101 protein-coding genes (1 of these 101 running past the window's edge) are annotated in these 113,933 nt (G+C 73.0%); 50 read left to right on the top strand and 51 right to left on the bottom strand.

All coding sequences use genetic code 11. The features are described from left to right. From ACFYOS_RS03340 to mfd, 4 genes are all read right to left on the bottom strand, one after another. Positions 1-1,376: the 5' portion of a DUF885 domain-containing protein gene (locus tag ACFYOS_RS03340; protein ID WP_387135619.1), read on the bottom strand. It extends 244 nt beyond the left edge of the window; the window shows 1,376 of its 1,620 coding nt (coding positions 1-1,376); its start codon is at positions 1,374-1,376; its stop codon lies beyond the left edge, outside the window. Between the two features lie 97 nt (positions 1,377-1,473). Next, complete coding sequence (locus ACFYOS_RS03345; RefSeq protein ID WP_387135621.1) at positions 1,474-2,475, bottom strand: nucleoside triphosphate pyrophosphohydrolase; 1,002 nt, start codon at positions 2,473-2,475, stop codon at positions 1,474-1,476. Positions 2,476-2,477: 2 nt separating this feature from the next. Further along, positions 2,478-3,275: a hypothetical protein gene (locus ACFYOS_RS03350; protein WP_387135623.1), complete on the bottom strand. Its 798-nt coding sequence runs from the start codon at positions 3,273-3,275 to the stop codon at positions 2,478-2,480. A 95-nt stretch (positions 3,276-3,370) separates the two neighbouring features. Beyond that, positions 3,371-7,027, bottom strand: a complete 3,657-nt coding sequence (gene mfd, locus ACFYOS_RS03355; protein ID WP_387135625.1) for a transcription-repair coupling factor — start codon at positions 7,025-7,027, stop codon at positions 3,371-3,373. 135 nt (positions 7,028-7,162) lie between these two features. Here mfd and ACFYOS_RS03360 point away from each other — a divergent pair, with 135 nt between their 5' ends. Further along, positions 7,163-8,083, top strand: a complete 921-nt coding sequence (locus ACFYOS_RS03360; protein ID WP_387135627.1) for a helix-turn-helix domain-containing protein — start codon at positions 7,163-7,165, stop codon at positions 8,081-8,083. Between the two features lie 256 nt (positions 8,084-8,339). Here the strand turns inward: ACFYOS_RS03360 and ACFYOS_RS03365 are convergent, their stop codons facing one another. Beyond that, positions 8,340-9,380 carry a S66 peptidase family protein gene (locus ACFYOS_RS03365; RefSeq protein WP_387135629.1) on the bottom strand — a complete coding sequence of 347 codons (1,041 nt, stop codon included), beginning with the start codon at positions 9,378-9,380 and terminating at the stop codon, positions 8,340-8,342. Between the two features lie 86 nt (positions 9,381-9,466). Between ACFYOS_RS03365 and ACFYOS_RS03370 the strand changes: the two genes are divergently transcribed. Then, the gene (locus ACFYOS_RS03370; RefSeq protein WP_387135631.1) at positions 9,467-10,522 is read left to right on the top strand and encodes a hypothetical protein; all 1,056 of its coding nucleotides are present in this window, start codon (positions 9,467-9,469) and stop codon (positions 10,520-10,522) included. 124 nt (positions 10,523-10,646) lie between these two features. Then, positions 10,647-13,433, top strand: a complete 2,787-nt coding sequence (ppc, locus tag ACFYOS_RS03375; protein ID WP_387135633.1) for a phosphoenolpyruvate carboxylase — start codon at positions 10,647-10,649, stop codon at positions 13,431-13,433. 80 nt (positions 13,434-13,513) lie between these two features. Here ppc and ACFYOS_RS03380 read toward each other — a convergent pair whose 3' ends face one another. Then, positions 13,514-14,332: a hypothetical protein gene (locus ACFYOS_RS03380; protein WP_387135635.1), complete on the bottom strand. Its 819-nt coding sequence runs from the start codon at positions 14,330-14,332 to the stop codon at positions 13,514-13,516. A gap of 54 nt (positions 14,333-14,386) precedes the next feature. Between ACFYOS_RS03380 and ACFYOS_RS03385 the strand changes: the two genes are divergently transcribed. Together ACFYOS_RS03385 and ACFYOS_RS03390 are read left to right on the top strand one after the other, a co-directional pair. Continuing rightward, a complete protein-coding gene (locus tag ACFYOS_RS03385; protein WP_387135637.1) occupies positions 14,387-15,574 on the top strand; it encodes a DNA recombination protein RmuC in 1,188 nt (395 codons plus the stop codon). A gap of 241 nt (positions 15,575-15,815) precedes the next feature. Beyond that, the gene (locus ACFYOS_RS03390) at positions 15,816-19,076 is read left to right on the top strand and encodes a S8 family serine peptidase (RefSeq protein ID WP_387135639.1); all 3,261 of its coding nucleotides are present in this window, start codon (positions 15,816-15,818) and stop codon (positions 19,074-19,076) included. Positions 19,077-19,141: 65 nt separating this feature from the next. Here ACFYOS_RS03390 and ACFYOS_RS03395 read toward each other — a convergent pair whose 3' ends face one another. Both ACFYOS_RS03395 and ACFYOS_RS03400 read right to left on the bottom strand, forming a co-directional pair. Beyond that, positions 19,142-19,585 carry a hypothetical protein gene (locus tag ACFYOS_RS03395; protein WP_387135641.1) on the bottom strand — a complete coding sequence of 148 codons (444 nt, stop codon included), beginning with the start codon at positions 19,583-19,585 and terminating at the stop codon, positions 19,142-19,144. Positions 19,586-19,626: 41 nt separating this feature from the next. Beyond that, on the bottom strand, positions 19,627-20,613 hold the full coding sequence (locus tag ACFYOS_RS03400; protein ID WP_387135643.1) for a 4-hydroxy-3-methylbut-2-enyl diphosphate reductase: 987 nt from the start codon (positions 20,611-20,613) through the stop codon (positions 19,627-19,629). A 278-nt stretch (positions 20,614-20,891) separates the two neighbouring features. On the opposite strand from ACFYOS_RS03400, the gene xseA reads away from it, so the two are divergent. Both xseA and ACFYOS_RS03410 read left to right on the top strand, forming a co-directional pair. Beyond that, entirely contained in the window at positions 20,892-22,127 is a 1,236-nt protein-coding gene (gene xseA / locus ACFYOS_RS03405; RefSeq protein ID WP_387135645.1) for an exodeoxyribonuclease VII large subunit, read from the top strand. A 10-nt stretch (positions 22,128-22,137) separates the two neighbouring features. Then, entirely contained in the window at positions 22,138-22,350 is a 213-nt protein-coding gene (locus tag ACFYOS_RS03410; protein WP_387135647.1) for an exodeoxyribonuclease VII small subunit, read from the top strand. A gap of 50 nt (positions 22,351-22,400) precedes the next feature. On the opposite strand, the gene ACFYOS_RS03415 is transcribed toward ACFYOS_RS03410, so the two are convergent. The 3 genes from ACFYOS_RS03415 to ACFYOS_RS03425 form a co-directional block, all read right to left on the bottom strand. Next, positions 22,401-23,243, bottom strand: a complete 843-nt coding sequence (locus ACFYOS_RS03415) for a hypothetical protein (protein WP_387135649.1) — start codon at positions 23,241-23,243, stop codon at positions 22,401-22,403. A gap of 210 nt (positions 23,244-23,453) precedes the next feature. After that, on the bottom strand, positions 23,454-24,263 hold the full coding sequence (locus tag ACFYOS_RS03420; RefSeq protein WP_387135651.1) for a hypothetical protein: 810 nt from the start codon (positions 24,261-24,263) through the stop codon (positions 23,454-23,456). Between the two features lie 111 nt (positions 24,264-24,374). Beyond that, positions 24,375-25,142, bottom strand: coding sequence for a DUF4245 domain-containing protein (locus ACFYOS_RS03425; protein WP_387135653.1), 768 nt, complete (start codon positions 25,140-25,142; stop codon positions 24,375-24,377). A 158-nt stretch (positions 25,143-25,300) separates the two neighbouring features. Between ACFYOS_RS03425 and glpX the strand changes: the two genes are divergently transcribed. Continuing rightward, positions 25,301-26,332 (top strand): class II fructose-bisphosphatase, encoded by a 1,032-nt coding sequence (glpX, locus tag ACFYOS_RS03430; protein ID WP_387135655.1) that lies wholly within the window; start codon positions 25,301-25,303, stop codon positions 26,330-26,332. Beyond that, positions 26,329-27,300, top strand: a complete 972-nt coding sequence (locus ACFYOS_RS03435) for a DMT family transporter (RefSeq protein ID WP_387135657.1) — start codon at positions 26,329-26,331, stop codon at positions 27,298-27,300. The genes glpX and ACFYOS_RS03435 overlap by 4 nt, the downstream gene beginning before the upstream one ends. Before the next feature lie 3 nt (positions 27,301-27,303). On the opposite strand, the gene ACFYOS_RS03440 is transcribed toward ACFYOS_RS03435, so the two are convergent. After that, positions 27,304-28,221, bottom strand: coding sequence for an NAD-dependent epimerase/dehydratase family protein (locus ACFYOS_RS03440; protein WP_387135659.1), 918 nt, complete (start codon positions 28,219-28,221; stop codon positions 27,304-27,306). A gap of 143 nt (positions 28,222-28,364) precedes the next feature. Between ACFYOS_RS03440 and ACFYOS_RS03445 the strand changes: the two genes are divergently transcribed. Further along, positions 28,365-29,051 carry a TetR/AcrR family transcriptional regulator gene (locus tag ACFYOS_RS03445; RefSeq protein WP_387135661.1) on the top strand — a complete coding sequence of 229 codons (687 nt, stop codon included), beginning with the start codon at positions 28,365-28,367 and terminating at the stop codon, positions 29,049-29,051. Positions 29,052-29,059: 8 nt separating this feature from the next. On the opposite strand, the gene ACFYOS_RS03450 is transcribed toward ACFYOS_RS03445, so the two are convergent. The 7 genes from ACFYOS_RS03450 to ACFYOS_RS03480 all read right to left on the bottom strand — a co-directional run bounded on the left by ACFYOS_RS03450 (position 29,060) and on the right by ACFYOS_RS03480 (position 36,152). Beyond that, complete coding sequence (locus tag ACFYOS_RS03450; RefSeq protein WP_387135663.1) at positions 29,060-30,745, bottom strand: hypothetical protein; 1,686 nt, start codon at positions 30,743-30,745, stop codon at positions 29,060-29,062. A 58-nt stretch (positions 30,746-30,803) separates the two neighbouring features. Further along, complete coding sequence (locus tag ACFYOS_RS03455; RefSeq protein WP_387135665.1) at positions 30,804-31,772, bottom strand: NAD(P)/FAD-dependent oxidoreductase; 969 nt, start codon at positions 31,770-31,772, stop codon at positions 30,804-30,806. 103 nt (positions 31,773-31,875) lie between these two features. Beyond that, positions 31,876-32,535, bottom strand: coding sequence for a rhomboid family intramembrane serine protease (locus tag ACFYOS_RS03460; protein ID WP_387135667.1), 660 nt, complete (start codon positions 32,533-32,535; stop codon positions 31,876-31,878). 114 nt (positions 32,536-32,649) lie between these two features. Continuing rightward, positions 32,650-33,324, bottom strand: coding sequence for a lytic transglycosylase domain-containing protein (locus ACFYOS_RS03465; protein ID WP_387135669.1), 675 nt, complete (start codon positions 33,322-33,324; stop codon positions 32,650-32,652). A gap of 285 nt (positions 33,325-33,609) precedes the next feature. Next, entirely contained in the window at positions 33,610-35,025 is a 1,416-nt protein-coding gene (locus ACFYOS_RS03470) for a PhoH family protein (RefSeq protein ID WP_387135671.1), read from the bottom strand. Between the two features lie 342 nt (positions 35,026-35,367). Continuing rightward, complete coding sequence (locus tag ACFYOS_RS03475; protein ID WP_387135673.1) at positions 35,368-35,814, bottom strand: hypothetical protein; 447 nt, start codon at positions 35,812-35,814, stop codon at positions 35,368-35,370. After that, positions 35,811-36,152, bottom strand: a complete 342-nt coding sequence (locus ACFYOS_RS03480; protein ID WP_387135675.1) for a hypothetical protein — start codon at positions 36,150-36,152, stop codon at positions 35,811-35,813. Before ACFYOS_RS03480 ends, ACFYOS_RS03475 begins: the two co-directional genes overlap by 4 nt. A gap of 264 nt (positions 36,153-36,416) precedes the next feature. Between ACFYOS_RS03480 and ACFYOS_RS03485 the strand changes: the two genes are divergently transcribed. The 3 genes from ACFYOS_RS03485 (at position 36,417) to otsB (ending at position 38,277) form a co-directional block, all read left to right on the top strand. Further along, positions 36,417-36,851: a helix-turn-helix domain-containing protein gene (locus ACFYOS_RS03485; protein WP_387135677.1), complete on the top strand. Its 435-nt coding sequence runs from the start codon at positions 36,417-36,419 to the stop codon at positions 36,849-36,851. A gap of 178 nt (positions 36,852-37,029) precedes the next feature. Beyond that, positions 37,030-37,383: a hypothetical protein gene (locus ACFYOS_RS03490; RefSeq protein ID WP_387135679.1), complete on the top strand. Its 354-nt coding sequence runs from the start codon at positions 37,030-37,032 to the stop codon at positions 37,381-37,383. Between the two features lie 69 nt (positions 37,384-37,452). Next, positions 37,453-38,277, top strand: a complete 825-nt coding sequence (gene otsB / locus ACFYOS_RS03495) for a trehalose-phosphatase (RefSeq protein ID WP_387135681.1) — start codon at positions 37,453-37,455, stop codon at positions 38,275-38,277. Positions 38,278-38,296: 19 nt separating this feature from the next. Here the strand turns inward: otsB and ACFYOS_RS03500 are convergent, their stop codons facing one another. From ACFYOS_RS03500 to ACFYOS_RS03515, 4 genes are read right to left on the bottom strand one after another with little or no spacing between them, the layout of a single operon-like run. Next, positions 38,297-39,067 carry an isoprenyl transferase gene (locus tag ACFYOS_RS03500; RefSeq protein WP_387135683.1) on the bottom strand — a complete coding sequence of 257 codons (771 nt, stop codon included), beginning with the start codon at positions 39,065-39,067 and terminating at the stop codon, positions 38,297-38,299. A gap of 31 nt (positions 39,068-39,098) precedes the next feature. Beyond that, the gene (locus ACFYOS_RS03505) at positions 39,099-40,241 is read right to left on the bottom strand and encodes a geranylgeranyl reductase family protein (protein WP_387135685.1); all 1,143 of its coding nucleotides are present in this window, start codon (positions 40,239-40,241) and stop codon (positions 39,099-39,101) included. Positions 40,242-40,299: 58 nt separating this feature from the next. Next, positions 40,300-41,163: a hypothetical protein gene (locus ACFYOS_RS03510; protein WP_387135687.1), complete on the bottom strand. Its 864-nt coding sequence runs from the start codon at positions 41,161-41,163 to the stop codon at positions 40,300-40,302. A gap of 39 nt (positions 41,164-41,202) precedes the next feature. After that, positions 41,203-43,044 carry a phosphoenolpyruvate carboxykinase (GTP) gene (locus ACFYOS_RS03515; RefSeq protein WP_387135689.1) on the bottom strand — a complete coding sequence of 614 codons (1,842 nt, stop codon included), beginning with the start codon at positions 43,042-43,044 and terminating at the stop codon, positions 41,203-41,205. A gap of 491 nt (positions 43,045-43,535) precedes the next feature. Here ACFYOS_RS03515 and ACFYOS_RS03520 point away from each other — a divergent pair, with 491 nt between their 5' ends. Together ACFYOS_RS03520 and ACFYOS_RS03525 are read left to right on the top strand one after the other, a co-directional pair. Further along, on the top strand, positions 43,536-44,072 hold the full coding sequence (locus tag ACFYOS_RS03520) for a GtrA family protein (RefSeq protein ID WP_387136045.1): 537 nt from the start codon (positions 43,536-43,538) through the stop codon (positions 44,070-44,072). A gap of 63 nt (positions 44,073-44,135) precedes the next feature. After that, complete coding sequence (locus ACFYOS_RS03525) at positions 44,136-44,834, top strand: GtrA family protein (protein WP_387135691.1); 699 nt, start codon at positions 44,136-44,138, stop codon at positions 44,832-44,834. A gap of 117 nt (positions 44,835-44,951) precedes the next feature. On the opposite strand, the gene ACFYOS_RS03530 is transcribed toward ACFYOS_RS03525, so the two are convergent. Further along, positions 44,952-45,524, bottom strand: coding sequence for a PH domain-containing protein (locus ACFYOS_RS03530; protein ID WP_387135693.1), 573 nt, complete (start codon positions 45,522-45,524; stop codon positions 44,952-44,954). A 79-nt stretch (positions 45,525-45,603) separates the two neighbouring features. After that, positions 45,604-46,479, bottom strand: coding sequence for a biotin--[acetyl-CoA-carboxylase] ligase (locus ACFYOS_RS03535; protein WP_387135695.1), 876 nt, complete (start codon positions 46,477-46,479; stop codon positions 45,604-45,606). Between the two features lie 97 nt (positions 46,480-46,576). Between ACFYOS_RS03535 and ACFYOS_RS03540 the strand changes: the two genes are divergently transcribed. Continuing rightward, positions 46,577-48,160, top strand: a complete 1,584-nt coding sequence (locus tag ACFYOS_RS03540) for an acyl-CoA carboxylase subunit beta (protein ID WP_387135697.1) — start codon at positions 46,577-46,579, stop codon at positions 48,158-48,160. A 68-nt stretch (positions 48,161-48,228) separates the two neighbouring features. On the opposite strand, the gene ACFYOS_RS03545 is transcribed toward ACFYOS_RS03540, so the two are convergent. The 4 genes from ACFYOS_RS03545 to ACFYOS_RS03560 form a co-directional block, all read right to left on the bottom strand. Continuing rightward, positions 48,229-49,110 (bottom strand): hypothetical protein, encoded by an 882-nt coding sequence (locus ACFYOS_RS03545; RefSeq protein ID WP_387135699.1) that lies wholly within the window; start codon positions 49,108-49,110, stop codon positions 48,229-48,231. Next, on the bottom strand, positions 49,103-49,603 hold the full coding sequence (locus ACFYOS_RS03550; RefSeq protein ID WP_387135701.1) for a SigE family RNA polymerase sigma factor: 501 nt from the start codon (positions 49,601-49,603) through the stop codon (positions 49,103-49,105). The genes ACFYOS_RS03545 and ACFYOS_RS03550 overlap by 8 nt, the downstream gene beginning before the upstream one ends. Before the next feature lie 63 nt (positions 49,604-49,666). Further along, a complete protein-coding gene (locus ACFYOS_RS03555; protein WP_387135703.1) occupies positions 49,667-50,650 on the bottom strand; it encodes a ketopantoate reductase family protein in 984 nt (327 codons plus the stop codon). 96 nt (positions 50,651-50,746) lie between these two features. Continuing rightward, a complete protein-coding gene (locus ACFYOS_RS03560) occupies positions 50,747-51,490 on the bottom strand; it encodes a M50 family metallopeptidase (RefSeq protein WP_387135705.1) in 744 nt (247 codons plus the stop codon). A 100-nt stretch (positions 51,491-51,590) separates the two neighbouring features. Between ACFYOS_RS03560 and ACFYOS_RS03565 the strand changes: the two genes are divergently transcribed. Both ACFYOS_RS03565 and ACFYOS_RS03570 read left to right on the top strand, forming a co-directional pair. Next, positions 51,591-52,142 (top strand): Uma2 family endonuclease, encoded by a 552-nt coding sequence (locus tag ACFYOS_RS03565; RefSeq protein WP_387135707.1) that lies wholly within the window; start codon positions 51,591-51,593, stop codon positions 52,140-52,142. A 124-nt stretch (positions 52,143-52,266) separates the two neighbouring features. After that, positions 52,267-53,019 carry a GH25 family lysozyme gene (locus ACFYOS_RS03570; RefSeq protein WP_387135708.1) on the top strand — a complete coding sequence of 251 codons (753 nt, stop codon included), beginning with the start codon at positions 52,267-52,269 and terminating at the stop codon, positions 53,017-53,019. 95 nt (positions 53,020-53,114) lie between these two features. On the opposite strand, the gene ACFYOS_RS03575 is transcribed toward ACFYOS_RS03570, so the two are convergent. Together ACFYOS_RS03575 and ACFYOS_RS03580 are read right to left on the bottom strand one after the other, a co-directional pair. Beyond that, complete coding sequence (locus ACFYOS_RS03575; protein WP_387135710.1) at positions 53,115-53,345, bottom strand: hypothetical protein; 231 nt, start codon at positions 53,343-53,345, stop codon at positions 53,115-53,117. Positions 53,346-53,430: 85 nt separating this feature from the next. Beyond that, positions 53,431-55,416, bottom strand: coding sequence for a protein kinase (locus tag ACFYOS_RS03580; protein ID WP_387135712.1), 1,986 nt, complete (start codon positions 55,414-55,416; stop codon positions 53,431-53,433). Positions 55,417-55,507: 91 nt separating this feature from the next. Here ACFYOS_RS03580 and ACFYOS_RS03585 point away from each other — a divergent pair, with 91 nt between their 5' ends. The 6 genes from ACFYOS_RS03585 (at position 55,508) to ACFYOS_RS03610 (ending at position 60,123) form a co-directional block, all read left to right on the top strand. Continuing rightward, positions 55,508-55,720 carry an acyl-CoA carboxylase subunit epsilon gene (locus ACFYOS_RS03585; RefSeq protein ID WP_387135714.1) on the top strand — a complete coding sequence of 71 codons (213 nt, stop codon included), beginning with the start codon at positions 55,508-55,510 and terminating at the stop codon, positions 55,718-55,720. A 93-nt stretch (positions 55,721-55,813) separates the two neighbouring features. After that, complete coding sequence (locus tag ACFYOS_RS03590) at positions 55,814-56,266, top strand: hypothetical protein (protein WP_387135715.1); 453 nt, start codon at positions 55,814-55,816, stop codon at positions 56,264-56,266. Beyond that, positions 56,263-57,648, top strand: a complete 1,386-nt coding sequence (locus ACFYOS_RS03595) for a hypothetical protein (RefSeq protein ID WP_387135717.1) — start codon at positions 56,263-56,265, stop codon at positions 57,646-57,648. The genes ACFYOS_RS03590 and ACFYOS_RS03595 overlap by 4 nt, the downstream gene beginning before the upstream one ends. Continuing rightward, complete coding sequence (locus tag ACFYOS_RS03600) at positions 57,645-58,793, top strand: S8 family serine peptidase (RefSeq protein WP_387135719.1); 1,149 nt, start codon at positions 57,645-57,647, stop codon at positions 58,791-58,793. The genes ACFYOS_RS03595 and ACFYOS_RS03600 overlap by 4 nt, the downstream gene beginning before the upstream one ends. A 10-nt stretch (positions 58,794-58,803) precedes the next feature. Next, positions 58,804-59,460 carry a Maf family protein gene (locus ACFYOS_RS03605; protein WP_387135721.1) on the top strand — a complete coding sequence of 219 codons (657 nt, stop codon included), beginning with the start codon at positions 58,804-58,806 and terminating at the stop codon, positions 59,458-59,460. Between the two features lie 9 nt (positions 59,461-59,469). Then, positions 59,470-60,123: an O-methyltransferase gene (locus tag ACFYOS_RS03610; protein WP_387135723.1), complete on the top strand. Its 654-nt coding sequence runs from the start codon at positions 59,470-59,472 to the stop codon at positions 60,121-60,123. Between the two features lie 22 nt (positions 60,124-60,145). On the opposite strand, the gene ACFYOS_RS03615 is transcribed toward ACFYOS_RS03610, so the two are convergent. The 4 genes from ACFYOS_RS03615 to ACFYOS_RS03630 form a co-directional block, all read right to left on the bottom strand. Then, positions 60,146-61,399, bottom strand: coding sequence for an MFS transporter (locus ACFYOS_RS03615; RefSeq protein ID WP_387135724.1), 1,254 nt, complete (start codon positions 61,397-61,399; stop codon positions 60,146-60,148). 63 nt (positions 61,400-61,462) lie between these two features. Further along, a complete protein-coding gene (locus tag ACFYOS_RS03620) occupies positions 61,463-62,218 on the bottom strand; it encodes an ABC transporter permease (protein WP_387135726.1) in 756 nt (251 codons plus the stop codon). Between the two features lie 17 nt (positions 62,219-62,235). After that, on the bottom strand, positions 62,236-63,195 hold the full coding sequence (locus tag ACFYOS_RS03625; RefSeq protein ID WP_387135728.1) for an ATP-binding cassette domain-containing protein: 960 nt from the start codon (positions 63,193-63,195) through the stop codon (positions 62,236-62,238). A 121-nt stretch (positions 63,196-63,316) separates the two neighbouring features. Beyond that, the gene (locus ACFYOS_RS03630) at positions 63,317-63,928 is read right to left on the bottom strand and encodes a PadR family transcriptional regulator (RefSeq protein WP_387136046.1); all 612 of its coding nucleotides are present in this window, start codon (positions 63,926-63,928) and stop codon (positions 63,317-63,319) included. A 146-nt stretch (positions 63,929-64,074) separates the two neighbouring features. Here ACFYOS_RS03630 and ACFYOS_RS03635 point away from each other — a divergent pair, with 146 nt between their 5' ends. Continuing rightward, the gene (locus ACFYOS_RS03635; RefSeq protein ID WP_387135730.1) at positions 64,075-65,826 is read left to right on the top strand and encodes an acetyl/propionyl/methylcrotonyl-CoA carboxylase subunit alpha; all 1,752 of its coding nucleotides are present in this window, start codon (positions 64,075-64,077) and stop codon (positions 65,824-65,826) included. A 146-nt stretch (positions 65,827-65,972) separates the two neighbouring features. Beyond that, positions 65,973-67,412 carry a GuaB1 family IMP dehydrogenase-related protein gene (locus ACFYOS_RS03640; RefSeq protein WP_387135732.1) on the top strand — a complete coding sequence of 480 codons (1,440 nt, stop codon included), beginning with the start codon at positions 65,973-65,975 and terminating at the stop codon, positions 67,410-67,412. Positions 67,413-67,476: 64 nt separating this feature from the next. On the opposite strand, the gene ACFYOS_RS03645 is transcribed toward ACFYOS_RS03640, so the two are convergent. Continuing rightward, positions 67,477-68,031 (bottom strand): TetR/AcrR family transcriptional regulator, encoded by a 555-nt coding sequence (locus tag ACFYOS_RS03645; RefSeq protein WP_387135734.1) that lies wholly within the window; start codon positions 68,029-68,031, stop codon positions 67,477-67,479. Between the two features lie 92 nt (positions 68,032-68,123). Here ACFYOS_RS03645 and ACFYOS_RS03650 point away from each other — a divergent pair, with 92 nt between their 5' ends. From ACFYOS_RS03650 to ACFYOS_RS03660, 3 genes are all read left to right on the top strand, one after another. Next, complete coding sequence (locus tag ACFYOS_RS03650; RefSeq protein ID WP_387136047.1) at positions 68,124-68,645, top strand: MarR family winged helix-turn-helix transcriptional regulator; 522 nt, start codon at positions 68,124-68,126, stop codon at positions 68,643-68,645. Further along, on the top strand, positions 68,639-70,372 hold the full coding sequence (locus tag ACFYOS_RS03655; protein ID WP_387135736.1) for an ABC transporter ATP-binding protein: 1,734 nt from the start codon (positions 68,639-68,641) through the stop codon (positions 70,370-70,372). Before ACFYOS_RS03650 ends, ACFYOS_RS03655 begins: the two co-directional genes overlap by 7 nt. A 248-nt stretch (positions 70,373-70,620) precedes the next feature. Next, the gene (locus ACFYOS_RS03660; RefSeq protein WP_387135738.1) at positions 70,621-72,552 is read left to right on the top strand and encodes an ABC transporter ATP-binding protein; all 1,932 of its coding nucleotides are present in this window, start codon (positions 70,621-70,623) and stop codon (positions 72,550-72,552) included. A gap of 94 nt (positions 72,553-72,646) precedes the next feature. Here ACFYOS_RS03660 and thrS read toward each other — a convergent pair whose 3' ends face one another. Next, positions 72,647-73,879 (bottom strand): threonine--tRNA ligase, encoded by a 1,233-nt coding sequence (thrS, locus tag ACFYOS_RS03665; protein ID WP_387136048.1) that lies wholly within the window; start codon positions 73,877-73,879, stop codon positions 72,647-72,649. A gap of 490 nt (positions 73,880-74,369) precedes the next feature. Here thrS and ACFYOS_RS03670 point away from each other — a divergent pair, with 490 nt between their 5' ends. The 4 genes from ACFYOS_RS03670 (at position 74,370) to ACFYOS_RS03685 (ending at position 76,527) form a co-directional block, all read left to right on the top strand. Continuing rightward, positions 74,370-74,993, top strand: a complete 624-nt coding sequence (locus tag ACFYOS_RS03670) for a DedA family protein (protein WP_387135740.1) — start codon at positions 74,370-74,372, stop codon at positions 74,991-74,993. Positions 74,994-75,062: 69 nt separating this feature from the next. Beyond that, a complete protein-coding gene (locus ACFYOS_RS03675) occupies positions 75,063-75,431 on the top strand; it encodes a type II toxin-antitoxin system RelE/ParE family toxin (protein ID WP_387135742.1) in 369 nt (122 codons plus the stop codon). Then, positions 75,428-75,760 (top strand): helix-turn-helix domain-containing protein, encoded by a 333-nt coding sequence (locus ACFYOS_RS03680; RefSeq protein ID WP_387135744.1) that lies wholly within the window; start codon positions 75,428-75,430, stop codon positions 75,758-75,760. The genes ACFYOS_RS03675 and ACFYOS_RS03680 overlap by 4 nt, the downstream gene beginning before the upstream one ends. Positions 75,761-75,870: 110 nt before the next feature. Continuing rightward, entirely contained in the window at positions 75,871-76,527 is a 657-nt protein-coding gene (locus ACFYOS_RS03685; protein WP_387135746.1) for a DUF998 domain-containing protein, read from the top strand. Between the two features lie 10 nt (positions 76,528-76,537). On the opposite strand, the gene ACFYOS_RS03690 is transcribed toward ACFYOS_RS03685, so the two are convergent. Then, positions 76,538-77,941, bottom strand: coding sequence for an NAD(P)H-quinone dehydrogenase (locus tag ACFYOS_RS03690; protein ID WP_387135748.1), 1,404 nt, complete (start codon positions 77,939-77,941; stop codon positions 76,538-76,540). A gap of 106 nt (positions 77,942-78,047) precedes the next feature. Here ACFYOS_RS03690 and ACFYOS_RS03695 point away from each other — a divergent pair, with 106 nt between their 5' ends. Beyond that, a complete protein-coding gene (locus tag ACFYOS_RS03695) occupies positions 78,048-78,503 on the top strand; it encodes a gamma-glutamylcyclotransferase (protein ID WP_387135750.1) in 456 nt (151 codons plus the stop codon). A gap of 74 nt (positions 78,504-78,577) precedes the next feature. Here ACFYOS_RS03695 and ACFYOS_RS03700 read toward each other — a convergent pair whose 3' ends face one another. From ACFYOS_RS03700 to ACFYOS_RS03715, 4 genes are read right to left on the bottom strand one after another with little or no spacing between them, the layout of a single operon-like run. Continuing rightward, a complete protein-coding gene (locus ACFYOS_RS03700) occupies positions 78,578-79,540 on the bottom strand; it encodes a GNAT family N-acetyltransferase (protein ID WP_387135752.1) in 963 nt (320 codons plus the stop codon). A gap of 38 nt (positions 79,541-79,578) precedes the next feature. After that, positions 79,579-80,322 (bottom strand): hypothetical protein, encoded by a 744-nt coding sequence (locus ACFYOS_RS03705; RefSeq protein ID WP_387135754.1) that lies wholly within the window; start codon positions 80,320-80,322, stop codon positions 79,579-79,581. Positions 80,323-80,365: 43 nt separating this feature from the next. Next, entirely contained in the window at positions 80,366-81,304 is a 939-nt protein-coding gene (locus ACFYOS_RS03710) for a hypothetical protein (protein WP_387135756.1), read from the bottom strand. Positions 81,305-81,307: 3 nt separating this feature from the next. Then, a complete protein-coding gene (locus ACFYOS_RS03715) occupies positions 81,308-81,937 on the bottom strand; it encodes an MBL fold metallo-hydrolase (RefSeq protein ID WP_387135758.1) in 630 nt (209 codons plus the stop codon). A 121-nt stretch (positions 81,938-82,058) separates the two neighbouring features. Between ACFYOS_RS03715 and ACFYOS_RS03720 the strand changes: the two genes are divergently transcribed. Further along, complete coding sequence (locus tag ACFYOS_RS03720; protein ID WP_387135760.1) at positions 82,059-83,048, top strand: DUF4349 domain-containing protein; 990 nt, start codon at positions 82,059-82,061, stop codon at positions 83,046-83,048. Here ACFYOS_RS03720 and ACFYOS_RS03725 read toward each other — a convergent pair. Beyond that, positions 83,005-84,264, bottom strand: a complete 1,260-nt coding sequence (locus ACFYOS_RS03725) for an amidohydrolase (protein ID WP_387135762.1) — start codon at positions 84,262-84,264, stop codon at positions 83,005-83,007. The genes ACFYOS_RS03720 and ACFYOS_RS03725 overlap by 44 nt on opposite strands. A gap of 647 nt (positions 84,265-84,911) precedes the next feature. Continuing rightward, complete coding sequence (locus ACFYOS_RS03730; protein WP_387135764.1) at positions 84,912-86,495, bottom strand: methylmalonyl-CoA mutase; 1,584 nt, start codon at positions 86,493-86,495, stop codon at positions 84,912-84,914. A 207-nt stretch (positions 86,496-86,702) separates the two neighbouring features. Here ACFYOS_RS03730 and ACFYOS_RS03735 point away from each other — a divergent pair, with 207 nt between their 5' ends. Together ACFYOS_RS03735 and ACFYOS_RS03740 are read left to right on the top strand one after the other, a co-directional pair. Beyond that, positions 86,703-88,769, top strand: a complete 2,067-nt coding sequence (locus ACFYOS_RS03735; RefSeq protein WP_387135766.1) for a serine/threonine-protein kinase — start codon at positions 86,703-86,705, stop codon at positions 88,767-88,769. Between the two features lie 49 nt (positions 88,770-88,818). Next, on the top strand, positions 88,819-90,489 hold the full coding sequence (locus ACFYOS_RS03740) for a phospho-sugar mutase (protein WP_387135768.1): 1,671 nt from the start codon (positions 88,819-88,821) through the stop codon (positions 90,487-90,489). Between the two features lie 3 nt (positions 90,490-90,492). Here ACFYOS_RS03740 and ACFYOS_RS03745 read toward each other — a convergent pair whose 3' ends face one another. Both ACFYOS_RS03745 and upp read right to left on the bottom strand, forming a co-directional pair. After that, the gene (locus ACFYOS_RS03745) at positions 90,493-91,173 is read right to left on the bottom strand and encodes a GPP34 family phosphoprotein (RefSeq protein WP_387135770.1); all 681 of its coding nucleotides are present in this window, start codon (positions 91,171-91,173) and stop codon (positions 90,493-90,495) included. A 156-nt stretch (positions 91,174-91,329) separates the two neighbouring features. Beyond that, the gene (upp, locus tag ACFYOS_RS03750; protein WP_387135772.1) at positions 91,330-91,962 is read right to left on the bottom strand and encodes a uracil phosphoribosyltransferase; all 633 of its coding nucleotides are present in this window, start codon (positions 91,960-91,962) and stop codon (positions 91,330-91,332) included. A 123-nt stretch (positions 91,963-92,085) separates the two neighbouring features. Between upp and deoC the strand changes: the two genes are divergently transcribed. The 10 genes from deoC to ACFYOS_RS03800 all read left to right on the top strand — a co-directional run bounded on the left by deoC (position 92,086) and on the right by ACFYOS_RS03800 (position 103,541). After that, entirely contained in the window at positions 92,086-93,045 is a 960-nt protein-coding gene (gene deoC, locus ACFYOS_RS03755) for a deoxyribose-phosphate aldolase (protein ID WP_387135774.1), read from the top strand. 5 nt (positions 93,046-93,050) lie between these two features. Beyond that, positions 93,051-94,481: an aldehyde dehydrogenase family protein gene (locus ACFYOS_RS03760; protein WP_387135776.1), complete on the top strand. Its 1,431-nt coding sequence runs from the start codon at positions 93,051-93,053 to the stop codon at positions 94,479-94,481. Then, on the top strand, positions 94,474-95,298 hold the full coding sequence (locus tag ACFYOS_RS03765) for an aldehyde dehydrogenase family protein (RefSeq protein ID WP_387135778.1): 825 nt from the start codon (positions 94,474-94,476) through the stop codon (positions 95,296-95,298). Before ACFYOS_RS03760 ends, ACFYOS_RS03765 begins: the two co-directional genes overlap by 8 nt. Before the next feature lie 154 nt (positions 95,299-95,452). Beyond that, complete coding sequence (locus tag ACFYOS_RS03770; protein ID WP_387135780.1) at positions 95,453-95,884, top strand: BlaI/MecI/CopY family transcriptional regulator; 432 nt, start codon at positions 95,453-95,455, stop codon at positions 95,882-95,884. 10 nt (positions 95,885-95,894) lie between these two features. Continuing rightward, entirely contained in the window at positions 95,895-96,800 is a 906-nt protein-coding gene (locus ACFYOS_RS03775; protein ID WP_387135782.1) for a M48 family metalloprotease, read from the top strand. 99 nt (positions 96,801-96,899) lie between these two features. Further along, a complete protein-coding gene (locus ACFYOS_RS03780) occupies positions 96,900-98,147 on the top strand; it encodes a cytochrome ubiquinol oxidase subunit I (RefSeq protein ID WP_387135784.1) in 1,248 nt (415 codons plus the stop codon). Positions 98,148-98,158: 11 nt separating this feature from the next. Continuing rightward, entirely contained in the window at positions 98,159-99,166 is a 1,008-nt protein-coding gene (gene cydB / locus ACFYOS_RS03785; protein ID WP_387135786.1) for a cytochrome d ubiquinol oxidase subunit II, read from the top strand. Beyond that, a complete protein-coding gene (gene cydD / locus ACFYOS_RS03790; RefSeq protein ID WP_387135788.1) occupies positions 99,163-100,842 on the top strand; it encodes a thiol reductant ABC exporter subunit CydD in 1,680 nt (559 codons plus the stop codon). The genes cydB and cydD overlap by 4 nt, the downstream gene beginning before the upstream one ends. Then, entirely contained in the window at positions 100,839-102,812 is a 1,974-nt protein-coding gene (gene cydC / locus ACFYOS_RS03795) for a thiol reductant ABC exporter subunit CydC (RefSeq protein ID WP_387135790.1), read from the top strand. Before cydD ends, cydC begins: the two co-directional genes overlap by 4 nt. A gap of 57 nt (positions 102,813-102,869) precedes the next feature. Continuing rightward, complete coding sequence (locus tag ACFYOS_RS03800) at positions 102,870-103,541, top strand: permease prefix domain 1-containing protein (protein WP_387135792.1); 672 nt, start codon at positions 102,870-102,872, stop codon at positions 103,539-103,541. 6 nt (positions 103,542-103,547) lie between these two features. Here the strand turns inward: ACFYOS_RS03800 and ACFYOS_RS03805 are convergent, their stop codons facing one another. Beyond that, positions 103,548-103,889, bottom strand: coding sequence for a PadR family transcriptional regulator (locus ACFYOS_RS03805; RefSeq protein WP_387135794.1), 342 nt, complete (start codon positions 103,887-103,889; stop codon positions 103,548-103,550). A gap of 79 nt (positions 103,890-103,968) precedes the next feature. Between ACFYOS_RS03805 and ACFYOS_RS03810 the strand changes: the two genes are divergently transcribed. From ACFYOS_RS03810 to ACFYOS_RS03820, 3 genes are all read left to right on the top strand, one after another. Then, a complete protein-coding gene (locus ACFYOS_RS03810; protein ID WP_387135796.1) occupies positions 103,969-104,976 on the top strand; it encodes a DNA primase in 1,008 nt (335 codons plus the stop codon). Positions 104,977-105,016: 40 nt separating this feature from the next. Further along, a complete protein-coding gene (locus ACFYOS_RS03815) occupies positions 105,017-107,320 on the top strand; it encodes a transposase (protein WP_387135798.1) in 2,304 nt (767 codons plus the stop codon). 133 nt (positions 107,321-107,453) lie between these two features. After that, complete coding sequence (locus tag ACFYOS_RS03820; RefSeq protein ID WP_387135800.1) at positions 107,454-108,680, top strand: ABC transporter substrate-binding protein; 1,227 nt, start codon at positions 107,454-107,456, stop codon at positions 108,678-108,680. A 127-nt stretch (positions 108,681-108,807) separates the two neighbouring features. Here ACFYOS_RS03820 and ACFYOS_RS03825 read toward each other — a convergent pair whose 3' ends face one another. The 4 genes from ACFYOS_RS03825 to ACFYOS_RS03840 form a co-directional block, all read right to left on the bottom strand. Beyond that, positions 108,808-109,401: an ATP/GTP-binding protein gene (locus ACFYOS_RS03825; protein WP_091260490.1), complete on the bottom strand. Its 594-nt coding sequence runs from the start codon at positions 109,399-109,401 to the stop codon at positions 108,808-108,810. 1 nt (position 109,402) lies between these two features. Further along, positions 109,403-109,780: a DUF742 domain-containing protein gene (locus ACFYOS_RS03830; RefSeq protein ID WP_387136049.1), complete on the bottom strand. Its 378-nt coding sequence runs from the start codon at positions 109,778-109,780 to the stop codon at positions 109,403-109,405. Positions 109,781-109,880: 100 nt separating this feature from the next. Next, entirely contained in the window at positions 109,881-110,285 is a 405-nt protein-coding gene (locus ACFYOS_RS03835; RefSeq protein ID WP_387135802.1) for a roadblock/LC7 domain-containing protein, read from the bottom strand. Continuing rightward, complete coding sequence (locus tag ACFYOS_RS03840) at positions 110,282-113,803, bottom strand: nitrate- and nitrite sensing domain-containing protein (RefSeq protein WP_387135803.1); 3,522 nt, start codon at positions 113,801-113,803, stop codon at positions 110,282-110,284. Before ACFYOS_RS03840 ends, ACFYOS_RS03835 begins: the two co-directional genes overlap by 4 nt. Between the last annotated feature and the right edge of the window lie 130 nt (positions 113,804-113,933).

Below are 113,933 nucleotides of genomic sequence, written 5' to 3' on the forward strand. Positions count from 1 at the left end.
GGCAGCTCCTCGCAGTGCACCAGCTGGTCGAGCAGCGCGTTGATGGTCATCCGGAGCTGCATCTTCAGCTGCTGGAGCCGGACCGGCAGGCCGCCGAAGCCCAGGCCGGCCATCAGCTCCTCGGTGTAGACCGCCCAGCCCTCGACGAACACCCCCGACTCGGTGAGCGGCCGGACCCGGGTGGGGCCGGCGTACCGCCGGGCGTGGGCGAGCTGGAGGAAGTGGCCGGGCATCGCCTCGTGCACGGTCAGGTTCCGGATCATGTGGTCGTTGTACTCGCGGTAGAACGACTCGACCCGCTGCGCCGGCCAGTCCGCCGGGGTGGGCGCGATGCAGTAGAAGGTCGGCACGTTCGCCGTCTCCAGCGGACCCGGCGAATCGCAGTAGGCCACCGCCACGCCCCGGGCGAACTCCGGCATCTCCTGGATCACGCACGGGTCGTCGACCAGGCTGACCAGGTCGTGCGTGCGGACGAAGTCGGTCGTCTCGTCGAGGGTGACCGAGGCGAGGTCCACGATGGTCGCGTCGTCGGGGTGCTCGGCGGCGAGCAGGTCGAGCGCCCGGCGTACCGTCTCGTCGTCGGCCGGGCCGCCGACCAGCCCGACGGCTGCCTCGCGGATCTCGGCGGTGACCCGCTCCAGGTTGTCCCAGGCCCGGCGCTGGACCTCGGCGGCGCTCAGCTCGGTGTCGAGGGTGTGCCAGAGCCGCGCCTCCCAGCGCCGCCGGCCCAGCCGGGGGTCGCGCCCCGGGCCGGCGTCGGCGGCCAGGCCCATCCGCAGCCAGGCCACGAACTCCTCCAGCGCGGCGATCGCCGCCGTGGCCGTCGGCTCGACCCGGTCGAACAGCGCCGGCGCCTCGGCCAGCAGCCCCGGCAGCTCGTCGCGGATCAGCGCCGCCGTGCCGGTGAACTGCCCGACCGCCGTCTCGGCGTGGATCCGCGGCATGTCGCGCAGCGTCGCGCGCGCGGTGGCCAGGGCGTCCGGTACGGCGGAGAGCCGCCCGGCCAGGCTCTCGAGCCGCACCTCGGCGGGCGCGAACGGGCGGGCCAGCAGGGCGTGCAGCAACGGGCCCGGGTTGTGCCGCAGCGGATCCCACTCGTGGGCGCGGATCTCGGTCGCCTCGAACAGCCCCCGGTCGACCATGCTGCTCAGCAGCGCGTGGTCGACCCGCTCCTCGACGTCGAGCGAATCCGGGTCGATCTCGGAGAGCGCGTCGGCCGCGTCCCGGAGCATCGCCTGGTCGGCGGCGAGGCCGTCGGCGGAGAGGTCGGGCAAGCGGTCGTCGTAGCGGTGGTCCCCGGCCGACGTGGCCAGCCCCGGCCGGCTCTCCAGCAACGCCTCCACGATCCGCTCGGCAAGCGGCACGAACTCTTCCATGCCGAAGACCCTACCGATCGCCCGGCGCCCCGGCCGACTGCTTTTGATCAAGAAGGTCGCGTCGGCGGACGTCCGGCTCCCGACGCAGACCTCCTGGTCAGCTCGGCCGGTCGGGGTGGGCGGCGCGGGCGGCGGCCTCGGCGGCGCGGACGGCCTCGGCATACGCCAGGGTGGCGCGGCGGAGAGCGGCCTCCGGGTCGATGCCGGCCTGCCGCGCGGCGGCGACCGTGGCCAGCAGGCCGGCGCCGAGGCGGGCCTCCGGGTCCACCTGGGACTCGGCGAGCGGCGGGGGCACGGCCAGGCCGATCCGGGCGGCCCGGTCGAGGATCTTCGCGGCCAGGGCGAGGGCCGGCTGGCTCATCGCGATGCCGTCCAGCACCGACTCGCGGGTCTTCTCGGCCCGCTTGATCCGCTCCCAGTTCGCCTCGATCTCCTCGATCGACGCGGCCTCGGCCCCGGAGAAGACGTGCGGGTTGCGGCGGACCATCTTGTCGACCAGGCCGCCGGCCACGTCGTCGACGGTCCAGCGCTTCCCCTCGGGCAGCTCCTCGGCGAGCCGCGCGTGCAGCAGCACCTGGAGCAGCACGTCACCCAGCTCCTCGCGGAGCGCGTCGGTGTCGTCGGCGCTGATCGCGTCGTACGCCTCGTAGCACTCCTCCAGCAGGAAGCCGGCGAGGCTGCGGTGCGTCTGCGCGCGCTTCCATGGGTCGCCCCCGGGAGAGGCGAGCCGGTCCATCACCTCGACCGCGTCGAGCAGCCGGGCGCCCGGCGGGTCCCAGGATCCGTACATCAGCTCCAGCTCAGCCAGGCCCGGCTCGCGGGCCAACCGCAGCCCCAGCTCCCGGGCGAGGGCCTCGTCGCCGGTCGGCCCGGCCAGCCAGACCGCCGCGCCGCGCGCCGCGACCGCGTCGAGCAGCGCCTGCGTCGCGCCCTCGGTCAGCACGGTCACCTCGGCGCCCGCCGTGCGGACCACTGCGGTCAGCTCGCTCTCCGCGCCGGCCAGCACCGGCGCGGAGCGTACGACGTCCCAGGCGGCCGCGGTCAGCAGGCCGGCCGGCAGCCGGGGCGAGGTGACCAGCAGGACGATCCGTGCGGTCATGCTCAGGTGGTGGCCGGGCCGGTCGACGGGTTGGCCTCGGTCGAGTCGGTGACCTCCGGCTCCGGGGTGGAGACGTCGGTCACCTGGTCCGCCCCGTCCACGTACGGCAGGTCGTACAGGCGGATGTTCTGCAGCTGGAACAGGGCGGGCACGGCCAGGGACGGGTAGCGCGGGTTGATCCGGACGTCTTGCCGGTCGACCTCGGCCTTCAGCGCCTCGCTGAGGCCGACCACGGCCGAGACCTGAGAGGCGATGGACGGGTCGGCGAAGGCCTGCCGCTGCTCGTCGGCGGACCAGCCGGGCGGGGCCACGTTCGCCTTGACCAGCGCGCCGTACACCGCAGTGCGGTCCGCGTCCGTCAGCTCCGCCTTCGGCAGCCCTTGGCCTAGCGCGCCGAACATGTTGTACCACTCGGCGGCGAGGCTCGCGTACTCGGTGTTCGGCACGTTCAGCGCCTGGCCGATCTGCGCAGCGCTGATCTGGTCGGGCACCTCGAGCTTCTTCTCGGCGACGATGCGCTTGCCCAGGTCCAGACCGACCAGCACGTTCACCACGTCCTGCCCGTCCAGGTCCAGCTGGCGCCGCTCGGCGGGCACGGTCTGGCCCTGCTGCTCGGCGGCCTTGACCACCCCTGCGTAGGCCTGCGCGGCCTCGGCGCGGATGGCGTTGACCCGGTCGATCGAGTAGGAGGTGTCCCCCACGTACGCGGCGACACCTGGGGCGGACCGGGCGCAGGCGGCGAGAGAGAGCACAGCGAGGGCCGCGACGCTGGCGGCGGCGGTGAGACGGCGAGCACGCATGACGGCCACTCTCTCACGCCCGGTACGGGGTTGTGACGCCGCCCACCTCACCGCGCACCCGCCCCGGCCGGCTGGGCCGTCGCCGGCTCGCTGCGTCATCGTCCGCTCGCCACTGCGGGGCTGGCAGAACCGGCCAGCTCCTGGGGCTCGCCGAGGACGTCGGAGAGCAACTGGGCGCACCACTCCAGCAGCGCCTGGTCGCGCAGCGGCTCGCCGCCCACCCGGCGGGTGTTCGGCCGGGGCACGCTGACCTGGTCGAGCGCCTGCTTGTAGACCGAGTCCGGGTGGTAGCGCTTGAGCCGCAGCTGCTTCGAGTCGGGCAGCGGCAGCGGGCCGAACCGGATGTGCTTGCCCTGCAGCGAGACGTCGGAGAGGCCGTACCGGCGGGCCAGCAGCCGGAACCGGGCCACCGCGACCAGGTTCTGCACCGGGGCGGGCGGCTCGCCGTACCGGTCGGTCATCTCGGCGACCACCTCGCGCAGCCGCTCCTCGTCGCGGGCCTCGGCGAGCTTGCGGTACATCTCCAGGCGCAGCCGCTCCACGCCGATGTAGTCGTGGGGCAGGTGCGCGTCGACCGGCAGGTCGACCTTGACCTCGATCTCCTCCTCCGGGTGCTCGCCCTTGAACGCGGAGACCGCCTCGCCGACCATCCGGACGTAGAGGTCGAAGCCGACGCCCTCGATGTGGCCGGACTGCTCACCGCCGAGCAGGTTGCCGGCGCCCCGGATCTCCAGGTCCTTCATCGCCACGTACATGCCGGCCCCCAGCTCGGTGTGCTGGGCGATGGTGGCCAACCGCTCGTGCGCGTTCTCGGTGAGCGGCCGGTCCGACGGGTAGAGGAAGTACGCGTACGCCCGCTCCCGACCCCGGCCGACCCGGCCGCGGATCTGGTGCAGCTGGGCCAGGCCGAGCAGGTCGGCCCGCTCCACGATCAGGGTGTTGGCGTTCGGGATGTCGATGCCGGACTCCACGATGGTGGTGCAGACCAGGACGTCGAACTCCTTCTCCCAGAAGCCGACCATGACCTTCTCGAGCGCTTCCTCGCTCATCTGTCCGTGCGCCACCGCGACCCGGGCCTCCGGCACCAGCTCGCGGATCCGCCGGGCCGCCTTCTCGATCGACTCGACCCGGTTGTGCAGGTAGAAGACCTGGCCGTCGCGGAGCAGCTCGCGGTGGATGGAGGCGGCCACCTGCTTGTCGTCGTACGCCCCGACGAAGGTGAGCACCGGGTGCCGCTCCTCCGGCGGGGTGGCGATCGTGGACATCTCCCGGATGCCGGTGATCGCCATCTCCAGCGTGCGCGGGATCGGGGTGGCCGACATGGCCAGCACGTCGACCGACGCGCGCAGCGTCTTCAGGTGCTCCTTGTGCTCGACGCCGAAGCGCTGCTCCTCGTCGATGATGACCAGCCCCAGCTGCTTGAACCGGGTGGCCGACTGGAGCAGCCGGTGGGTGCCGATGACGATGTCGGCGGTGCCGTCGGCGACCATCCCCAGGGTCTGCTCGGTCTCCTTCGGCGTCTGGAACCGGGAGAGCTGCCGGATGGTCACCGGGAACTGGCCCATCCGCTCGGCGAAGGTGTTGTAGTGCTGCTGCACCAGCAGGGTGGTGGGCACCAGCACGCCCACCTGCTTGCCGTCCTGCACCGCCTTGAACGCCGCGCGGACCGCGATCTCGGTCTTGCCGTACCCGACATCGCCGCAGATCAGGCGGTCCATCGGGACGGTCTGCTCCATGTCCCGCTTGACCTCCTCGATGGCGGCGAGCTGGTCGGGCGTCTCCTGCCAGGGGAAGGCGTCCTCCAGTTCCCGCTGCCACGGGGTGTCCGGGCCGAAGTTGTGCCCCTTGGACGCCTTCCGGGCCGCGTAGAGCTGGATGAGCTGGGCGGCGATCTCGCGGACCGCCTTGCGGGCCCGGGCCTTCGACTTCTGCCAGTCCGAGCCGCCCATCTTGTGCAGGGTGGGCTGCTCGCCGCCGACGTAGCGGGAGAGCTGGTCGAGCTGGTCGGTGGGGACGAACAGGCGGTCGCCGGGCTGGCCGCGCTTGCTCGGGGCGTACTCGATGACCAGGTACTCCCGGGAGGCGCCGTTGACCGTGCGCTGCACGAGCTCGACGTACCGCCCGATGCCGTGCTGCTCGTGCACCACGTGGTCGCCGGCCTTGAGCTCCAGCGGGTCGATGGTGTTGCGCCGCCGGCTCGGCAGCTTGCGCATGTCCCGGGTCGAGGTGCCCCGGCCGCCGGTCACGTCGTTGCCGGTGAGCAGCACGAACCGGGACGCCTCGTCGACGAACCCGGCGGTCAGGCAACCGCAGGAGACCAGCAGCTCGCCGGGGGCGGGCGCGGCCGGCACCTCCTCGGTGAGCCGGGCGCCGAGCCCGGCGTCGCGGAGCACCTCGACGGCCCGTTGGGCGGGACCGTGCCCCTCGAAGACCAGCGCGATCGACCAGCCCTCGCCGGCCCAGCGCTTCAGGTCGTCGACCACCCGGGCGGTCTCGCCGTGGTAGAGCGGAGCGGGCTGGGCGGCCAGGGTCACCGCGATCGCATCGTCGGGGGTGACGTCCACCTCGCTCGGCTCGTCCTCCCAGGGTTGCCGGGCGGGCACGGCCTCCGCCTCGACCAGGCCGAACGGCGCGAGGGTCCACCAGGGCTGGCGCCGACCCCGGGCCGCCGTGCGTACGTCCGCCAGGGTCCGGAAGGCGGCGGCGCCGAGGTCGACCGGGGCCTGGCCCCCGACGGCGGCCGCGGCCCAGCTGGCCTGGAGGAACTCGTCGGAGGTACGGACCAGGTCGTGTGCCCGGGTGCGGATCCGCTCCGGGTCGCAGAGCAGCACGTGCGTGCCGGCCGGCATGCAGTCCAGCAGCAGCTCCATCGAGTCGGCGCCGATCAGCGCCGGCGCGAGGGACTCCATGCCCTCGACCGGGATGCCCTCGGCGAGCTTGTCGAGGATCTCGGCCAGCTCGGGATGCTCCTGGGCCAGCGCGGCGGCCCGCTTCCGGACGGACGGGGTGAGCAGCAGCTCCCGGCAGGGCGGCGCCCAGAGCAGCGGGACGCCCTCGATGGTGCGCTGGTCGGCGACGGCGAAGGTGCGGATCTCCTCCACCTCGTCGCCCCAGAACTCGACCCGGGACGGGTGCTCGTCGGTGGGCGGGAAGACGTCCAGGATGCCGCCGCGCACGGCGAACTCGCCCCGCTTGGTGACCAGGTCGACCCGGGCGTACGCCATGTCGATGAGCCGGCGCGCGACGTCCTCCAGGTCCGCCTCGTCGCCGGCCGCGAGCTGCACCGGCTCCAGGTCGCCGAGCCCCTTGAGCTGCGGCTGGAGCAGGGACCGGACGGGCGCCACGACCACCCGCAGCGGTCCGGTGCGCCCGTGCGCGTCGGCCGACTCGGGGTGGGCCAGCCGGCGCAGCACGGCCAGCCGCCGCCCGACCGTGTCGGAGCGGGGCGAGAGCCGCTCGTGCGGCAGCGTCTCCCAGGACGGGAAGACCGCGACCTGCTCCGACGGCAGCAGGCTGCCGAGCGCCGAGGCGAGGTCGTCTGCCTCGCGGGTGGTGGCGGTGACGGCGAGCACGGGCCGCCCGGCGCCGCCGGCCGGCTCGTCCGCCGCGACCGCGGCAACGGCGAACGGGCGCAGCGCGGCCGGCGCGGTGAGGTCGAGGCCGTCGACCTGGGCGGCACCGGAGCGCGCCAGGTCACGCGCCCGGGCGAGCGCCGGGTCGGCCAGGGCGGCGGCGAACAGTCCGGTGAGCATCAGTGATCACTTCCCCGCGAATTGCACACGACGATCACCCCTCGTCCGGCCTGGACGGGGGGTGCCCGGATCGACACTATCTCTTCGGGGGAGCGTTCGGCCGCCGCGCCGACGACGAGTGCCGGAGGAGACGTCATGCCCGTCGAGGGAGTCGGCAGTGATCCGCGCCGCAAGACCACGCCCGCCCGGTGGCGGGTGCTCGGCCACCCCGACGGGATGCTGATCTACCAGGTCCGTTGCATCGTCGAGAACCACGGCTGGACGGACACCGTGACCGACGACCGGTACCAGGTCTTCCTCGGGCGGTCGGGGGCGTACCAGCGCCGGGTCAACGGGCGCGGCGGTGTCTCGGACGCCACCTCGATCCTGCTGACCCGGCCCGGGGACGAGATGGCGGTCGCCCACCCGTACGGCTGCGGCGACTCGTACACCTGCCTCGAGGTCGCTCCCGAGGTGCTGGAGCGGCGGCCGGACGCGGCCCGCTGGTTCAGCGGGAACGGCTGGGACGGCAGCACCGACCCCTCGCTCGACCTGGCGCACCGCCTGCTGGTGGCGGAGTTCCGGCGCGGGCTGGACGGCTTCGAGATGGCCGAGCGGCTGCACCGGTTCCTCGGTCGCCTGCTGGAGCACAGCGCCCTGGCCGGCGAGGGCGGCGCCGAGGCGGAGCTGAGCCGGTCCGTGCGCCGGCGGCCGGCCACGCTCGCCGCCCACCGCCGGCTCGCCGACCGCGCCCGCGAGGTGCTGGCGACCTCGGATTTCACCCTCGGACTGGAGGAGGTCGCCCGGGCGGTGGGCGCCTCACCGCACCACCTGAGCCGGGTGTTCCAGCGGGTCACCGGCAGCAGCCTGACCGCGTACCGGAACCGGCTGCGCGTCCGGGCGGTGCTGGACACGCTCGCGGAGCCCGACGGGCGACCGCTCGGCGCCCTGGCCTCCGCGTACGGCTTCGCCGACCAGGCACACCTGAGCCGGGTGGTCCGGGAGCAGGTCGGGCACCCGCCGGCCCGGCTGCGCCGGCTGCTGACCCCCCGGGAGCCGGGCGCCGACGTGGCGTAGGCCACACCGGTCGCCGCATCCGCGCACATATCTTCAAGAAACCGGGTCGGGCCGGCCCGGAGGATGGAGCGCGTCAGCCCCGGCGGCAATGGGGGACGACAGGGGTACGCGGACCTGTTCGGGGAGGTCCGACGCCCCTCGCCGGGCCTTCGGGCGGCCCCACCCTGGGACGCCCCCACGGAGGTGCCGTACTCCCCCCAGGTACGGCACCTCCACCGTTCGTCCGGCCCGTCGGCCTGCCGGGCGTCCGCCGGATTCAGTACCGCACGGAGATCCGGCGCTCGACCGCGTCGACCCGGATCTCCCCGCCGTACGGGATGATCAGCTGCGGGTCGGTGTGACCCAGGTCGACGTCGAAGACCACCACCGGGTCGTCGGTGTACGGCGCGAGTGCCTTCGTGACCGCCTCCCGCTGCGCCTCGCCCCAGGCGAGCCGCTCCGCGAGCGGGTGCGGCTTGTCGAAGTCCCACGCCTTGGGGCGCCCGACCACGATCGCCGGGAAGGCCGACAGGAGCCCGCGCTCCCCCATGTTGCGGACGATCCGGAAGACCTCCTGCGCCGTGGGCAGCTCGTTGGAGGTCTCGACCACCAGCACCGACCCGGCCAGTGCCTCGGCCGACGGCACCCGGTCGGTCGCCATCAGCCAGTGGATGATCTCCAGGCAGCCGCCCCAGGTCCGCCCCCGCACCACCCGGGCGGGGCCCTGCCAGCGCCAGCCGTCGCCGGAGAACATCACCGGCTCGTCGGCCAGGGTCGCCGGGTCTCGCCAGTCGCGCGGCTCGTCCCCCCACTCGGGGGCCGGGGTCAGCTCGTACCAGCCGGAGGTGAACAGGGCGGCGCGCAGCGAGTCGAAGGTGAGCGGGTGGGGCTTGCCGGACCGCCCGAGGTGCACCAGCACCGATCCGCCGTGGTAGGCCACCATCCCCAGCCGGTACAGGTGGTTGAGGATGTTGGTGTTGTCCGAGTAGCCGTAGTAGGGCTTCGGGTTGGCCCGCAGCACCGCGTCGTCCAGGTAGGGCGTGACCGTGATCAGGTCGTCCCCGCCGACGGTGGCGAGCACGGCGGTGATGCTCGGGTCGGCGAAGGCGGCGGTCAGGTCCCGCGCCCGGTCCCGCGGGTCGGCCCCCATCACCCGGGTGGTCGGATACTCCACCGGCTCCAGGCCGAACTCCTCGCGGAGCCGGCGCAGGCCCAGCTCGTGCACGTGCGGGAAGAGACCCGGCAGGCCGGCGGAGGGCGAGACGACCGCGACGCGGTCGCCCGGCTTCGGCTTGGCGGGGTAGTTCGGCAACGTCATGAGCCGAAGCTAGCTGGCCGGGCCAGCGATTTCCGGCCCGGAGAAACCCCTCGGGTCGGGCATATCAGACCAATAGGCTGAGCCCCGTGGACGAGGAGGAGCGGGACCTTCCGGTACGCGACTGGCTGCCGCGCGCGGCAGCGCTGCTGGTCGGCACGCTCGCCCTGGCCACCGCATTCATCGCCGCCTACGTCGGGGCCCTGCACCAGCCCACCCCGCGCGACCTACCGGTCGGGGTCGTCCTCGGCGACCAGCGGGCCCAGGCGGTCATGGCCGCCGTCCGCGCCCGGACCGACAAGATCAAACCCATCGAGTACGACGACGCGGAGGCCGCCGACGACGGCCTCACCGCCCGCGAGGTGTACGCCGTGCTCTCCTCCGGCCCGGACAACGGGTTGCGCCTCACCACCGCCAGCGCCGCCTCGCCGGCCGCCGCGGAGGTGGTCACCCAGGTGTTCGGCCAGGCCGCCCGGCAGGCCAACCTGCCGTTCCAGGTCGGTGACGAGGTGCCGGTGGAGCGCACCGACCCGCGCGGCCTGGTGCCGTTCTACCTGGCGGTCGGCTACGTGCTGGGCGGCTACCTGGCCTCCACCGCGTTGGGCCTGAGCACCGGCACCGCCCCGGTGCGCCTGCCCCGCGCCGGGCTGCGGGTCGCCGCCCTCGCCGTGTACGCGGTCGTGCTGGGCGTCGTCGGCGCCACCATCGTCGGCCCGGTGCTCGACGTCTGGCACCACGATGTGCCGGCGGTCGCCGCGGTCGGCGCGCTGGCGGTCCTCGCCGCCGCGATGGTGGCTGCCGCGATCCAGGCCTGGCTCGGCCTGCTCGGCACCGGCATCGTGATCCTGCTGCTGGTGGTGCTCGGCAACCCCGGCTCCGGCGGCATCTACGCCCCTGAGTTCCTGCCCGGCTGGCTGCGCGGCATGCACCGGTGGAACGTGACCGGGCTGACCACCGACCTGATCAAGTCGGCGGTCTACTTCGACCGGCGGTCGACCGGCTGGGCGCTGACCGGACTGGCCGTCTGGGCCCTGGCCGGAATCCTCGGGCTGGTCACCGCGACGATCTTCCGCGCGCACCGGCGGGCGGTCCGCGCCGCCCGGGTCCGCCCCACCCTCTCCGGCGGGCCGCATGCCGATGGCTGAGCCGGTCCGCCCGCTCCAGGGTGCAGATCATCACGCGGTCCCCCTGCTGCCGTCGGGCCCGACGCGGATACGATCCAGGGAGTCGGACAGCGCTGTCCTTCGTACTCGCGTAAGGAGCGCACCCGTGACCGACCAGCACGACCACGACGGCCCGGACGCCGCGCTGCGGGCCGACATCCGCCGCCTCGGCACGCTGCTCGGGCAGACCCTCGCCCGGCAGGAGGGCCGCCCCCTGCTCGACCTGGTCGAGGAGATCCGCGCCCAGGTCCGCGCCGATGCCCCGGCCGCGGCCCAGCGCCTCGCCGGCCTCGACGTCACCACCGGCACCAAGCTGGCCCGGGCCTTCTCCACCTACTTCCACCTGGCCAACATCACCGAGCAGGTGCACCGGGCCCGGGACCTGCGCCGCCGCCGGGCGGTGCACGGCGGCTGGCTGGACCAGGCGGCCAAGATGATCGCCGAGCGTGGCGTGCCGGCCGAGGAGATCGCCGCCGCGGCCCGCCGGCTCGCGGTGCGCCCGGTCTTCACCGCCCACCCCACCGAGGCGGCCCGCCGCTCGATCCTGTCCAAGCTGCGCGCGGTCGCCGACGAGCTGGACACCGAGACCGCCAACGCCATCCTCTACGGGGCCAGCGACGAGGGGCCGGCCAACCGGCGCCTGGCCGAGCTGCTGGACCTGATGTGGCAGACCGACGAGCTGCGGCTGGACCGGCCGGACCCGACGGACGAGGCCCGCAACGCGATCTACTACCTGCGCGACCTGCACGCCGAGGCCGCCCCGCAGGTCCTCGACGACCTCGCCGACACGCTGCGCACCCTCGGCGTGGAGACCTCGCCGACGGCCCGCCCGCTGACCTTCGGCACCTGGATCGGCGGCGACCGGGACGGCAACCCGTTCGTCACCCCGGCGGTCACCCGTGAGGTGCTGCGGATCCAGCACGAGCACGGCATCGAGGCCACCGAGAAGGCGATGGACGAGCTCATCAGCGAGGTCTCCGTCTCCCGCCGGCTGCGCGCCGTCTCGCTGGATCTCTCCGCCAGTCTCGCCGCCGACCTGGACGCGCTGCCCGAGGTGGCGCCCCGGTTCCGCCGGGTCAACGCCGAGGAGCCCTACCGGCTCAAGGCGCGCTGCGTGAAGGCGAAGCTGGCCAACACCCGGGAGCGGCTGCGCAACGGCACCGTGCACGTGCCGGGGCGGGACTACCGGGGCTCGGCCGAGCTGATCGCCGACCTGGAGCTGCTGCGCGCCTCGCTGGCCCGCAACTCCGGGCAGCTCACCGCCGTGGGCCGGCTCGCCTCGACCATCCGTACGGTGTCCGCGTTCGGGCTGCACCTGGCAACCATGGACGTCCGGGAGCACGCCGAGGCGCACCACGCGGTCCTCGCCCAGCTCTACGGGGCCGTCGGCGAGATTTCCGACTACCCGTCGCTGAGCCGGCTCGAGCGCACCAAGCTGCTCGCCGACGAGCTGGCCGGCCGGCGCCCGCTCTCCACCCTGGACAGTCCGCTCACCGAGCCGGCGAAGAAGACGTTCGACGTGTTCGCGGCGATCCGGGAAGCGCAGGACCGGTTCGGCACCGAGGTGATCGAGTCGTACATCATCTCGATGACCCTCGGCGTGGACGACGTGCTCGCCGCCGTGGTGCTCGCCCGCGAGGCCGGCCTGGTCGACGCGCACAGCGGCCGGGCCCGGATCGGCTTCGTGCCGCTGCTGGAGACCCCGGGCGAGCTGAACGCCGGCGGCGAACTGCTGGACGAACTGCTGTCGCTGCCCGCGTACCGGGCGCTGGTGGCGGCTCGGGGCGACGTGCAGGAGGTGATGCTGGGCTACTCCGACTCCAACAAGGAGGCCGGCATCACCACCAGCCAGTGGTCGATCCACCGGGCCCAGCGTGCGCTGCGCGACGTGGCCGCCCGGCACGGCGTGCACCTGCGGCTGTTCCACGGTCGGGGTGGCACCGTCGGCCGGGGCGGCGGCCCCACCCACGACGCGATCCTGGCCCAGCCGTACGGCACGTTGGACGGCGCGATCAAGGTGACCGAGCAGGGCGAGGTCATCTCCGACAAGTACACGCTGCCCGCGCTGGCCCGGGAGAACCTGGAGCTGACCGTGGCCGCGGTGCTCCAGGCCACGCTGCTGCACACCGCACCCCGGCAGCCGGCCGAGATGCTGGAACGCTGGGACGCCACCATGGACGTGGTGTCCGAGTCGGCCTTCCGGTCGTACCGGTCGCTGGCCGAGGACCCGGACCTGCCGGCGTACTTCTGGGCCTCCACCCCGACCGAGCTGCTGGGGCAGTTGAACATCGGCTCCCGGCCGGCCAAGCGGCCGAACACCGGCGCCGGCCTGTCCGGCCTGCGGGCCATCCCGTGGGTGTTCGGCTGGACGCAGACCCGGCAGATCGTGCCCGGCTGGTTCGGCGTCGGGTCCGGCCTGGCCGCCGCCCGGGCGGCCGGGCTGGAGGACGTGCTCGCCGAGATGCACCGGAACTGGCACTTCTTCCGGACGTTCCTGTCGAACGTCGAGATGATGCTGGCCAAGACCGACCTGACCATCGCCCGCCGGTACGTGGAGACGCTGGTCCCGAGGAAGCTGCACCCGATCTTCGACAAGATCCAGCAGGAGTACGAGCTGACCAAGCAGGAGGTGCTGGCGGTCACCGCCTCGCCGGCCCTGCTGGACAACTCCCCGGTCCTCCAGCGCACCCTCGCGGTACGCGACACCTACCTGGAGCCGCTGCACCACCTCCAGGTGGCGCTGCTGCGCCAGTACCGGGACTCCGGCGCCGCCGGCCGCGCGGTGGCGACCGCGCCGGGCGGTCGCCGCGCCCCCAACGACAGCACGGCGCTGGAGCGGGCGCTGCTGACCACGGTCAACGGCATCGCCGCCGGCATGCGCAACACCGGCTGAGGCGCAAGGAAGGGCCCCCTGTTATCGCAGTTCGCATAGCAGGGGGCCCGGTCGACACCTGCCGCCAGGCGTGGCGGGTGTTACCAGTCGCCGCCGCCGCCGAAGTCCCCGCCGCCGAAGTCGCCCCCGCCGAAGTCACCGCCGCCGCCGAAGTCACCGCCGCCGCCGTAGTCCCCGCCGCCGGCGCCGGACCAGTCGCCCTGGTCGCCGGCGAACTGGTCGCCGTAGTCCTGGCCGTCGCCGAAGCCGTCCTGGAAGCCCTCCTGGTAGCCGGCGTCGTAGCCGTAGCCCGGGTCGGCGAAGGCCGGCGAGAAGAGCGCGTCGGCGATCAGCAGGCCGCCGAGCACCCCGGCGCCGGTGCCGAGCGCGGTCTTCCACCAGGGCGTCGAGTACCAACCGGCCGGCACCGGCCGGCCCTGCCAGTTGCCGCCCGGGTAGTAGTAGGGCGTCTGGTTGCCCGGCTGGGGGCCGGCCCGGTAGGTCTGGCCCTGCACGTTGACCTCGCGCTCCCTGGTCAGCATCCCGGCGCCCCGGGCCGCGGCCAGCGGCGGTAGCTCCGGGCCGGGGTCGATGCCCATCGCGGTACGCGCCGCCCGGATGTACGCCAGCCCTTCCAGCGCGGTCTCCCGGGCCAGCGCGAACTGGTGCGGGCTACGCGCCTGCTCCAGCTGGGAGCCGGCCGCGTTGTACCGCTCCCCCGCGTCGGCCAGCGCCTGGCGGACCGCCGGGACGTCACCGTGCAGATTCATCAACTGGCCGCCCAGCCGCTCGTACCAGCGCTGCGCCTCGGCGCGCGCGTCGGCCAGCTCGGTGGCCCGCCGGGACCTGCTTCCCCACCGCCAGAACATCAAGGCACCTCCGAGCATCAGCACCAGGACGAACCACAGCGCAAGTTTCATGACTCGACGGTACCCACGGGGGTCACGTCGCACCCGTTTGGCAAGCTTCGTGGGGTGACGAGCTTCTCGACGCTGGCCGTGGTGGTGCTCTGCCTCGCCGCGGGCGGCTCGGTCGGCTGGCTGGCCGCCCGGTCCCGGTCGGCGGCGGAGGTCGCCCGGCTGGAGGCCACGCTCGCCGCGACCCGGGAGGGCGAGGGGCGGCTGGAGCAGTCCATGCGGGCGCTCAGCTACGAGGCGACGGCCCAGTCCCAGGAGGCCGTGGCGCGGGCCGTGGCCCCGCTGCACGACACCCTCCGACGATACGAGCAACGCGTCGCCGAGCTGGAGCGGGACCGGGTCGACGCGTACGCCGAGCTGCGCGAGCAGGTCCGCGCGATGAGCACCGTCTCCGGGGAGCTGCGCACCGAGACCAAGCAGCTCGTCGCCGCGCTGCGTGCCCCACAGGTGCGCGGCCGTTGGGGCGAGCACCAGCTCCGCCGGATCGTCGAGGCGGCCGGCATGCTGGAGCACTGCGACTTCAACGAGCAGGTCACCGCCGCCACCGACCACCAGGGGGTCCGCCCCGACCTGGTGGTCCGGCTGCACGGCGGCCGGACCGTGGTGGTCGACGCCAAGGCGCCCTTCGAGGCGTACCTGACCGCGATGGAGGCGCGCGACGAGCGGGGGCGGGACTCCCAGCTCGACGCGCACGCGCGGCACCTGCGGGCGCACGTGGACTCGCTCGCCGCCAAGTCCTACTGGGCGGCGTTCGACCAGACCCCCGAGTTCGTGGTGCTCTTCGTGCCGGCCGACCCGTTCCTGGACGTGGCGTTGCAGCGTGACCCGACGCTGCTGGAGCACGCCTTCGCCCGCAACGTGGTGCTGGCGACGCCGGCCACCCTGGTGGCGCTGCTGCGCACGGTGGCCTACTCGTGGCGGCAGGAGGCGTTGGCCCGCAACGCCCTCACCGTGCACTCGCTGGCCCGCGAACTGTACGGGCGACTGTCCACCCTCGGCGACCACGTCGGCAAGCTCGGCGCGTCGCTGGGCGGGGCGGTGACCGCGTACAACCGAGCGGTCGGCTCGCTGGAGGCGAGGGTGCTGGTGAGCGCGCGCAAGCTGGCCGAGCTGGGCGTCTCCGACCAGGACCTGCTCGCCCCGGCGCAGGTCGAGGTCACCCCGCGCCAGCCGCAGGCGCCCGAACTCGCCGACGATGCCCCGATGACGCGCTATCCGCTCGCTGCCGGGGACATGTCCGACTGACTCGACCATCGATCGGTATCACCCGAACGGCCGTCCGGGCTGGACGATCGACGTGCCGCAATGCCGGAGTTAGTGGTTGTCATCCTGCAACCATTCGGTGCATTGTGACAGCGTTGCTCGGCCACGACACAACGAGGTCACAACTCGCAGCGTGCGGGTGACAGTCGGCCGTCGATCATCGAAGATCCATCTCATCCGCCCTGCATCCCCCAGGGCTCCTTTCTCGTCGGAGGAAGAGAACGTGGACAGACCCCCTCGCTGGACGCGTCGCGTCTCGGCCGGCTTCGCCGCGACGGTCGTCGCCGCCGGCGCGATCACGCTGACGGCCAGCGCCACCACCGCCAGCGCCGCCCCCGCCCCAAAGGCCCAGAAGGGCCACGGGGCCGACAAGCTCGGATCGCACGACCACGAGTTGCTCGCCCAGGCCCGCGCCAAGGGCGACAAGCGCGTGGTCCTGATCATCGCCACCGACAAGGGCCAGGCCGGCGCCGTCGCCGACCAGCTCCGCAAGCTGGGCGCCACGGTGGCCAAGGAGGTGGACGGCGTCGGATACGTCCGCGCCTCCGTGCCCACCGACGCCGTGCTCCAGGCCGCGAAGCTGCCGGGCGTTGCGGCCATCGACCTGAACGAGTCGATCCCGCTGCCGAAGCCCGAGCCGGTCTCCGGAGCGGCGGAGGGAGCGGCGCAGGCCGCCGCTGCGGCGGCACCCGGCCCGGACACCCCGGCCGTCAACCCGTACATGCCGACCAACGAGACCGGTGCCGTCGCGTTCAAGCAGGCCCACCCGGAGTGGGACGGCCGCGGCGTGACGATCGGCATCATGGACTCCGGTGTGGACCTGGACAATCCGGCGCTCCAGACCACCTCCACGGGCGAGCGCAAGATCGTCGACTGGTTCACCGCGACCGACCCGTTGCTGGACGGTGACGGCACCTGGCGCGCCATGCTGACCCAGGTGACCGGGCCGACCTTCAGCTACGCGGGCGCCACCTGGACGGCGCCGGCGGGGACCTGGCGGATCAACCGGTTCTCGGAGAGCATCACCGCCAACGACGAGCCCGGCGGTGACATCAACAAGGACGGCGACAGGACCGACACGTTCGGCATCCTGTACGACCCGGAGAGCCACGACATCCGGGTCGACACGAACCAGAACCGCGACTTCACCGACGACCCGGTGATGCGCCCCTACCAGGAGCGCTTCGACGTCGGCCACTTCGGAACCGACAACCCCGCCACCCCGGTCGCCGAGCGGACCCCGTTCGTCGTCGAGTATCGCGAGGACGTCGACACCACGCCCGCCGGACTGCCCGGCAAGGCCGACTTCGTCAACATCGGCATCGTCGAGGCCCAGCACGGATCGCACGTCGCCGGCATCACCGCCGCCAACGACATGTTCGGCGACGCCGCGTTCGACGGCGCCGCGCCCGGCGCCAAGCTGGTCTCGGCCCGCGCCTGCAACTGGGGCGGCGGCTGCACCTACGCGGCGCTCACCGACGGCATGGTGGAGCTCGTGGTCAACCGGCACGTCGACGTGATCAACATGTCGATCGGCGGCCTGCCCGCGCTCAACGACGCCAACAACGCCCGTGCCCAGCTCTACGACCGGCTGATCAACGACTACGGCGTGCAGCTGTTCATCTCGGCGGGCAACTCGGGCCCGGGCATCAACACCGTCGGCGACCCGTCGGTGGCGAGCAGCGTGGTGAGCGTGGCCGCCGGGGTCAGCAAGGAGACCTGGCAGGCCAACTACGGTTCCGAGACCCGGACGCCGTACCAGCTGTTCAACTTCTCGTCGCGCGGGCCGCGGGAGGACGGCGGATTCAAGCCGAACATCACCGCCCCCGGCTCGGCCATCTCCACGACGCCGCTGTGGCAGCCGGGCGGACCGGTGCCGGAGGCCGGCTACCAACTGCCGCCGGGCTACTCGATGCTCAACGGCACCTCGATGGCCTCGCCGCAGGCCACCGGCGCGGCGGCGCTGCTGCTCTCGGCCGCCAAGGCCAACGGGTTCGGGGTCGCCCCCGCCGAGCTGCGTCGGGCGATCTACTCCTCCGCCAAGTGGATCGAGGGGGTGCCGGCACACGGCCAGGGCAACGGCACGTTCAACACCGTCGGCGCCTGGGACCTGCTCGCCGGCCGCAACCTCCAGCTGCGGAACTACTCGGTCACCGCGCCGGTCTGCTCCGCGCTGTCCGGCTACCTGCCGACTCCGGGCGCGGGTACCGGTGTGTACAACGCGTGCGCCGCGAGCCAGGGCGGTCAGGCGCCCAACGTGGACAAGACCTACACCCTGACCTTCACCCGGACCACCGGTCCGGACCGGCCCATCCGGCACGACGTGACCCTGCTCGGCAACGACGGCACGTTCCGCGACTACCGGCAGAGCCTGGTGCTGCCGCTGAACAAGCCGGTCAAGCTCCAGCTCGAGACCAAGGGCGGGTACGGCGTGCACAGCGCCGTCATGCGGGTCGACGACCCGACCACCCCCGGCGTCGACTTCGAGGTGCTCAACACGATCGTCATCGGCCAGGACGTGACCGCCCCGGCCTATCGCTTCACCACCTCCGGCTCGGTGGACCGCAACGGGTTCACCTCGTACTTCATCAACGTGCCGGCGGGCGCGTCGGCGCTGCAGGTCAACATGTCGGGCCTGGCCAACGGCTCGCAGACCCGGTTCATCGCGTTCAACCCGTACGGGGTGCCGGTGGAGAGCACGTCCAGCCTCGGCTGCTACAGCAACTTCTCGAACCCGGCCACCTGCAAGCCGGACGAGCGGGACTACGCCAACCCGCTGCCGGGCCTGTGGGAGATCGAGGTCGAGTCGCGGCGCACCTCGCCGCTGCTGGAGAACCCCTTCACGCTCAGCGCCGCAGTGCAGGGCGTGAAGGTCGACCCGGCGACGGTGGAACTGCCGGCCGTCACCGCCGGCCAGGCCACCCCGGTGACCTGGAACCTGACCAACGCCTTCGGTCCGGTCACGGTCAGCGGCAAGGGCGGCCCGCTGGGCAGCGCGGCGGTCAGCCGGCCGACCATCGCCAACGGTGAGCGGCAGACGTACCACGTGACCGTTCCGGCCGGCGCGACCCGGCTCGACGTCGCGATCAACAACCCGAGCGACCAGAAGGCCGACCTGGACCTGGTCGTCCAGCTCAACGGGGTGCGGGTGGCCCAGTCGGCCGACGGTGACTCGGACGAGTCGGTGTCGATCGCGAACCCGGCCGCCGGTACCTACGACGTGATCATCGACGGGTACTCCGTGCCCGCCGGCACCACGACGTACGACTACCGGGACGTGTTCTACGCCGCCGCGCTCGGCAGCCTGGACGCGACCGCGACCACCGTGGCGCTGGACAACGGCGCGACGGCCGGACTGAGCGGGTCGGTGACGGCGCAGTCGGCGCCCGCAGCGGGTCGCCGCCTCTTCGGTGAGCTGCTCGTGGTCACCGACCAGGGCGCGGTCGTCGGGCGCGGGAACGTCTCGATCGGCGCCGTGAACTGATCATCTGGTAGGACCACGGAGCCCGTCCCCGGACCGGGGGCGGGCTCCGTGCCGTTCGGGCCGGATCAGGCGCGGCGGGCGGACTCCACGACGAACGGGGTGCCCTGCTGGCAGGTGGTCATCATGCCCGGCTCCGGGTGACCGGTGACGGTCACCCGGGCACCGGGCGTCAGCACGTCACGCGGGCCACCGACCAGCAGGTTGCCGTCGAGCAGCAGGCAGTTCGGTTCCACTCCGGCCTGGACGGTGCCGGTGAGCGTGAAGGCGTCGGCGCCGGGCGGCTTCGACGGCCCGCCCGGCTTCGAGGGCGTCGGGTCGACCGGGTTCTGCGGGTCACTCGGGGTGACGCTCGGGTCCGGGCTGGGTTGGCTGGTCACCGATGCGGCTCCCGTCTGTCCGGGGCTGGTGGGCGTCGTTCCGGGGCTGGCGGGCTCGGCGCCCGGGCCGGCGCAGGCGCTCAGCGCCAAACCGGCGACCAGGGCGACGAGCGCCGTCCGAGGACTCTTCATGCCTGGTTGGACGGATCCGGCGGGAATTCCGTTCCGGCCCGTCAGCCGCGGCTGGCGGCGGCCTTCATGTCCCGCTTCAGCTCCTGCGGCAGCGAGAAGGTCAGCCGCTCGTTGGCGGTGGTGATCTCCTCGACGTCGGTGAAGCCCCGCTCGGCCAGGTGCGCGAGCACCTGCTGGACCAGCTCGTCCGGCACGCTGGCGCCCGAGGTGACGCCGACCGTCCGCGCGTCGGCCAGCCAGGCGTCGTCGATCTCGTCGGCGAAGTCGACCAGGTGCCCGGCCCGGGCACCGGCGTCCACGGCCACCTCGACCAGGCGTACCGAGTTGGAGGAGTTGCGCGAGCCGACGACGATCACCACGTCGCAGTCCGGCGCGATCTCCTTGACCACGTGCTGCCGGTTGGAGGTGGCGTAGCAGATGTCGTCACTGGGCGGCGACTGGAGCAGCGGCAGCTTCTGCCTGAGCCGGGCGACGGTCTCCAGGGTCTCGTCGACCGAGAGGGTGGTCTGGGAGAGCCAGACGACCTTGTTCGGGTCCCGCACGGTGACCTTGTCGACGCCGTCCGGGCCGTCCACGAGCTGGATGTGCGCGGGCGCCTCACCGGCGGTGCCGATGACCTCCTCGTGCCCCTCGTGGCCGATGAGCAGGATGTCGTAGTCCTCGGACGCGAACCGCCGGGCCTCCTGGTGCACCTTGGTCACCAGCGGGCAGGTCGCGTCGATCGCCTTGAGCGAGCGCTCCCTGGCCTGCTCGTAGACCTCGGGGGCGACACCGTGCGCGGAGAAGATGACGGTGGCGCCCTCCGGCACCTCCTCGTTCTCCTCCACGAAGATCGCGCCCTTGGCCTCCAGGGTCTGCACCACGTGCTTGTTGTGCACGATCTGCTTGCGGACGTAGATCGGTGCGCCGTAGAGCGTCAACGCCTCCTCGACGGTCTGCACCGCCCGGTCCACACCCGCGCAGTAGCCGCGGGGCTTGGCCAGGAGCACGCGCTTGCCGGTCCGGGGAGTGGTCTCAGGCTCAGTCACCCGACCATCGTACGTGCCGGGCTCTTCCCGTGCCCCGGGCTGCGGCTCGTACCACAGCCGGGGCACGGCCTGACAGAATGGGCGGACCGGCAGCGCGTACGGCCACCCGAGGACCCCTTCCGGTCACGAGAGGACGCGCGCGAGACCGTCCCGCGGGTGCGCACCCGCCCGGGCGAGGCGTTCCCCCTGGCCGCGCTCGCCTGAGCCGGCGCCGGCGCGGTCGGCGGCACCCGGCGGATGGACGCGGTGCTGTCGGGGGCGGGCCGTAGGGTGGGCGGGTGAGCGAGGCGGGGCAGGGCGGCAGCGAGGCAGGCCGGAGCACGTCGGAGGAGCCGTGGCCGGTCCGGGTGGTCAGCCAGAAGATCGGCGCCTGGATCGCCCGGCTCGGCTGGGTCTGGGTGGACGGGCAGGTCGCGCAGATCAGCCGCCGGCCCGGCGCGACCACGGTCTTCCTCACCCTGCGTGACCCGTCCGCCGACCTCAGCCTCACCGTCACCACCAACCGGGACGTCCTCGACGCGGGCGCGCCCGAGCTGCGCGAGGGCGCCCGGGTGGTGCTGCACGCCAAGCCGGAGTTCTACGCCGCCCGGGGCACCCTCAGCCTGCGCGCCGACGAGATCCGCCAGGTCGGGCTCGGCGAGCTGCTGGCCCGGCTGGAGAAGCTCAAGAAGTTGCTCGCCGCCGAGGGACTCTTCGACCGGTCCCGCAAGCGGCGCCCCCCGTTCCTGCCCGGCCGGATCGGGCTGATCACCGGCCGGGCCTCGGCCGCCGAACGGGACGTGCTCACCAACGCACGGAGGCGCTGGCCGGCCGTGGAGTTCCGCACGGTCAACGTCGCGGTGCAGGGGCCGAGCGCGGTGCCGCAGATCGTCGACGCGCTGAAGGTGCTCGACGCCGACCCGGCGATCGACGTGATCGTCATCGCCCGGGGCGGCGGCAGCATCGAGGATCTGCTCCCCTTCTCCGACGAGGCGCTGTGCCGGGCGGTCTTCGCCTGCCGCACGCCGGTGGTCAGCGCGATCGGCCACGAGACGGACGCGCCGCTGCTCGACTACGTCGCCGACGTCCGCGCATCCACGCCGACCGACGCGGCCAAGCGGATCGTCCCCGACCTCACCGAGGAGGTCCGCCTCATCGACCAGGCCCGGTCACGGCTGGAGCGCGCGGTCCGCAACCTGGTCGACCGGGAGTCGCACCGCCTCGACCTGCTCCGGTCCCGCCCGGTGCTGGCCAGGCCGCAGGTGATGGTGGAGCAGCGGGCGACCGAGGTGACCGCGCTGCGCGACCGGGCCGGGCGCTGCCTGGACCACCGGCTCGGCGCCGCCGCCGACGACCTGCGGCACACCCTGGCCCGGCTGCGGGCCCTCTCCCCCGCAGCGACCCTCGACCGGGGCTACGCGATCGTCCAGCGCGCCGACGGCCACGTGGTGCGCGCGGCGTCCGAGGTGGCCAAGGGCGATCCGCTGCGGGTACGCCTCGCCGAGGGCGAGCTCGCCGCGACCGTGGACGGCTGATGGGATGGGAATGACTGACGAGAAGAAGGACGAGCGGCTCAACTACGAGCAGGCCCGCGCGGAGCTGGCCCAGGTGGTCGAGCGGCTGGAGGCCGGCGGCACCTCGCTGGAGGAGTCGTTGGCGCTCTGGGAACGGGGCGAGCAGCTCGCCGGGATCTGCCAGCGCTGGCTGGACGGCGCCCGGGCCCGCATCGACGCCGCCCGACAGCGCGCCGAGGAGTAGCCGTACAGGCCGACGGGACGGCCGGAGCCGTCCCGTCGGGTACGTCGGGCTCAGTTGAACAGGTTGTAGAACTCCGCCGGCGCCTCGACGACCTGGTCGGCCGGGGGCTTCTGCGCGGCGGTCGCGTTGCCGTAGTCCGAATATGTGATCTTGAGGTCCTGGGCGGCGTTCTGCCCGGCGGCGGGGACCTTGAGCACCAGCTCGGTGAGCCGGCCCTGCGGGTCGACCTTGGCGGTGAACGGCACCGTCTTCGCCTGCGTGCCGAGCGCGGTGATCACCGCCGGGTCGAGCGAGCCGGCCTCGGCCGCCTTGGAGATGTCGGCGGTGCCCTCGTACGTGCCGTCGGCGGTCTGCCGGACCTCGGTGATGCCCTGGGTCAGCACGGCGCTGCCGGCCGGGTCGACCTTGTCGAAGTCGAAGCCGAGCGCCCGGTTCCCCTTGATCCGGGTCTGGTCGAGGTGCTGGTACTTGCCGAGGTTGAGCTTCTGCACCCCGGGGACGCTGCTGGCGGCCGTCCCGCCGAGCTCCAACTTCACCCAGCTGTCCGGCTTGTAGTGGATCAGATCCAGCTTCATCATCAGGTCGGACGACGCGTCACCGATCGTCATCCGCATCTCCGCGCTCTGGCTGGGCTCGTGCACCTGTCCCTCGGCGGTGGAGCCCGCGCCGGACATGGTGAACCGGAAGTTCCCGTCGCGGATCGCGTTCGTGGAGTTGAGCAGCGCCTGCTTGGCGTCGCCGGTGCCCGGCGTACCGCTCGGGGCGATGCTGCCGGAGGCCGCCGGGGACGCGGAGGCCCCCGCCTCGCCGGTCCCGGTGCTGTTGCAGGCGGTCAGGCCGGGGATGAGCAGCGCCGCGGCGAAGGCCGCCGCGCTGAAGCGTCGTATCTTCACGTGAACCTCTCCAGGTGGGTCGTCCGGCCCACGGAGGCGCCGGAGGCGGTCGCCGCAGCCCTCACGCCGGCTCCGGCGCACGAGCCCCGTCGGGCCGCGGTGGCGGCGACCGGCTCGCGCCTCTTCTGTTCCCTGAAGCGGTGTTCGGCAATCCCTGTCCGGTCCGAGCCGTCTGGTGGGGACGGCCGACGCCGCCCCCACCAGCCCGGATCAGGACTTGAACATCTCGTAGACCTGGTCGGACGCCTCGACGACCCGGCCGGCCGGCGGGGCCTGGACGGCGGTGGCGCTGCCGTAGGCGGCGTACGTGACGACGACCTTCTGCGCTTGGGCGCTACCCGCGGCCGGCACGTCGACGGCGAACTCGGTCAGCCGGCCCTGCGGGTCGAGCTTCGCGGTGAACGGCAGGGAGCTCGCCTTGGCGCCGAGCGCCTTGACGGTGTCCGCGTCCAGCACGTCGGAGTCGGTCGCCTTGGTGGCGTCGATGGTGCCCGCGTACGTGCCCTCGCCGGTCTTCTTGACGTCGGTGATCGCGTTGATCATCTTGTCGCTGCCGGCCGGGTCGACGTCCGAGAAGTCGAAGTTCAGCTCCTTGGCGCCCTTGATCTTGGTGCGGTCCAGGTGCTGGTACTTGTCCTTCATCTCCTTGAAGCCGGGCACGTCGGCCATCGCCGCGCCGAAGTCCAGCTTCAGCCAGGTGTCGGTGTCGATGAAGACGAGGTGCATCGAGAAGCCCTCGGCGGAACCGTCGCCGCCGGCCAGCTTCATCTCGGCACTCTTGGACGGCATGTGCACCGTGCCGTCGCCGTTGAACTCGCCGCCCTTGATGGCGAACGTGAAGTTGCCCTTCTTGATCTCCTCGGTGGAGGCGACCAGCGCCTCCTTCGGGTCCGCGGGGACCGCCGGGGCGGCGGACTTGCTGTCGGCGGTCGGCGAGTCGGCCCCGGTCTTGCAGGCGGCCAGACCCGGGACGAACAGGGCGGCGGCGAGGACGCCGACGCTCCACCGTCGAATGTTCACGTCGTTCTCTTTCCGGTGAGCTGTCCGGACACGTCACGTGTGCCGGTTTTTCGGGTCCGGGCAGCCTAGCGGACCGGACCGACGACCGGGGCACACCGCAGCCCGGAGGGGTCAGCGCAGCGCCGTGGCGAGCTGGCGCAGCTCGTTCTCCCTGGCGTCACCGACCACGATCACCGTGCGGTTCGGCTCCAGCAGCACGAGGGCCTGCTCGTTGTCCCGGGCGGTATAGCGCTGCCAGCTCGCGCCGGACAGGTCGGCCGCCCCCTGCGGCTGGCCGCCCTTCAGTTCGGCCGGCAACAGCTTGTCGGCGGGCACGTTGCTCTCCACGAGCTGCGCGCCTCGGCCCTCGGGGGTCAGGTAGCCGATCCGCAGCGTCGCGCCGCCCGGCTCGGCCTGATAGCGGGCGCTGACCGTACGCCAGCCGGAGCTCAGCCCCTCGGGCCGGATCACCGGGAAGGCGCCCGCGGCGCGGGCCTGCTCGACGGCAGGCCCCGGATCGACGGTCGCCGGCTCGTCTCCGCCGAGGAAGCCCCGGTAGAAGGCGAGCAGCAGCACGATCGGGACCAGCAGCACCAGCAGGGAGAGGGCCATGTCCCGGGGCGACCGCTCGGCGCGCGACTTCTCCCTGCGGGCCGGCGGCGCGGGCTGGTCGCCGGAGACCGCCGGGTGGGCGCTCGCCCCGCCCCGGGCCGGTCCGTCGACCGGCTCGACCAGGGCCGGTTCGCCCGCGTCGGCCAGCGGCGCGAGCCCGGTCGACGACTCGACCAGGGCCGGCTCCCCGGCCGGCGGGGTCGGCCCGGCAGTCGACCCCACCGGCGGCTGGCCGTCGGGCGGAGTGGCGTCGGACGGTACGCGGTCGGCAGGCTGTGCAGGTTCCACCCGGCCATTCTCGCAGCCGTCCGGACGGCGTGATCCTGGCCTCCTCCGCCCCGTTCCGGCGCGGAACCTGAGATCGTGTGAGGATCAGCGACAAAACCGGCGGCGGCGACGGCCGCATCCCGCCGGTCCACCCCGCAACGTCGCGAGGAGGAGCCGTGATGTCAACCACCAGGACGCGGACCCCGCAGAATCTCGACCGCAACCTCGCCCTCGACCTGGTCCGGGTCACCGAGGCCGCGGCGATGGCCGCCGGCCGCTGGGTCGGCCGGGGCGACAAGGAGGGCGGCGACGGAGCCGCGGTCGACGCCATGCGGAAGCTGATCAACTCGATCCCGATGCGCGGTGTCGTGGTGATCGGCGAGGGCGAGAAGGACAACGCCCCGATGCTCTTCAACGGCGAGGAGGTCGGTGACGGGACCGGTCCCGAGGTGGACGTGGCGGTCGACCCGATCGACGGCACCACGCTGATGAGCAAGGGCATGCCGAACGCCCTCGCGGTCCTCGCGGTGGCGGAGCGCGGCGCGATGTTCGACCCGAGCGCCGTCTTCTACATGGAGAAGCTCGCCGTCGGCCCGATGTACGCCGACGTGGTCGACATCAACGCCGGGGTGGCCGAGAACATCCGCCGGATCGCCAAGGTCAAGGGCACCGACGCGGCCGAGGTGACGGTCTGCATCCTGGACCGGCCGCGCCACGACGACCTGGTGAAGCAGATCCGGCGTACCGGGGCGGGCATCCGGTTCATCTCCGACGGCGACATCGCCGGCGCCATCGCGGCGGCCCGCGGCGAGTCGGACGTGGACGTGCTGATGGGCATCGGCGGCACCCCGGAGGGCATCACCGCGGCGTGCGCGCTCAAGTGCATGGGCGGGATGATGCAGGCCAAGCTGTGGCCGAAGGACGCCGAGGAGCGGGAGAAGGCGCTCGCCGCCGGGCACGACCTGGACCGGGTGCTGTTCACCGACGACCTGGTCACCGGCGACAACTGCTTCTTCGTGGCCACCGGGGTCACCTCCGGCGACCTGCTGCGCGGCGTGCGCTACCGGGCCGGCGGCGCGTACACCCAGTCGATCGTGATGCGCTCCAAGAGCGGCACGATCCGGGTGATCGACTCGTACCACCGGCTGGAGAAGTTGGCCCTCTACTCGGCGGTCGACTTCGACGGCCGGCCCCTGGCCGAGCAGGAGTGACCGCGACCGGGACGGCGGCGCTCCCCACGCTGTCGACCGGGCGACGGATCGCCGGCGTCGGGCTGGCCACCGCCTCAGGGGTCACGGTGGCCGTCCAGTCCCGGATCAACGGCGAGTTGGGCGTACGGCTGGCCGACGGGATCGCCGCCGCGGTCGTCTCGTTCGGCCTGGGCCTGCTGATCCTGCTGGTGCTGGTCCCCGCCACCCCGGGCGGCCGGCGCGGGCTGGCCGCCCTCCGGGCGGCGCTGCGGGACGGCTCGCTGCGGCCGTGGCAGTGCCTCGGCGGGGTGTGCGGCGCCTTCCTGGTCGCCACCCAGGGACTGACCATCGGGACGCTCGGCGTGGCCGTGTTCACCGTCGCCGTGGTGGCCGGGCAGACTGGCAGCAGCCTGCTGGTGGACCGGGCCGGCATCGGACCGACCGGGCGGCAGCCGGTCACCCCGAACCGGCTGGTCGGCGCGGTGCTCACCGTGCTGGCCGTGGTGCTGGCGGTGGGCGACCGGCTCGGCGACCCGGGCGCCCTGGCGCTGGCCCTGCTGCCGCTGGCGGCCGGGGTGGGCGTCGCCTGGCAACAGGCCGTGAACGGCCAGGTGCGGGCGGCCGCCGGCAGCGCGACGACCGCCACCCTGGTCAACTTCACCGTCGGCATGGTGGCGCTGCTCGCCACCTTCGCAGTGGAGGTGGCGGTGCGGGGCCGCCCGGCCGGCAGCCTCCCCGGCGAGCCGTGGCTCTACCTGGGTGGCCCGCTCGGCATCGTGTTCATCGCGCTGGCCGCCGCGATCGTCCGTTTCACCGGGGTGCTGCTGCTCGGCCTGGCGACTATCGCCGGTCAGATCGTCGGGGCGGTGCTGCTGGACGTGGCACTCCCGACGGCGGCCTCGCACCCCGGGCCGAACACCCTGCTCGGCGCGGCGCTGACCCTGGTCGCGGTGCTCGTCGCCGCACTGGGACCGACCCCGCGCCGGTAACGATCAGCCTTGCAGCCCCGCCACCGCCTCCTTGACCACCTGGTCCAGCGGGGTCGGCTCGATGCCGAGGGTGGCGGTGGCGGCCGTGGAGTCCATCAGGAACGGCCGGTCGAACTGGTAGGCGGTCTCCCGCAGCTCACGGGCCATCGGGTTGGCGAGGCCGCCGAGCCAGAGCACCGGGTAGGGCATCCGGGTCAGCTTCGGCGCCGGCGCGCCGACCAGGGCCGCCGCGCGGGCGGCCAGGTCCCGCATCGGCACGGCGGGCGCGCTCGGCACGTGCCAGGCCCGTCCCCAGGCGCGCTCGTCGGTCGCTGCGGCGACCAGGGTACGGGCGACGTCCGGGATGTACGTCCAGGTGTGCGGGGCGGCCCAGTCCACCGGCAGGAAGACCCGCTGCCCGGCGAGCACCCGGGGCAGCACCAGCATGGCCAGTGAGGTCCCGCCGACGCCGACGTAGTCGGAGCCGCGCACCTCGGTGACCCGGGCCTGACCGGCCCGGTGCGCGGCGAGCGCGTCGGCCCACATCCGGATCCGCACCCGCCCCTTGGTGCCGGTGGCGGCGAGCGGGGTGTCCTCGGTCATCGGGCCGTCGACCGGCCCGTACCCGTAGAGGTTGCCGACGGTGGCCAGCACCGCGCCGGTCCGCTCGGCGGCGGTGAGCAGCGCGGCGGCCAGCGGCGGCCAGTCCACCGGCCACCGGTGGTAGGCCGGGTTGGCGCAGTTGTAGAGGGCGTCGGCGCCTTCGGTCAGCGCCGCCAGCCGGTCCGCGTCGGCGGCGTCGGCGGCGACCCGCTCGACCGACGGGTGCTCGGGTCCGGTGCCGCGGCGAGTCACGATCCGCACCCGCTCACCACGCTCGGCGAGGAGACGGGCGGTGGCGGTGCCGACGGGTCCGGCGCCGACGATCACGTGCAGGGCCATGGGGGCCACCCTTCGAATCAGGGATCCGCTCCGAGAGCACTGCTCTCTCGATGACGTACCCAGCATGAACCCTCGAGGGGTCCGCTGTCAAGAGCACTGCTCTCGGTTTTGATTGGCGCTCTCAAACGTGGCAGAGTAGAGGCATGGTCGCTCCCTCGCTCCGCGCCCGGGTCCGCGCCGGCATGATCAACGAGATCAAGGTGGTGGCCCGCCGCCACCTGGCCACCGACGGCGCGAACCTCTCCCTGCGCGCCGTCGCCCGGGACATGGGCATGGTCTCCTCGGCGATCTACCGCTACTTCCCCAGCCGGGACGACCTGCTCACCGCACTGATCCTGGAGGCGTACGACGCCCTCGGCGACGCGGTCGAGACGGCCGACGCCGCCGTCGCCCGGGACGACCTGCGCGGACGCTGGCGCGCGGCGTGCCGGGCGGCCCGGGCCTGGGCGCTGGCCAACCCCGCCGAGTACGCGCTGCTCTACGGCAGCCCGGTCCCCGGGTACGCGGCCCCCGAGGACACCGTCGCGCCGGCGGCGCGCCCCCCGTTGACCCTGGTCGGCATCCTCCGCGACGGCCTCGCCGACGGCCGGCTCTCACCACCCGACGAGGACCTGCCCGAGCCGGTCCGCACCGACCTCGCGGAGCTGGCCGCCGGGTACTTTCCCGGGCTGCCGGAGGCGCTGCTGGCCCGGGGCATGGCGGGCTGGACCCAGCTCTTCGGGCTGATCAGCTTCGAGCTGTTCGGGCGACTGAACGGGGTCGTCTCGCACCGCGACGAGTACTTCGAGCACCAGACCGGCCTGATGGCCGACCTCATCGGCCTGCCCTGAACCTCCGGTCAGCGGACCGGTTCGTCCGGCGCCGCAGGCCGTACCGGGCGTGACGGGTCGGGCGCCGCAGCGGGCGGCTCGACCGGCACCGGCGGAGGACAAGGCGGGTCGGCGGGCGGTACGAACGACCCGACCAGTCGAGCCGCCCGCCAGCCCAGCAGCAGCCCCGGCACCGTGGCCAGCCCGGCGAGCGCCACGGCGGTCGAGGCGTACGCCGGACGACCGTAGAGCCAGCCGGTCAACGGCAACCCGGCCAGCACCAGCGTTAGCGCGGCCGCCAGCAGCACCTCGAGGGTCCACCACCCCGGCGCGCGCCATACCCAGTTGGGGATCAGGGCGAGCAACAGCATGCCGAGCAGCAGGACGACGCACCCGAGCGCCGCAACCGGGGTGAGAAGGTCGTCACTCAGCCAGACCACACTCAGCAACAGCACGGTGACGAGCGTGAGCGGACCCAGCATGAGGGACAAGCAGCCGCCGCGCCCGACCCCGCGCCCAGCCCGCACACCGGACACGACGAGCACCAGTCCGGCCAGGGCGAATGCCAGCAGCCCGGCTCGGAGCGGGTCGGAGTGGCGGGCCGCGGGCGAACTCGCGCCGAGCGGCGGTGGGCTGCCACCGTTGGGGACTTCAGCGAATCCGATCCGCCGCCAGTCGCCCTCGGGCCCGCGCACGGCGAAGCCGTCCCGGCCGTTCGCGACCAGCACCACGTGCCGCCCACCGCCGACGTCCAGCACGGCCAGTTCCTGGCCCGTGATCCGCTCCCCGCGCGGTCCGGCGTCCTGGTACCGCCGGCTCAGGATCGCCCGTTGCCTCTCGGTGACCTCCCAGGCCAGTCGCCAGGTCCGGCCGGCGTCGTCGCTCTCCTCCACCCGGATCCGCCCGGCCACCAGGCGGTAGCAACGCTGCGGCGTTGCGGTCGAGCAGTCCTCCCGCACCGGCGCGGAGGGGATAGATGCGATCGCGGACGGCGGCGGGGCGACGGGTGACCCGGGCGACGGCGGGAACGGATCCAGGACCTGCTGCTCGGCGGGTGTCGGAGAACGCCAGGTCTCGCCACCGTCGTCACTCAGCCGCCAGGTTGTCGCGGGCCACATGATGCGGGCGCCCGTACTCGACCCGGTACCGGCGGCCAGCCGGCCGTCGACCACGGTCGCCCGCAGCGCATCGTGAGACCCGACGACACTGGTGGCCGCCACGGCGAGCGCTGCCGCCGGCAGCAGCACCAGCAGCCGGACAAGACGGGCCGACCGACGCCCCACCGGATCGCGGCGGGCCCGGTGCCAGGCCCAGCCGGCCACGGCCAGGGCGGGCAGGGCCAGCAGGTCGGTGCGGTCGGCCCGGACCAGCGACGGCCCGCTGACCGCGCTCCACGCCGCCGAGGCGGCTGCCGCGGCGTACCCGCTGGTCTTGACCGCGGTGAAGCCGATGCCGACCAGACCCAGCCCGAGCCCGGGAAGGGCTCGGACCGGAATCCGGGGCACGATCAGCGCAGCGAGCACCGCCACCAGCGGCGGGGCGAGCACCAGACCGGCGACGTCGCTGAGCTTGCCGGTGAGCCAGCCGGGCTGGGTGGCCTTGAGCACGTGGTCGTTCAGCACCAGAACGACCAGCGCGAGCATCGTCACCGGATGACCCAGCCAGGCCAGCGCGACGCGGGCGGCAGCGGGCTCGGTCGGATCCGGTCGTTCCATCCGTCCACGATGGCGTCGACCGGTCTCGATCAGGCCACGCTCGGGCGTGGATCGGGCCTCAGCTGCCGTCGGAGGAGTGGCCGGGGAACAGGTGCGCGGTCGGATCGATCACCACCGCGGCGTTGTTCACCGCCGTGGCGGCCTCGCCGAAGCCGGTGGCGATCAGCCGGACCTTGCCCGGATACTTGGTGATGTCGCCGGCCGCGAAGACCCGGGGCAGGTTGGTGGCCATCGCGCTGTCCACCAGGATATGCCGCCGGTCCAGCCGCAGCCCCCACTCGGCGAGCGGTCCCAGGTCGGCGGTGAAGCCGAGGGCGGCGACCACGGTGTCCACCGGCAGCGTCTCCACCGCGCCGCCACGCTCGGCGAACTCGGCGCCGGTGACCCGGTCCTCGCCGTACAGCCGGGTCACCTCGGCGTTGACCACCACCCGGACGGGCAGCGACCGGACGCGCTCCACGGTCGAGGCGTGGGCCCGGAACTTCTCCCGCCGGTGCACCAGGGTCACCGATCGGGCGATCGGTTGGAGCGTGACCGCCCAGTCGAACGCCGAGTCGCCGCCACCCACGATCAGCACGTCCCGGCCGGCCAGCTCGGCGGGCTGAGGTACGAAGTAGACGATCCCGGCGCCGACGAAGCTGTCGGCCACCGGCAGCGGCCGGGGCGTGAAGCTGCCCAGCCCGCCGGTCACCACCACGGCGCCGCAGCGCAGCTGCTCGCCCCCGGCCAGGCCGAGCACCGGCCGGCCGTCGAGGTACGACAGCTTCTCCGCGCGGGTGCCGAGCAGGTACTCGGGGTGGAAGGGCGCGGCCTGGGCGACCAGGTTCGCCACCAGCTCCCGCCCCTTGACGGCGGGGAACCCGGCGACGTCGAGGATGAGCTTCTCCGGGTACATCGCGGTGACCTGCCCGCCCGGCTCGGGCAGCGCGTCGACCACCGCCACGGAGAGCCCGCGGAACCCGGCGTAGTACGCGGCGAAGAGTCCGGCCGGACCGGCCCCGATCACGGCGACATCGACCTCGCGCATGGCGTACCGTCACTTTCGCCCACGGATCAACGCGTGTTGATCCCGACGGTAGGCGGCCCGGGGTTGCCGGGCAAGCACATCCCAGGTAAGGGTCGACGGCGGGTCAGGGCAGCGTGACGGTGGGCGACTCGGGCTGCGGCTCGGGCAGCTCGGCCCGGCGACGGCGGAACAGGATCGCCGCGACGACCCCGCCGAGCAGCCCGAACAGGTGCCCCTGCCAGGAGATGCGCTCGTCGGTGGGGAGGATGCCGAGCAGCTGCCAGCCGTAGAGCAGGCCGACCAGCAGCACCACCGCGACGTTCCACCAGCTCCGCTCGACCACGCCCCGGGTGAGCAGGATGCCGAGGTAGCCGAAGATGACGCCGCTCGCGCCGACCACCACCGTGTTCGGCGAGCCGGTGAACCACACCCCCAGCCCGCTGATCAGGATGATCACCATCGTGGACCAGAGGAACCGGCGGGTGCCGGCGGCCAGCACGAAGGTGCCGAGCAGGATCAGCGGGATGCTGTTGCTGTAGAGGTGGTTCCAGCCGACGTGCAGGAACGGCGAGAACACGACCCCGTCGAGCCCCTGAATCCGGCGCGGGATGATGCCGGCGGTGACGTCGAGGTTCGCGTGCAGACCGACGTCGAGCGCCTCGATGAGGAACAGGACCGGCACGAACGCGCACATCGCCACGAAGGCCCGGCCCAGGGAGGCGTAGAACGCCTCGGTGCCGAACCGATGGGGATCGCCGCCCGTGGGGCCGCCGCGCCAGGTCACGTACCAACAGCTATCAGCAATCGGGGCCGGCCGCCACTCGCGCGCCGCGCCACGCCGGAGCAGGACGACGGCGGGGTGTGCGGATTCCCACACCCCGCCGTCGTCAACGTCCGGTCAGTACCAGCCGCTGCTCTGCGAGTGCTGCCAGGCACCGCACGGGTCGTCGTACCGGCCCTCGATGTAGCCGAGGCCCCACTTGATCTGGGTGGCCGGGTTGGTCTTCCAGTCGCTGGCGACCGAGCCCATCTTGCTGCCCGGCAGCGCCTGCGGGATCCCGTACGCGCCGGAACCCTCGTTGTAGGCCTTGTGGTTCCAGCCGCTCTCCTTGGTCCAGAGCTTGTCCAGACAGGGGAACTGGTCGATGCCGAAGCCCTCCTGGAGCATCAGCGCGCAGCCGATCTGCCGGTTGCCGCTGTACTCCTCGCAGGAGGTCGGGATCGGCCCGTCGTACGGCTTGGTCTGGGCCGCAGCCTCCCGCTCCTTCTTGCGGGACGCGGCTGCCGCCTCGGCCTCCTTGGCCCGCTCGGCGGCCTCCTTGGCCGCCGCGGCGGCCCGCAGTTTCGCCTGGTACTCGGCGGCCCGCTGCTTGGCCGACGCCAACCGGTGGTCGGCCTGCCGGTCCCGCTGGTACGCGTACTCCGCCCGGTCGACCTCCAGGCCGACCTGTGCGGTCAGGCCCTCTTGCTGGGTCTGTCGGTCTTCGCCCAAATAGAAGCCGCCGGCAACGCCCACGGAGAGCAGCGCGACAGCGGCCGTACGGGCGCCGAACCGGCTCCACAGCCGACTCACGAAGTGGTCCCTTCGTCGGGGGCAAGGACACAGCGCGACGGGCGGCCCTCCGTGGCCGCCCCGGCGCCGTGAGCGCCCCGACCCTGCGGTCGCAGCCGACGCACCGTTGTTCGTGGCTCTCCGCCGGACTGCGGCGAACGACGCTCGACGATCTTCCTGGTGCGTGGGCGCTCGATGGACACCATTGCGCACAGTGAGGCTGATGGGAAACCAAGCGAGACATTTGTGATCTGCACCACAAAGTGAAGGCCCTTAAACCAGGACATAAATCCCAGCGAATGGGGGTCAGAGCGGGATGTCCTCCAACAGATCCGTCACCATGGCGGCGATCGGAGAACGCTCCGAACGGCTGAGGGTGACGTGCGCGAAGAGCGGATGACCCTTCAACGCCTCGATCACCGCGGTCACCCCGTCGTGTCGCCCCACCCGGAGGTTGTCCCGCTGCGCCACGTCGTGGGTGAGCACCACCCGCGACCCCTGGCCGATCCGGGACAGCACGGTGAGCAGCACGCCGCGCTCCAGCGACTGCGCCTCGTCGACGATCACGAACGCGTCGTGCAGGCTCCGGCCCCGGATGTGGGTCAGCGGCAGGACCTCCAGCAGGCCGCGCGAGGTGACCTCCTCCAGCACGTTCTCGTGCACCACCGAACCGAGCGTGTCGAAGACCGCCTGCGCCCAGGGGGACATCTTCTCCGACTCGGAGCCCGGCAGGTAGCCGAGCTCCTGGCCGCCGACCGCGTAGAGCGGGCGGAAGACGATCACCTTCTTGTGCCGGCGACGCTCCATCACCGCCTCCAGGCCGGCGCAGAGCGCCAGGGCGGACTTGCCGGTGCCGGCCCGGCCGCCCAGCGAGACGATGCCGATCGACTCGTCCAGCAGCAGGTCGAGGGCGACCCGCTGCTCCGCCGAGCGGCCGTGCACCCCGAACGCCTCCCGGTCACCCCGGACCAGCCGGACGGTCTTGTCGGGCAGCACCCGGCCCAGCGCCGAGCCCCGCCCGGAGTGCAGCACCAGCCCGGTGTGGCAGGGCAGACCGGCGGCGGCGTCCAGGTCCAGCGACTCGCCCGCGTACAGCCGGGCGATCTCCTCCTCGGCCAGCTCCAGCTCGGTCATGCCGGTCCAGGTCGGATCGCTGGCCTGGCCGTGCCGGTACTCGTCGGCCCGCAGGCCGACCGAGGCCGCCTTCACCCGCAGCGGCATGTCCTTGCTGACCAGGGTGACCTCCCGCCCCTCGGCGGCCAGGTTGAGCGCCACGGAGAGGATCCGGGCGTCGTTCGACTCGGTACGGAAGCCGGGCGGCAGCACGCCGTCGTCGGTGTGGTTCAGCTCCACCCGCAGGGTGCCGCCCTGATCGTTGGCGGGGATCGGCCGGTCCAGCCGGCCGTGCTTCACCCGCAGCTCGTCCAGCATGCGCAGCGACTGGCGGGCGAACCAGCCCAGCTCGGGGTGGTGCCGCTTCCCCTCCAACTCGGAGATGACCACCAGCGGCAGCACCACCTCGTGCTCGGCGAAGCGGTGGAACGCCGCGGGATCGGAGAGCAGGACTGAGGTGTCCAGGACGAAGGCCAGGCCGGCTGGTCGGGGCTCCTTGGCGCCGGCCGACGCGGCCGCCGCCGTACGGCGACTGCGGGTGGTCCGGCGGGTCGTGGCGGTCGCGCCCGGGGTCTGGTCGGCACCGGCGGGGGTACGGCGAGTGGTCACAGGCCTGCTCCGCGGATGGGCACCCGGCCACCCGAGTTCCGCCTCGTCCGGTGCCCGGTGGACACGGGGTCGGATGCGGGCCCCGTGCGCGAGGTCGCAGGTCCGGGCTGTCCGGCTGGCTCGGGAAAACCCCGTGCCATGCCTAGACGCTAGTGCCAGGACGGCCCGTCGGCTAGTGGTCGCCGTGGATCCCACCCGACCGGGAGGTGAACGGTGTGCGGCGAACCGGCCGGGATGCGTGCCCCCTGCGCGCATCCCGGCCGGGGAGCCACCGTCACCGGTCTGACGTGGCCCCGACGGTGCGTGTCCGCCGCGGACGACGCACCGTGCCTTGCCCCGGCCTCAGCCCTGCCGCCGAACCAGCGTTCCGGTCTGCCGGCCGCCCGCCGACCGGGCGGACGCGCTGAACGAGGACCCGGTGTACGTGGTGCCCTGCCGGGTGACGAGCCCGCCGAGCTGCGCGGTCGCGGTGGCGGTGGCCCGCGGGGACGGGCCGGAGGCCGGCCGGGCGGTGACCGCGGCCGGGACGGCCGTACCGGCGAACGGAACGGTGGCGCGGGTCGCCGCGGCGGTCACCGACACCGGGGTGGGCCGGGCCCGCGCCGAGGCGATGGCGGACTGGGCGTCGCGGCGCCGCCGGTTCCAGGCGCCCCGGTCCCCGTCGAAGTAGCCCTGCCGGTAGCCGAACCGGTAGCCGATCCGGTAGCTGAGCTGGCCGTGCAGCCGCCCCGCCGCGTAGCACGTCGATCCGAGCACGAGGACTAGGACGACGGCGAGGAACGGGCTCATCGCTCCTCCGGCTCGGCCAGGGGGTCGACGACCAGCAGCCGCTCCAGGTCCTCGGTGCTGATCTCCTCAACCAGCTCGACGCTGATCCGGCAGCCGTCCAGGACCACCTCGGCGACCGAGGCCCGACGGATCTCGCCGCCGGCGTCGTAGACCCGGACGCTCAGTTCCGGGCAGCCGAGGTGGGTACGCCAGGCGTTCCACTCGTCCCGGTCACCGACGCTGAGGGAGACGTAGCGGCAGCCCCGGGCGAGGTAGAGACGCCACGGGGCGGTCAGCCCGGCGGCCACTCCGTCCGCGATCAGGCCGAAGGCCTGGGCACGGGTCGCGAGCTCGGTCACGAGACCCCCTCGGCACCTGCGGAGTGACGCATGTGAGCACTCGTCGTCTCATCCACGTGACACACCGTAAGTTGTCTCATGCGCGTGACAGTATCAGCTTTTCGTCTGTTTGCCGCCGTACTGGCGTCCATCTATTCTGCCCGGGTGACACCCCTCAGGAACAGCACTGAATCGTTTACCGGAAATCCGGGTCAGCCGTCACATCAGCGTGACAGCAGTACGCCGGGCCGCCAGGGGAAGGCGGCGTGGCCGTACGGTCACGGGGTGACCGCCAACGCACGGAAGATCGCCTTCGCCACCTTCGTCCGCCGTGCGCTGGACGACGCGCGGGCCATGCGGGCCTGGAGCGGCACCGAGGTCTCCCGGCGCACCGGCGTCTCCCGGCAGACGGTCAACCGGTGGGTGCGCGGCGACTGGGCCAGCGACCCCGAGGTGGAGCGGGTGGTGGCGTTCTGCGAGGGGCTGGGCCTCAACCCGGCGGCGGCCTTCACCGCGCTCGGCTGGGACCGGGCCGCCACGACGCGCACCGCCCCCACCCCGCCGCCGATGGACCCGGACGTCGAGGCGCTGCTGCGCCGGCTGGTCGACCCGAACGTCTCCGAGGCGGAGAAGTTCCACATTCGAGAAACCATTCGCTACCTCGCCTATCGCCCGACCATGCCCGTCGATGCCGGAAAACGAGGCAGGCAGGCCGGATAGACGACCCGCCGCGCGGTTCCGCAAATGGCGAAAGAACCGTAGGGCAGACCTGATTGTTCCCCTCCGGGGCCGGAAAGGGCGCGCTAGCGTCCCTATTCGTACTGCTTGGGCTCGTCATCGGCGGGGGGACGGGACAAGGCCGAACCCAGCCCTGCGGGACAGAAGGAGGGGTCTGTCCATGACCCTGAAATGGTGGGCAGTCGTGGTCGCGGTGGTGTCGGTGACATCGTGCGTGACCGGCAACGTGGTGGTCGGTGTACTGAACGGCGGGCAGCTTCCCCTGGTCGTCAATCTCTTCACCCTCACCACGGCCGGCACCGCGGTGGTCCTCGCCGTTCTCGCCGAGTTGCACGACCGGCTCAACGACCGGCTGAGCGCGCTCACCGAATTCCTGGTGGCGCGGCTCAACGAGATCGAGGCGCACACTGGCGACCGGAACACCGGATTCGTGGAGGGCTACCTGCTCAGCCACGGTCAGGAGGCGGCCGTGGTGCCGTTCGGACGCCGGGGACGGGGAGCCGCCGAACGCTGATTCCCACGCCGGTCGGACGTCACTTCTCGGCCACGAATACGCTGCCCCGCCCGGGGTACGCTGTCGCGCGTGCCGCCGTTGAATCTGGGCAACCAGCAGCCGCAGACCCCGTCGCACGCCGAGCACGCGTGGCGCGCCACCGCCGCACGCGCGGCCGACGTGGTGTTCTTCTTCGACTTCGACGGCACCCTCGCGCCGGTCGGCGACGACCCCACCGCGGTCCAGCCCGCCCCGAAGGTGCTCGCCGCGCTGGAGGCGCTCGCCCCCCGCGTACGCCGGATCGCCATCGTCTCCGCGCGACCGGTGGAGTTCCTCCGCGACCGCCTCGGTGGCCTCGCCGGCATCGACCTGTACGGCCTCTACGGCCTGGAGCACAGCCACTCCGGCGGCGAGACCGTCACCGAGCCGGCCGCCCTGCCCTGGGTGCCCACCATGGCCGAGCTGGCCGAGCGGGCCCGCGCCGAGTTGCCGCCCGGCGCCCTGGTGGAGTTCAAGCGGCTCTCCGTCGCGCTGCACTGGCGCACCGCCCCGCAGCTCGGCGACCTGGTCCAGGAGTGGGGTCGGGCCCAGGCCGACCGGCTCGGCCTGCGCTGCCAGGCCGGGCGGATGGTGCTGGAGTTGAAGCCCCCGGTCGACCGGGACAAGGGCATGGTCATCGGCGAGGTGGTCCGGGACGCCGGCGGCGCCTGGTACTTCGGCGACGACGTCTCCGACATCAAGGCCTTCGCGGCGCTGCGCGCCCGGGCCGCCGCCGACCCGGAGTTCATCGGCGTGTGCGTCGCCGTAGCCAACCCGGAGACCGGTCACGAGGTGGCCGACGCCGCCGACCTCACCCTCGACTCCCCCGCCGCCCTGGCCGACTTCCTCACCGCAGCCCTCCCCCACCTCCGCTGACCCGGCCGGGCCGGCGGCGTCAGACGCCGAAGCGGCGTTGGCGGGTGGCGTAGGAGCGCAGGGCGCGGAGGAAGTCGACGCGGCGGAAGTCGGGCCAGTTGAGCTCGCAGAAGTAGAACTCCGAGTGGGCCGACTGCCAGAGCATGAAGCCGGAGAGGCGCTGCTCGCCGCTGGTCCGGATGATCAGGTCCGGGTCGGGCAGGCCCTTGGTGTAGAGGTGCTCGGAGATGTGGTCGACGTCGATCGAGTTGGCCAGCTCCTCGATGGTGCCGCCGGTCGCCGCGTGCTCCAACAGCAGCGAGCGGACCGCGTCGGCGATCTCGCGCCGCCCGCCGTACCCGACGGCGATGTTGACCTGCGCCCCGCCGCTACGGGCCCGGGTGCGCTCCTCGGCGGCCTTGAGCGCGGCGGCGTGCTGCGCGGGCAGCACGTCCAGCGCCCCGACCATCCGCAGCCGCCAGGGGTTGCCGTCCTCGGCCAACTCGGTGGTGAGGTCCTCGATGATCTGGAGCAGCGGGTCCAGCTCGGCGGCCGGCCGGGAGAGGTTGTCGGTGGAGAGCAGCCAGAGCGTGACGTGCCCGACGCCGGCCGCGTCGCACCAGCGCAGCAGCTCCTTGATCCGCTCCGCGCCCATCCGGTGGCCGTCGTTCGGGTCGACGAAACCCATCTCCCGGGCCCACCTGCGGTTGCCGTCACACATCACGCCGACGTGCCGGGGCACCGGCTTGCCCGCGAGCTTCGCCGTCAGCCGGCGCTCGTACACGGAGTAGAGGAGTTTCCGCAGAGTCATCACCTTGCAGGGTAGCGACCCGGATTGAAGATCAGTGCCGCGGTGGCCGATCCCGCTCGGTGAGACCGATAGCGATCTTGGCCAGGATGCGTACATCGAGACGTCCGTCACCCAGTCCCAGCTCCACCAGGGCCCGGTAGACCCGGTCGTCGCGCCGGGCCGCCCGGACCGCCCCGTCCACCACCCACCGCCGTTGGGCCAGCCAGGCGGCGACCGAGCTGTGCCGCAGGTGCGTGCCGAGTCGCCGGCGGAAGGTGTCGGCGTACCGGCGGGCCGCCTGGGCCGGGCTGCCCGCCGCCGCCGCACCGGCCAGAGCCCCGGAGCGCAGGGCGTAGAAGATGCCCTCGCCGGTGAACGGGTTGATCAGCGAGAGCGCGTCGCCGGCCAGCACCACCCGGCCCTGCCCTGGGGCCGGCCGGTGCGTGGAGAGCGGCAGGTGGTGAGCCCGCAGCTCGGTGACCGTGGCCGGATCGGTGCCGGGCAGCAGCGCGGCCAGGCGGTCCAGCAGGTGCGCCCGGCTCAGCGGCTCGCCGCGCAGCACCTCCCCGTACCCGACGTTCGCCCGGCCGTCACCGATCGGGAAGGACCAGGCGTACGCCGGCCAGCCCCGCGACGAGGTGACGATGCGCTGTTCGGGCGGGCCGGGCAGCGCCGGGGCGTAGCCGCGGATGGCCAGCGCGAGGTGGCCGTCCGGGTTCACCGGGTGGCCGAGCGCCCGGCGGACCAGCGAGCCCGCGCCGTCCGCCCCCACCACCGTCCGGCCGGCCAGCTCGCCGTCGAGCACCACGCGGTCGTCGCGCAGCTCGACCCGGCGTACGGCATGTCGGCGCAGCTCCGCGCCGGCGGCGACCGCCGCGGCCACCAGCCGGGCGTCGAACACCGTCCGGGGCACCGTGTACGCGGGCCGGGGCAGCGCCCGGGCCACCTCGTCGCCGCCGGGGCCGACGAGGCGCAGCGCCGGCACCGGGGCGTATCCGTCGACGGCACCGGTCACACCCAGCTCGGCGAGGACGTCCAGCGTGTGTGCCGCGATGCCGTCGCCGCAGGCCTTGTCCCGGGGGAAGTCGTGCCGGTCCAGCAGCAGCACCCGGGCCCCGCCCCGCCGCGCGGCCAGTGCCGCCGCCGACCCGGCCGGCCCCGCCCCTACCACGATCACGTCCCACTCGTCCCCCACGGCCCCATCCTCCCCCGTTTTCCGGTGCCACTCCGCCCGCCGCGCCCGCTCAACGGTGTCAACTGGCCGAGGGTGGGGGCGGGATGTGGGTGGCGCGGTGGAGGGCGTAGAGGGTGAGGAGGGCGGCGGCAAGGAGGGGACCGCCGTCGCGGATCAGGCCGTCGAGGCCGAGGAGCCACCGGCAGAGGGGCAGGTCCACGGCGAGCACGCCGAGGGTGACGGCGACCAGCAGCTTGCGGGCCCAGCGGCGGTCCCGCATCAGGAACGCGGTGCAGAAGAGCACCAGATAGCTGACCGCGATGCCGGCGCCGAACCAGAACAGCACCGGCGGTCCGGCGCTGAGCCGGCCGTCCAGGATGGACCCGCCGGCGACCAGGGCCGGGACCAGCATCAGCGGGCTGTACGTGAACGCGGCGACCCGGGCGGTCAGCAGCCAACCGGTGACCGGTGGGCGCTTCGGAGTGACCTCCCGCCAGGAGATCGTGCCGCCCTCGATCACCAGGCCCTTGCGGTGCCGGACCAGGTGCCCGCCCACCGCGTCGGACCGGTAGAGCAGCGCCACCACGGCCGCGCAGAGCGCGGTGAGCAGCCCGAACCCGAGCAGGCCGGGCAGCGGCGGCACCCCCGACCGGGGTACGACCAGGCGCCCCACCGCGAAGACGGTGGTGATCGCGAGGATCAGCCCGAACGGCCGCGCCGCCACCCGGCCCCGGTTGACGTGCCCGATCAGCACCAGGAAGCCGAGCGAGCGGAGCATCGCCCAGCCGGTGCGCACGGCCAGCCCGAACTCCTGCTCCGGGGCGTACCAGTAGTTGAGCAGGTCGACCACGACGGTGGCCGCCGCCGTGACGGCGAGCAGCGTGGTGAGCGCCCGGACGGCGGACGGCCGCCGGACCTCGACAGGTTCGGCGGCCGTCCTCATGGCATCCGATGTTGCCCGGTGCGGGCAACGGTCACACCTCTACCGCTGCGGCTCCGCGTCCAGCCGGGCGCGCAGGGCGTCCAGCTCGGCCCAGAGGACGCCGGGGAGCTTGTCCCCGAACTTCTCGAACCACTCGGTGACCAGTGGCAGCTCGTTGCGCCACTCCTCCGGGTCGACCTTCATGGCGATCCGGACGTCCTCGGGGGTCATGTCCAGGCCCTCGACGTCCAGCGCGTCCTGGGCCGGGACCATGCCGATCGGGGTCTCGACGGCCTCGGCCCGACCCTCGATCCGCTCGATGATCCACTTGAGCACCCGGGCGTTCTCGCCGAAGCCCGGCCAGAGGAAGCTGCCCTCGGGGTCCTTGCGGAACCAGTTGACGTAGTAGATCTTGGGCAGCTTGGCCTCGTCGCCGTCGACGCCCTTGCCCATCTCGATCCAGTGCCGGAAGTAGTCGCCGGCGTGGTAGCCGATGAACGGCAGCATCGCCATCGGGTCGCGGCGGACCACACCGACCGCGCCGGAGGCGGCGGCGGTGGTCTCCGAGGAGAGCGTGGCCCCCATGTAGACGCCGTGCACCCAGTCGCGGGCCTCGGTGACCAGCGGCACGGTGTCCCGGCGGCGGCCGCCGAACAGGATGGCGTCGATCGGCACGCCGTTCGGGTCGTAGTAGTCGTCGGCCAGGATCGGGCACTGGGTGATGGGCGTGCAGAACCGGCTGTTCGCGTGCGAGGAGAGGTTTTCGCTCTCCGGCGTCCAGTCGTTGCCCTTCCAGTCGATCAGGTGCGCCGGCGGCTCGCCCATGCCCTCCCACCAGATGTCGCCGTCGTCGGTGAGGGCCACGTTGGTGAAGACGCTGTTGCCGCGCTCCAGGGTCCGCATCGCGTTGGCGTTGGTCTTCCAGTCGGTGCCCGGCGCGACGCCGAAGAGGCCGAACTCCGGGTTGATCGCGTAGAGCCGGCCGTCCGGGCCGAACCGCATCCAGGCGATGTCGTCACCGATGGTCTCGACCTTCCACCCGGGGATGGTCGGCTCCAGCATGGCGAGGTTGGTCTTGCCGCAGGCCGACGGGAATGCGCCGGCCACGTGGTAGACGCGACCCTCCGGCGAGGTGATCTTGAGGATCAGCATGTGCTCGGCGAGCCAGCCCTCGTCCCGACCCATCACGCTGGCGATCCGCAGCGAGTAGCACTTCTTGCCGAGCAGCGAGTTGCCGCCGTAGCCGGAGCCGAAGGACCAGATCTCCCGGGTCTCCGGGAAGTGCGAGATGTACTTCGTCTCGTTGCACGGCCACGCCACGTCCTGCTGGCCGGGGGAGAGCGGGGCGCCGATGGAGTGCAGCGCGTGCACGAAGTCGGCGTCGTCGCCCATCGCCTCGAGGACCTTGGCGCCCATCCGGGTCATGATGCGCATCGAGGCGACGACGTACCCGCTGTCGGTGATCTCGACGCCGAACATGGGCTTCTCCGCCTCGACCGGGCCCATGACGAACGGGATGACGTACATGGTGCGCCCGCGCATGCTGCCGCGGTACAGCTCCGTCATCGTCCGCTTCATCTCGGCCGGCGCCATCCAGTTGTTGGTCGGGCCGGCGTCCGCCTCGTCGACGGAGCAGATGAAGGTGCGCTCCTCGACCCGGGCGACGTCCGTCGGGTCGGTCCGCGCGTAGAACGAGTTGGGCTTCTTCTCGGGGTTCAGCCGGATCAGGGTGCCGTTCTCGACGAGCTCGTCGGTGAGGCGACGCCACTCCTCATCGGACCCGTCCACCCAGACCACCCGGTCCGGGGTGGTCAGTTCCGCGACCTCACGTACCCAGGCGAGCAGTTTGGGGTGGGACGTCGGGGCCTGATCGATACCCCGAACAGTAGCCGGAGCAACCATGTCACATCTCCTTGTGGTCGACGCTGACCGATGTATGGGATGCACGAGTACTGGCGAGCAAGTCCGTCGCCTTCGTGGAAACCTGGGATTGGGCTCAGCGTAAACCGGGCTGCCTCGCCAGTCAGTGGGACTGGTTGTGAAGAACTGCACAAGGTACGGCCACGCTGCGGCATCGCGATCTAATACCCGCTTTCGCGCGCAGTTTCACGCAAATCCTGCCGAGAACCTTCGACAGGCCCCGACGACACCGGCCTCCGCCGAGTGCGCCATGCGCGTAAGCACACGCCGGTGTCGCGAACGACGATTCCGTGATCCCGTCCACAATTCCGCACGCGGGGTTACGCTCCGCTCACGGAGATCGGAACGGAGAGCCGGCCGTCGGACGGCGCCATGGACGCCGCGGAGCGGCCGAGGGCCGCGCGCGGGCCCGCTCGCCGTTGTTACCGCTCCCAAGTGCACCGAACCGGTACTCTCGGCGGGTGGCCGCGACGATGACCCGGAACCAACCGGTGGCTCCGCAGACCCGTCCGGGTCTGCTCCGCGCGCTGCTCGACCGGTTCGGCCACCTGGTCCACGAGATGAGCAAGTTCGCCACGGTGGGCGGGCTCGCCTTCCTCATCGACCTCGCGCTCTTCAACTACCTGGCCAGCGTCCGGCACATGCCACCGGTGGCGGCGAAGACCATCTCCACCGTGATCGCGGCGACCGTGGCGTTCCTCGGCAACCGGTTCTGGACCTGGCGGCACCGCCAGCGCTCCCACCCGGCCCGCGAGTACGCGCTGTTCTTCTTCTTCAACGGAGTGGGCCTCGGCATCGCGGTGGCCTGCCTGGCGATCAGCCGCTACGGCCTGGGGAGCGTGTGGCCGGAGGTGTTCCAGACCCCGCTGGCCGACAACATCGCCAGCTTCGTCGTCGGCACCGGGCTCGGGACGCTGTTCCGATTCTGGTCGTACCGGCGGTTCGTTTTCGTGGCGGCGGGAACTCCACCTGTTCCGGGAACGAGCCACGACCGAGAGTCCGGGGCGTGACCTACCGCCCACTCCGTCCTGCCGGGCCGAGTCGGCCCTGCCTGCTGCCCTAAGGTGTTCCGCATGCCTCTTGTCCGTCTGCTGCCCGAGCGCTGGCAGAAGTTCGTCCACGAGGCGCTCAAATTCGGCATCGTCGGCGGCATCAACACCGTCATCAATTACGCGGTGTTCAACGCGCTGGCACTCACGGTTTTCCAAAACGGCCAGCTCAAGGCGACGGTGATCGCGACCATCGTGGCGACGATCACGTCGTATCTGATGAACCGCCACTGGACGTACCGGGATCGCCCCAAGTCTGCGCTCCAGCGCGAATACGTCCTGTTCTTCCTGTTCAACGCCACCGGCCTACTCATCGAACTCGGCGTCCTGGCGGCGGCGAAGTACGGACTCGGAGTCACCAGCCTGCTGATGCTGAACGTCGCGAAGACCGGCGGCGTCCTGCTGGCGACCCTGTTCCGTTTCTGGTCGTACCGGACATTCGTCTTCCAGCCGGTCCCGAAGCACGCCGAGGAGACCTGGCACAGCATCCCGCGCGACGAGTGGGACACCGTGGCGGAGATGGACCCGGTGGCGGAGCTGGCCGAGTCGGTCAGCGAACTGGAGGAGACCGAGCCCCGACCGGGGACGGCCGGGGACTGGCGGCCCGACTACGCGCCGGCTCAACCCCGCCCCGCCCCGGCCGATGCCGCCCTGGGCCACATCTTCAAGACCGACCTGACCGCCGACCTCCAGCCCACCCCCCGCCGCCCCCGCCGCCGCTGACCGCAGCCTTGGCCGGCGCCCTCCGGGCCCGGCCAACGCGGGGTCTGATCAAGAAGTCTGCGTCGGGCAGAAGCGCGGATCCGACGCAAACTTCTTGATCGACAAGGTGGCCCCGGATCAGGCGGAGGGGTCGCGGAGGGGTTTGCCCTCGCGCATGTCGGCCAGGATCTCGCGCATCTCGCCGTCGCCCAGGCTGTGCTTGTCGTGGTGCGCCTCGACCAGCTCGTAGAGCTTGGTCTGCACCCGGTCGACGTGCGGCACGTCGTCGAGCACCGACTGGCCGCGCTCGCCGGCCGACTCGATGGTCAGGGTGCCGCAGCCGAGCAGTCGCTCCAGGAAGCGCTGGTGCATGGAGTGGTCGTTGATCCGGGTCAGCGGCAGGTCCCGCCGGTTACGGGAGAAGACCCCCTCCTGGAGCAGCACCCGCTCATTGGTGAAGAGGTAGTGGGTGGTACGCCAGACCAGGAACGGCCACAGGCCCAGCCAGAGCACCAGCGCCAGGCCGAGCACGGCGATCGCGTAGAGCGCGATCGTGCCACCGCCACCCGCGGGCAGCAGGACCGAGCCCGCGACCACCGCCGCGACGGCGACCACCAGCACCAGGATGGGCCGGATCAGCGCCTTCCAGTGCGGGTGCAGGTGCAGCACGACGTGCTCGTCCTCGGTGAGCACGTCTTCGGGGAACGCCACGTTAACCTCCTCGCAGAACAGGACGCGCTGACCGTAACCGGTCGACGCATCCCAGCGGGATCGGCCGCGCGGGGGGTGCTCACCGCACGTGCAGCACGTCGCCGGCGGCCAGGCGCAGCTCCCCGTCGCGGCCGTCGACCAGCAACTGGCCGTCGGCGTCCACCCCGGTGGCGGTGCCGCGTACCTCGCTGCCGTCCGGGAGCAGCACCCGGACCTCGCGACCGACGGTGGCGCAGGCCGCCACGTAGGCGTCCCGCAAGCCGCTGGTGACCGCCTCACCGCCGGCGTCGCGCCACCGCTCGTACCAGTCGGCGAGGGAGCGAAGCAGGGCGCGCAGCAGCGGGTCCCGGTCGGTGGCGGCGGCCCCGGCGAGCTGGAGCGAGGTGGCCGGCAGCCCGGTCGGGTTCTCCGGCAGCTCGTCGGCGCGGAGGGTGACGTTGAGGCCGATGCCGACCACGATCGCGGGCTGCTGCGCCGCGGAGTCACCCGGCACCGCCTCGGCCAGCACACCGGCGCACTTGGCGCCGTCGATCAGCAGGTCGTTGGGCCACTTCAGGCGGGCGTCCAGCTCGGCCAGCCGGGCCACCGCCTCGACCAGGGCGACCCCGGCGAGCAGCGGCAGCCAGCCGTAGCGCAGGGGTGGCACGGGCGACCAGCCGCGCTCCGCGACGGCGTCGCCCGGCCGGAGCAGGACGCTGGTCGCGATGCCGGCCCGGGGCGGCGACTGCCAGACCCGGCCGCGCCGACCGCGGCCGGCGGTCTGTCGCTCGGCGACCACCACCAGGCCCTCCGGCTCGCCGGACCGCGCGGCCTCGACCACGTCGGCGTTGGTCGAGCCGGTCTCCGCGCGCAGCTCCAGGCGACGCCACGGGCCGTGCGGGGCGACCAGCGCGCGCCGCAGTCGGGCCGCCGACAGCGGCGGGCGGTCCAGATCGGTGTACGGCGAACCGGCCATCCCGCCAGCCTACGGCCCCGCGTCGGCACGGTCGCCCGGAAGCCGGTGAGGCGCACTGCACAGCGGCGCCCTCCTGAACCATCGTTATATTCCCTGGGTGACTACCGAGACCGGGATCAACATCCACACGACCGCCGGCAAGCTGGCGGACCTGGAACGTCGGGTCGACGAGGCGGTGCACGCCGGGTCGGCGCGCGCGGTCGAGAAGCAGCACGCGCGGGGCAAGAAGACCGCCCGGGAGCGGATCGAGATGCTGCTCGACGAGGGCTCCTTCGTCGAGCTGGACGAGCTCGCCCGGCACCGGTCCACCACCTTCGGGCTGGAGAAGACCAGGCCGTACGGCGACGGCGTGGTGACCGGCTACGGCACGGTGGACGGCCGGCAGGTCTGCGTCTTCGCGCAGGACTTCACGGTCTTCGGCGGCTCACTGGGCGAAGTCTTCGGCGAGAAGATCGTCAAGCTGATGGACCTGGCCATGAAGATTGGCTGCCCGGTCGTCGGCATCAACGACTCCGGCGGCGCGCGGATCCAGGAGGGCGTCGCCTCGCTCGGCCTCTACGGCGAGATCTTCTTCCGCAACGTCCGGGCCAGCGGCGTCATCCCGCAGATCTCTCTGATCATGGGCCCGTGCGCAGGTGGCGCGGTCTACTCGCCGGCGGTCACCGACTTCACCGTGATGGTCGACCAGACCTCGCACATGTTCATCACCGGCCCCGACGTGATCAAGACGGTCACCGGCGAGGACGTCGGCATGGAGGAGCTGGGCGGTGCCCGGACCCACAACTCGCGCAGCGGCAACGCGCACTACCTCGGCACCGACGAGGAGGACGCGATCGAGTACGTCAAGGCGCTGCTGTCGTACCTGCCGTCGAACAACCTGGACGAGCCGCCGGTCTTCGAGACGCCGGCCGAGCTGACCATCACCGACGAGGACCGGGAGCTGGACACGCTGATCCCGGACTCGGCGAACCAGCCGTACGACATCCACCGGGTCATCGAGCACGTCCTCGACGACGGGGAGTTCCTCGAGGTGCAGCCGCTCTACGCGCAGAACCTCGTGGTCGGCTTCGGCCGGGTCGAGGGGCGGCCGGTCGGCGTGGTCGCCAACCAGCCGATGCACTTCGCCGGCACGCTCGACATCGCCGCGTCGGAGAAGGCGGCCCGGTTCGTGCGCACCTGCGACGCGTTCAACATCCCGGTGCTGACCTTCGTGGACGTGCCCGGCTTCCTCCCCGGCACCGGGCAGGAGTGGGACGGCATCATCCGGCGCGGCGCGAAGCTCATCTACGCCTACGCCGAGGCCACCGTCCCGAAGGTCACCGTGATCACCCGCAAGGCGTACGGCGGCGCGTACGACGTGATGGGGTCCAAGCACCTCGGCGCCGACCTGAACTTCGCCTGGCCGACCGCGCAGATCGCGGTGATGGGCGCGCAGGGCGCGGTGAACATCCTCTACCGTTCCGAGCTGGCGAACGCCGAGGACCCGGCCGCCGTCCGGGCCGAGAAGATCGCCGAGTACGAGGACACCCTGGCCAACCCGTACATCGCCGCCGAGCGCGGGTACGTCGACTCGGTGATCCCGCCGCACGAGACCCGTACCCAGATCGTCCGGGCGCTGCGGGTGCTGCGCACCAAGCGCGAAACGCTGCCGCCGAAGAAGCACGGCAACATCCCGCTCTGACGGTCCGATCCGCGCGATGTCGGGCTGCCATCCCGACGTCGCGCGGATCGTTGCGGGCCTTGGGGTGGTCAGCAGCGCGGGCTGGCGGCCGGACACATCCGGGTCGCCGCGACGGTGGCCAGCCGGCGCAGGTCGGCCTCGGTGCCGTCCCGGCCCACGTTGATCACCGACACCAGGTCGCCGACGCGGACCACCGCGGTGCTCGTGGGCCGCGCCACCGTCCCCAGGGATCGCCCGGTCGTCAGGTTCCGAGCCTGGCTGACCGTGTGCCGCACCAGCACCGACTCGGCACCGGCGAAGTTCCGGTCCACCACCTGCCAGCGGTGGGTCACCTCGGCGTCGATCAGCTTGCCCTGCCACTGGGTCGGGCCGCTGGACCGCCAGTTCGCGCAGGGCGCCAGCATCTTGTCGATCCCGGCGAACAGCCGACCCCCCACGTCCGGCGCGACCCGGTAGACGTCTTCGGTGAGCAGGAGGTCGCCGGGTGGGTGGTCGGCACCGGCGGGACGCTGCCGCAGCAGGGTCACCGACCGCGAGTAGCGCGACGGCTCCCAGTCCGCGGTGAGCCGCTGGAGCCGGTGGCAGTAGAGCAGCTGCTCGTTGACGCTGACCTTCTCGCCGAGCCCCGTCTGAGTGAGCGGCTCGCTCTTCGTCCGCACGTCGGCCGGCCCGAGCAGCACCTCCGGCGGCACCTCGGCCGGCAGCCACTCGGACGGCGACGGCTCGGCCGTGGCCGCGGCCAGGGGCGGGGCCGGTCGTGGGCCGGGTCGGGCGGCCACCGCGACGGCCGACCCCCCGACCACCGCCAGCACGGTCACCGCCGCCGCCGCCACCGCCGTACGTCGGCTGCGGCGCCGGGCGCGGGCCCGGATCTCGGTCGGCTCGGGCCAGCGGACGTCCCGCAGGTCCCGCCGCACCAGTTCGACGAACCTCAGGTCCTCGTCACGCATCGGCGGCCTCCTCCAGATCCACCACCGCGAGCAGTCCGGCGAGCGCGGCGCGCCCCCGGGAGAGCCGTGCCTTCACCGTGCCGACCGGGGCCGCCGTCTCCCGGGCGACCTCGGCGACCGGCATGCCGAGCAGGTAGTAGAGCGCGATGGCGGTGCGCTGCTCCTCGGGCAGCCGGCGCAGCGCGGCCACCACCTCGACCGTGTCGGTGCTCGGGGCGGGGATGCTCTCCTCCACCCCGTGCCGCAGGTAGGCCCGGGCCCGGCTGCGCAGGCTGCGCCACCGGCTCACCGCGATCCGGCTGGCCACCACCCGGACCCACGCCTCCGGGTCGTCGTACCCGCGCACCGTGGACCAGCGCTGCCAGGCCCGGATGTACGCCTCCTGCACCGCGTCCTGGGCCTCGGCGAGGTTGCCGGTGAGCACGTAAACGAAGCCGAGCAGCCGTTGCCGGCTGCCCCGGTAGAACTCGTCGAACCCCTCGACGTCCGGCACGCCGTTACCTCCCCCGTGACGGTCGCAGGGTAGACGCGTGGCGTCGGGGGTGCGGTTGCCCGGTCAGCCGACAATTTTCTCCAGCTCGACGAGGGGGAAGTCGCCGGCCGGGATCCGCTCGCGTACCGCCCGGCGGACGGCGACCTGAACGGCCGCGTTGGCCGGCGTCGGGACGCCGTGCAGCCGGCCGAGCAGCACGATCTCGCCGTTGAGGTGGTCGGTCTCGGCGGAGCCCGCACCCCGGGCGAGGCTCTGCCAGGTGGAGCCGCCGGCCCGCTGCTCGCCGTCGACCGGCCGGTGCTGCACCTTGTCGCCCCGCTCGGCGGCCTCCTCCTCACGGGCCGTGTGCGGGATGTCGGCGGCGGCCAGTGCGGCCTCACCCTCGGCGCGGATCCGGGCGGCGAGCGGCTCGGGGATGTCCGAGCCGAGCAGCGCCTGGAGGCCGTTGCCGAGGTTGCTGAGCAGCTTGCCGTACTTCCAGCGCATCGCGTCGTCGCGGACCGGGGCGACGAATCCGCCGGCGGTCAGGTCGGCGGCGATCAACCGGCTGGTGTCGTCCGAACCGGACGGGTAGCGGCCCAGGTGCAGCATTCCCGGGTGCGGGTGCCCGTTGGCCACCACCACACCGGGCTCCAGGTGGGTGGCGGGCAGCCAGACGCAGACCGGGTGCACCCGGGCGAAGAGCCGCAGCGCGGCGCGTTCGTTGGCGACGCCGTTCTGGGCCAGGACGATCGGCAGCCGCTCGCCCGCCGTGCCTCCGCCCTCGACCGGGGTGTCCACCCAGGTCGCCAGCGCCGCCTCGGTGTCCTGCGACTTGACGGTCAGCACCAGCACGGTGTCGGCGGGCAGCAGCCGGTCGGCCGGCCCGGCCACCGCGGGCAGCCGGCCGGTCACCGTGCCGTCCGGCGTCCGCAGGGTCAGGCCCCGCTCCCGGATCGCGTCCAGGTGCGCGCCGCGGGCCACCAGCGTCACGTCCCGGCCGGCCTCCCCCAGCCGTACGCCGATGGTGCCGCCGACCGCGCCCGCTCCGATGATCACGTACCGCATGCGTCCGATTCTGCCTTTCGCCGGTCAGGCCGCTGCGGCGAGGTGGCAGAGCCACCGTTGCCCGATGTCACGGCGTGGCCGCGCCGGCCGTTGCCGTCAGACGGTGAGGCCGGCGTCGGTGAGGATCGGGCCGGCGAGCAGCAGCCCGCCGACGGCCAGCACGGCGAGGCAGACCACCATGAAGACGCCCACCCAGAACAGCGGCGGGAACGGCGTGAGCCGGGCGAGCTGGTCGGCGTCGGACTCCGGCATCCGGCCGCGGCTGCGCAGCCGTTGCAGCTCCACCACCGGGCGTACGCCGCCGAACAGCAGGAACCACACCGACGTCCAGGCGAAGGCGGCCTGCACCTGCGGGGAGGTATACCACGAGACGGCGAGTACCACGCCGCCGGTGACCAGCAGCGACAGCACGCCGAAGACGTTGCGGATCATCACCAGCATGGCCAGCAGCAGCGCCACCGCGACCCAGAGCAGCAGGGTGATCCGGTTGCCGGCGAGCAGCCACGCCCCGGCGAGACCGACCAGCGACGGGGCGACGTAGCCGGCGAGCAGGGTGAGGATCATGCCCGGGCCGCTGGGACGACCGGCCGACAGCGTCAGGCCGGAGGTGTCCGAGTGCAGCCGGATGCCACGCAGCTTCCGGCCGGTGAGCAGCGCAGTCAGTGCGTGGCCGCCCTCGTGGGCGATGGTCACCGCGTTGCGGGCGATCCGCCAGGGCAGCCGGGTGGCGACCACCGTCAACGCGACGGCGGCGGTGAGCAGGACCAGCAGCGGCGGTGGGTCGGGCTGCGCGCTCAGCAGCTTGTCCCAGATGGTGGTCAGGCCGTCGATCAGGGGCATGGGCGGGGAGCCTACTCGCTGATCGAGTGTCATTTCAGGGCCGGCGGCCCGTATGGTGTGAAACTGATCGGGTGGCAACTGGAGCAGGAGGTGAACGCCGATGAGCGCGGCACCCCTTGAGCCCCATGTCGGCCTCCGGACCGAGGTCGACTACTTCGCCCTGGGCGATAGCCCCAACCGGATCGAACTGCTCGACGGGAGCCTGATCGTGAGCCCTGCCCAGAGCAGGCGGCACCAACGGGTGGCCCGCCGTCTGGCGAACAGCATCGAGGCTGCGGCCGAGAGGGTCGGACTCAACGTCTTCGACGCGGTGAACGTCCGCCTTGGCGTCAACCGGATCGTGATCCCCGACCTCGTCGTCACCGAGGCCGAGGACGACGGAACCGTCCTCGAGCCCCACGAGGTGGTCCTCGTCGGAGAGATCGTCTCGCCCGGGAACGCGGCCGCTGACCGCCTGGTCAAGATGCAGCTCTACGCCATCGCCCGGATCCCGTGGTACCTGCTGGTGGAGCAGGACGGCGACAGTCAGTCGCTGCGGCTGCACCGGCTGGACGGCGGGCACTATGTGGAGGACCGGGTCGCCAAGGCGGGTGAGACTCTCAGCATCACCCAGCCGTTCCGCTGGGAACTCGACCCGGCGACGCTCCGCTGACCGATCCTGATCGGCCACCGGGAAGACGACGGCCGTCTATGAAAGTTTCTTTAGGACCTCTTGCCTTCCACGGCGCTCACCTCCAATGATGAGTGTCAATCAATTGACGTCCATGGAGGCATCAATGGTCCGCAGACTGTCCGTCCGCCGTTTGCTCGCCGCCGGCATCACCGTCGCCGCCACCGCTGCCGCAGCCCTCGTCGCCACCGCCGGACCGGCGGCGGCGGCCACCACCCCTGGCATCGACGTCTCCAACTACCAGGGGAGCATCAACTGGACCAGCGTCCGGAACGCCGGCATCCAGTTCGCCTTCATCAAGGCCACCGAGGGCACCAGCTACAAGGACCCGAGGTTCAACACCAACTACGTCGCCGCGTACAACGCCGGGGTGATCCGCGGGGCGTACCACTTCGCCCGGCCGAACATCTCGTCCGGGGCCACCCAGGCCAACTACCTGGCCAGCAACGGCGGTGCCTGGTCCGCCGACAGCCGCACCCTGCCGGCCGCGCTGGACATCGAGGCGAACCCCTACAGCGGGGGCTACTGCTACGGCCTCAGCACCACCGGCATGCGCAACTGGATCCAGGACTTCCTCAACACCTACAAGTCCCGCACCAGCCGCTACGCCGTCATCTACACCACCACGAGCTGGTGGAACCAGTGCACCGGCAGCTGGACCGGCCCGTGGGCCAACCACCCGCTCTGGCTCGCCCGCTGGGCGAGCACCCCCGGCACGCTGCCGGCCGGCGCGCCGGTCTGGAGCTTCTGGCAGTACACCAGCACCGGCAGTGTCTCCGGGATCAGCGGAAACGTGGACCGCGACTACTGGAACGGTGACCGGACCCGGCTGATCGCCCTGGCCAACAACACCGCCTGACGGCCGCGCCGCGCCCGGTCCGCGGCAGCGGGGCCGGCTGTCACCCTGGGTGAACGGCTGGTCCGGCTGCCGCCACCGAGGCGTTCGGTGCGAGGTCAGGCTCTGCGTCGCGGGCCGACCGACACGGGCGCGGAAGCCCGCCCGGTCAGGGTGGTACGCCGGGACAGCCGCCAGGTCGCCACCCCCGCGACGGCGAGGACCACGACACCGAGCACCGCGACCGGCGCGGACAGGCCGGCGCTCACCAGCAGCAGGACGATGTCCCCGAGCGCGACCAGCATCCACAGTGCCACCCGGGGCCCGGTGTCCTTGTGTCGGCAACTCATGTCGTACCTCCTTCCGTCTTCGCGGGTTCAATACCCCGGACGACGGAAGGCCATGCGAGTCAGTTTCGCGGGGCCGATCCCCGGCTCAGTTCACCCGGTCCGGCTGGAAGCCTTTGATAATGGTGTTCCAGCTTGCCAGGTCGGCGTCCCAGGAACTCGCGGGCACCTCCCAGCGCAGGGCGTAGCCCCGGTTGCTGGCGGTGGCCACACCCCGGTTCCGGACGTGGAAGCGGACGCCGTCGCGAGTCTCCAGCCAATCCCAGTCGGCGCAGGTGCGGTACCAGTCGCAGGACTTGATGCCGACGAACTGGTAGTCGTTGACCCGGCCCCGGCGGGCCGGCTCCTGCTGCCTCCAGTCCGCGGCCGCGTCCTTCTTCGGCGAGCTGGTCCACTGGACGAGCAGCACCCGATTCGCGCCACCGACCTCATACAGCACCACCGAGTTGTCGGCGGAGCGGACCCTCGCCTTCCACCCGTTCGGGATCGGCACCTTGAAGCCGATCGGCCCCTCGTACAGCTGCCAGCCCGCCGGCAGCACGAATCCGGTGGAAGAGGCGGTCGGCGACGGAGTCGGGCTCGGGGCGGCGCTGCTCGGCGCGGCCGAGGTCGGCGCGGCGCTGGGCGTGGCCGGCGAGGCCGGGCCGGAGGTGGCGGCGGACGGCTGCCCGCCGTCGCCCTGGTCGTCACCGCTGTTGAGCAGTGGCACGGCCACCACGAGGCCGATCAGCAACAACGCGACCAGCGCGCCGATCAGCAGGTTGCGCCGGTTGTGCTCCGGCTTCGTACCGGGGATGACCGCGGCCCGGCCGGCCGACGGCGCCGGACTGACCGGCGCGGCCAGGACCGAGGTCCGGTTCTTTGGCTGCTGCGGCGGCTCCACCGGCGTGGCCTTCGCCGCCGGCGCGCCGTCGACCCGCGTCTCGTCGAGGGCGGGGGCGCCGTCGTCCACCCGCGTGGCGTGCGCGGCAGGCTGCGACTCGGCGTCGAGCTTTGCGGTCGGCTCGGCGACCGGCGGGCTCACCTTCGCGGTCGGCGTCGCGTCGGCGGAGTGAGGCGCCTTGGCCGCGGCGTCCGCCGCAGCGGCCCCGCCGGCGGCCGCAGCCGTGCCCGGAGCGAAGATGGGCGGGGTGGACGGCCGCTCGGCGCGCCCATCGGTCGGGCGCGGCGCCGGCACCAGCGGTGGGCGGGGCACGCGCGGACCGTTCGGCCCCGGCCGGCGTACGCCGTCCAGCAGGGAGATGCTCTTCGCCCGCCGGCCGACGGCCTTGCGGAGCAGGCGCTCCGCCACCTCGGCGGTGATCCGGTCGGTCGGGTCCTTGCGGAGCAGGCCCTGGAGCACCGGCCTGAGCGGCCCGGCGTTCTTCGGTGGCGGCAGCGGCTCGGTGGCGAGCGCGGCCAGCGTCGCGATCGCCGACGGCCGGGCGTACGGCGACTTGCCCTCCACGGCGGCGTAGAGGGTCGCGCCCAGCGACCAGAGGTCGGCCTCCGGCCCCGCCGTGCCGTCCCGCGCCCGCTCCGGCGCGATGTACGCGGGCGAGCCGAGCACCATGCCGGTGCGGGTGACGTTCGGGTCGCCCGGGATCGTGGCCAGGCCGAAGTCGGTCAGCACCACCCGGCCGTCGTTGCCGAGCAACACGTTGCCCGGCTTGACGTCGCGGTGCATGATGCCGGCCTTGTGGGCGGCCTTCAACGCGCCCAGGACCCCGAGACCGATCTCGACGGCCTTCGCCGGCGTCACGGGCCCGTCCTCGGCGATGGTGTCCTGCAACGACTTGGACGGCACGTACTCCATGACGATCCACGGGTCGCCGTCGGTACGCAGCACGTCGAAGATGCGGACCACGTTGATGTTGTTGAGCCGAGCGATCGCGCGCGCCTCCCGCAGCGAGCGTTCCCGCATCTCGCGGCGCTCCTCCGGGGTGAGGCTGGGCGGGGGGACGAGTTCCTTGATCGCCACGTCCCGGTGCAGGACCTCGTCACGCGCCTTCCACACCCGACCCATGCCGCCCTGGCCGAGCGGCGAGATGAGCCGGTACCGGTCGGCAACGAGTTGGGGAAGCGCTTCAGACATCGCTGAGACGGTACCCGGCAGCTCCAACGCGCACACCGCCGGCACGCCACTGTGCGGCGAAGGTCAAGTTCTCGACGCGTACCCTGAGGTCATGTCTGCCGAAGAGCCGCTGTTCCGGATCGTCCGCGGGGTGCCCACCGCCGAGGAGCTGGCCGCCCTGGTCGGCGCGATTGCCGTGCGGACCCGGTCGACCGCCGCCCCCGCCCCGGCTCCGGTGTCGCACTGGGCGCGCAGCGCCCGTCCGGCGATCGCGGCGCCGATCGCCGGTCCAGGCGCGTGGCGCGCCTCCGGCCTCCCCCGCTGACCCCATCGCGGGTACGCCCCGGGACTGCCGGGATTCCGCGCGAGCCATTAACCTCACTCAGGGAAACGGCGCGGTGACGGGCAGGGAGGGTCGATGATCCCCGAGGAGAACCAACCGGCGGGCTGGCTGCGTGGCTACGACGGCATCGAGGCCGACATCCGACAGATGCGCGAGTTCGCCGACCGGCTCCAGGACGAGGTCACACGCAACTACGCCCCGCACCTGTCGTACATCGCCGACGACATGAAGGCGGAGATCCCCAACCCCGCCGACGCGTTCATCGAGCTGGTGCAGTTCCTTCAGGCGCACCACGAGACCCAGACCGCGACGGTGCAGATGGTCTGGGGCATGGTGCCGGCCACCAGCCGCCTGGCCGACGCCGCCGGGCTCATCGCCGCCACGTACCAGCACACCGATGCCTTCTCCGCGGCCCGGGTCGCCGACGTCGAACGGGCGCTGACCGCGCCGTCCACAACGCTCCCACGCCCCCTGCCGCCACTGTCCGATCCCACCGTCTCGGAGGACGGCCCGGTGGTGCTGCCGTGATCGAACGGGGCAGCGGCCGCACCTCGGGCCTCACCGACTGGCACCTGATGGACGTGCTCAGCATGTGGGCGTGCGTCCAGGATCAGGACACCACCGGGCAGTGGAAGCAGGTCGCCGGCTGGCGCAAGATCTGCGACCTCGCCCTCGCCCACCTCAGCCGGCTGCGGGAATACCGGCGCGGCCTCGCCGACGCATGGCCGCCGGAGACCAACGCCGCCGCCCGCACGTACCTCGCCGAGTTGGACCAGCTCATCGACAAGGTGCAGCGCACCCACGACGCCGCCGTCGCGAACTACGACGCGCTCGCCGCCGCCACCCGCGCCATCGCCAGCACCCGCGCCGACCTCAAGCTGCTCCACGACGAGTACGCGGCCAAGTTCCAGCAGAAGCAGGCGTACGAGGAGATCGTTGCCGACCCGAAGGCGGTGGCGGGCAGCCGCCTACCGACCACGCCACCGGTGACGGATGCGGACCTGGAGGGGTTGAACGTCCGGGCGCGGGGGCTGATGGTGGGGTTGAGCGGCGAACTCCAGCAAGCCCAAGCAATGCTCCGCCAACCACCGCCCGCCCAACGACCAGGTATCGAGACCAACAACCCTGACGCATACGGCAGTGCACAGGCACCGATCATCCCGCCCGTTGTGCCAGTGGCTGTAGCAGCGTCGCCCATGCAGCTCACGCCTCACGAGTTCTCAACGACAAAGAGCCCAGCAATTGTGCCAACCGCCGCCGGGCCAGGGCCTGTGCTCGGCGGGACTGGCCCCGCCCTAACCCTTCCCCCCGTTACTGCCGCGCCAAGCATCACCCCGACGGTTCCGCCGACATCGAGCACCATCCCTACGGGAAACATGCCTCCCCTGGTGCCGCCGATAGCCGCACCTGGCCAAGACAGAAAAGTCAAACCCATCAGCGAGCGTCTCGGCCCCACCAACAAGTCGCTCACGGGCGGACCGCCTCACGCCGCGCCGCCTCGACCAATGCAGCCCGGTGGGCTCATTGGTGGAACGCCGGGAATGGGACTGGGCCAGCCTGGCGCTAGGGCAATACCGTCCCATCGAGTCAATCCCGTCGGCGGGATCATCGGAGGTGGGGGTGCGGGTACCGCGCCAAGCGGCGCCGCCGGCTCGCGCCCCGGGGTTGGCCGCGGCCATCTCGCTGGGCTGCACGGCGTGCCACCATATGGTGGCTCCCCTTCCGTGGGAAGCGCGCGTCAAGGCGGCGATAACGCAAGCAACGCGAGAGATGACCGTCGCGGGAAACCTGCTCGCCAATGGGACCCAGATAACCCTTGGGAGACAGACAAAGGCGTTGCCCCGATAGTGCGTCCACCTGACAATGAAGGCCCAATTGATCCGGGGCCCGCTATTGGCCTGGACCGGTGAGGCGGCTAGCGCTTCGCGCGGTTGGCACGCTCGCTGCAGTAACTCTCTTCCCCCTCGACGCCGCGCCGTCATTTGCCGCGCCAAACCCCAGTGAGGCCAGCCGAATTCAAGCGGACCAGTGGCACTTGAAGTACCTGAACGTCAGGCAGGCTCATCGAATTTGTCGGGGTTCAGGGGTCGTCGTGGCGGTCCCAGACACGGGCGTTGACCCTCATCCGGATCTGGCCAGGAATCTCTTGCCGGGCACCGATATCATCGCGGGCGGGCGGGGCGATGGCCACCGAGACGCAAATAGCCACGGCACTTCCGTGGCAGGACTGATTGCAGCACACGGCACAGCGGAAAATGTCGGTGCACTTGGCATCGCTCCTGAAGCCAGGATTATGCCCATCGTTTCCGCAGGAGCCGACAACCGCGGCCATGCCGATGACCTTGCCGCCGCAATTGAGTACGCCACGTCTCACCACGCAGACGTGATAAGCATTTCGAGCACTGGCGCGACAAGTACTCGCCTAATCCGGGCAGTCAAAGAAGCCTTGGCGGCCGACATCGTTGTCGTCGCAGGGGTAGGTAACCAACCAGAAACCTCCTCGATTGGCTACCCCGCCTCGGAGGAAGGCGTCATCGCAGTGGGTGGCATTGATCGTTCCGGGAGACACGCTACGGTCTCAGTGACCGGGCCCCAGATCGATGTCGCCGCACCAGCGGTCGACATCTACAGCACCAGCTACGGGGGCAAGTACTCGAAGGGGACTGGAACGTCGGCCGCCACCGCCATCGTCGCCGGGGCTGCCGCTCTCATCCGGTCCAAGTACCCCGACCTGCCTGCCGAGGAGGTCGCGCACCGCCTGACCGCCACCGCGATCGACAAGGGCCCACCGGGCCGCGACGACGAGTACGGCTACGGCGTCATCGACCTGGTCGCCGCGCTCACGGCGGACGTACCTCCGCTGGGTTTCGAGTCGACCGCCGCGACCCCGGCGGCCTCGAACCAGGCGTTGCCCGGGGACGAGAGCGCCGGCGACGACGGCGCGACGGCGCGCGGGCTGGTGACGTTGGGCGTGCTGGCAGCGGCGGGTGGCGGTTATCTGGTGTGGCGGCGCCGTCGCCGTGCCGACGACCCGCCGCCCCGGATCAGCCGGTAGCGTCGGTGGAGTGTTGAGCTCCGTACCGCTGCGCCTCGTGCTCGCCTCGCAGAGTCCCGCCCGCCGCAAGCTGCTCCAGGCCGCCGGGATCGAACCCGACGTGCTGGTGAGCGGCGTCGACGAGTCCCAGGTGGTCAGTGACCAGGCGGAGGATCTGTGCCTGGAGCTGGCCCGGCTGAAGGCGCAGGCGGTGCTGGACCGGCTGCGCGCCACACCGGACGAGCGGACGCTGGTGCTCGGCTGCGACTCGGTGCTTTCGTTCGACGGGGAGATCCTGGGCAAGCCGGCCGACGCGGCGGACGCCACCCGGCGGTGGCAGCGGATGCGCGGGCGCAGCGGCGTGCTGCACACCGGGCACTGCCTGATCGACGTGGTCCGTGAGGCGCGGGCGGAGGGGGTCGGCTCGACCACGGTGCACTTCGCGGACATCAGCGACGAGGAGATCGCCGCGTACGTGGCGACGGGCGAGCCGCTGGCGGTGGCCGGGGCGTTCACCATCGACGGGCTGGGCGGGGCGTTCCTGACCGGCATCGAGGGTGACCCAGGCACGGTGGTGGGGCTCTCCCTGCCACTACTGCGTAGCCTGCTCGGCGAGTTGGCGCTGAGCATCACCGATCTGTGGACGAAGGTCGCGCCCGGGGGCCAGGAGATCGAACATCTCGGCTAACGTCCGTCCATGAGCACGAAGCCGTTGCCGCTGACCCCGGAACTGCACTCCTACCTCGTGGCGCACGGTTCGGCCCCGGACGAGATCGTCCGGGAGTTGGCCGAGGAGACCCGGGCGCTCCTCCCCGCCCAGGCGGAAATGCAGGTGGCGCCGGAGCAGGCCGCGTTCCTGACCTTCCTCACCCGGCTGCTCGGCGTCCGGCAGGCGGTGGAGGTGGGCACCTTCACCGGGCTCTCCTCGCTGGCGATCGCCCGGGGGCTCGCCGAGGGCGGCCGGCTGACCTGCTTCGACATCTCCGAGGAATACACGAGCGTCGCCCGGCGGTACTGGACCCGGGCCGGCGTGCAGGACCGGATCGAACTGCGCATCGGCCCGGCCGCGGACACGCTCCGCCAGCTGCCTCGCGAGCGCTACCTGGACTTCGCGTTCATCGACGCGGACAAGGTGGGCTACCCGGTCTACTGGGACGAGCTGGTGCCCCGGATGCGGCCGGGCGCGGTCGTCGCGGTGGACAACACGCTGCGCGGCGGCCGGGTGCTCGCCCCGCAGAACGCCGACGACCGGGCGATCGCCGCATTCAACGACGAGATTTTGTCCGACGTCCGGGTCGACGTCGTCATGCTCCCGATCGCCGACGGGGTCACCCTCGCGCGGGTGCGCTGAGCCGGATCGCCGAGGTGAGCCGTCAGGCGCCGACGGCGACCGGCGCGCGGTCGTCGGCCGGGCGGGGTGCGCGCAGGGCGCGGCCGAGGCGCACCGCGAGCAGCAGGGCCGCCGCGATGAAGCCGGGCAGCAGCAGGAAGGCCAGGTGCGGTCCGATGCCGTCGGCCACCCAGCCGAGCACGACCGGCGCGATCCCGAAACCCACCCCCATCGAGTACGCCGACCAGCCGGCCGCCTTGTCGGCGGCTGGCCCGGACACGGCCAGGGCGATGGAGATCGCGAGGGGGTAGTGCAGGGCGTTGCCCAGCCCGAGCACGACCAGACCGGTGACGGCCAGCCAGCCGACCGGGGCGGACCAGAAGATCGCGAACCCGGCCAGGGAGACGGTCAGCGCGGCGAGCAGCAGCGGCACCGGTGGCCAGCGCAACGCGAACCGGCCGCCGACCAGCCGCCCGACGAACATCCCGCAGACGATGGCCGCGATCGCCGCGGACGCGCCGCCGGCGCTCAGCCCGGCATGGGTACGCAGCACGTCGGCGGTCCAGAGCGACAGGCAGACCTCGATCGACCCGGTCACCGCCATCAGCACCCAGGCGATCCAGTACGCCCGGGGAAGCCGGTCGGCCGCCACCGACGGTGTGGCGGCCGGTTCGGCCACGGCGGAGGGGGTCACCCCGACCGCTTCGTCGGCCGCCGCGGCAGCGGTGGCGGTGTGTGGCAGGCGTACCCGGAAGGTCAGGGCGGCGAGGGCGACCAGCGCGATCAGCCCGACCTCGACGGCCATCACCGGCCGCCAGCCGAGGCCGGCGCCGACGCTGGCGCCGATGACCAGCGGCGCGAGGATGCCCATGCCGGCGCAGGCGGCGTTGGCCTCGGTGAGCGCGGCGGGGGCGGCGGGCCCGTGGTGGGCGGTGAGCACGACGCTGACCCCACTGATCACCATCATGCCGAAGGTGGCGATCATCGCGACGGCGGCGATGGTGGCGGGCAGCGGGTGCAGCAGGCCGAGGGCGGCGACGCCGGCGGCCACGCCGGTGAGGCCGAACCAGATGGCCGGGCCCCGGCCGAAGCGGCGGGCGACCGGGGCGAAGAGGGCCCCGCCGAGCAGCGAACCGGCCGCGATGCCGGTGCTGTGCAGGCCGGCGACGGCGGCGCTGGTGCCCTGTTCGTCGCGGAGCAGCGGTACGACGGGACCGAACCCGTAGAGGAAGAAGCCCCACAGCCCCAGCTGGGCGTAGGTCAGCCAGGTGATCTTGTCATGGGTGAGGCGGGGCACTGGCCTTACGCTACGCGCGCGCGGCCGGTGCCCCGCCCCTGGTGAGAGGCAACTCGCTTCTGGTCAGCGGACGCTGCGGGCGAACTGCCGGGCGGCCCAGACCACCCCGGCGACGGCGAGCACCGCGACAATGGTCAGCCCCTGCCAGACCTTGTCGTTGCTCAGGTCCCCGGCGAAGAGCGCCCGGACCCCGTCGACGGACCAGGAGAAGGGGTTCCACTTGGCGATGCCCTGGAGCCAGCCGGGGGCGAAGGTGAGCGGCAGCAGGATGCCGGAGAGCAGCAGCACCGGCTGGGCGACCGTATTCATCAGCGGGGCGAGCGCGTCCTCGCTCTTGACCTTGAGCGCGACGCCGTACGAGACGGCCGAGGTCATCAGCGCGATCAGGGCCAGCATCAGGTACGCCAGCAGCAGGTAGCCGATGAAGACGCGCAGGTCGAACAGGAGCGCCAGCAGCGTGATGATCGCCGCCTGCGCGATCAGCGAGACCACGTCCCGCAGGGAGCGGCCGAGCAGCAGGGCGAGCCGGCTGACCGGGGTGACCCGGGACCGCTCGATCACCCCGGCGCGCAGCTCGGCGATCAGGCCGAAGCCCTGGAACAGGCCGCCGAAGATGGCGAGCAGCACCAGCAGACCGGGGACGAAGATCTTGTACGCCTCGGCCTGGGTGGGCGCGTTCAGCGCGGGCTTGAGCAGCGGGGCGAAGAGCAGCAGGTACATCACCGGCTGGAAGACGCCGACGAAGACCCAGACCGGGTTGCGCAGCAGCAGTTGGATCTGGCGCTGGAAGATGAGCCAGCTGTCGCGGGCGAGTTTCATGAGAGTTCTCCCGTTGTTCAGGACTCGCGCAGCGAGCGGCCGGTCTTGGTGAGGAAGACGTCGTCGAGGCTGGGGCGGTGCAGCTCGACGGAGGAGAGCGCGAGCCCGGCGCCGTCGAGGCGGCGCAGGATCTGCGGGATGGCGGTGGCGCCCTCGTCGACGTAGAGGCGCAGGCCGCCCTCGTCGGCGGTCTCCAGCTTGTTGACGTAAGCCTCGGTGTCGAGCAGTTCGGCGGCGCGCGGGGTGGTGGCGGCGTCGAGGCCGATGAGTACCACCTCGCCGGAGATCTCCCGCTTCAGCTCGGCCGGGGTGCCCTCCGCGACCACCTCGCCGTGGTCCATGATCGCGATCCGGTCGCAGAGCGCATCCGCCTCGTCCAGGTAGTGCGTGGTGATGAAGACGGTCATCCCCTCGGTACGCAGCCGCCGGATCTCGTCCCACATGTGCGCGCGGCTCTGCGGGTCGAGGCCGGTGGTCGGCTCGTCCAGGAAGACGATCTTCGGCTCGTGGATGATGCCGAGCGCGATCTCCACCCGTCGGCGCTGGCCGCCGGAGTAGGTCTTGCACTTGCGGTCGGCGTACTCACTGAGCTGGAAGGCGTCCAGGGCACGGGCGGCACGCCGGTGCGCCTCGGCCTTGGAGATGCCGTAGAGCCGGGCCTGGAGCACCAGCTCCTCGCGGGCGGTGGACTCGTCCCAGGTGCTGCCGCCCTGGGCCACGTACCCGATCCGGCGGCGCACCTCGGCCGGGTCCGTGCGCAGGTCCGCCCCGGCGATGGTGGCCTCGCCGCCGTCCGGCTCGATGAGGGTGGCGAGCATCCGCAGGGTGGTGGTCTTGCCGGCGCCGTTGGGGCCGAGGAAACCGAAGATCTCCCCTTCGGCGACCTCGAGGTTGACCCCGCGGACCGCGTCCACGGTCTTCGTCTCGCGACCTGCCCGGGAGCGGAACGACTTCCGCAACCCCCTGGTCTCGATCATGTCTGCTCCTGGTCGTCCGGGCCGGACGTCACCGGCCGCCGATCGTCCGCGCGGAAGACGAACCCCTCCCTCACGGTTCCCGCCGACACTAACGCGATATAGCGTTTGTGGTCAACGTTGATTATTTCGCGCCGTCCTCCCGGAGGGCGGTCCCGTCCGCCCAACCCGGCCACTCCTCGCCCTGCTCCATTCCAGCGGGCAGGTACGACACTCCGGACTCGATCCGCTCGGCGATCCGCTCGCACCAGGCCATGTCCGCCTCGGCCCGGCCCAGCCAGAGCTCGAACAGCCAGCCGACGTGCACCGGCTTCCGGGTGCGCACCCAGTCGGAGTCCAGCGAGGCGCGCATCGACTCGACGCCGGCCCGGATCAGGTTGGCCCGGTTGCGCAGGGCCGCCGCCGCCTCGTCGCGCGGCATGGCGGGCAGGAACGAGAAGGCCGCCGCGAACGGGTCCGGCGGCTCGTTGAGCTGCCACCACTGCGCCCGCAGCAGGGTCTCGAACTCCTCCTCGCCCTTCGGGGTGACCTCGTAGGTGGTGCGGGCGGGACGCGCGCCGACCTGCTCGACCGAGACGGTGCGGAGCAGCCCCTCGTCGGTGAGCTTGCGCAACGCGTGGTAGATCGATCCCGGTTGCACGTTGGCCCACTTGTCCGCGCTCCAGCTCAGCAGCTCACGGCGTACGTCGTAGCCGTGCACCGGCTGCATCCACCGGACCAGGCCCAGAATCATCATTCGCGTTGCCGACACCGCACAAGCGTAATAAACAAGTTTGACTAAAGCGCGGCACGACAGTGCCACATCCCACACTGAGCGATCGTTAGGGCCGGGAGGGTGGCCGATACACTCCCGGCATCGACCTCCCGGGAGGAGCCAGCAAGGTGCGCAAGGTACTCATCGCCAACCGCGGCGAGATCGCCGTCCGCGTCATCCGCGCCTGCCGCGACGCCGGTCTCGGCAGCGTGGCCGTGTACGCGGACTCCGACCGGGACGCCCTGCACGCCACCCTGGCCGACGAGGCGTACGCCCTGGGCGGCGACACCGCGGCCGACAGCTACCTGCGGATCGACAAGCTGATCGACATCGCCGGCAAGTCCGGCGCCGACGCGGTGCACCCCGGCTACGGCTTCCTCTCCGAGAACGCCGACTTCGCCCAGGCTGTCATCGACGCGGGGCTGACCTGGATCGGCCCGACCCCGCAGGCGATCCGCGACCTCGGTGACAAGGTGACCGCCCGGCACATCGCCCAGCGCGCCGGCGCGCCCCTGGTCCCCGGCACCCCGGACCCGGTCGGCAACGCCGACGAGGTGATGGCCTTCGCGGTCGACCACGGCCTGCCGGTCGCCATCAAGGCGGCCTTCGGCGGCGGCGGGCGCGGCCTCAAGGTGGCCCGCACCATGGAGGAGATCCCGCACCTGTTCGAGTCGGCCACCCGCGAGGCGGTCGCCGCGTTCGGCCGGGGCGAGTGCTTCGTCGAGCGGTACCTGGACCAGCCCCGCCACGTCGAGGCGCAGGTCCTGGCCGACCAGCACGGCAACGTGATCGTCGTCGGCACCCGGGACTGCTCGCTCCAGCGGCGGCACCAGAAGCTGGTCGAGGAGGCCCCGGCGCCGTTCCTCACCGACGCCCAGCGCACCCAGATCCACACCAGCGCCAAGGCGATCTGCCGGGAGGCCGGCTACCACGGCGCCGGCACGGTGGAATACCTGGTCGGCGCGGACGGCACGATCTCCTTCCTGGAGGTCAACACCCGGCTCCAGGTCGAGCACCCGGTCACCGAGGAGACCGCCAGCATCGACCTGGTCCGCGAGCAGTTCCGCATCGCCGACGGCGAGAAGCTGCGCTTCACCGAGGACCCGACCCCGCGCGGGCACGCGATCGAGTTCCGGATCAACGGCGAGGACCCGGGCCGCAACTTCCTGCCCGCGCCCGGCACCATCACCGTGCTGCGGCTCCCGACCGGCCCGGGCGTCCGGGTGGACACCGGCATCTCGGCCGGCGACGTGATCGGCGGCAACTTCGACTCGCTGCTCGCCAAGGTGATCATCATCGGTGAGACGCGTACCGAGGCCCTGGAGCGGGCCCGCCGCGCGCTGGACGAGATGGTCGTCGAGGGCATGGCCACCGCGCTGCCGTTCCACCGCCTGGTGGTCCGGGACGAGGCGTTCACCGCCGAGCCGTTCACCGTGCACACGCGGTGGATCGAGACCGAGTTCGACAACACGGTCCCGGCCTTCACCGCCCCCGCCGGCGCCGTCGAGGGCCCGGCCGAGCGCGAGACCGTCGTGGTCGAGGTGGGCGGCAAGCGGCTGGAGGTCACCCTGCCCGCCGGTCTCGGCGCGGGTACGGCCGCCGCCGCGCCCGCCGCGAAGAAGCCGGCCCGCCGGGGCGGCGGCGCCAAGGCCGGCGCCGCGGTCAGCGGCGATGCGCTCACCTCTCCCATGCAGGGCACCATTGTCAAGATCGCCGTCGCGGACGGCGACACCGTCGCCGAGGGCGACCTGGTCGTCGTCCTGGAGGCGATGAAGATGGAGCAGCCGCTGCACGCCCACAAGGCGGGCACCATCAGCGGCCTGTCCGCCGAGGTCGGCGCGGTGATCACCGCCGGCGCGGCGATCTGCGCCATCGCCTGATCCGCCGCGGCACCCCGACCGACCCGGTGACCCACCGGGTCGGTCGTCGTTTCGGGCCGCCGGCAAATCGGACGCGCGGGGGCCGCCGAGGGTGGTTTGGGCCACCAGCCTCGGCAGGGCCGGCCGCCAGCAGGAATGATGTCCGGGTGCAGTTCCTTCATGGCGCGGTCCCCGCGCACGACCTGACCTACAACGACGTCTTCATGGCGCCCAACCGCTCCGAGGTGGGCTCCCGGCTCGACGTCGACCTGGCCACCGCCGACGGCACCGGCACCACCATCCCGCTGGTGGTGGCGAACATGACGGCGGTCGCCGGCCGGCGGATGGCCGAGACGGTGGCCCGGCGCGGTGCCATCGCGGTCATCCCCCAGGACATCCCGCTCGAGGTGGTGGCCAACGTCGTCGCCTGGGTCAAGCAGCGGCACCTGGTGCACGACACGGCGATCACCCTCGGCCCGACGGACACCGTCGGCGACGCGATCCACCTGCTGCCCAAGCGCGCGCACGGCGCGGTGATCGTGGTGGACGAGGCGGGCCGGCCGGTCGGCGTGGTCACCGAGGCGGACACCGTGGGGGTGGACCGCTTCGCCCAGCTCCGGCACGTGATGTCGACCGAACTGCACACCGTGCCGGCGGACGCGGACCCGCGTACCGGCTTCGACCGGCTCTCCGCGGGCCGGCGGCGGCTCGCCCCGGTGGTGGACGCCGAGGGGCGGCTGGTCGGCGTGCTGACCCGGCAGGGCGCGCTGCGCGCCACGCTCTACAAGCCGGCGGTGGACGACCGGGGCCGGCTGCGGATCGCCGCGGCGGTGGGCATCAACGGCGACGTGACCGGCAAGGCCGCCGCCCTGCTGGAGGCCGGGGTGGACACCCTGGTGGTGGACACCGCGCACGGCCACCAGGAGCGGATGATCTCCGCGCTGCGGGCGGTTCGCAAGCTCGACCCGGCGGTCCCGGTCGCGGCCGGCAACGTGGTCACCGCCGAGGGCGTACGCGACCTGGTCGAGGCGGGCGCCGACATCGTGAAGGTCGGCGTCGGGCCGGGCGCGATGTGCACCACCCGGATGATGACCGGCGTCGGCCGGCCGCAGTTCTCCGCGGTGCTCGACTGCGCCGCGGCGGCCCGCGCGCTGGGCCGGCACGTCTGGGCCGACGGCGGCGTACGCCACCCGCGGGACGTCGCGCTGGCGCTCGCCGCGGGCGCCTCGAACGTGATGATCGGCTCCTGGTTCGCCGGCACCTACGAGTCCCCCGGCGACCTCTACACGGAGCCGGACGGCCGGCGCTACAAGGAGAGCTTCGGCATGGCGTCGGCCCGGGCGGTCAGCGCCCGTACGGCCGAGGACAGCGCGTTCGACCGGGCCCGCAAGGCGATCTTCGAGGAGGGCATCTCCTCGGCGCGGATGTACCTGGATCCGACCCGCCCGGGCGTGGAGGACCTGATCGACGAGATCATCTCCGGGGTGCGCAGCGCCTTCACCTACGCGGGCGCGCGCAGCCTCGAGGAGTTCCACGAGCGCGCCCTGGTCGGCGTGCAGAGCACCGCCGGCTACACCGAGGGCATGGCCCTTCCCACCAGCTGGTGACCGGTTAGGCGGGGCCCTGTCATACGCCAGGCGTTGACACGGGCCCCTCCTTGCAGCTGGCCGGCTACTCGAAGAGGCGGCGGATCACGGCGCGGGCGGCGACCTCCGGGTCCGGGTCGGTGCCAGGTGGGAGCGCGCCGGCCAGCCAGAGGGTGGCGAAGCCGTGCACGATCGACCAGGCGGCGAGGGCGTCCCGGTCGGACTCGCCCGACGGGCCGGGCAGGGCGGCGACGCCACCGCGCAGCACCGCGCCGGCCCGGGTACGGGCGGCCACCACCGCGGGGTCGTCGGCCCGGTAGAGCCCGGGCGTGAACATCACCTCGAAGTGCGCCCGGTGCGCCACGGCGAACCGCACATACGCCACCCCGGCCTCCAGCAGGTCGCCGCCGGCCCGGTCGAGCGCCGCGGCGAGGAGGTCGAAGCCCTCCACGGCGAGGGCGGTGAGCAGGCCCGCCTTGTCGCCGAAGTGATGGGCGGGGGCGGCGTGCGAGACGCCGGCCCGGCGGGCCAGATCGCGGAGGCTGAGCGCGGCCGGGCCGGACTCCCCGATCACCTGGCCCGCCGCGTCCAGCAGGGCCCGTCGCAGGTCGCCGTGGTGGTAGCCGCGCGTCGTGGTCACCGCCGGAGCATATCTTGCCATTGCCAAGATATCGGGATCCCGAAATTAGTTTGGGGCCTGACGATCCGGGGGCTAATCTAACGCCCGTGAACATGGGACCGATCGTCCGCTTTCCCGACGCGCTGCAGCACGCGCCGCTCGGCCGGCTGATCTCGATCGCCGGCCACGTGGTCGAGCAGCACTGGGGGCGCTACCTCGCCGAGCACCACGGGCTCACCTCCGCCGGCATGCGCGTGCTGCTCATCCTGCTCCGGGCGGGCGACAGCAGCCACCGGGAAATGGCCGAACGGTGCTTCGTCCGGCCGGCCACCCTCACCGGCATCGTCGACACGCTCGAACGCGACGGCTTCGTCGCCCGGCAGCGGGACCCGAACGACCGGCGCAGTGTCCAGCTCACCCTCACCGACAAAGGCCGGGAGCACGCCCTCGCCATCATCGACCTGATCCACAGCGACCGCCCGCTCACCTCGGTCGACGCCGACCCGGCGAAGAAGGCGGTGGTGCGGGAATTCCTCACGGAAATCATCACAACCATGTCCGATGGGGACCTTCGTCGGTTGAACCGGGACAGCGAGCCCAACACCGAGAACTCATCGGGGAGCCGTCCGTGCTGATCCGCCTGCTCCGTACCCACCTGCGCCCGTACCGGCAGTTGCTGGCCACGGTGGTGGCGTTCCAGTTCGTCGGCACGATGGCCTCGCTCTACCTGCCCAGCCTCAACGCCGACATCATCGACCGGGGCGTGGCCCTCGGCGACACCGACCAGATCCTGCATACGGGCGGCTGGATGCTGCTCGTCAGCCTGCTCCAGATCACCTGCTCGATCATCGCCGTCTACCTCGGTGCGAAGACCGCCATGGGATTCGGCCGGGACGTACGGGCCGGCATCTTCCACCACGTCAACCGCTTCTCCGCCCGTGAGGTGACCCGCTACGGGGCACCCTCGCTGATCACCCGCAACACCAACGACGTACAGCAGGTGCAGATGCTCGTGCTGATGAGCTGCACCATGCTGGTCGCCGCCCCGATCATGAGCGTCGGCGGCGTGGTGATGGCGCTGCGCGAGGACGTCGGGCTCTCCTGGCTGATGCTGGTGTGCGTGCCGGTCCTGGCAATCGCGCTGGGCCTGATCATCCGGCGGATGGTGCCGGGCTTCCGGCTCATGCAGACCCGGATCGACACGGTGAACCGGGTGCTGCGCGAGCAGATCAGCGGCATCCGGGTGGTCCGGGCGTTCGTCCGCGAGCCGTACGAGACGAAGCGGTTCGGCGCGGCCAACGCCGACCTCACCGCGACCGCCCTGCGCGTCGGCCGGCTCCAGGCGCTGATCTTCCCGGTGGTCATGCTGGTGCTGAACGTCTCCAGCGTGGCAGTGCTCTGGTTCGGCGCGGAGCGGGTCGACGCCGGGCAGATCCAGGTCGGCGCGCTGACCGCGTTCCTGCAGTACCTGATGCAGATCCTGATGGCGGTCATGATGGCCACCTTCATGCTGATGATGGTGCCGCGCGCCGCGGTGTGCGCCGAGCGGATCGTCGAGGTGATGGACACCGAGTCCTCGGTGGCGCCGCCGGCCGAGCCGATGCTCGCCATGACCCGGCCCGCCGAGCTGGAGCTCCGCCGCGTCGGCTTCCAGTACCCGGGGGCGAGCGCCCCGGTGCTGCAGGACATCTCGTTCCGGGCCAGCCCCGGCCGGACCACGGCCATCATCGGGTCCACCGGCGCCGGCAAGAGCACTCTGCTCAGCCTGATCCCCCGGCTGGTCGACCCGACCGCCGGCGCGGTGCTGGTCGACGGGATGGACGTGCGGCTGATGGAACTGGACGAGGTGTGGCGCCGGATCGGGCTGGTGCCGCAGCGGCCGTACCTGTTCAGCGGCACCGTCGCCAGCAACCTCCGGTACGGCAACCCGGACGCGACCGACGCCGAACTCTGGGCGGCGCTGGAGATCGCCCAGGCCCGGGACTTCGTCGCGGAAATGCCGGGTGGGCTGGACGCATCGATCGTGCAGGGCGGCACGAACGTCTCCGGCGGCCAGCGGCAGCGGCTCGCCATCGCCCGGGCCCTGGTCCGGAAGCCGGAGATCTACCTGTTCGACGACTCGTTCTCCGCGCTAGACCTCGGCACCGACGCGCGGCTGCGGGCCGCGCTGAGGCCGGTCACCGCGAACGCGGCGGTGGTGATCGTGGCCCAGCGGGTGTCCACGATCGTCGACGCCGATCAGATCATCGTGCTCGAGGACGGGGGCGTCGTCGGCATGGGACGACACGAGGAACTGCTGAAGAGCTGCCCGACGTACGCCGAGATCGTGGCGTCCCAGCAGACGGCGGAGGTGACCGCGTGAGCGCCGTACCGGGGCAGAAGCCGCCCGCCGGGCAGCCGGGCGGCGGGCCGCCGGGCGCCGGACGGCCAGGCGGCGGGCCGCCGGGTCCCGGACGGCCGGGCGGCGGGCCGCCGGGCGGCGGGCCGCCGGGCGCTGGACGGCCGGGCGGCGGGCCGCCGGGCGCCGGACGGCCGGGCGGCGGGCCGCCGGGCGCCGGACGGCCGGGCGGCGGGCCGCCGGGCGGGCGGCGCCCCCAGGGGCCGCCGTGGATGAGCGCCGCGATGCCGGCGGAGAAGTCGATGAACTTCGGTCCGTCCGCCCGTCGGCTGCTGGGCCACCTGCGGCCGCACCGGCTGCAGATGGCCGCGATCGTCACCCTGGCGGTGGCGAGCGTCGCGGCGAGTGTGACCGGTCCGAAGATCCTCGGCCACGCCACCGACCTCATCTTCAGTGGGGTGATCGGCCGCCAGATCCCCGCCGGCCTCACCACCGAGCAGGCGGTGGCCGCGGCCCGGGCCAGCGGCAACGACACCTTCGCCGACATGCTGGCCCGGATGAACGTGGTGCCCGGGGCGGGCATCGACTTCACCGCGCTGGGCCGCACGCTCACGCTGGCGCTCGCGCTCTACCTGTGCGCCAGCCTGCTGATGTGGTGGCAGGGCTGGCTGCTCAACGGCGTGGTGCAGCGGACCGTGCTCCGGCTGCGCGACGAGGTGGAGGCGAAGCTCAACCGGCTGCCGCTGCCCTACTTCGACCGGCAACCCCGGGGCGAGCTGCTCAGTCGGGTCACCAACGACATCGACAACATCTCGCAGACCCTGTCGCAGACGCTCAGCCAGCTGCTCACCGCGCTACTGACCGTGGTCGGCGTACTGGCCATGATGTTCTGGATCTCGCCGCTGCTGGCCCTGGTCGCCCTGGTCGCGGTGCCGCTGTCGGTGATCGTCACCCAGCAGATCGCCAAGCGGTCGCAGCGCAGGTTCATCGCCCAGTGGCGGCACACCGGTGAGCTGAACGGCCTCATCGAGGAGGCGTACACCGGCCACGAGCTGGTCAAGGTCTTCGGCCGGCAGCGGGAGGTGGAGGCCGCCTTCGCGGCCAAGAACGAGGAGCTGTTCCGGGCCAGCTTCGGGGCCCAGTTCATCTCCGGGATCATCATGCCGGCGATGATGTTCGTCGGGAACCTCAGCTACGTCGCGATCGCCGTGGTCGGCGGGCTGCGGGTGGCCTCCGGGTCGATGAGCCTCGGCGACGTGCAGGCGTTCATCCAGTACTCGCGGCAGTTCACCCAGCCCCTCACCCAGGTCGCCTCGATGGCGAACCTGCTCCAGTCCGGGGTGGCCTCCGCCGAACGGGTCTTCGAGGTGCTCGACGCCGAGGAGCAGACCCCGGAGCGGCCCGCACCGCCCCGGGTCACCGGGCGGGTCGAGTTCGAGCACATCTCCTTCCGGTACGACCCGGACAAGCCACTGATCGACGACCTGTCGCTGGTCGCCGAGCCCGGGCACACGGTGGCCATCGTCGGGCCGACCGGTGCCGGCAAGACCACCCTGGTCAACCTGATCATGCGGTTCTACGAGCTGGACGCCGGACGGATCACCCTCGACAGGGTGGACATCACCAGCATGCCCCGCGACGAGCTGCGCGGCCGGATCGGCATGGTGCTCCAGGACACCTGGCTCTTCGGCGGCACCATCCGCGACAACATCGCGTACGGGCGGCCGGAAGCCACCGAGGAGGAGATCCTCGCGGCGGCCCGGGCCACCTTCGTGGACCGCTTCGTCCGCAGCCTCCCCGCCGGCTACGACACCGTCATCGACGAGGAGGGCAGCAACGTCAGTGCCGGCGAGAAGCAGCTCATCACGATCGCCCGGGCGTTCCTCGCGGAGCCGTCGCTGCTGATCCTGGACGAGGCGACCAGCTCGGTGGACACCCGGACGGAGGTGCTGCTCCAGCGGGCCATGGCGGCACTGCGTTCGGACCGGACCAGCTTCGTCATCGCGCACCGGCTCTCCACGATCCGCGACGCCGACCTGATCCTGATGATGGATCAGGGCCGGATCGTGGAGCAGGGCACCCACGACCAGCTCCTCGCCGCCGACGGGGCGTACGCCCGGCTGTACCGGTCGCAGTTCAGCGGCGCGGCCCTGGACGACGAGGCGGCCGGGCCGCTCGCCGCAGCCGCGCCGGCCGGGAACTGACGTGGACCGCGCGACCGCGCCGACACCGGCTGCCCGTCCTCAGCGGTGGGAGCCGGTGCCGGCGGACCCCGAGGGCGGACCGCGCCGGTGGCCGTCAGGCCGGCGGCAGCAGGTCGCCGGAGCGGGCGGCCACCACGGCGCCGACCAGCCCCAGCGCGTCGGCCGCCGGCATCGGGTCGAGCCCGCGCCCGTCGCGCAGGCGCAGGGAGACGGATCCGTCGGCCGCCTCCCGGGGGCCGATCACCCCGACATACGGCACCTTCCGGCCGGCCGCGTCGCGGATCCGGGCGCCCAGCGAGCCGGCGCGGGAGACCTCGGCCCGCAGCCCGGCCGCCTCGGCCCGGCCGGCCAGGTCTCCGGCGGCGTCCGCCTGGCCGTCGTCGACCGGGAGCAGCACCAGCTGCACCGGGGCGTACCAGGCCGGGAAGGCGCCGGCGTGCACCTCGATCAGGTACGCGAAGAGCCGTTCCATGCTGCCGACCAGGCTCCGGTGCACCATCACCGGCCGCTTCCGGCTCCCGTCCGCGTCGGTGTACGACAGGTCGAACCGCTCCGGCTTGTCGAAGTCGAGCTGGATGGTGGAGATGGTCGACTCCCGGCCGGCCGGGTCGACGACCTGGATGTCGATCTTCGGGCCGTAGAAGGCCGCCTCGCCGGGCCCCTCGTGGTGGTCCACCCCGTCGAGCGCCGCGCGGAGCAGCTCCTCGGCCCGCGCCCACTGGGCGTCGTCACCGACGTACTTCTCGCCCGGCCCGCGCAGCGACAGCCGGAACCCCGCCGGCCGCACACCGAGCGCGGCGTGCGCCTCGCGGATCAGCCGGAGGATCTCGCGAACCTCGTCGCCGACCTGCTCCAGCGCGCAGAAGTTGTGGGCGTCGTTGAGGGAGATGGCACGGACCCGGGACAGCCCGCCCAGCACCCCGGAGCGCTCCGCCCGGTACATCCCGCCGATCTCCGCGACCCGCAGCGGCAGGTCCCGGTAGGAGCGGCCACGGGCCCGGAAGACCAGGGCGTGGTGCGGGCAGAGCGCCGGGCGCAGCACGAACTCGTCGTCGGCGCTCAGCCGCATCGGCGGGAACATGTCGTCGGCGAAGTAGCCGAGGTGCCCGGAGAGCTCGAACAGCTCCCGTTTGCCCAGCGGCGGCGAGTACACGTGCCGGTAGCCGGCCCGGCGCTCCAGGTCCCGCACGTACTCCTCGACGGCGTGCCGGGCGGCGGCGCCGGCCGGCAGCCAGATGGGCAGCCCGGCGCCCGCGAGGGGGTCGGAGGCGAACAGCTCCAGCTCCCGGCCGAGCCTGCGATGGTCGATCATGTCGCTCTCCTTGATCGGGTACGACCCGGAGGCGAGCTGGCCCGGAACGCCGCGAGGCCCCGGGGCGGTTCGCCCCGGGGCCTCGTCGACGGATACGTCAGTGCGGCGCGCCGGGGATTCCCGGCGTCGTGGTCACCACCGCGCTGCGCATGCGGCGACCGTACGCGCGACGGATCGGGTCGCGCACCCGGATTTCGGGGAACGGGGGCGGGTCGCCGGCACGGGACCTGCCGGCGACCCGCAGCGAGCCGGTCGTCAGGAACGGGGGACCCGACGGTCGCGGCGTCGCCTGCCGACAACGGTACGCCGGGAATCGGTGAACCGCCGCCCGCCCCGCCCGTCGGCGCCACGCCCGGGGGTCGTCACATCCGGCCGTCCCGGGTCGTTCTCCACGGGTGGCCCTGGCGTGTCAGCGGTCACCACCGGCCGGGGCTGTCCGCGGTGACGCGGGACACGCCGTCAGGCTCGGTGCGATCGAACGGGGAATTCCGGCGAGGTGGCGGTCGTGGCCGAACTCATCTCTAACCTCGCGTCGCCGACGTGGGCGTACGTCGTGCTGCTGGCGTTGCTGGTCGCCGACGCGTTCGTGCCGGTCGTGCCGACGCAGGTCGTCATGATCACCAGCGGCGCGCTGACCGTCTACGGCGGGCTGAGCCTGCCGCTCACCATCGCGGTCGGCGCGCTGGGCGTCTTCGCCGGCGACCTCGCCTGCTACCTGCTGGGCCGGGGTGCGCCGGACCGCCGGCCGTCCCGGCACGCCATGCCGAGCCGGGCCCGGCGGGCCGCCGCCCGGGTCACCCGGGGGCTACGCGAGCCCGGGCCGCTGGTCATCCTGCTCTGCCGCTTCGTCCCGGGCGGCCGGATGGCGGCCTGCTTCTCGGCCGGGCGCAGCCGCTACCCCTATCGCCTCTTCCTGCTCTACGAGGCCGCCGCCGCCACCGGCTGGGCCAGCTACGGCACGCTGGTCGGCCACCTCGGCGGCACGGCGTTGACCGAGTCGGCCTGGCGGCTGGCGGTGATCGGCGGCGCGGCGGCGGCCGGGTTCGCGGCGGCCGGCTGGGCGATGACCGCGCTCAACGCCCGCCACGCCGCCCGCACCGAGCCCCCGGTCGAGGTCTCCGTCGACTGACCGGCGCTCCGTCGATTCCCCTAGCGTGTCTTCGAGCAGAGCAATATAAGCTGGTCTTATATTGACCGCATGCGGGAGATCAGGCTGCATCCTGAGGTCGAATCGTGGTTCCTCGACCTCCGCAGAAGTGACCCCATCACTGCCGACCTGGTCAGTGAGGCAATCGACCTGCTCGGGGAGCACGGCCCGGCACTCGGGCGACCTCTCGTCGATCGCCTGAAGGGCAACGCGTTTCATCATATGGAGGAGCTACGGCCCGGCTCGACGGGCTCGACGGAGGTCCGCATGATCTTCGCGTTCGATCCGTTGCGTGAAGCCGTGTTCATGGTGGCGGGGGACAAGTCCGGTCAGTGGCAGAGTTGGTATGTAACGGCCATACCCTTGGCGGACGCACGGTTTCAGGAGCACCTGATCAGCCTGAAGGAAAACCTGCCATGAGCGATGGAGTGAACTGGCGAGACGTCAAGGCAAAGGCCAGGGACATCGACCCCGCGTGGGACGAGCCTGACCGCGCGGCTCGACGTGGACGGATGCGAGAGCAGATGCTCGCCGCAGTCAGCGGTGCTCAACTCGCGGAGATCCGTAAGCAGTTGGGCATGACACAGACCCAGTTGGCCGAGGCTGCCGGCCTATCCCAGGCGAGAATCAGCCAGATCGAGAATGGGGAAAGCACCAACCTGGAAACACTCCGGGCCTATGTTACCGGCCTCGGCGGTCATCTCGATGTCGTCGCTCGCATCGGAAACATCCAGCTGAACGTCGCCTGATCCGACGGCGTGACCCGCACCGAGCGACCGGCCTCTAGGGGGCGGCCCGGGGATCGAAGTGGGTGGCGGGCCCGGATCCGTTTCGGGTAGTCCCGGCGACAGGCTGAGGCATGCCTGGAACCCGGAAGATCGGCCTGCTGGCCCTCGGCGGGATCGCCCTGGCGGCGGTGCTCGCCGTGATCGGTCACCTCGAGGTGAACGACGACCTTGATCCCTGGTCGCTGACCGTCAGCGACTTCGCCGTCTCCGACCGGGGCGGCGTCATCGACCTGGCCATGGCGGTGCTCGCGGCGGCCACGCTCGTACTCCTGCCGGCGCTGCGCCGGGCCGGCGCGGGCCGGCCGGCGGGCGCCCTGCTCGCGGCGTGGGCGGCCGGTCTCATCACCGCCGCCGTGGTGCCCACCAACGAGCCCGGGCTGCCCATGGATGCCGCCGCCTACGCGCACCGGTACGCCTCGGTGGTCTCCTTCCTCGCCCTGCCGGTCGCCGGTTGGCTGCTCGCGGGCCGGCTGGGCGGACGCGCGGCGGGCTGGCTGCGCGGGCTCGCCCTGACCAGCGTGCTGCTGGCCGGGGCGATGATCTGGTCCGCGTACCCGGGGGACCGGGCGCTGATCGGCCTCGCCGAACGGCTGCTCGTCCTCGCGGAGGTCGCGCTGCTCGCCGCGGTCGCGGCGGCCCTGGTCGGCCGGTCGGCCCGCCGCGTGGCCGGCGAGCCGGCGGCCGTCCCGGCACGGGAGGACCAGCAGCTCGCCGACGTGGCGAGCTAGCCCGGGAGGGTCACTCCAGCTCGTGGAGCATGAGCTGGCGGGCCGCCTCGGTGATCGAGCCGGAGAGGCTCGGGTAGATGGTGATGGTGTGCGCCAGCTCGTTGACGGTGAGGTTGTTCTCCACCGCCATGGTGATCGGCAGGATCAGCTCGCTGGCCTTCGGCGCCACCACCACGCCGCCGATCACCTGGCCGCTGGCCGGGCGGCAGAAGAGCTTGACGAAGCCGTCGGCCAGGTCGTCCATCTTCGCCCGGGCGTTACCGGAGAGCGGCAGCATCACCTGGCGGGCGGGGACCTTGCCGGCGTCCACCTCGTTCTGCGACACGCCGACGGTGGCCAGCTCGGGGTCGGTGAAGACGTTCGCCGCGACGGTACGCAGCCGCAGCGGCCGGACCGCCTCGCCGAGCGCGTGCCACATCGCGATCCGGCCCTGCATGGCGGCGACGCTGGCCAGCGGCAGCACGCCGGTGCAGTCGCCGGCCGCGTAGATGCCGGGGACGTTGGTGCGGGACACCCGGTCGACGGTGACGTACCCGCCGCGGGCCAGCTCGACGCCGTACTCGGCGAGGCCCAGGCTGGCGGTGTTGGGGATCGAGCCGACCGCGATCAGCGCGTGGGTGCCGTACACCTTGCGGCCGTCGGAGAGCTCGACCTCCACGCCCTCCGCGCTCCGGCGTACCGCCTCGGCCCGGGAGTTGTTGAGGATGGTCATGCCCCGGTTGCGGAACACCCGCTCGATGGCCGACGCGGCGTCGGCGTCCTCGTGCGGCATGACCCGGTCCCGGCTGGAGACCAGGGTGACCTCGACGCCCATCGCCAGGTACGCGCTGGCGAACTCGGCGCCGGTCACGCCGGAGCCGACCACGATCAGGTGCTCGGGCAGCTCGGGCAGGTCGTACACCTGGCGCCAGGTCAGGATGCGCTCACCGTCCGGTACGGCGGTGGGGAGCTGGCGCGGGGTGGCGCCGGTGGCGATCAGGACGGTGGACGCGGCGATCGAGTATTCCGCGCGGCCGTCGGCCGGGCGCACGATCACCCGGTGGGTGTGACCGAGCGTGTCCTCCCCCAGCCGGGCGGTCCCGGCCACGAACTCGACCCCGGCCTTGACCAGCTTGGCCTGGATGTCGGCGGACTGGGCCAGGGCGAGCCGCTTCACCCGCTCGTGCACCGCCCGGGCGTCGACGGTGACCGCCTCCAGCCCGTCGGAGTGCACCCCGAACTCATCGGTGTCCCGGTAGCCGGTGACCACCTCTGAGCTGGCGATGAAGGTCTTCGACGGGACGCAGTCGGAGAGCACGCAGGCGCCGCCGGCGCCCTCCGCCTCGACCACGGTGACATCAGCGTCCAGCTGGGCGGCGACCAGCGCCGCCTCGTACCCGGCCGGACCCCCGCCGATGATCACGATCTGGCTCACAGCGCTCGCCCCTCGTCAGTGCTCACAGTGACTTTCTTCTCCCCATCGCGCTCGACACGCACCGTCGTATTCTCCCCCACCCGCCAGCCGGGCTATCGTCATCGCCGTGCGTCTGTACGCCGCCTACGGCTCAAACCTGGACCCCGCCCGCATGCGCGCCTACTGCCCGCATTCGCCGATGGTGGGCACCGGCTGGCTGGAGGGGTGGCGGCTCACCTTCGCGGGCGAGGACGCCATCGGCTGGGAGGGCTCGGTCAGCACCGTGGTCGAATCCCCCGGCGACCGGGTGTTCGTGGCGCTCTACGACATCCACCCGTACGACGCCGCGCAGCTCGACGAGATCGAGGGCGTGACCTCCGGGATGTACCGGAAGCTCACCGTCCGCGTTTCGACGCTGGACGGCGACGTGACCGCGTGGTTCTACGTCTTCGACGGGTACGAGGGTGGCCTGCCGACGTCGTGGTACCTGTCGGAGATCGCGAACGCGGCCGAGAAGGCGGGCGCACCGGACGACTACGTCACCGAGCTGCGGTCCCGCCCCACCGGCACCGCGTCGGCGTAGCGCGTATCCCACGCGACCAGTGTCCTCCGGCCGGTCACGCGGCCGGTCGGCGACCCCGCGGCGCGGGTCGCGGGTCACACACCCGTGGCGGCGACGGTCCGCTCGTACATGTCGGTCCAGCGCCCCTCGTTCAGCCCGACCGAGCGGTAGAGGGTGATCGGGACGGTCGGGTTGGCCAGGTCGACCCCGAGCCCGGCGCCGGCCCGGCCCTTGGCGGCGTAGACCGCGAAGGCCCGCCGCAGCAGCGTCGCCCCCACCCCGCGCCGCCGGTACGCGGGCAGCACCGACAGTGTCCGGACCCAGCCCATGTCGTGGTCGAGCGCCTGGTCCGACGACTGGAGGGCGCCGGCCGGAGCGCCGTCGACCTCGGCGACGAACCACTCGTCCCAGATCTTGCCGGACGAGGGGAGCAGGTCCCGCCACTGGTCGAAGTCGAGCGGCTCGTAGTCCGGGGTGTCCCGGAACGCGGTGTCGAAGATCCGGTGGAACTCGCGCAGGTCCGCCTCGTCGTCGGGACGCAGCGGCCGGACGGTCACCCCGGGCGGCGCCGGCGGCTCGGCGGGCAGGTCGGCGAGAGAGCGGGTCATCCGGATGTACCGCTTGATCCGGGTGAAGCCCGCCTCGACCAGCTCGCCGGCCCAGCGGCTCTCCGGGGCGAAGACGCCGGTGCGGGCGGTGAGGGCGGGCAGACCACGCTCGGCGGCGCGCTCGGCGACCCGGTCGAGCAGCCGGGCCAGCAGCGGGGCGCGCAGGTCCGCCGCGCGACCGGGGTCGACGTAGACCTCCACCCACTCCCGGCCGACCCCGGTGGGGTTGCTCAGGATCGTCCAGCCGACCGCGACACCGTCCGGGTCGGTGACCAGCCACGAGTCGCGGGCCATGTCGACGAATGGAGCGGTCAGCGCGTCCCGGACGTCCTCGGCGTCGAAGTCCGGGTAGCCGACGGCGAAGGTGTCGGCGGCGTGCACCACCTTCAGGATCGCGGGCACGTCGTCGAGGGTGGGGCGGCGGGCGGTCCAGCCGGCGGGAAGCGTCACGCCGGCGATCCTGGCAGGCCGCCCGGCGGTCGCGCCCCTCATTTATCCGCGCGCAGGTGCAGCCGCGCGGCGGTGAGCAGGTTGAGCAGCTCGGCCCCCTCGCCGGGGGCGAGCGCCCGGAACGCGGCCGAGGCGAGCCGGTCGGTGACCGCCTCGGCCCAGAGCCGTCGCCGCACCAGCGGCCCCACCGGCGGGTACGGCGGTGACCAGCCGCAGGCCGCGGCGCCCGCGTCCCCCTCCGGGCCGGCCAGCACCGCCTCCAGCGGGGTCATCCCGGCGGCCCGGACCGCCAGCAGGTACGCCCCGGCGAAGTGCTCGCGGAGCAGCAGCAGCCCGACCGCCGCCCGGGCCCCCGGTGAGCGGTCCCGGACCGGCATGGCCCGCCAGGCGGCGAAGAGCGGCATCCCGCTGCCGTCGGCCGCCTCGACCGCGCGCCCCAGCAGGCCCGCCAGCCGGGGCGCCGCGGGGGCGTCGCCCAGCCGCTCGGCGCCCCACCGGCAGCACTCGGCCAGGTTCGCGGCGGCCACCTCCAGTGGCCGGACGGTTCGCGCCGCCGCGTCCCAGCCGTCGGCGACCGCGTCGGGGGCGATGAAACCGAGCGCGGCGGCGACCGTCTCGGCCCGGACGTCCCCGAGCGCGCCGGCCCGCCCGGTGACGTAGAAGGCCCAGCCGGAGATGCCGAGCAGCCGGGCTCGGCGCAGCGTCGTCGGGCAGCGGGCGGGGGCCTCCCCCAGCTCCAGCACCAACGGCTTGCTGGCGGCGGCGACCTGCTCCGGAGTCATCGGCGCCGCACCGCCGTCCGTCCACCATGGCCGTCCATCACCGTCAGTCTGCCGGTTGACCACCCTCCGCGGCATCCCCCTCTTCGGCGTCCAGCGCCTCCACCGCGGCCTCCACCTCACCGGTCCGCCGGCGGGCCGCGGTGACCTGCCGCTCCGCGCCTCGCCGGGCCAGCTTGGCGCGGCTCAGCTCCTGCTCGGCGACGGCCCGCCGCCGTTCCAGCTCGGCCAGCTCGGTCTCGATCCGGTCCAGGGTGGCGGCGCCGTCCTGCTCGGAGCGGACCGCCCCGGTCAGCTCCCGCTCGGCCCCTTCCTGGTCGTCCCGGGCCTTCGCCAGCTCGCGTTCCAGCGCGCGGCGGCGCTTCGCCCGCTCGGCCCGGGCCGCCCGCTCGGCGGCCTGCTCGTCACGCGCCCGCCGGGCCTCGGCCCGCTCGGCCGCCCGGTCCGCTACGGGCGGCTCCTCGACACCCCCGGTCACCAGGCGCAGCTGCGGCCGGGGCACCTCGCCGAAGCCGGCGTAGTGGGTGGCCCGGAGCAGCCGGCCGGCCCGGATCTGCTCGGCCACGTCGGTGTCGGAGAGCGCCGCGTTGAGCGTCGCCTCCACCTCGGCCAGCGGCAGCTTCCCGGCCGGCGGGGCGTCCGGCTCGGCTGCGGCCAGCTTGCGTATCTCGGCCACCAGGGCGCCCACCACGGCCCGCCGCTGCGCGGAGAGCTCGCGGAGCTTGGCGCCGCGCAGCTCGCGCTGGGCGGAGCGGAGCGACTCGGCGAGCTGCGCCAGGTCGGCGACCAGCTCGGGCCGCCGGATGGCGAGCAGGTTGACCAGCCAGGCGGCGACGGTGGGCCGGCGCAGCCTGCCGATCTCCCGGGCGCCCTTCGGGTCGCCGGCCCTCCGGGCCTCGGCGACGGCGGCGTCCCGAGCCGCGACGAACCGGTCCGGCGGCGTCGCGTAGAGCCGCTGGACCAGCTCGCGGGAGGGGTCGGGCATCGCTCAGGCGTCGATCCGGGTGCCCGGTTCCAGGCGGCGGTAGTCGGTGTTCGACAGCGCCGCGTACTGCCGGTCGAGCACACCGAAGCCGTTGGCGTTGAGCAGGCCGTCGTGCAGCGCGTACGCCCGTCGCGGGGCCACCGCCCGGATGAAGTCGACCACCTCGGAGAACTTGTTCCAGGGCGCGTGGATCGGGGCGAAGAGCGTGTCGATCTGGACGTCGTCGGGGACGACCAGCGAGTCTCCCGGGTGGTAGACCACGTCGTTGAAGAGGTAGCCCAGGTTCTGGATCACCGGGATGTCCGGGTGGATGACGGCGTGCTGGCCGCCGTACGCCCGGACCGCCACCCCGGCGGCGGTGAACGACTCGCCCGGCGCGACCGCGACCAGGGCGTCGGCGGCGTCGCCGAGGACGCCGGCGAGCGAGGCCGGACCGTTGACCGGGACCGGCCGGCGGTCCAGCGCCCGGGTCAGCGCCTCGACGTTCACGTGGTCCGGGTGCTCGTGGGTGATCAGCACCGCGTCCGCCCCGTCCAGCGCCTCGGGTTCGCTGTAGACACCGGGGTCCACGACGAGCACTCCCCCGTCGTGCTCCACCCGGAGGCAGGAGTGGGCGTACTTGGTGACCTGCATCGTGACTCCTCGATTATCGAATCGTGACGTCCTCAGCGCAGTCTGCCGGAACCGACGCGATGGCGCGTCGCGTCCGACGTATCGACCCCGGGTCGGGGTCGTCGAGGATCGGAGCGGGGAGATGAGTGGACGAGGAGGACGCCGCCGGGGCGTGGCGCTGGCGGCGCTGGGACTGGTGGCGGTGCTGGCCGCCGGGGGCTGCGGCGCGGACGGCGGACAAAAGGCCTCGAATGCCGGGCCGGCGCCCGCCGCGGGCGGGGTCGGGGACGCGGACGCCGGCGCGGCCCAGGACAAGGCGGCACCCGCCCAGAGCGGCGCGGGTGACGCCGATCTGCGGGTCGGCCAGCGGTCGATCATCTACACCGGAACGATGCAGGTCCGGGTGGACGATGTGGAGCGGGCGGCCCGGGAGGCGACCGCGGCGGTGACCGCCGCAGGCGGTTTCGTCGGTGGCGACCAGCGGCAGAGCGAGTCGGCGGACGCGCGGGCCGAGCTGACGCTGCGGGTGCCGGCGGACCGGTTCACCGCGGTCGTCGACCAGTTGGCCCGGCTCGGCCGGCAGGAGCGGCGCGAGGTGCACACCGAGGACGTCACCGAGGAGACCGTCGACCTGGACGCGCGGATCGCCACCCAGCGCGCCCGGGTGGACAGCGCCCGGAAGCTGCTCGCCCGGGCCACCTCGATCAACGAGCTGGTCAGCCTGGAGAACGAGGTGGGCCGGCGGGAGGCCGACCTCGCGTCGCTGGAGGCGAAGAAGCGCCGGCTGGCCGACCTGACCGCGCTCTCCACCATCACGGTGACGTTCGTCGGCACCGACGCGTCGACCGCGGAGAAGAAAAGCGAGTTGGGCTTCCTGGTCGGACTGCGGGGCGGCTGGGAGGCGTTCGTGGGCTCGTTGACCGTGGCCCTCACCGTGCTGGGCGCGGTGCTGCCGTTCGTGGTGGTGATCGGCGTACCGGTGGCGTTGCTGCTGCGGTGGTCGCGTCGGCGGCGGACGCGGCGGACGCCGCCGGCCGGTCCGGCACCGATGGTGCCGGCGCCGGCCGGTCCGGTGGGTGGCCCGACGCCTAGCGGGCCGCCGCCAGTGCCCGCAACGCGGTCTGCACCATGAGGCGTACGCCGACCGGGATGGCGCGCTCGTCCACGTCGAAGGAGGCGCGGTGCAGGTCCACGTTGGGCCCGCTCCGGCCGACCCCGAGGCGGGCGAGCGCGCCCGGCACGTGCTCCAGGTACCAGGAGAAGTCCTCGCCGCCCATGCTCTGCGGGGTCTCGGCGATCCCCTCGGGGCCGAGGGCCGCGGCGGTGGCGGCGGTGAGCACGCCGATGGCACGGGCGTCGTTGCTGACCGGCGGCCGACCGCGCAGGTACTCCAGGTCCACGGTGGCGCCGGTGGGGGCGATGACGTCCCGGACCACCTGGGCCACGATCTTCGGGGCCTGCTCCCAGGTGTCGCGGTCCATCGCCCGCAGGGTGCCGGCGGCGCAGGCCTCGGAGGGGATGACGTTGTAGCGGGTGCCGGCCGAGGCGTGGCCGAACACCAGCAGCAGCCCGCTGTTGGCGGGCACCCGGCGGCTGACCAGGGCCGGCACCTCGGTGACCAGCCGGCCGAGCGCGTCGACCAGGTCGACCGTGAGGTGCGGGCGGGCGGTGTGCCCGCCCGGGCCGGTGAGCCGGACGGTGACGTTGTCGGCGGCGGCGGTGATCGGGCCGACCCGCAGACCCACCTTGCCGACCGGGAGGTTCGGGTCGCAGTGGACGGCGAAGATCTGCACCACGTCGTCCAGCCCGCCGGCCTCGATGACCTCCAGCGAGCCGCAGGGCAGGATCTCCTCGGCCGGCTGGAAGATCAGCCGGACCCGGCCGTCGAGCTGGCCCAGGTCGGCGAGCTGGGCCAGCAGCATGCCGACGCCGAGCAGCACGGTGGTGTGTACGTCGTGCCCGCAGGCGTGGCAGGCCCCCTCGACCGTGGACCGGTACGGCACGTCCTTCGGGTCGGTCAGCGGCAGCGCGTCGATGTCGGCGCGGAGCGCGATCACCGGGCCGTCCGGGCGCCCGTCGATGTCGCAGATGACGCCGTTGCCCTTGGGGAGAAGCCGCGGGCTCAGCCCGGCGAGGGAGAGCTCCCGGTGGATCAGGGCGGCCGTCTCGAACTCCTCGCCCGACAACTCCGGGTGGGAGTGGATGTGACGGCGGGTGGCGATGAGCCCGGGTACCCGGAGGGCGAGCAGGTGGTCCAGCTCGAAGGGCAGGGACTGGGACCCGGATGGCGTCTCCGGCCAGGACGACGCCAGTGGGCTGCTCGAAGGCAGCGTCAACGCACTCGTCACGTCGAATTCTCGATCACTAGAGATGGATGGATCATCGGGGAGAACAGCAGACAGCCTAGACCTCCGGCGGTGACGCTGCGCAACATCTTTCGGGTAGCGGTCGGACCGCGCAGCGTCACGAATGCCCTGGTGGGAGGACGCAAAAATTTGCGGGACAGCAGGTAGATCGCGGTCGAACGTCGTCATCTGCCCCACACCTCCTACAACGCGTAACCGTTTCAACGGTCACCAAAACCCGGGCCGCCGTTCCGAATTGTCGCATTAGTCGCGGCAATTAACTGCCGGTCGGGCAATTGCGTGACAACGCTCGGCTGTCGGGCGACCCCCGAGGGTGACATGCGGGTCCGGAGTACGACCGCACACGCTGTCCGTCCCGATCACCCGATCGGGGTTACCCGTATTCCCGATCCGCACACGCACCCCGGCGGCGGGCCCCACTGCCCCACGGCCGGAGGGACGGGCGGCGTCGCCCGGGAGGTCCGCACCGAGCCGTCGCCGCCCCGCCCGCGGGCGGGGAGACCATCGACTGTACGCCGCGAAATCCACCCGTGACGAGGCGGTCCGGCCAGCTCAGCCGCGATCCGAACACACCACGGCGGCCCCGCCGGGCACCCGGGAGGTGCCGGCGGGGCCGCCGTCGGAGCAGATCAGAACCGGTCGCTCGGCCGGTACGTCCCCCACACGTCGCGCAGCGTCCCGCACACCTCGCCGACCGTGGCCTTGAGCCGCAGCGCCTCCTTCATCGGGTAGAGCACGTTCGCGCTGCCCTCGGCGGCGGTACGCAGCTCCGCCAGGGCCCGCTCGACCGCGCCCGAGTCCCGCCCGGCGCGCAGCTTGGCCAGCCGCTCCGCCTGGGCAGCCTCGATCGCCGGGTCCACCCGCAGCGGCTCGTACGGCTCCTCCTCGTCGATCTGGAACCGGTTGAGCCCGACCACCACCCGCTCGCCGGAGTCGATCTCCTGCGCGATCCGGTACGCGGACTGCTCGATCTCCCGCTTCTGGAAGCCGGCCTCGATCGCGTCCACCGCCGAACCGTGGTCGAACACCCGCTGCATCAGTTCGTCGGCGGCCGCCTCGATCTCGGCGGTCATCGCCTCCACCACGTACGACCCGGCGAACGGGTCCACCGTGGTGGTCAGGTCCGTCTCGTACGCGAGCACCTGCTGGGTCCGCAGGGCCAGCCGGGCCGCCTTCTCGGTGGGCAGCGCGATCGCCTCGTCGAAGCTGTTGGTGTGCAGCGACTGGGTACCGCCGAGCGCCGCGCCGAGGCCCTGGATCGCCACCCGGACCAGGTTCACCTCCGGCTGCTGGGCGGTGAGCTGCACGCCGGCCGTCTGGGTGTGGAACCGCAGCATCATCGACTTCGGGTCCTTCGCCCCGAACTCGTCGCGCATCAGCCGGGCCCAGATCCGCCGGGCCGCCCGGAACTTGGCGACCTCCTCCAGCAGCGTGGTGCGGGCGACGAAGAAGAACGACAGCCGGGGCGCGAAGTCGTCCACGGCCAGCCCGGCGGCGAGCGCCGCCCGGACGTACTCCACGCCGTTGGCCAGGGTGAACGCGATCTCCTGCGCGGGCGTCGCGCCGGCCTCGGCCATGTGGTAGCCGGAGATGGAGATGGTGTTCCACTTCGGCACCTCCTTGCGGCAGTACGCGAACGTGTCGGCGACCAGCCGCAGCGAGGGCTTCGGCGGGAAGATGTACGTCCCGCGGGCGATGTACTCCTTGAGGATGTCGTTCTGGATGGTGCCGTTGAGCACCGAGCCCGGCACCCCGGACTCCTCGGCGACCAGCTGGTAGAGCAGCAGCAGCACCGAGCCGGGCGCGTTGATGGTCATCGAGGTGGAGACCTTGTCCAGCGGGATGCCGTCGAAGAGCAGCCGCATGTCCTCGATGGAGTCGATGGCGACCCCGACCTTGCCCACCTCGCCGTGCGCGATCGGGTCGTCGGAGTCGTACCCCATCTGGGTGGGCAGGTCGAAGGCGACGGAGAGGCCCATCGTGCCGGCGCGCAGCAGCTGGTGGTAGCGCGCGTTGGACTCGGTGGCCGTGCCGAAGCCGGCGTACTGCCGCATGGTCCACGGGCGCGAGGTGTACATCGTCGGGTAGACCCCGCGGGTGTACGGGTACTCGCCGGGGGCGCCGAGCCGTTCCGCCAGCTCCCCGGGCAGGTCCGCCTCGGTGTACACGCCCTTGATCGGGAAGCCCGACTCGCTTGACCGCCGTTCGCTCATCCCCGGATGGTAGGACGCGGCCAGGCATCGATGAGTGAGGGATTCCGCACACCCGGTCCACCAGAGCGTGGACGAGAGGTGAGTATCCGGGCACGTACGGTCGAGTAGGTAAACGTCCGCCGCGTCGGGTTTCGCATCGGCGGTCGGAACCAGCAAGATAGGGGGGTTGTGTCCCAGCCCCCCTCGATATCCCCCGGTGGCTTTTCTGTGACTCAGATCCCGACGTGGAGCGGCGGACCAGTGAGTCCCCCCACTGGACGCGCGGCACCCGGCACCACCATCGGTGGTCGCTACTCACTGCGTTCCCCGGTGGGCAACGGCGGCATGGGCACGGTCTGGCGTGCGACAGACACGCTGCTGCGCCGCGACGTCGCGGTCAAGGAGGTCGTCCTCCCGCCGGGGCTGGCCCCCAGCGACCGCGACGCGATGTACGAGCGGACCCTCCGTGAGGCCCGCGCCGCCGCCGCGATCCAGCACCCCGCCGTGGTCCAGGTGTACGACGTGGTGACCGAGGGCGGCCGGCCCTGGATCGTCATGGAACTGCTGGACGCCCGCAGTCTGGCCGACATGGTGATCGAGGACGGGCCGGTCGCGCCCCGGGCGGTCGCCAAGATCGGCATCGCCCTGCTCGGCGCCCTGGAGGTGGCGCACGCGATCGGCGTGCTGCACCGCGACGTCAAGCCGGCCAACGTGCTGATCTGCTCCGACGGCCGCTGCGTGCTGACCGACTTCGGGGTCGCCCGGATGCCCACCGACGTGCAGCTCACCACGCCCGGCATGGTGCTCGGCTCGCCGCACTTCATCTCGCCCGAGCGGGCGATGGGCCGGGACTTCGGCCCGCCCAGCGACCTCTTCTCGCTCGGCGTCACGCTCTACACGGCCGTCGAGGGGCGCCCGCCGTTCGACAAGGGCGATCCGATCGAGACGATGTACGCCGTGGTCGAGGACGAGCCGGCCACGCCCCAGCGCAGCGGCCCGCTGACCCGGGTGCTGATGGGCCTGCTGGAGAAGGACCCGGCCCGCCGGCTCGACGTGCACACCGCCCGCGGCATGCTGCGCGAGCTGCTCGCCGGCCCGCTGACCAGCAACGCCACCGCGGTCAACTCGGTCACCGACCCGTACGCGGTGGTGCCGGTGCAGCGGCCGGCCACGCCGCCGCCCGTCGCGACCCCGGAGCCGAAGCCGACCGGGCAGATCGGCGGCCGGGCGATGATCGGGCCGGGTGAGTCGCTGACCGACCGGCTCGCCGCGCTGCGCCGGGGCGAGCGCCCCGAGTCGACGCCCGCCGCCGGTGGTGCCGCGCTCGACGAGACCAGCGCCGACGCGCTGGCCGGCCCGCTGCACACCCCCACCGGCGCCATGCCGGCGTCCGGCATTCCGGAGGCCACCCAGCGGATCTCGCCGGACGCCACCCAGCGCGTCCCGGCCGGCTACCCGGACGCCACCCAGCCGGTGTACGGCCGCCCCGCCGACGCCACCCAACCGGTGTACGGCCGCCCCGCCGACGCCACCCAACCGGTGTACGGCCGCCCCGCCGACGCCACCCAACCCGTGTACGGCCACAACCAGTGGTCGGTGCCGGGCACCGGCCAGCCGTGGGCGACCCCCGCCGCGGCGCCGGCCGGCGGTGGCGCCGGCAAGGCCAAGGGCGTCGGCGGCCAGTTCGTCGGCACGGTCAAGGGCTGGCCGCGCAAGGTGCAGCTCGCCGTGGCGGGCGGCGTCGCCGTGCTGCTGCTGATCGGGATGTTCGCCCTCTCCGGCGGCGACGACCCGGTCCCGCCACCGATCGTGACCTCGCTGCCCACCGCCACCGCCCCGGCCGCGTCGCCGGTGGACATGGAGGAACAGTCCGTCAAGGGCGTCACCCTCCAGGTGCCGAAGGGCTGGGACAAGAACGGCGGCGGCGTCTTCGTCGACTTCGTCGACCCGCAGCAGGACGGCCGGAAGGTGCGGATCCTCGCCGAAGTGTGGGGGGGCACCTCGACCAGCTGGGCCGAGTTCGCCTCGCGCAACCTGCGGACCAAGAGCAAGTCCTGCGCCAAGCCGTACGACCAGCTGGCGATGACGGAGACGACGCTGGGCGGCAAGCCGGCGGCCGAGTTCGAGTACACCTGCGGCGACGGCGACACCAAACGGCATGGCGTGTGGCGCGGCGTGGTGCACGACGGCAAGATCTACTCGTTCTACCTGACCGCCAACGACGCCGACTTCGCCGCCAGCAAGCCGATCTTCGACGCGATGGCTACGTCGTTCAAGTTCGGCGGGGCCAACTGAACCGAGGCCGACGGACCGTGGTGATCCGCCGCCGTGCTATCAAGAGGCAATGGCGGCGGATACCACTGATCTTGACGAACTTCGCGCACAGGCCCGGCGGTGGCTCGAGGACGACCCCGACCCGGCCAGCCGGGACGAGCTGCGGGTCGTCCTCGACGGGCTGCCCGGCAGCGCGCAGGAGCTGGCCGACCGGTTCGCCGGGCCGCTGACCTTCGGTACCGCCGGGCTGCGCGGCCCGCTACGGGCCGGCCCGAACGGCATGAACCTCGCCGTGGTCACCCAGGCCGCCGCCGGGCTGGTCAACTGGCTCGCCGACCAGGGCGGTGAAGGTCCGCTGGTGATCGGGTACGACGCCCGGCACGGCTCGCGGGCCTTCGCCGAGCGCACCGCCCAGGTCGCCACCGGCGCCGGTCGCCCGGCGCTGCTGCTCCCCCGCCCGCTGCCCACCCCGGTGCTCGCGTACGCGGTGCGCCACCTCGGCGCGGTGGCCGGCGTGATGGTCACCGCCAGCCACAACCCGCCCCAGGACAACGGCTACAAGGTCTACCTCGGTGCCTCCCTCGGCGGGGAGCTGGGCGCGGGCGCCCAGATCGTGCCGCCGGCCGATGCCGGCATCGAGGCGGCCATCCGGGCCGTCGGCCCGCTGACGCGGGTGCCGCTCGGCCCGCCCGGCGAGGTGCTCGGCGACGACCTGGTCGCCGCGTACGTCGAGCGCGCCACCGCGGTGGTCGACCCGACCGGTCCGCGCGATCTGAAGGTGGCGTACACCCCGCTGCACGGGGTGGGGGGCGCGGTGCTCACCGCCGCCTTCACCCGCGCCGGGTTCGCGGTGCCGGGCGTGGTGCCGGACCAGGCCGAGCCGGACCCGGCCTTCCCGACGGTCAGCTTCCCGAACCCGGAGGAGCCGGGCGCGGTGGACAAGCTCGTGGCGCTGGCCGGCACGATCGGCGCGGACATCGCCATCGCCAACGACCCGGACGCGGACCGCTGCGCGGTGGCCGTACCGGACGGGGCCGGCTGGCGGATGCTGCGCGGCGACGAGCTGGGCGCGCTGCTCGCCGACCATCTGATGCGGCGCGGGGTGACCGGGCTCTACGCCACCACCATCGTGTCGTCGTCGCTGCTCCGGGCGATGTGCGCCACCCGGGGCCTGCCGTACGACGAGACGCTGACCGGGTTCAAGTGGATCGTCCGGGCCGGTGGCGGGACCGAGCCGCTGGTCTTCGGCTACGAGGAGGCGCTCGGCTACTGCGTCGCGCCGGAGCACGTCCGCGACAAGGACGGCATCACCGCGGCGCTGACCGTGGCCGAGCTGGCCGCCGGCCTCAAGGCCCAGGGCCGGACGCTCAGCGACCGGCTGGACGAGCTGGCCGCCGAGTTCGGCGTGCACCACACCGACCAGCTCTCGGTCCGGGTGGACGACCTGCGGATGATCGCCGAGATGATGACCCGGATCCGGGCGGCCACCCCGGAGGCGCTGCTCGGGCACCCGGTGACCGAGGCGACGGACCTGCTCCCGGGGGCGGACGTGGTGATCCTGCGGACCGACGCGGCCCGGGTGGTGATCCGCCCCTCCGGCACCGAGCCGAAGCTCAAGGCGTACCTCGAGGTGGTGGAGCCGGTCACGGACGGCGACGTCCCCGCCGCCCGCCACCGCGCCCAGATGGCGGTCTCCGCCCTCCGCACCGAGATCGCCATGGCCCTCGGCCTCCAGGTGTAAGCCCTAAGCGGGGCGCTTGCCCAGGGCGGCGTCGACGGCCTGGGCCAGCGCGGCGATGACCAGGCTGACCGAGGGGCGGACGAGCGAGTCGTCCAGGCTGACGTTGCCGGAGAAGCCGGCGCCGGTGGCGATCTCCGCCAGCCGCTTACCGGCGTCCTCAGCGGTGGTGCCGCTCAGGCCGAGCGCCGGTTCCATCCGCAGCACCGCGACCAGCGTGGCGAGCGCGGCGGTCCGCTCGTCGGGGAGCTGCCCGCCGGTCAGCGCCTCGGCCAGCCGGCCCCGGATGTCGGCCTCCACCGAGGCGTCGGCGACCGGGTACCGGTGCACGTGGATGAAGCCCAGCTCGGTCTCGTCGACGTCCCGGACCACGCCCCGGCCGCACAGGTCGCCGAGGATCCGGTCGCGCAGGCCGTGCCGCAGCCGCTGCACCCAGGAGGACGGGGTGTGCGGGGTGTCGGCGGCGATCCGGGCGAGAACGTCGTCGGCGATCGGCTCGCCGGTCGGCGTCGGGTCGACCGCCGCCAGGGAACCCTCGGAGTACGCGATCCGGCCGGCCAGGGCCAGCTCGACCAGCACCGCAGCGGCCATGCCGAGGTCCAGGCTGATCCGGGGCATGGTCGCCTTGCCGGTTTCGTCGTCATAGGCGAGGAGCAGCAACTCTTCGGCGAGCGCAACACCAGTCATGGCCCGGAACGGTAGCGCCTCCCCGCACCCCGCGCACGGACTCGCCGTAGCCCTCGGGCAAGCACCAGATACGACCCGAGGGATCCCTGGTGTGCGAGGGGCCGGGCCGCCAGCACGGCGGACCGACCCCTCGGGCGGAGCGGTGGACGCGGCGGGTCAGAAGCGGGGCATGCCGCCGAACTGGCGGTCGCCGGCGTCACCGAGGCCGGGCACGATGAACATCCGGTCGTTGAGGCCCTCGTCGATCGAGGCGGTGACCAGGCGCAGCGGCAGGTCGGAGCGCTCCAGCCGCTCGATGGCAACGGGTGCGACCAGCACGCAGAGCACGGTGATGTCGGTGCAGCCCCGGTCGGCGAGCAGTCGGCAGCTGTGCTCCAGCGAGCCGCCGGTGGCCACCATCGGCTCGAGCACCAGCACCGGCAGGCCGCTCAGGTCGCGGGGCAGCGACTCCATGTACGCGCGTGGCTGGTAGGTCTCCTCGTCGCGGGCCAGGCCCACGAAGCCCATCGACGACTCGGGCAGCAGGCCGAGCGCGGCGTCGGCCATGCCGAGACCGGCCCGCAGCACCGGGACCAGCAGCGGCGGGTTGGCCAGCCGGGTGCCCTCGGTGGCGGTGACCGGGGTCTGGATCGGGTACTTCTCGACGGGGAAGGACCGCGCGGCCTCGTACACCAGCATCGTGGTGAGTTCGTGCAGCGCGGCCCGGAAGTTCGCCGAGTCGGTCCGGGCGTCCCGCATGGCGGTGAGCCGTGCCTGGGCGAGCGGGTGGTCAATGACGAGTACGTCCACGATCGCTCAACCTACCGGTCCGGAGTCCGGCGCACTGCGGGTGCGGGGTGACCAGCGACCCCGCTCACGATTGACCAGGCGTGACCAAGATCACTCGACTCGCGGGTGCGTAGTATTCACGGCATGACGGCGACAGCGACGTCGGCCCGGTCGGAGCTCTCCGAGCTGGGACGATCCGAGACCGCTCTGCGGACCTTCCTGCACGGCCTGCCGGGCGTGGACCAGGTCGGCGCGGAGCAGCGGGCGGCGCAACTCGGCACCCGATCCATCAAGACCACGGCCAAGGCCCAGGCGATCGACCTGGCGATCCGCATGGTCGACCTGACCACCCTCGAAGGGGCCGACACGCCCGGCAAGGTGCGGGCGCTCGCCGCCAAGGCGCTGCGCCCCGACCCGGCCGACCCGTCCTGCCCGCACGTCGGCGCGGTCTGCGTCTACCCGGCGATGGTGCCGTACGTGGCCGAGGTGCTGCGCGGCAGCGGCGTGCACCTGGCCAGCGTGGCGACCGCCTTCCCGTCGGGCCAGGCCCCGCTGGAGGTCAAGCTCGCCGACACCCGGGCGGCCGTCGAGGCCGGCGCCGACGAGATCGACATGGTGATCAGCCGGAGCGCGTTCCTGGCCGGCCGCTACAAGGAGGTCTACGACGAGATCGTGGCCACCAAGGAGGCCTGCGGGGACGCCCACCTCAAGGTGATCCTGGAGACCGGCGAGCTGGCCACGTACGACAACGTGCGGCGAGCCTCCTGGCTGGCCATGCTGGCCGGCGGCGACTTCATCAAGACCTCCACCGGCAAGGTCCCGATCGCGGCCACCATGCCGGTGACCCTGGTGATGCTGGAGGCGGTCCGCGACTTCCGCGCCGCCACCGGGCGGCAGGTCGGCGTGAAGCCGGCCGGCGGCATCAAGACCACCAAGGACGCGATCAAGTACCTGGTCATGGTCAACGAGACCGTCGGCGCGGACTGGCTGGACCCGGACTGGTTCCGGTTCGGCGCGTCCAGCCTGCTGAACGACCTGCTCATGCAGCGCACCAAGCTGAAGACCGGCGTCTACTCCGGTCCCGACTACTTCACCCTGGACTGAGCGCGATGTTCGAATACGCACCCGCCCCCGAGTCGCGCTCGGTGGTGGACATCAAGCCCTCCTACGGCCTCTTCGTCGACGGGAAGTTCGTCGACCCGGTCGACGGCGGCAGCTTCAAGTCGATCAACCCGGCCTCCGAGGAGGTCCTCGCCGAGGTCGCCGAGGCCGGTAACGAGGACGTGGACCGCGCGGTCCGCGCCGCCCGGAAGGCGTACGAGAAGGTCTGGGGTCCGATGCCGGGCCGCGACCGGGCCAAGTACCTGTACCGGATGGCCCGGATCATCCAGGAGCGCTCCCGCGAGCTGGCCGTGCTGGAGTCCCTGGACAACGGCAAGCCGATCAAGGAGTCCCGGGACGTCGACGTCCCGCTGGTGGCCGCGCACTTCTTCTACTACGCCGGCTGGGCGGACAAGCTCCCGTACGCGGGCTTCGGGCCGGACCCCAAGCCGCTCGGCGTGGCCGCGCAGGTCATCCCGTGGAACTTCCCGCTGCTCATGCTGGCCTGGAAGATCGCCCCGGCACTGGCCGCCGGCAACACCGTGGTGCTCAAGCCGGCCGAGACCACCCCGCTGACCGCGCTGCTCTTCGCCGAGATCTGCCAGCAGGCCGACCTGCCGGCCGGCGTGGTCAACATCGTCACCGGCGCCGGCGACACCGGCCGGGCGCTGGTCGAGCACCCGGGCGTGGACAAGGTCGCCTTCACCGGCTCCACCGAGGTCGGCAAGGCCATCGCCCGCGCGGTCGCCGGCACCCGCAAGAAGCTCACCCTGGAGCTGGGTGGCAAGGCCGCCAACATCGTCTTCGACGACGCCCCGGTCGACCAGGCCGTCGAGGGCATCGTCAACGGCATCTTCTTCAACCAGGGGCACGTCTGCTGCGCCGGCTCCCGGCTGCTGGTCCAGGAGTCGGTCGCCGACCGGGTGCTGGAGTCGCTGAAGCGCCGGATGGCCCAGCTCCGGGTCGGTGATCCGCTGGACAAGAACACCGACATCGGCGCGATCAACTCGGCCGCCCAACTGGAGCGGATCCGCGAGCTCTCCGAGGCTGGGGCCGCCGAGGGCGCCGAGCGCTGGTCGCCCGCCTGCGAGCTGCCGGACCGGGGCTTCTGGTTCGCGCCGACGATCTTCACCGGGGTCACCCAGGCGCACCGGATCGCCCGCGAGGAGATCTTCGGCCCGGTGCTGTCGGTGCTGACCTTCCGCACCCCGGCCGAGGCCGTGGAGAAGGCCAACAACACCCCGTACGGGCTGTCGGCCGGGATCTGGACCGACAAGGGCTCCCGGATCCTGTGGATGGCCGACCGGCTGCGCGCCGGCGTGGTCTGGGCCAACACGTTCAACAAGTTCGACCCCACCTCGCCGTTCGGCGGCTACAAGGAGTCGGGCTACGGTCGCGAGGGCGGCCGGCACGGGCTGGAGGCGTACCTCAATGTCTGAGCGGGTCGCGGTACGGAAGACGTACAAGCTCTTCATCGGCGGGAAGTTCCCGCGCAGCGAGTCGGGACGGTCTTACATCGTGCAGGACTCCAACGTCGTACTGGCCTCCCGCAAGGACGCGCGGGACGCGGTGGTCGCCGCCCGGGCCGCCGTGAAGGGCTGGGCCGGAGCGACCGCGTACAACCGGGGTCAGATCCTCTACCGGGTCGCCGAGATGCTAGAAGGCCGCCGCGACCAGTTCGTCGCGCTCGGCGTACCGGCCGACGAGGTCGACGCGGCGATCGACCGCTGGGTCTGGTACGCCGGCTGGTCCGACAAGCTCCCGCAGGTGTACGGGGGCGCGAACCCGGTCGCCGGGCCGTACTTCAACCTGTCGGCGCCCGAGCCGACCGGCGTGGTGGCCGCCGTGGCGCCCGAGGCGCCGGCGCTGCTCGGCCTGGTCAGCGTGATCGCCCCGGCGATCGTCACCGGCAACACCGTGATCGTGGCGGCCTCGCCGGCGGCGCCGCTGGCCGCGGTGACCCTGGCCGAGGTGCTGGCCACCTCCGACCTGCCGGGCGGGGTGGTCAACATCCTGACCGGCCGGCTGTCGGAGACCGTGCCCACGCTGGCCTCGCACATGGACGTCAACGCGATCGACCTGACCGGGGTGACCGACGCCGAACTGGCGGCGGAGCTGGAGGTCAAGGCGGCGGAGAACCTGAAGCGGGTGCTCCGGCCGGCGCCGGCCGATCACGACTGGTCCGCCGATCCCGGGGTGACGCGGATGACTGTGCTGCTGGAGACGAAGACGGTCTGGCACCCGAAGGGCGTCTGAGTTCGCGGTCAGCGGGGCGTAGTCGCCCCCTCCAAGATCCGCACAAGTTCACGGAAAGAGTGGTCTCCGCGCGTCGGATGGCCACTCTTTCCGTGTATGAGGCTGCTCCGCACCAGCGCGGTGGGCGGTCTACTACGGGGGGTAGGATTGGGGCGTGACTCGGCTGGGGGATCTTGAGCGTGCGGTGATGGACGTGCTGTGGGACACGGTCCCGGGCACGTCGGACGGTGTGACCGTGCGGGAGGTCGCCGACGCCCTGGACGGCCGGGAGCTGGCGTACACGACGGTGATGACCGTGCTGGACCGGCTCGCCGGCAAGGGCATGGTGCAGCGCCAGCGGGAGGGGCGGGCCTGGCGCTACCGGGCCGCCGCCAGCCGCGAGGCGCACATCGCCCAGCTCATGCTCGACGCCCTCGACCTCGGCGGCAGCCGGGACGCCGCGCTGGTGCGCTTCGCCCGCTCGGTGACCGGCACCGAGGCGGAGGTGCTGCGCGCGGCCCTGAGCGCCGAGGCCGGGCTCACCGACCGGGTCGAGGACCCGTCGGCCGGGCGTCCGGCGCTGGCCGACGAGGCGACGGACCGGTAGGGCGGCCGCCGTGGCGTACGCCGTGCACTTCGCCGCGACCATCCTGGCCTGCTGGCTGACCGCGCAGGTCCTCGCCGCCTCGACCTGGACCTGGCGCGCCCCGCGCGTGGCGATCGTGTGCTGGCAGGCGGTCGGGCTGGCGCTCGGCCTCTCCGCCATGGGCCTGCCGATGGCGGTCGGGCTGGCCGCCTACGACCGGGCGACCGGCAGCGCCCTGGTCGCCCTCGCCGACGACCTGGCGCACGGCAAGCTGCCGGCCGGGCTGGGCGCGGTCCACCTGGGTCTGGTCGGGGTCGGCTTCGGCATCGGCGCGGTGCTGCTCACCACGACCGTGCGCAGCGTCTACGGCAGCGTCCGGGCCCAGCGCCGGCACCGGGAGCTGCTCAGCCTGGTGGCCCGCCGGGACCCGACCGTCCCCGGCGCGCTGGTGCTGGACCACCCGAGCGCCGCGGCGTACTGCCTGCCGGGGGTGAAGCCCCGGGTGGTGGTGAGCGCCGGCACGCTGAGCCTGCTCGACCGGGCCGAGCTGGCGGCGGTGCTCACCCACGAACGGGCGCACGCCCAGGAGCGGCACGACCTGGTGCTGCTCCCCTTCACCGCGCTCTGCCGGGCGCTGCCCTGGTTCCGCTGGGTCCGGCACGCACACGAGCGGGTCGCCCTGCTGGTCGAGATGCGCGCCGACGACAAGGCCCGCGAGCTGCACGCCGAGGCGCCCCTCGCCGGGGCGTTGCGCCGGTTCGCCGCCGCCGGCCACCGGATCACCCCGGCCGGCGCGCTCGGCATCGGCGACCGGGATCTCGACGTACGGGTGCGGCGGCTGCTGATCCCCGACCGGCCGCCCCGGCTGCTCGGGGCCACCGCGCTGGCTGTCACGACCACCCTGGTCGCCCTGCCGATCTCCCTCTTCCTGAACTGACCGGACCGGCGGGTCGCATCGGCGACCGCGCGGCCGATAGGTAGCCATGCTACGTGTAGGCTCCCTATGACAAGCGAGCCAACCCGTGGGAGAACGACCATGGATCCCCTGCTCCTCGCCCGCCTGCAGTTCGCCACCACCACGTCGATCCACTTTCTCTTCGTGGTGGTCACCCTCGGCCTGGTCACCCTGCTGGTCGGGCTGCAGACCGCCGGCTTCGTCACCGGCAAGCCGGTGTACGAGCGGCTGACCCGCTTCTGGGGCCAGCTCTACGTGATCAACTACGTGCTCGGGATCGCCACCGGCATCGTGATGGAGTTCCAGTTCGGGCTGAACTGGAGCGGCCTGTCGCGGTACGTCGGCAACGTCTTCGGCGCGCCGCTGGCCATCGAGACGCTGGTCGCCTTCTTCCTGGAGTCCACGTTCCTCGGCATGTGGATCTTCGGCTGGCACCGGCTGCGCCGGGGCGTCCACCTCGCGCTGCTCTGGGGCGTGGCACTGACCGCGTACGCCTCGGCGTTCTGGATCATGGTGGCGAACTCGTGGCTCCAGCACCCCGTCGGGTACGAGGTCCGCGACGGCGTCGCGCACCTGACCGACTTCGGGGCGCTGCTCACCAACCCCACCCTCGGCTTCGCCTTCGGGCACGTGGTGTCGGCGAGCCTGGTCATCGGCGGGATGCTGATGGCCGCGGTCAGCGCCGGGCACCTGATCCGGCGTACCCCCGACTTCGCGCTGTTCCGGAAGTCGCTGCGGCTCGGGCTGCTCACCTTCGCGGTCGCGGTGGTCTTCCTGATCGGGTTCGGCTTCGCCCAGTTCGGCCCGGTCGGCCGACTCCAGCCCACCAAGGTCGGCGGCGGCACGGACCGGGACGCGCTGGTCGCCGAGTGGACCGCGCGGTTCGGTCCGGGCGACTACACCCCGCCGGCGCTGGCCAACGTCGGTCTCGGCTTCATGATCCTCATCGGGATGGCGCTCTTCTTCGGCATCCTGGTGGTCCCGCTGCTCTGGCGGGACTGGATCATCCGGCTGAAGTTCCCGCTCTGGCTGGTCCTGCTCGCCCTGCCGCTGCCCTTCGTGGCGGTGATCCTCGGCTGGATCGCCCGCGAGGTGGGCCGCCAGCCCTGGGTCGCGTACGGGCTGCTGCCGACCAGGCAGGCCGTGTCGCCGGTGAGCACCGGGCTGATGCTCACCTCGCTGGTTGCCTTCACCCTCCTGCTCGGCACCCTCGCCGTCACCAACTGGGTGCTGCTGGCCCGGCACGCCGCCCGGGGCGCCGCCGACCCCGCGCTCGGCCGCCCGCCCGCGCCCGACACCGACACCCACCCCCACCCCGTGTTCGCCTGAGGGAGCCCGCCGTGGAACTCGCCTGGTACGCCCTGCTCGGCCTTTTCTTCGCCACCTACCTCGTCCTCGGCGGCTACGACTACGGCGTCGGCCTGCTGCTCGCCCGGGAGGCCACCCCGGAGGCCCGCCGGGCCGCGCTGAATGCCGTCGGACCGTTCTTCCTCGGCAACGAGGTCTGGCTGGTGGCCGCCGTCGGCATCCTCTTCGGCGCCTTCCCCACCCTGGAGGGCGAACTCCTCTCCAGCCTCTATCCGGCCGTGCTCGGCGCGCTGGCCGGAGTGGTGCTGGTGACGGCCGGGGTACAGCTGCGCAGCCGGCCCCGCGCGGGGTCGGCCCGCACCGTTTGGGACCGGGTGGTGGTGGCCGGCAGCGTGCTCGCGGCGCTCGGCTGGGGTGCCCTGCTCGGCGGGCTGCTCCAGGGCGTACCGCTGACGGCCGACCGGCACGTCGCCGGCACGGGCCACCTCTTCACCCCGTTCGTGGCCGCCGCCGGGCTGGCGATGCTGGCGCTGGTCGCCGTGCAGGGTGCGACGTTCCTCACCCTACGACTGCCGGCCGCGGACGCCGCTCCGGTCGCCCGGCTGGCCCGCGGGCTGGTGCCGGCGGCGCTCGCCGCGGTCGCCGCGGCCGCCGTCCTGGGCCTGCTCTCCGACCGGGTACGCGCGGCCGTGGCGCGCCCGGCGGTCGCCGTACTCCTGCCGGTGGCGCTGGTCGCGGTGCTGCTGGTGGCCCGCGCGGCGCTCGGCCGGGGCCGGGCCGGGGTGGCCTTCACGGCGACCAGCGCGGCGCTGGCCCTGCCGGTGGCGCTGGTCGGCGCGGCGCTCTGGCCCCGAGTGCTGGTCTCCACCGTCGATCCGGCCGCCTCGCTCACCGTCGCCGACGCCGCGGCGAGCGGGCCGACCTTGTCACTGCTGGGCTGGCTCGTGCTGCCGCTCCTGCCGGCCCTACTAGGCTTTCAGGCGATGTGCTGGTGGGTGTTCCGGGGACGGACCGGCGGCAGGGCACCGGTGTACTGGTGAACCGCCGCCCGTTCGACCCGCGTCTGCTGCGCCGGGTCCCCGCGGCCCGACGCGACCTCGCCGTGCTCGCGGTGCTCGGCGGATTGACCGCGCTGCTGGTGGTCGCGCAGGCCACCGCGCTGGCCACGCTGCTGGCGACGGCGATCGACGGGCGGCTGCACCGACCGGCACTGGACGGTTTCGTCGCGGCGGTCGCCGCCCGCGCGCTGGTGAGCTGGGCGCAGGGCACGGTGGCGGCCCGGGCGGCGGCGACGGTCAAGGCGGCCCTCCGGGCCGACCTGCTCCGCGCGGTCGGCCGACACGGCCCCACCTGGGTCGCCGGCCAGCGGGCCGGCCAGCTCGCCACCCTCACCGGGCGCGGCCTGGACGCGCTCGACCCCTACTTCACCGGCTACCTGCCCCAGCTCGTGCTGAGCGTGACGGTGCCGCTGGCCGTGCTGGCCCGGATCGTCCTCGCCGACTGGAGTTCGGCGCTGATCATCGCGCTGACCATCCCGCTCATCCCGGTCTTCGGCGCGCTGCTCGGCTGGCAGGCGCAGGCCGCCACCGAGCGGCAGTGGCGGCGGCTGTCCCTGCTCGGCGGGCACTTCCTCGACATGGTGGCCGGCCTGCCCACGCTGCGCGCGTTCGGCCGGGCCCGGGCCCAGGTCGAGGTGGTACGCCGGATGGCCGACGGCCACCGGCAGGCCACCATGAAGACCCTGCGGATCGCGTTCCTCTCCGCGCTGGTCCTCGAGCTGGTCGCCACCCTCTCGGTGGCGCTGGTCGCGGTGCCGGTCGGCATCCGGCTGCTCGGCGGCGGGATCACCCTCTCCACCGCGCTGCTGGTGCTGCTGCTCACCCCGGAGGCGTACCTGCCGCTGCGGGCGGCGGGCAGTCGCTTCCACGCCAGCATGGAGGGGCTCACCGCGCTCGACGAGGCGTTCACCCTCTCGGCGGGCCCGGATGTGGCCGCCGCGGCCGGCGCACGGCGGCCGGCGCCGGACGGCCACGGCGAGATCCGGTTCGAGGGCGTCACCGTCGAGTACGAGCGGACCACCGCGCTGCGGGACGTCACGCTGACCATCCGGCCCGGGGAGCGGGTCGCCGTCATCGGGCCCAGCGGCGCCGGCAAGAGCACCCTGCTCGGCCTGCTGCTCGGCTTCGTCAGCCCGACCGCCGGCCGGGTCATTGTCGACGGGGTGGACCTCGCCGAGGTCGACCTCGACGCCTGGCGGCGGCAGCTCGCCTGGGTGCCGCAGCGGGCCCATCTCTTCGCCGGCTCGCTGGCCGACAACATCCGCCTCGGCGCGCCGGACACCCCCGACGCCGCGCTCGCCCGGGCGGTCACCGACGCCGCGCTGGACGAGGTGGTCGCCGCCCTGCCCGACGGGCTGGCCACCACGCTCGGCGAGCGCGGGCACGGCCTGTCCAGCGGGCAGCGGCAGCGGGTCGCGCTGGCCCGGGCGTTCCTGCGGGACGCCCCGGTGGTGCTCCTCGACGAGCCGACCGCCCGGCTGGACACCGCCAGCGAGGCGATCGTGCTGGCCGCCACCCGGCAGCTGGTCGCCGGGCGTACCGCGCTGCTGGTCGCGCACCGGCCCGCGCTGCTGGAGGACGCCGACCGGATCCTGCGGGTCGAGGACGGCCGGGTCACCGAGCTGACCCCGGCACCGGCCGGGGAGGTGACCCGATGAGCGACGGACCCGCGGTGCCGGAGCGCCCTGACCAGCCGGTCCGGGCCGTGCCCGGTGGGGTGTCCCGGGATGGGGTGACCCCGGCCGGCCGTGATCCGGGCCGGCCGACGGCTGCCGAGGCGAACCCGCCCGAACTGCTGCCGGACGGTCCCGCCCCGGCCACCACCCCCGTCCCGGACACCGGTGCCGTGAGCGGGCCGCGCGCCGAGCGGGCGGTGCTCCGGCTGGCCCGGCCGTACCTGGGCCGGCTGGTCGGGGCGGGGCTGCTCGCCGCGGCCACCGAGTTCGCCGGGCTGGCCCTGATGGCCACCGCCACCTGGCTGCTGATGAGCGCCGCCGGCCGGCCGACGCTGGATCGGTTGACCGTGGCCATCGTCGCGGTCCGAGCGCTCGCGGTCAGCCGGGGCGTGTTCCGCTACACCGAACGACTCGCCGGGCACGACGCCGTGCTCCGCATGATCACCGACGTACGGGCCCGGGTCTTCGCCACCCTGGCCGCCCGGCGGGACGGTGCCGCGCAACGGACCGGGGACGCGCTGAGCCGGCTGGTCTCCGACGTGGAGGCGGTGCAGGACCTGCTGCTGCGGGTGCTCGTGCCGGCGGCGGCCGCCGCGCTGGTGAGCCTGCTCGCCGTCGGCGGGGCCGCGTTGATCTCGCCCCCGGCGGCCGGGGTGATCGCCGCCGGGCTGCTGGTGGCCGGGGTGGCGCTGCCCGCGCTGGCCACCGTGCTCACCCGCCGGGCCGCCGACGAGGTCGCCCCGCTGCGCGGCGCACTCGCCGTGGACGCCGTCGACCTGACCCACGGCGCCGCCGACCTGGCCGCGTTCGGCGCGACCGGCACGGCGCTGGCCGCCGCCGAGGGGCGGGCCCGACGCCTCGCCCGGCTGGAACGCCGGCTCGCGGCGACCGGCTTCGCGGTCGACGCGGCCGGGGTGCTGGTCGGCGGGCTCACCGCCGCGGCCGTGGTCGCCGTGGCGCTCCGCGCCGGCGTCGGCGGGGTGCTGGTCGGCGTCCTGGCCGTCGGCACCCTGACCGCCGTGGAGATCGCCCTCGCCCTGGTCGGGGCCGCCCGCCAGCGCGCCCAGCTCCGGGCCGGCCTGGCCCGGGTCGCCGCCCTGCTCACCGGCCCCGAAACGGCCCCCGCCGGGCCGGCCGCCGAGCCGACGTCCGGCCAGGGTCCGGCCGCGACGACGGGTCCGGCGGCACCCGGGCACGACGCGCGGTTCGACGGGGTGACCGTGCGCTACCGCGAGGGTGCGCCGCCGGCCCTGGACGGGGTGCGCCTCGACCTGCCCGCCGGCCGCCGGGTCGCCGTGGTCGGGCCGAGCGGCGCGGGCAAGAGCACCCTCGCCGCCGTGCTCACCGGTGCGGTACGCCCCGTCGCCGGCCGGGTCACCCTGGACGGGGTGGAGGTTTCCGCGTACCCGCCCGAGGAGCTGCCCCGGGCGATCGGCGGGCTGCTCGCCGAGGCGTACGTCTTCCACGCCTCGGTCCGGGACAACCTGCTGCTCGGCCGGCCCCGGGCCGACGAGGCGGAGCTGACCGCCGCGACCCGGGCCGCCGGCCTGCTGGACTGGGTACGCGCCCAGCCCGACGGCTGGGACACCGTGGTCGGTGAGCAGGGCGGGCAGCTCTCCGGGGGCCAGCGGCAGCGGCTCGCGCTGGCCCGGGCGCTGCTCGCCGCCCCGGCGGTGCTGGTGCTGGACGAGCCGACCGAGGGGCTCGACCCGGCCGCCGCGGACGCCGTGCTCGCCTCGGCGCTGGCCGCCACCCCGGCCGGGCACTCGGTGCTGCTGATCAGCCACCGGCTCAGCGGCCTGGCCGAGCTGGACGAGATCGTGGTGCTCGACGGCGGCCGGGTGACGCAGCGCGGCCGGCACGCCGAACTGGTGGCCCGGCCGGGCTGGTACCGCGACCAGTGGCTGCTCCAGGAGGCGGCGGAACGCGGCTACCTGGCCCTCGCACCCTGAGCGCTTTCCGGGGAATTCCCGGACGCGGCCGATGGCGCGGGGTGACAGGGTGGGCCCATGCAGGGGGACCAGGATGTGCTCGTGGAGGAGCGGCTGGACGAGCTGGGCGACCGGCTACGCGGCCCGGCCCGGCTCAAGGCCGACCTGCTGACCGAGGCGCGGCACGCGTTGCTGGACGCCGTCGAGGCGTACCGGGAGGATGGCCTGCCGCTGGCGGAGGCCGAGCGGCGGGCGGTGGCCGAGTTCGGCACGCCCGCCCAGCTCGCCCCCGGCTACCAGGCCGAACTGGCGGCGGGGGCGCTGCGCGGGCTGGCGCTGCGGGCGCTGGCGGTGGCGGTGGTGCTGATGGCCGGCGGCGACCTGACCTGGCGGGGTTCGAGCTGGAGCGAGGGGCTCCGGCCGCCGGAGGGCTACCTGCTTCTCCACGCCTTCCTCAACGGGATCTGGGGCCTGGTCGCCGGGCTGGCGCTGGCCGGGCTGCTGCTCGGCCTCCTCGCCGCCCGGTACCGGTCGTCCCGGTTGCCGCGGTTGACCCGGGCGGTGGGCTACGGGCTGACCGGTTGCCTGGCCGGCGGCGCGGTCGCCGGCAGCGCCCTGTTCGGCTGGTCGGTCAGCCTCTGGGACGCGGCCCTGACCTGGCCCCCGATGCTGATCGGCGCGGTGCTGGTCAGCGCCGGCTGGTTCGCGCTCGCCCGGGCGGCCCGCTGCTGGCTGCTGGCCACCGGCTGACGCCGATCAGGCGGGGCTCGCGGGCGGCTGCCCGGTGCCGAGGAAGCGGCCCACCGTGTCACTGAACTCGCGCCAGCCGGCCCGCTCACCGGCCAGCGCCCGGACGCCGGCGTCGGTGAGCCGGTAGGTGCGCCGTTCGCGACCGTTGACGGTGCTCCACGAACTCGCCACGTAGCCGGCCCGCTCCAGGCGGCGCAGCGCCGGGTAGATGGTGCCGGTGGGCAGGTCCAGGGCTCCGCCGCTGCGGGCCCGGAGCGCCTCGATGATCGCGTAGCCGTGCAGCTCGCCCTGCTCCAGCACCGCCAGCAGCAGCGCGTCCAGGTGTCCGTGCAGCGCCTGGGCCTTCATGTGTAGCAAGGCTACTTGTCCGCTCGTCGGGACGCCACCGGGGTGCGGCTGCCTGCCCCGTCGGGCCGCCGACTAGGGTATGTGCGCAGAGTCACTCGGCGGCGGAGACGTCGCCGAGTGGGCAACCCGACAGCACACGGAGGTCAGCGTGGCCCGCCAGTCGCCCCAACGGCCCGACGCCGACGAGCCCGAGCTCGACGACACCGCGTCGGCGGCAGATGACGAGGTCGAGGTCGACCGCCCGGCGGCGGACCGCGCGCTCTGGGACGAGCTGCGCATCGACCCCGTGGAGATCGCCCTGCCGGCCGGCACGGGCTTCACGCTGCGGGCGTACCGGCCGGCGCGGGAGCTGACCCCGACCGACGTCGCCGAGCGCGACCAGGACGACCCCTTCCTGGCCCGCCGCCAGGTCGTCGAGACCGAGGACGACGAGGAGGTGGTGATCCTCGACGAGGAGTTCGCCGCCCTCACCGCCGAGGAGGACGAGCAGGAGCGCCCCGAGGGGCGCCGGCGCGGCAAGGCCGAGGCGACGGACTCCGACTCCGACGCCGAGGTCGACGAGGAAGAGGACGAGGAAGAGGCGGACGACGCCGCGGGCGACGAGGAGGTGCCCGTCTTCCTCAGCCAGCGAGGCAAGCTGCTGCTGTTCAAGACCCCGGAGTCGTTGGTCTCTTTCATCCGTTCCGGTGCGCCCAACGACCTGTCTCAACTGGACAGCTGGGGTGAACTGTCCGAACGGGTGGAACCGGGCGACATCGCCCCGCTGGACCAGGACACCTACGAGCTCGATCTGGTGGTGGAGAACCTCCGCGGTGGCCACGACGCGTGGGATCCCACGCTGTTGATCGAAGCCGGCGAGATCGCCCGTGACCTGGCGTACGGGCTGCGGCTACCCGCCGTGCTGGACATGCTCTCCGCAGGGTCCAGCCTGGACGACCTGGACGAGGCGCTGCGGGCGTCCGTCAACGGCGGAATCGGTGGTTTTATGGGTCGGCGCCGGCTGAAGAAAATCGGGGCACAAACCGCAAGTTTGGGTTGGCGCACCATTGTCGGCAAGATCTCTGCTGTTGTGGACTGGCGCGACTGACCCGGAGCGGGGAGCATCAGTCTCTGGCAGAGAAAGCCCTGTGTCCCGGGAGGAGGACGACGCCGTGGCGCTCGTGCGCGTGTACTGCGGTCTGGCCTCGGCGGATCCGGCCGACCGACCGGCCTCGGCCGGTTCGACGCTGACGTCCGCTGTGGTCGACGACGCAGGCCGTCTGCTGCATGTCTACGAGATCGGCGACGACCCGGCTGGCTACGCTCAGCTGGTCGCGCTGCTCGTGGAGCGGTCGGGCGGGCCGAGCGGTGCGGCCATCGCCGCCGACAGCGACGACCACACGGTCACCTCGCTGCTCAGCGCGGCCGGCCGACCGCTCGCGATCGCGGACGACGACTCGGTCGACGACTTCGCCGAGCGGTTCGCCGACGACGACTCCCTGGACGAGATGCAGTCCCCGCCGGCCGAGCGTCGGGCGGTCGGGCTGGCCCGCGCCCTCCAGGCCGGCGCGCTCTCCGCGGTCACCCTGCCGGCGCCTCGGGACCTCGCGGGCTACAAGCAGGTCCTCAGCGCCCACGCGGCGCTGGCCAGCGGGCGGCACTCCGCCGCGGTGGCGCTGCGCGAGGTGCTCCGCGAGCTCTACCCGGCAGCGCTCCGGGCGTACCCGGACCCGGCCGAGCCGGTCTCCCTGGCCGTGCTGGATGCGCTGCCGGAGCCCGGCATGCTGGGTGGCACGGTCGCCGGCGGCCGCGAGGTCGCGGTCGCCGCGGAGGCCGTCGCCGCCCACCTCACGGCCGAGGGCGTCGCGGACGCCGACACCATCAACGACGCGGTGACCGCGCTGCGGGTCGCCATCTCCGAGACGCCCCGGCGCGCCGCGGTCAACCGGGCGCTCACCGCCGCCGTCGCGGAGACCGTCCGACAGGCGGTCGCCTCCGTGCGGGCCTGCGACTCGGGCTGCGAGGCGCTGGTCGGCGCACTCAGCGCCCGGGTCACCGCGCCCGCTCCGGCACCCGGCCGCCGGGCCGCCGCCCGGCGCGGCGAGTCGGTCGGCGAACTGACCGGCCTGCGGTCGGTCCGCCCGGCCGAGCCCGAGCCGGTGGGTCGGCGCGGCCGCCCCGAGCCGGTCTCCGGTCCGGCCACGCCGGCTTCGCCCCGGCCGCTCGGCCCGCCGCCCGTTGCCCCGGCCCCGGTCACCCCACCGCCGGTCGCGCCCGCCCCGGTCAGCCCGGCGGCCGCCGCCGGCCGGCCGCCCGCCGCACCGCCCTCGCGTCCCGAGCCGGCCCGCACGCCGCGGCCGCAGCAGGTGGACGGCCCGACCAACCGGCCGATTTCGGCGCCGCCCCCGCCGCCGCCCGGGATCACCCCGGCCCAGCGGGGCAACGTGCCGCCGGCCGACGCCGGCGAACCGTTCCGCCCGACGCTCACCACGGCCGCGATCAACAGCGCTCGGGCCGAGCGGCAGCGAACGATCATTCCGCCGCGGCCGAAGACCACCCCGGAACCGCCGACCGGTGGTTTCAGCGCCACCGACCTGACCATCCCGGTGCCGGCCCCGCGACCGGGCCAGGAGTCCGCTCCCCCGGGATCCCGGGCCAACTGGCCGCTGGTGAACAACGGCGACGAGCAGGACGACCGCGCCAAGGAGGCGCCGCCCGCCTATGGGTACGGCGGCCGGGGCGTGGACGCGCCGAGCGACCCGGGCCGAGTCCCTCCGCCGTGGCTCGCGGACGACCTGCCGCAGGAGCCCCCGATGCTGCGGCTGGTGGAGCCGCCGCCGCTGGCCGACCGGGCGCTGCGGGAAGCGATCGACCCGCCGACCGACCCGGGCCTGGAGATTCCGTCGCTGCGGCTGGTCGAGCGGCGGGGCCCCGGCCGGCCGGCGCCCCGCGCCGAGCTGCCCACCCCGCCGGAGCGCCGCCCCGCGCCGAAGGAGCACCGGCCGCCGCCGGTCTCCGACGAGGGCGACGGTGACCTGCTGATCTTCGCTCAGGCGAAGTCCGCCTGGTTCGTCGGGCACGGCGACGAAGCCGACTTCGACTGGTCGAGCACCGCGGACAGCGGCTGGCAGGCCGCCGAGCAGGCGGCCCGCCCGTCGGTGGGCACGGAGACCAGGGCCGGTCTGCCGAAGCGCGTCCCGCAGGCCAACCTGGTGCCGGGCTCCCCGCTGCGCGACGAGCGTCCACTGCGGATCGTCCGGAACGCGGCCAGCCTCGCCGAGAACACCACGGGCTACTTCCGGGGATGGCGGCGCGGCCAGGAGATCGGTGGCTTCGCCGTCGGCGGCCGCCCCGGTCGAGAGGCTGCCGGCGGTTGGGACTTCACCCGGGACACCGGCGACCGCGACGACGACCGGGAGTACGAGTACCGATCCGCCGGTTATCGGTCCTGATCGGAGCCCTGCCGCTTTCCATCTGCGTGTTCCTACCCACACCCGGATAATTTGACGTCGGGTTGGACCGGCCGGGAGCATACCCGGCGGACCAGCCGGCGCGGGCGTCGCCGGGGGTGGGAAGGCGACTCCATTGGCGACACCGGCATTCGACTCCTCCGTGCTCACCCGTCGCGGCGTGCTCGCCGCGGCGGCGAGCACCCTGCTGCTCGCCGCGTGCGGGCAGCAGGGCCAGCGACCCGACGACAGCGCCGCCGGCAGCGCCGCGCCGGACGGCCACGAGCTGGTGGTCGGTGCCAGCCTGGAGCTGAGCGGCAAGGGTGCCGCCCTCGGCGTGCTCCAGCAGCGCGCCATGGAGGTCACCGCGGAGACGCTGAACATCTCCGGCTTCCCGGTCGGCAACATGCGCCGGACGGTGCGGCTGGAGATCCGGGACAACGGCAGCAACCCCCAGGAGGCGGCCCGGCAGGTCACCGAGCTGATCCGGCGCGACCGGGTGCACGCCCTGGTCGGCGGCACCCTCGCCGAGACCTCCATGGCCATGGTCGAGGTGGCGCAGCAGCTCCAGGTGCCGTTCCTGTCGCTGGCCGCCGCCGACGAGATCGTGCTGCCCCTGGCCCAGCGCACCTACATCTACAAGCTCACCCCGGACGCCGACGACATCGCCCAGCGGATGGCCCGGCTGCTCGAGTCGCTGCAGGTACGGCGGGTGGCCCTGCTGGCCGCCGAGGGCCTGCACGGCGACTCCGGCGTACGGGCCGTGCAGAGCGCCGTGCAGAGCGCCAATGTGGACTTGCGGCGAACCGTACGGCTGGCGGCCAACGGGCGGGACCTCACCGCCGCCGCCGAACGGGCGGCGGCCGGCGAGCCGGACGGCGTCATCGTCTGGGGAACCGCCCCGGACTCCGGCACCGCCGCCCGCGAGCTGCGCCGGGCCGGCTACCGGGGCCTGCTCTTCTTCGACGCGGGCGCGGTCGCCGACGACACCCTCGCCCGGCCGAACGCCGCCGCCGTCGAAGGGGCGTACGCCATCCACCCGGCCTGCCTCTCCTCCTCCACGCTGATCACGACCACCACCGCGGAGGAGGACCGCCGGGACTTCACCAACCGCTACCTCCAGCGGCACGGCAGCTTCAAGGGCTTCGCTCCGTACGCCTCGGACGCCCTGCAACTCCTCGCCTCGTCGGCCCGGATGGCGACCAGCCTCGACCGTGGACGGCTGCGGGCGTACCTCCAGACCCAGGTGCTGGAGGGCATCGCCGGCGCATACGCGTACGCCCCGATCCGGCACGGTGGCATGGAGCCGGATTCGTTGGCCGTCTACCAGGTCAAACAGGGCAGCTGGACGCGCTACGCCTGACCGTCGACACCGGCCGTCCCGTCGGGACAGCTGCTGCTCCCCTGGGACGGCCGACGACCGCGACCCGCACGTGGACAGCGAGAAGCGCCCGGTGACCCCAGGTCACCGGGCGCTTTCGTGCCGCCGGTCAGGCGGGCGCGACCGCCCGCGAGCGCCGCATGGTGAGCACGTACTCGACCAGGGAGATCAGCACGTGCTTGGTCGACTCCCGGTTCCGGGCGTCGCAGGCCACCACGGGCACGTCGCTCGAGATCGCCAGCGCGTCCCGGACGTCCTGCGGGTCGTGGTACTGCATGCCGTCGAAGCAGTTGATGGCCACCAGGTACGGCAGCCGCCGGTGCTCGAAGAAGTCGATGGCCGCGAAGCAGTCGGCCAGCCGGCGGGTGTCGACCAGCACCACGGCGCCGATGGCGCCGCGGACCAGTTCGTCCCACATGAACCAGAACCGGGTCTGACCCGGTGTACCGAACAGGTACAGGATCAGGTCCCGGTCGATCGAGATACGACCGAAGTCCATCGCCACCGTGGTCGTCGTCTTGCCCGGCACCTGCCGGGTGTCGTCGACACCCACACCGGCGGAGGTCATGATCGCCTCGGTGGTCAGCGGCGTGATCTCCGACACCGAGCCGACCAGCGTCGTCTTGCCGACGCCGAATCCACCGGCGATAACGATCTTCGCCGACGTCACGCGCCCGCTCGGGGCCGGCGGCCGGTGCGACATGTCAGAGCCTGCGAAGTCCACTCAGCACCCTCTCCAGCAGTTCAGTGCCCACCGCGTCGTCCGAGTCGTCCAGGATGGTCGGCTCGTGGACCGCGACCAGGCCGTCCGTCGCCATGTCGGCGATGAGCACCCGGGCCACGCCGAGCGGTAGCTGCATCCGCGCCGCGATCTCGGCAAGCGACTGCACGCGTCCGTCACACAGCGCGGCGATGTACTGGTGTTCACGGCCTTGTCCGCCGTTGCCAGTGGCAACGGCGCGGCCGCGCACCGTCGTCTCGACGAGCGCCTCCATGGCGATCTCGAGCCGGGGACGGGTACGACCGCGGGTCACGGCGTATGGACGGACCAGCGCTCCGGTCGGCTCGTCACGATCGGCCATGTCGCCGCTCACCTCCTTCGTACCCGGCACCGGCTCGCCCCGGTGGTGTTCGTCGATGTTGTAGTTGTTGCCGCACCTGACCCACCGGTCAGCGCGTCGATCAGCCCATCATCCCGACAGCCGAACGCGGCTGCGGGGTCAGGGCGTCGCCCACCCGGTCGACGAGCAGGGCCATCTCGTAGCCGACCTGTCCCACGTCGCAGCTGCGCGCCGCGAGGACCGCGAACGACGAGCCGTCCGAGATGGACATCAGGAACAGGAAGCCGTTGTCCATCTCGACGACGGTCTGCAAGACCGCCCCGCCCTCGAAGCAGCGGGCCGCGCCCTGGGTCAGGCTGACCAGGCCGGACGAGATCGCCGCGAGCTGGTCGGCACGGTCCCGCGGAAGGTCACGGGACGAGGCGAGGAGCAGGCCGTCGGCGGAGACCGCGACCGCGTGCGCCACGCCGGGCACCCGGTCGGCGAAGTTGGCGAGCAGCCATCCGAGATCCTGCGTACTTGTCATCGTTGTTGCTCCTTCTGCCCGCTCCCGGCCACCGGGCCTGAGCCAGACTGCGAGGACTGCTGCCCGCCCGGAGTCGAGTCCGGGCCGGCCGAGTTGCTGTCGGTCGGGTTGTTACGCCCCCGCTGCACGCCCCGATGGTAGGCGGAGAGCAGACCCCGCACGCCCTCCGGCGTGCGGCGCTCCACCGAGGTCGACGGCTTGTCGACGCCACCCGGCACCAGCTGCGCCATCGGCGTCCGCTTCGGCAGACCCTTCTGGGTGGTCTCGGCGACCGGGACCTCGGTGGCGGCCGAGGCAGCCCGCCAGCCGTCGTCGGCGGCGCTCTGCCAGCTGGGCGACTGCTGCTGCGCCCGCCGGTTGGGCAGCGGCTCGGCGTAGCCGGGACGCCCGCCCCCGTTCGCCGATCCGTTGTCGCGCGGCGCTCCGCCGGCCGCCGGGGTGTGTGCCATCGGCGTGTTACCTGTCGTTGCGGGTGCTGTCTGCTGGACGGCCCGACCGGTGGCGTCGACCCTGGCGAACTGCTGGGTCGCGGCGGCGCTCGCCGCCGCGGCCTGGGTCGCGGCCGCCTCCTCGTTCGGCCCCGGCCGGCGGGTACGGAACCAGTTCGACTCCAGCTCCCGGAAGATCGGCAGCTCCATCGTCTCGTCCGCGTACCGCTGGCGGTTGGCCGACTGTTGCGGCGTCGGCCTCGGCGCCGGCCGGCTGACGGCCGGCGGCATGGCGGCCGACGGCGTCTCCGGGCGGGCGACCCGCGGCAGCTCGGTGGTCATGTCCAGGCCGGCCGCGAGGCGTTCCGGCACCGGCGGGGCGGCCGGGTCGGGCGCGGCTACCGGCGGCCAGGCCGGCGGAGCGCCGACGCCGGCCTGCGGGACCGGACGCGGCGGCAGCTGGTTCGCCGGCGGCACGGAGACCGGCTGGCCCGGCGCGGGCGAGGCCGACACCGGCTGACCGGAGAAGGGCTGACCCGAAACCGGGTAGCCGGAGACCGGCGCGGCCGAGACGGGGTGGCCCGACACCGGCGAGGCCGACACCGGAACGCCGGAGATCGGCGGCAGCGGCGGAGCCGACACCGGCGGCGGGTTGTACGGCCGGGTCTCCGGGCTGCTCGGCAGCTGCCGCGGGATGGCCGCCTGCTGGCCGGTGGTGGCCGGGTCGCCCTCGGCCGGGTGGCGCCGCTGCGGCAGCGGGTCGATCGACGGGCCGTTCGACGAGCGCGGGGAGAACCCCTCGCCGCCGGCGGGGGTGCCGGCGCCGGTGAGGTCGGACCAGGCCGGCATCGAGCGCGGCCCACCCGGCGTGGCCGGGGTGCCGGAGCCGTTGCGCGCCGCCGGGTCGAACGCGCGGCCGCCAAGGGTGACCTGGTTGCCGGACGCACCGGGGTGCGGGGCCGACGGGGTGTGCGGGCCGTTGCCGAGGGCGGCCAGGGCACCGAACGCGGGGGCCGGACCACTCTGCTGCGGACCGGCCGTCGCGGCCGGCAGCGCGGCAACGGGCTGGCCCCGGCCGGAGAGGGCGCGCGGCACCAGGACCGCCGGGGGCAGGGTGACGTCGGCGACCGTGCCCCGGTCGGCACCGGGCCGCAGCTCGACCTTGACGCCGTGCCGGGACGACAGCCGGGCGACCACGACCAGACCCATCATCCGGGAGACCGCCACGTCGACCTGGGGCGGCGTGGCCAGCCGCTCGTTGAGCTCGTACAGCTGCTCCGGGCCGATGCCGATGCCGCGGTCCTCCACGTAGAGGGAGGCACGGTCACCCACCCGCCGGGCCTCGACCATGACGTGCGAGTCCGGCGGGGAGAAGGCGGTGGCGTTGTCGAACAGCTCGGCGACCAGGTGCACGAGGTCGTTGACCGCGTGCGCGGCGATCTCGATGTCCCGGTCGATGACGCCGAACTCGATCCGGGTGTAGTGCTCGACCTCGGACTGGGCGGCGCGGAGGACGTCGATCAGGGCGGCCGGCTCACGCTGCACGCGGGTGGAGTCCGCACCGGCGAGGACCAGCAGGTTCTCGTCGTTGCGGCGCATCCGGGTGGCGAGGTGGTCGAGCTGGAACAGCTCGGCCAGTCGGTCCGGGTCCTCCTCGCCGCGCTCCAGCCGGTCGAGGTGGCCGATCAGCCGGTCGACCAGGATCTGCGACCGGCGGGCCAGGTTGACGAACATGGTCGCGACGGACGCCCGGAGGGCGGCCTGCTCGGCCGCGGTTCGGACCGCCTCCAGGTGGACGGCGTTGAACGCCTCGGTCACCTGGCCGAACTCGTCCTTGCTGCGGACCGGGAGCGGCTCGGCGATCTGGTTGGCCAGCTGCACCGGGGAGAGCTGGCCGGTGACCTGCGGGTCACGCAGCCGGGCCACCGCCTGCGGGAGGCCGTACTGGGCCACCGAGAGGGCGCCCTGCCGCAGGTCGCGCAGCGAGCGGGCCATCGAGCGGGCGACCAGGTACGCGAACAGGATCGCCAGCAGCAGCATGCTGAGCAGCAGGCCGGTCTCCAGGAACACCTGGCGCTGCGTGTCCGAGCGGAGGTTGTCGGCCTGCCGGACCACGTTGTCGTCGAGCCGCGACTCGACCGTGCGGATGAGGTCGGTGTTTTTCACCATGGCCCCATCCCACTGGTCCGCCGTGAACTCGAGGCCGCGCAGGTCACCGTCGGTTCGTTTTTGGATGTCGCCCTGGTAGCTGGTCGCCAGGCGGAGATCGGGGCCGGAGACGGTCTGCTGGTAGAAGTCGTCGTCGGCCTGGCTGGCGACGGCCTTGAAGTTCTCCTTCGCCTGGCTCTCGCCGGTGATGGTGGCGACGTAGTCGTCGCGCAGCGCCGGAGTGAGGATCTTCCCCACCAGGGCCCGGTGGACCACCACCCGGCGCTGGGCCAACCACTCCTTCTGCCGGGCGATCGCGGCGGAGGTCCGCATCCGGTCGCTCAGGTCGTTGTTGCCGGCGAGCTGGGTGGTCGAGTCGCGGACCGTGAGCAGGTCACTGATCAGGCCCTCGTAGATCTTCTGCGCGTCGGCGATCGCCAACTTGCCGTTCAGCACCTGGCTGCGGGTGCCCGGGAGGTCGGCGAGGTTCTGGTCGATCCCGTCGAGCAGGGTCTCGAACTTGTTCGGCAGGTTGTCGATGTCCTGCCGCTGCTGGGAGTACGGCGTCTTCGACTGGTCGACCCGCTGGGTGGCCCGGTTGTAGGCCTCCTGGTACTGGGCGTTGCTCTGCGTCTGCTCAGCCTTGGTCTGGCCGGCCCGGTTGGCGCCCAGCCACAGCACCGCGGCCACCCGCTCGTCCTGCAGGGTGTCGACCAGGTCACCCGAGTAGCCGATCAGGTTGGCCAGGTTGCCGGCCCGATTGGCATTGTTGAGCGTCTGCAGGTGGTCGACCAGCCCGCTGGTGCCCACCACGACCGTGGCGATGGTCGGCACGATCATGATCAGACCGAGCTTGGACCAGATCGGCATGTCGCGGAGCCGGCTGGCCGGCCGGCGTAGACGCGACAGGAAGGAGCCCGCCGTCGTTGGCCGTTTGCTCACGTCACCGCCCTCGCATTACTGCGTCCGGACGTCGCCTCTGGGCAACGCCGAGCGACCGACCCGGCGGGTCGGACCTCCGAGATTCCATCACGCCGCCTCGCAAAGAGAAAGAGCAGGTTGTCCGTCGGCA

The organism is Micromonospora sp. NPDC005806 (assembly GCF_042871425.1).
Classification (GTDB): Bacteria; Actinomycetota; Actinomycetes; order Mycobacteriales; family Micromonosporaceae; genus Micromonospora.

What these genes read in the sequence shown, in the direction of transcription:
- ACFYOS_RS03345 (WP_387135621.1), bottom strand. Translation starts at nt 2,475, where the DNA reads ATGACCGCACGGATCGTCCTGCTGGTCACCTCGCCCCGGCTGCCGGCC.
- ACFYOS_RS03350 (WP_387135623.1), bottom strand. Translation starts at nt 3,275, where the DNA reads ATGCGTGCTCGCCGTCTCACCGCCGCCGCCAGCGTCGCGGCCCTCGCT.
- mfd (WP_387135625.1), bottom strand. Translation starts at nt 7,027, where the DNA reads ATGCTCACCGGACTGTTCGCCGCCGCCCTGGCCGACCCGGCGCTCGCC.
- ACFYOS_RS03360 (WP_387135627.1), top strand. Translation starts at nt 7,163, where the DNA reads ATGCCCGTCGAGGGAGTCGGCAGTGATCCGCGCCGCAAGACCACGCCC.
- ACFYOS_RS03365 (WP_387135629.1), bottom strand. Translation starts at nt 9,380, where the DNA reads ATGACGTTGCCGAACTACCCCGCCAAGCCGAAGCCGGGCGACCGCGTC.
- ACFYOS_RS03380 (WP_387135635.1), bottom strand. Translation starts at nt 14,332, where the DNA reads ATGAAACTTGCGCTGTGGTTCGTCCTGGTGCTGATGCTCGGAGGTGCC.
- ACFYOS_RS03395 (WP_387135641.1), bottom strand. Translation starts at nt 19,585, where the DNA reads ATGAAGAGTCCTCGGACGGCGCTCGTCGCCCTGGTCGCCGGTTTGGCG.
- ACFYOS_RS03410 (WP_387135647.1), top strand. Translation starts at nt 22,138, where the DNA reads ATGACTGACGAGAAGAAGGACGAGCGGCTCAACTACGAGCAGGCCCGC.
- glpX (WP_387135655.1), top strand. Translation starts at nt 25,301, where the DNA reads ATGTCAACCACCAGGACGCGGACCCCGCAGAATCTCGACCGCAACCTC.
- ACFYOS_RS03440 (WP_387135659.1), bottom strand. Translation starts at nt 28,221, where the DNA reads ATGGCCCTGCACGTGATCGTCGGCGCCGGACCCGTCGGCACCGCCACC.
- ACFYOS_RS03445 (WP_387135661.1), top strand. Translation starts at nt 28,365, where the DNA reads ATGGTCGCTCCCTCGCTCCGCGCCCGGGTCCGCGCCGGCATGATCAAC.
- ACFYOS_RS03450 (WP_387135663.1), bottom strand. Translation starts at nt 30,745, where the DNA reads ATGGAACGACCGGATCCGACCGAGCCCGCTGCCGCCCGCGTCGCGCTG.
- ACFYOS_RS03455 (WP_387135665.1), bottom strand. Translation starts at nt 31,772, where the DNA reads ATGCGCGAGGTCGATGTCGCCGTGATCGGGGCCGGTCCGGCCGGACTC.
- ACFYOS_RS03475 (WP_387135673.1), bottom strand. Translation starts at nt 35,814, where the DNA reads ATGAGCCCGTTCCTCGCCGTCGTCCTAGTCCTCGTGCTCGGATCGACG.
- ACFYOS_RS03490 (WP_387135679.1), top strand. Translation starts at nt 37,030, where the DNA reads ATGACCCTGAAATGGTGGGCAGTCGTGGTCGCGGTGGTGTCGGTGACA.
- ACFYOS_RS03500 (WP_387135683.1), bottom strand. Translation starts at nt 39,067, where the DNA reads ATGACTCTGCGGAAACTCCTCTACTCCGTGTACGAGCGCCGGCTGACG.
- ACFYOS_RS03510 (WP_387135687.1), bottom strand. Translation starts at nt 41,163, where the DNA reads ATGAGGACGGCCGCCGAACCTGTCGAGGTCCGGCGGCCGTCCGCCGTC.
- ACFYOS_RS03515 (WP_387135689.1), bottom strand. Translation starts at nt 43,044, where the DNA reads ATGGTTGCTCCGGCTACTGTTCGGGGTATCGATCAGGCCCCGACGTCC.
- ACFYOS_RS03520 (WP_387136045.1), top strand. Translation starts at nt 43,536, where the DNA reads ATGACCCGGAACCAACCGGTGGCTCCGCAGACCCGTCCGGGTCTGCTC.
- ACFYOS_RS03525 (WP_387135691.1), top strand. Translation starts at nt 44,136, where the DNA reads ATGCCTCTTGTCCGTCTGCTGCCCGAGCGCTGGCAGAAGTTCGTCCAC.
- ACFYOS_RS03535 (WP_387135695.1), bottom strand. Translation starts at nt 46,479, where the DNA reads ATGGCCGGTTCGCCGTACACCGATCTGGACCGCCCGCCGCTGTCGGCG.
- ACFYOS_RS03545 (WP_387135699.1), bottom strand. Translation starts at nt 49,110, where the DNA reads ATGCGTGACGAGGACCTGAGGTTCGTCGAACTGGTGCGGCGGGACCTG.
- ACFYOS_RS03555 (WP_387135703.1), bottom strand. Translation starts at nt 50,650, where the DNA reads ATGCGGTACGTGATCATCGGAGCGGGCGCGGTCGGCGGCACCATCGGC.
- ACFYOS_RS03560 (WP_387135705.1), bottom strand. Translation starts at nt 51,490, where the DNA reads ATGCCCCTGATCGACGGCCTGACCACCATCTGGGACAAGCTGCTGAGC.
- ACFYOS_RS03565 (WP_387135707.1), top strand. Translation starts at nt 51,591, where the DNA reads ATGAGCGCGGCACCCCTTGAGCCCCATGTCGGCCTCCGGACCGAGGTC.
- ACFYOS_RS03570 (WP_387135708.1), top strand. Translation starts at nt 52,267, where the DNA reads ATGGTCCGCAGACTGTCCGTCCGCCGTTTGCTCGCCGCCGGCATCACC.
- ACFYOS_RS03575 (WP_387135710.1), bottom strand. Translation starts at nt 53,345, where the DNA reads ATGAGTTGCCGACACAAGGACACCGGGCCCCGGGTGGCACTGTGGATG.
- ACFYOS_RS03580 (WP_387135712.1), bottom strand. Translation starts at nt 55,416, where the DNA reads ATGTCTGAAGCGCTTCCCCAACTCGTTGCCGACCGGTACCGGCTCATC.
- ACFYOS_RS03585 (WP_387135714.1), top strand. Translation starts at nt 55,508, where the DNA reads ATGTCTGCCGAAGAGCCGCTGTTCCGGATCGTCCGCGGGGTGCCCACC.
- ACFYOS_RS03590 (WP_387135715.1), top strand. Translation starts at nt 55,814, where the DNA reads ATGATCCCCGAGGAGAACCAACCGGCGGGCTGGCTGCGTGGCTACGAC.
- ACFYOS_RS03610 (WP_387135723.1), top strand. Translation starts at nt 59,470, where the DNA reads ATGAGCACGAAGCCGTTGCCGCTGACCCCGGAACTGCACTCCTACCTC.
- ACFYOS_RS03620 (WP_387135726.1), bottom strand. Translation starts at nt 62,218, where the DNA reads ATGAAACTCGCCCGCGACAGCTGGCTCATCTTCCAGCGCCAGATCCAA.
- ACFYOS_RS03625 (WP_387135728.1), bottom strand. Translation starts at nt 63,195, where the DNA reads ATGATCGAGACCAGGGGGTTGCGGAAGTCGTTCCGCTCCCGGGCAGGT.
- ACFYOS_RS03630 (WP_387136046.1), bottom strand. Translation starts at nt 63,928, where the DNA reads ATGATGATTCTGGGCCTGGTCCGGTGGATGCAGCCGGTGCACGGCTAC.
- ACFYOS_RS03650 (WP_387136047.1), top strand. Translation starts at nt 68,124, where the DNA reads ATGGGACCGATCGTCCGCTTTCCCGACGCGCTGCAGCACGCGCCGCTC.
- ACFYOS_RS03660 (WP_387135738.1), top strand. Translation starts at nt 70,621, where the DNA reads ATGAGCGCCGCGATGCCGGCGGAGAAGTCGATGAACTTCGGTCCGTCC.
- ACFYOS_RS03675 (WP_387135742.1), top strand. Translation starts at nt 75,063, where the DNA reads ATGCGGGAGATCAGGCTGCATCCTGAGGTCGAATCGTGGTTCCTCGAC.
- ACFYOS_RS03680 (WP_387135744.1), top strand. Translation starts at nt 75,428, where the DNA reads ATGAGCGATGGAGTGAACTGGCGAGACGTCAAGGCAAAGGCCAGGGAC.
- ACFYOS_RS03685 (WP_387135746.1), top strand. Translation starts at nt 75,871, where the DNA reads ATGCCTGGAACCCGGAAGATCGGCCTGCTGGCCCTCGGCGGGATCGCC.
- ACFYOS_RS03705 (WP_387135754.1), bottom strand. Translation starts at nt 80,322, where the DNA reads ATGACTCCGGAGCAGGTCGCCGCCGCCAGCAAGCCGTTGGTGCTGGAG.
- ACFYOS_RS03710 (WP_387135756.1), bottom strand. Translation starts at nt 81,304, where the DNA reads ATGCCCGACCCCTCCCGCGAGCTGGTCCAGCGGCTCTACGCGACGCCG.
- ACFYOS_RS03715 (WP_387135758.1), bottom strand. Translation starts at nt 81,937, where the DNA reads ATGCAGGTCACCAAGTACGCCCACTCCTGCCTCCGGGTGGAGCACGAC.
- ACFYOS_RS03720 (WP_387135760.1), top strand. Translation starts at nt 82,059, where the DNA reads ATGAGTGGACGAGGAGGACGCCGCCGGGGCGTGGCGCTGGCGGCGCTG.
- ACFYOS_RS03730 (WP_387135764.1), bottom strand. Translation starts at nt 86,495, where the DNA reads ATGAGCGAACGGCGGTCAAGCGAGTCGGGCTTCCCGATCAAGGGCGTG.
- ACFYOS_RS03740 (WP_387135768.1), top strand. Translation starts at nt 88,819, where the DNA reads ATGGCGGCGGATACCACTGATCTTGACGAACTTCGCGCACAGGCCCGG.
- ACFYOS_RS03745 (WP_387135770.1), bottom strand. Translation starts at nt 91,173, where the DNA reads ATGACTGGTGTTGCGCTCGCCGAAGAGTTGCTGCTCCTCGCCTATGAC.
- deoC (WP_387135774.1), top strand. Translation starts at nt 92,086, where the DNA reads ATGACGGCGACAGCGACGTCGGCCCGGTCGGAGCTCTCCGAGCTGGGA.
- ACFYOS_RS03760 (WP_387135776.1), top strand. Translation starts at nt 93,051, where the DNA reads ATGTTCGAATACGCACCCGCCCCCGAGTCGCGCTCGGTGGTGGACATC.
- ACFYOS_RS03765 (WP_387135778.1), top strand. Translation starts at nt 94,474, where the DNA reads ATGTCTGAGCGGGTCGCGGTACGGAAGACGTACAAGCTCTTCATCGGC.
- ACFYOS_RS03780 (WP_387135784.1), top strand. Translation starts at nt 96,900, where the DNA reads ATGGATCCCCTGCTCCTCGCCCGCCTGCAGTTCGCCACCACCACGTCG.
- cydC (WP_387135790.1), top strand. Translation starts at nt 100,839, where the DNA reads ATGAGCGACGGACCCGCGGTGCCGGAGCGCCCTGACCAGCCGGTCCGG.
- ACFYOS_RS03800 (WP_387135792.1), top strand. Translation starts at nt 102,870, where the DNA reads ATGCAGGGGGACCAGGATGTGCTCGTGGAGGAGCGGCTGGACGAGCTG.
- ACFYOS_RS03805 (WP_387135794.1), bottom strand. Translation starts at nt 103,889, where the DNA reads ATGAAGGCCCAGGCGCTGCACGGACACCTGGACGCGCTGCTGCTGGCG.
- ACFYOS_RS03810 (WP_387135796.1), top strand. Translation starts at nt 103,969, where the DNA reads ATGTGCGCAGAGTCACTCGGCGGCGGAGACGTCGCCGAGTGGGCAACC.
- ACFYOS_RS03825 (WP_091260490.1), bottom strand. Translation starts at nt 109,401, where the DNA reads ATGTCGCACCGGCCGCCGGCCCCGAGCGGGCGCGTGACGTCGGCGAAG.
- ACFYOS_RS03830 (WP_387136049.1), bottom strand. Translation starts at nt 109,780, where the DNA reads ATGGCCGATCGTGACGAGCCGACCGGAGCGCTGGTCCGTCCATACGCC.
- ACFYOS_RS03835 (WP_387135802.1), bottom strand. Translation starts at nt 110,285, where the DNA reads ATGACAAGTACGCAGGATCTCGGATGGCTGCTCGCCAACTTCGCCGAC.